108 protein-coding genes and 8 pseudogenes (2 of these 116 only partly in view) are annotated in these 112,360 nt (G+C 71.6%); 64 read left to right on the forward strand and 52 right to left on the reverse strand.

What is annotated here, in order from left to right; genetic code table 11:
- On the forward strand, positions 1-80 hold the 3' portion of the coding sequence (locus AC067U_RS31510) for a hypothetical protein (RefSeq protein WP_478833346.1). 172 nt of this gene lie to the left of the window's left edge; only the last 80 of its 252 coding nucleotides appear in the window; the start codon falls outside the window, past its left edge; its stop codon occupies positions 78-80.
- A gap of 248 nt (positions 81-328) precedes the next feature.
- Here the strand turns inward: AC067U_RS31510 and AC067U_RS31515 are convergent, their stop codons facing one another.
- From AC067U_RS31515 to AC067U_RS31550, 8 genes are all read right to left on the reverse strand, one after another.
- The gene (locus AC067U_RS31515; RefSeq protein WP_478833231.1) at positions 329-1,672 is read right to left on the reverse strand and encodes a DUF6789 family protein; all 1,344 of its coding nucleotides are present in this window, start codon (positions 1,670-1,672) and stop codon (positions 329-331) included.
- Positions 1,665-3,353 carry an NAD(P)/FAD-dependent oxidoreductase gene (locus tag AC067U_RS31520; protein ID WP_478833232.1) on the reverse strand — a complete coding sequence of 563 codons (1,689 nt, stop codon included), beginning with the start codon at positions 3,351-3,353 and terminating at the stop codon, positions 1,665-1,667. Before AC067U_RS31520 ends, AC067U_RS31515 begins: the two co-directional genes overlap by 8 nt.
- 31 nt (positions 3,354-3,384) lie before the next feature.
- The gene (locus AC067U_RS31525; protein WP_478833233.1) at positions 3,385-3,618 is read right to left on the reverse strand and encodes an anti-sigma factor family protein; all 234 of its coding nucleotides are present in this window, start codon (positions 3,616-3,618) and stop codon (positions 3,385-3,387) included.
- The gene (locus AC067U_RS31530) at positions 3,615-4,286 is read right to left on the reverse strand and encodes an RNA polymerase sigma factor (protein ID WP_478833234.1); all 672 of its coding nucleotides are present in this window, start codon (positions 4,284-4,286) and stop codon (positions 3,615-3,617) included. Before AC067U_RS31530 ends, AC067U_RS31525 begins: the two co-directional genes overlap by 4 nt.
- A gap of 123 nt (positions 4,287-4,409) precedes the next feature.
- Entirely contained in the window at positions 4,410-4,640 is a 231-nt protein-coding gene (locus AC067U_RS31535; protein ID WP_478833235.1) for an anti-sigma factor family protein, read from the reverse strand.
- A 251-nt stretch (positions 4,641-4,891) separates the two neighbouring features.
- Positions 4,892-5,818, reverse strand: coding sequence for a Rieske (2Fe-2S) protein (locus AC067U_RS31540; RefSeq protein WP_478833236.1), 927 nt, complete (start codon positions 5,816-5,818; stop codon positions 4,892-4,894).
- A gap of 759 nt (positions 5,819-6,577) precedes the next feature.
- Positions 6,578-9,943, reverse strand: coding sequence for a S8 family serine peptidase (locus AC067U_RS31545; protein ID WP_478833237.1), 3,366 nt, complete (start codon positions 9,941-9,943; stop codon positions 6,578-6,580).
- Between the two features lie 485 nt (positions 9,944-10,428).
- The gene (locus AC067U_RS31550; RefSeq protein WP_478833238.1) at positions 10,429-11,016 is read right to left on the reverse strand and encodes a hypothetical protein; all 588 of its coding nucleotides are present in this window, start codon (positions 11,014-11,016) and stop codon (positions 10,429-10,431) included.
- 184 nt (positions 11,017-11,200) lie between these two features.
- On the opposite strand from AC067U_RS31550, the gene AC067U_RS31555 reads away from it, so the two are divergent.
- Both AC067U_RS31555 and AC067U_RS31560 read left to right on the forward strand, forming a co-directional pair.
- Entirely contained in the window at positions 11,201-12,178 is a 978-nt protein-coding gene (locus AC067U_RS31555) for a phage baseplate protein (protein WP_478833239.1), read from the forward strand.
- Positions 12,179-13,067: 889 nt separating this feature from the next.
- The gene (locus AC067U_RS31560; RefSeq protein ID WP_478833240.1) at positions 13,068-13,742 is read left to right on the forward strand and encodes a hypothetical protein; all 675 of its coding nucleotides are present in this window, start codon (positions 13,068-13,070) and stop codon (positions 13,740-13,742) included.
- Here the strand turns inward: AC067U_RS31560 and AC067U_RS31565 are convergent.
- The gene (locus AC067U_RS31565; protein ID WP_478833241.1) at positions 13,735-14,661 is read right to left on the reverse strand and encodes a hypothetical protein; all 927 of its coding nucleotides are present in this window, start codon (positions 14,659-14,661) and stop codon (positions 13,735-13,737) included. The genes AC067U_RS31560 and AC067U_RS31565 overlap by 8 nt on opposite strands.
- Before the next feature lie 581 nt (positions 14,662-15,242).
- Between AC067U_RS31565 and AC067U_RS31570 the strand changes: the two genes are divergently transcribed.
- Positions 15,243-15,380 carry a hypothetical protein gene (locus AC067U_RS31570; protein WP_478833242.1) on the forward strand — a complete coding sequence of 46 codons (138 nt, stop codon included), beginning with the start codon at positions 15,243-15,245 and terminating at the stop codon, positions 15,378-15,380.
- A gap of 97 nt (positions 15,381-15,477) precedes the next feature.
- Here the strand turns inward: AC067U_RS31570 and AC067U_RS31575 are convergent, their stop codons facing one another.
- Entirely contained in the window at positions 15,478-15,927 is a 450-nt protein-coding gene (locus AC067U_RS31575) for a VOC family protein (RefSeq protein WP_478833243.1), read from the reverse strand.
- Positions 15,928-15,998: 71 nt separating this feature from the next.
- On the opposite strand from AC067U_RS31575, the gene AC067U_RS31580 reads away from it, so the two are divergent.
- Positions 15,999-16,610, forward strand: a complete 612-nt coding sequence (locus AC067U_RS31580) for a TetR/AcrR family transcriptional regulator (RefSeq protein WP_478833244.1) — start codon at positions 15,999-16,001, stop codon at positions 16,608-16,610.
- Between the two features lie 710 nt (positions 16,611-17,320).
- Positions 17,321-17,494, forward strand: coding sequence for a DUF3117 domain-containing protein (locus AC067U_RS31585; RefSeq protein ID WP_478833342.1), 174 nt, complete (start codon positions 17,321-17,323; stop codon positions 17,492-17,494).
- 19 nt (positions 17,495-17,513) lie between these two features.
- On the opposite strand, the gene AC067U_RS31590 is transcribed toward AC067U_RS31585, so the two are convergent.
- Entirely contained in the window at positions 17,514-17,867 is a 354-nt protein-coding gene (locus tag AC067U_RS31590; protein ID WP_478833245.1) for a hypothetical protein, read from the reverse strand.
- A 242-nt stretch (positions 17,868-18,109) separates the two neighbouring features.
- On the opposite strand from AC067U_RS31590, the gene AC067U_RS31595 reads away from it, so the two are divergent.
- On the forward strand, positions 18,110-18,577 hold the full coding sequence (locus tag AC067U_RS31595; RefSeq protein ID WP_478833246.1) for a DUF3592 domain-containing protein: 468 nt from the start codon (positions 18,110-18,112) through the stop codon (positions 18,575-18,577).
- Between the two features lie 206 nt (positions 18,578-18,783).
- Here AC067U_RS31595 and AC067U_RS31600 read toward each other — a convergent pair whose 3' ends face one another.
- The 6 genes from AC067U_RS31600 to AC067U_RS31625 form a co-directional block, all read right to left on the reverse strand.
- A complete protein-coding gene (locus AC067U_RS31600; RefSeq protein ID WP_478833247.1) occupies positions 18,784-18,951 on the reverse strand; it encodes a hypothetical protein in 168 nt (55 codons plus the stop codon).
- A 187-nt stretch (positions 18,952-19,138) separates the two neighbouring features.
- Positions 19,139-19,573 (reverse strand): helix-turn-helix domain-containing protein, encoded by a 435-nt coding sequence (locus AC067U_RS31605; protein WP_478833248.1) that lies wholly within the window; start codon positions 19,571-19,573, stop codon positions 19,139-19,141.
- 310 nt (positions 19,574-19,883) lie between these two features.
- On the reverse strand, positions 19,884-20,141 hold the full coding sequence (locus tag AC067U_RS31610; protein WP_478833249.1) for a DUF3817 domain-containing protein: 258 nt from the start codon (positions 20,139-20,141) through the stop codon (positions 19,884-19,886).
- Positions 20,138-20,605 (reverse strand): hypothetical protein, encoded by a 468-nt coding sequence (locus AC067U_RS31615; protein WP_478833250.1) that lies wholly within the window; start codon positions 20,603-20,605, stop codon positions 20,138-20,140. The genes AC067U_RS31610 and AC067U_RS31615 overlap by 4 nt, the downstream gene beginning before the upstream one ends.
- 2 nt (positions 20,606-20,607) lie before the next feature.
- On the reverse strand, positions 20,608-20,928 hold the full coding sequence (locus AC067U_RS31620; protein ID WP_478833251.1) for a hypothetical protein: 321 nt from the start codon (positions 20,926-20,928) through the stop codon (positions 20,608-20,610).
- 77 nt (positions 20,929-21,005) lie between these two features.
- Positions 21,006-21,698, reverse strand: a complete 693-nt coding sequence (locus tag AC067U_RS31625) for a DJ-1/PfpI family protein (RefSeq protein ID WP_478833252.1) — start codon at positions 21,696-21,698, stop codon at positions 21,006-21,008.
- Between the two features lie 204 nt (positions 21,699-21,902).
- Here AC067U_RS31625 and AC067U_RS31630 point away from each other — a divergent pair, with 204 nt between their 5' ends.
- Positions 21,903-22,841 carry a GlxA family transcriptional regulator gene (locus AC067U_RS31630; RefSeq protein ID WP_478833253.1) on the forward strand — a complete coding sequence of 313 codons (939 nt, stop codon included), beginning with the start codon at positions 21,903-21,905 and terminating at the stop codon, positions 22,839-22,841.
- A gap of 168 nt (positions 22,842-23,009) precedes the next feature.
- Here AC067U_RS31630 and AC067U_RS31635 read toward each other — a convergent pair whose 3' ends face one another.
- A complete protein-coding gene (locus AC067U_RS31635) occupies positions 23,010-24,191 on the reverse strand; it encodes an alpha-lytic protease prodomain-containing protein (RefSeq protein ID WP_478833254.1) in 1,182 nt (393 codons plus the stop codon).
- 525 nt (positions 24,192-24,716) lie between these two features.
- Here AC067U_RS31635 and AC067U_RS31640 point away from each other — a divergent pair.
- The 19 genes from AC067U_RS31640 (at position 24,717) to AC067U_RS31730 (ending at position 47,478) form a co-directional block, all read left to right on the forward strand.
- Positions 24,717-25,130 (forward strand): hypothetical protein, encoded by a 414-nt coding sequence (locus AC067U_RS31640; RefSeq protein ID WP_478833255.1) that lies wholly within the window; start codon positions 24,717-24,719, stop codon positions 25,128-25,130.
- 427 nt (positions 25,131-25,557) lie between these two features.
- Complete coding sequence (locus tag AC067U_RS31645; protein WP_478833256.1) at positions 25,558-26,361, forward strand: hypothetical protein; 804 nt, start codon at positions 25,558-25,560, stop codon at positions 26,359-26,361.
- A 124-nt stretch (positions 26,362-26,485) separates the two neighbouring features.
- On the forward strand, positions 26,486-27,622 hold the full coding sequence (locus tag AC067U_RS31650) for a hypothetical protein (RefSeq protein WP_478833257.1): 1,137 nt from the start codon (positions 26,486-26,488) through the stop codon (positions 27,620-27,622).
- A 28-nt stretch (positions 27,623-27,650) separates the two neighbouring features.
- Positions 27,651-28,043 (forward strand): hypothetical protein, encoded by a 393-nt coding sequence (locus AC067U_RS31655; RefSeq protein ID WP_351660624.1) that lies wholly within the window; start codon positions 27,651-27,653, stop codon positions 28,041-28,043.
- A gap of 2 nt (positions 28,044-28,045) precedes the next feature.
- The gene (locus AC067U_RS31660; RefSeq protein WP_478833258.1) at positions 28,046-28,321 is read left to right on the forward strand and encodes a hypothetical protein; all 276 of its coding nucleotides are present in this window, start codon (positions 28,046-28,048) and stop codon (positions 28,319-28,321) included.
- A 3-nt stretch (positions 28,322-28,324) separates the two neighbouring features.
- A complete protein-coding gene (locus tag AC067U_RS31665) occupies positions 28,325-28,825 on the forward strand; it encodes a hypothetical protein (protein WP_478833259.1) in 501 nt (166 codons plus the stop codon).
- A gap of 130 nt (positions 28,826-28,955) precedes the next feature.
- Positions 28,956-29,306: a hypothetical protein gene (locus tag AC067U_RS31670; RefSeq protein WP_478833260.1), complete on the forward strand. Its 351-nt coding sequence runs from the start codon at positions 28,956-28,958 to the stop codon at positions 29,304-29,306.
- The gene (locus AC067U_RS31675) at positions 29,303-31,000 is read left to right on the forward strand and encodes a hypothetical protein (protein ID WP_478833261.1); all 1,698 of its coding nucleotides are present in this window, start codon (positions 29,303-29,305) and stop codon (positions 30,998-31,000) included. The genes AC067U_RS31670 and AC067U_RS31675 overlap by 4 nt, the downstream gene beginning before the upstream one ends.
- Positions 31,000-31,344 (forward strand): hypothetical protein, encoded by a 345-nt coding sequence (locus AC067U_RS31680; protein ID WP_478833262.1) that lies wholly within the window; start codon positions 31,000-31,002, stop codon positions 31,342-31,344. The genes AC067U_RS31675 and AC067U_RS31680 overlap by 1 nt, the downstream gene beginning before the upstream one ends.
- A 14-nt stretch (positions 31,345-31,358) precedes the next feature.
- Positions 31,359-31,757, forward strand: a complete 399-nt coding sequence (locus tag AC067U_RS31685; RefSeq protein ID WP_478833263.1) for a hypothetical protein — start codon at positions 31,359-31,361, stop codon at positions 31,755-31,757.
- A gap of 3 nt (positions 31,758-31,760) precedes the next feature.
- A complete protein-coding gene (locus tag AC067U_RS31690) occupies positions 31,761-33,071 on the forward strand; it encodes a baseplate J/gp47 family protein (RefSeq protein WP_478833264.1) in 1,311 nt (436 codons plus the stop codon).
- The gene (locus tag AC067U_RS31695) at positions 33,068-35,272 is read left to right on the forward strand and encodes a hypothetical protein (protein WP_478833265.1); all 2,205 of its coding nucleotides are present in this window, start codon (positions 33,068-33,070) and stop codon (positions 35,270-35,272) included. The genes AC067U_RS31690 and AC067U_RS31695 overlap by 4 nt, the downstream gene beginning before the upstream one ends.
- Entirely contained in the window at positions 35,269-35,886 is a 618-nt protein-coding gene (locus tag AC067U_RS31700; protein WP_478833266.1) for a hypothetical protein, read from the forward strand. The genes AC067U_RS31695 and AC067U_RS31700 overlap by 4 nt, the downstream gene beginning before the upstream one ends.
- A gap of 11 nt (positions 35,887-35,897) precedes the next feature.
- Entirely contained in the window at positions 35,898-36,875 is a 978-nt protein-coding gene (locus AC067U_RS31705; protein WP_478833267.1) for a hypothetical protein, read from the forward strand.
- 16 nt (positions 36,876-36,891) lie between these two features.
- Entirely contained in the window at positions 36,892-40,500 is a 3,609-nt protein-coding gene (locus AC067U_RS31710) for a hypothetical protein (RefSeq protein WP_478833268.1), read from the forward strand.
- Positions 40,497-42,896, forward strand: a complete 2,400-nt coding sequence (locus AC067U_RS31715) for a hypothetical protein (RefSeq protein WP_478833269.1) — start codon at positions 40,497-40,499, stop codon at positions 42,894-42,896. The genes AC067U_RS31710 and AC067U_RS31715 overlap by 4 nt, the downstream gene beginning before the upstream one ends.
- 378 nt (positions 42,897-43,274) lie before the next feature.
- Positions 43,275-46,232 (forward strand): FG-GAP repeat domain-containing protein, encoded by a 2,958-nt coding sequence (locus AC067U_RS31720; protein WP_478833270.1) that lies wholly within the window; start codon positions 43,275-43,277, stop codon positions 46,230-46,232.
- Positions 46,233-46,390: 158 nt separating this feature from the next.
- The gene (locus AC067U_RS31725) at positions 46,391-46,603 is read left to right on the forward strand and encodes a hypothetical protein (protein ID WP_478833271.1); all 213 of its coding nucleotides are present in this window, start codon (positions 46,391-46,393) and stop codon (positions 46,601-46,603) included.
- A 344-nt stretch (positions 46,604-46,947) separates the two neighbouring features.
- Positions 46,948-47,478, forward strand: a complete 531-nt coding sequence (locus AC067U_RS31730; RefSeq protein WP_478833347.1) for a hypothetical protein — start codon at positions 46,948-46,950, stop codon at positions 47,476-47,478.
- Between the two features lie 123 nt (positions 47,479-47,601).
- On the opposite strand, the gene AC067U_RS31735 is transcribed toward AC067U_RS31730, so the two are convergent.
- The 4 genes from AC067U_RS31735 to AC067U_RS31750 all read right to left on the reverse strand — a co-directional run bounded on the left by AC067U_RS31735 (position 47,602) and on the right by AC067U_RS31750 (position 50,123).
- A complete protein-coding gene (locus tag AC067U_RS31735; RefSeq protein WP_478833272.1) occupies positions 47,602-47,940 on the reverse strand; it encodes a hypothetical protein in 339 nt (112 codons plus the stop codon).
- Positions 47,937-48,287, reverse strand: coding sequence for a hypothetical protein (locus tag AC067U_RS31740; protein ID WP_478833273.1), 351 nt, complete (start codon positions 48,285-48,287; stop codon positions 47,937-47,939). The genes AC067U_RS31735 and AC067U_RS31740 overlap by 4 nt, the downstream gene beginning before the upstream one ends.
- 527 nt (positions 48,288-48,814) lie before the next feature.
- Positions 48,815-49,273, reverse strand: a complete 459-nt coding sequence (locus tag AC067U_RS31745; protein WP_478833274.1) for a hypothetical protein — start codon at positions 49,271-49,273, stop codon at positions 48,815-48,817.
- A gap of 154 nt (positions 49,274-49,427) precedes the next feature.
- A complete protein-coding gene (locus tag AC067U_RS31750; RefSeq protein ID WP_478833275.1) occupies positions 49,428-50,123 on the reverse strand; it encodes a hypothetical protein in 696 nt (231 codons plus the stop codon).
- 434 nt (positions 50,124-50,557) lie between these two features.
- On the opposite strand from AC067U_RS31750, the gene AC067U_RS31755 reads away from it, so the two are divergent.
- Genes AC067U_RS31755 through AC067U_RS31765 form a run of 3 tightly spaced genes read left to right on the forward strand, consistent with a single transcriptional unit; the run spans position 50,558 to position 54,816 of the window.
- Positions 50,558-51,514: a class I SAM-dependent methyltransferase gene (locus tag AC067U_RS31755; protein ID WP_478833276.1), complete on the forward strand. Its 957-nt coding sequence runs from the start codon at positions 50,558-50,560 to the stop codon at positions 51,512-51,514.
- Positions 51,511-54,393 carry an NACHT domain-containing protein gene (locus tag AC067U_RS31760; RefSeq protein WP_478833277.1) on the forward strand — a complete coding sequence of 961 codons (2,883 nt, stop codon included), beginning with the start codon at positions 51,511-51,513 and terminating at the stop codon, positions 54,391-54,393. Before AC067U_RS31755 ends, AC067U_RS31760 begins: the two co-directional genes overlap by 4 nt.
- Before the next feature lie 60 nt (positions 54,394-54,453).
- The gene (locus AC067U_RS31765) at positions 54,454-54,816 is read left to right on the forward strand and encodes a hypothetical protein (protein ID WP_478833278.1); all 363 of its coding nucleotides are present in this window, start codon (positions 54,454-54,456) and stop codon (positions 54,814-54,816) included.
- Positions 54,817-55,043: 227 nt separating this feature from the next.
- Here the strand turns inward: AC067U_RS31765 and AC067U_RS31770 are convergent, their stop codons facing one another.
- Complete coding sequence (locus AC067U_RS31770) at positions 55,044-55,277, reverse strand: hypothetical protein (protein ID WP_478833279.1); 234 nt, start codon at positions 55,275-55,277, stop codon at positions 55,044-55,046.
- 226 nt (positions 55,278-55,503) lie between these two features.
- On the opposite strand from AC067U_RS31770, the gene AC067U_RS31775 reads away from it, so the two are divergent.
- Together AC067U_RS31775 and AC067U_RS31780 are read left to right on the forward strand one after the other, a co-directional pair.
- Positions 55,504-55,695: a hypothetical protein gene (locus AC067U_RS31775; protein WP_478833280.1), complete on the forward strand. Its 192-nt coding sequence runs from the start codon at positions 55,504-55,506 to the stop codon at positions 55,693-55,695.
- 27 nt (positions 55,696-55,722) lie between these two features.
- On the forward strand, positions 55,723-56,091 hold the full coding sequence (locus AC067U_RS31780) for a hypothetical protein (RefSeq protein WP_478833281.1): 369 nt from the start codon (positions 55,723-55,725) through the stop codon (positions 56,089-56,091).
- A 179-nt stretch (positions 56,092-56,270) separates the two neighbouring features.
- On the opposite strand, the gene AC067U_RS31785 is transcribed toward AC067U_RS31780, so the two are convergent.
- From AC067U_RS31785 to AC067U_RS31795, 3 genes are all read right to left on the reverse strand, one after another.
- A complete protein-coding gene (locus AC067U_RS31785; RefSeq protein ID WP_478833282.1) occupies positions 56,271-56,726 on the reverse strand; it encodes an iron chaperone in 456 nt (151 codons plus the stop codon).
- Between the two features lie 157 nt (positions 56,727-56,883).
- Entirely contained in the window at positions 56,884-57,336 is a 453-nt protein-coding gene (locus AC067U_RS31790) for a pyridoxamine 5'-phosphate oxidase family protein (RefSeq protein WP_478833283.1), read from the reverse strand.
- Entirely contained in the window at positions 57,333-57,689 is a 357-nt protein-coding gene (locus AC067U_RS31795; RefSeq protein WP_478833284.1) for a VOC family protein, read from the reverse strand. The genes AC067U_RS31790 and AC067U_RS31795 overlap by 4 nt, the downstream gene beginning before the upstream one ends.
- Positions 57,690-57,844: 155 nt before the next feature.
- Between AC067U_RS31795 and AC067U_RS31800 the strand changes: the two genes are divergently transcribed.
- Positions 57,845-60,733, forward strand: a complete 2,889-nt coding sequence (locus tag AC067U_RS31800; protein ID WP_478833285.1) for an ATP-binding protein — start codon at positions 57,845-57,847, stop codon at positions 60,731-60,733.
- 148 nt (positions 60,734-60,881) lie between these two features.
- Here AC067U_RS31800 and AC067U_RS31805 read toward each other — a convergent pair whose 3' ends face one another.
- The 3 genes from AC067U_RS31805 to AC067U_RS31815 form a co-directional block, all read right to left on the reverse strand.
- Positions 60,882-61,283, reverse strand: coding sequence for an alpha-isopropylmalate synthase regulatory domain-containing protein (locus tag AC067U_RS31805; protein WP_478833286.1), 402 nt, complete (start codon positions 61,281-61,283; stop codon positions 60,882-60,884).
- 274 nt (positions 61,284-61,557) lie between these two features.
- Positions 61,558-62,232 carry a hypothetical protein gene (locus AC067U_RS31810; RefSeq protein WP_478833287.1) on the reverse strand — a complete coding sequence of 225 codons (675 nt, stop codon included), beginning with the start codon at positions 62,230-62,232 and terminating at the stop codon, positions 61,558-61,560.
- Between the two features lie 351 nt (positions 62,233-62,583).
- A complete protein-coding gene (locus AC067U_RS31815; protein WP_478833288.1) occupies positions 62,584-64,092 on the reverse strand; it encodes a DUF4246 domain-containing protein in 1,509 nt (502 codons plus the stop codon).
- 559 nt (positions 64,093-64,651) lie between these two features.
- Between AC067U_RS31815 and AC067U_RS31820 the strand changes: the two genes are divergently transcribed.
- Positions 64,652-65,212, forward strand: a complete 561-nt coding sequence (locus tag AC067U_RS31820; RefSeq protein WP_478833289.1) for a DUF6817 domain-containing protein — start codon at positions 64,652-64,654, stop codon at positions 65,210-65,212.
- Positions 65,213-65,455: 243 nt separating this feature from the next.
- The gene (locus AC067U_RS31825) at positions 65,456-68,140 is read left to right on the forward strand and encodes a SpoIIE family protein phosphatase (RefSeq protein WP_478833290.1); all 2,685 of its coding nucleotides are present in this window, start codon (positions 65,456-65,458) and stop codon (positions 68,138-68,140) included.
- 167 nt (positions 68,141-68,307) lie between these two features.
- Here AC067U_RS31825 and AC067U_RS31830 read toward each other — a convergent pair whose 3' ends face one another.
- Entirely contained in the window at positions 68,308-69,480 is a 1,173-nt protein-coding gene (locus tag AC067U_RS31830; RefSeq protein WP_478833291.1) for an alpha/beta hydrolase family protein, read from the reverse strand.
- A gap of 260 nt (positions 69,481-69,740) precedes the next feature.
- Complete coding sequence (locus AC067U_RS31835) at positions 69,741-70,481, reverse strand: Type 1 glutamine amidotransferase-like domain-containing protein (protein ID WP_478833292.1); 741 nt, start codon at positions 70,479-70,481, stop codon at positions 69,741-69,743.
- A 295-nt stretch (positions 70,482-70,776) separates the two neighbouring features.
- Between AC067U_RS31835 and AC067U_RS31840 the strand changes: the two genes are divergently transcribed.
- Positions 70,777-72,498: a tetratricopeptide repeat protein gene (locus AC067U_RS31840; protein ID WP_478833293.1), complete on the forward strand. Its 1,722-nt coding sequence runs from the start codon at positions 70,777-70,779 to the stop codon at positions 72,496-72,498.
- A gap of 85 nt (positions 72,499-72,583) precedes the next feature.
- Here the strand turns inward: AC067U_RS31840 and AC067U_RS31845 are convergent, their stop codons facing one another.
- On the reverse strand, positions 72,584-73,231 hold the full coding sequence (locus AC067U_RS31845; protein WP_478833294.1) for a hypothetical protein: 648 nt from the start codon (positions 73,229-73,231) through the stop codon (positions 72,584-72,586).
- 5 nt (positions 73,232-73,236) lie between these two features.
- Entirely contained in the window at positions 73,237-74,319 is a 1,083-nt protein-coding gene (locus AC067U_RS31850) for a DUF5937 family protein (RefSeq protein ID WP_478833295.1), read from the reverse strand.
- 99 nt (positions 74,320-74,418) lie between these two features.
- On the opposite strand from AC067U_RS31850, the gene AC067U_RS31855 reads away from it, so the two are divergent.
- Positions 74,419-75,696, forward strand: a complete 1,278-nt coding sequence (locus AC067U_RS31855; RefSeq protein WP_478833296.1) for an MFS transporter — start codon at positions 74,419-74,421, stop codon at positions 75,694-75,696.
- A gap of 101 nt (positions 75,697-75,797) precedes the next feature.
- Here AC067U_RS31855 and AC067U_RS31860 read toward each other — a convergent pair.
- Positions 75,798-76,160, reverse strand: a pseudogene (locus AC067U_RS31860) (transposase); the annotation flags it as partial.
- A 27-nt stretch (positions 76,161-76,187) separates the two neighbouring features.
- Here AC067U_RS31860 and AC067U_RS31865 point away from each other — a divergent pair.
- Positions 76,188-76,457, forward strand: a complete 270-nt coding sequence (locus tag AC067U_RS31865) for a hypothetical protein (protein WP_478833297.1) — start codon at positions 76,188-76,190, stop codon at positions 76,455-76,457.
- A 114-nt stretch (positions 76,458-76,571) separates the two neighbouring features.
- Here AC067U_RS31865 and AC067U_RS31870 read toward each other — a convergent pair whose 3' ends face one another.
- The 4 genes and pseudogenes from AC067U_RS31870 to AC067U_RS31885 all read right to left on the reverse strand — a co-directional run bounded on the left by AC067U_RS31870 (position 76,572) and on the right by AC067U_RS31885 (position 80,552).
- A complete protein-coding gene (locus AC067U_RS31870) occupies positions 76,572-76,862 on the reverse strand; it encodes an anti-sigma factor family protein (protein WP_478833298.1) in 291 nt (96 codons plus the stop codon).
- Positions 76,862-78,403 (reverse strand): MFS transporter, encoded by a 1,542-nt coding sequence (locus tag AC067U_RS31875; protein ID WP_478833299.1) that lies wholly within the window; start codon positions 78,401-78,403, stop codon positions 76,862-76,864. Before AC067U_RS31875 ends, AC067U_RS31870 begins: the two co-directional genes overlap by 1 nt.
- A 376-nt stretch (positions 78,404-78,779) precedes the next feature.
- Positions 78,780-79,007: a hypothetical protein gene (locus AC067U_RS31880; protein WP_478833300.1), complete on the reverse strand. Its 228-nt coding sequence runs from the start codon at positions 79,005-79,007 to the stop codon at positions 78,780-78,782.
- A 685-nt stretch (positions 79,008-79,692) separates the two neighbouring features.
- A pseudogene (locus AC067U_RS31885) lies at positions 79,693-80,552 on the reverse strand (oxygenase MpaB family protein).
- 655 nt (positions 80,553-81,207) lie between these two features.
- Between AC067U_RS31885 and AC067U_RS31890 the strand changes: the two are divergent.
- The 6 genes from AC067U_RS31890 to AC067U_RS31915 all read left to right on the forward strand — a co-directional run bounded on the left by AC067U_RS31890 (position 81,208) and on the right by AC067U_RS31915 (position 85,479).
- Positions 81,208-81,363 (forward strand): pyrroloquinoline quinone precursor peptide PqqA, encoded by a 156-nt coding sequence (locus AC067U_RS31890; RefSeq protein WP_478833301.1) that lies wholly within the window; start codon positions 81,208-81,210, stop codon positions 81,361-81,363.
- 13 nt (positions 81,364-81,376) lie between these two features.
- Entirely contained in the window at positions 81,377-82,285 is a 909-nt protein-coding gene (gene pqqB / locus AC067U_RS31895; protein ID WP_478833302.1) for a pyrroloquinoline quinone biosynthesis protein PqqB, read from the forward strand.
- Positions 82,282-82,998 carry a pyrroloquinoline-quinone synthase PqqC gene (gene pqqC, locus AC067U_RS31900; RefSeq protein WP_478833303.1) on the forward strand — a complete coding sequence of 239 codons (717 nt, stop codon included), beginning with the start codon at positions 82,282-82,284 and terminating at the stop codon, positions 82,996-82,998. The genes pqqB and pqqC overlap by 4 nt, the downstream gene beginning before the upstream one ends.
- Positions 82,995-83,273, forward strand: a complete 279-nt coding sequence (gene pqqD / locus AC067U_RS31905; protein ID WP_478833304.1) for a pyrroloquinoline quinone biosynthesis peptide chaperone PqqD — start codon at positions 82,995-82,997, stop codon at positions 83,271-83,273. Before pqqC ends, pqqD begins: the two co-directional genes overlap by 4 nt.
- Entirely contained in the window at positions 83,270-84,379 is a 1,110-nt protein-coding gene (gene pqqE / locus AC067U_RS31910; protein ID WP_478833305.1) for a pyrroloquinoline quinone biosynthesis protein PqqE, read from the forward strand. The genes pqqD and pqqE overlap by 4 nt, the downstream gene beginning before the upstream one ends.
- Before the next feature lie 857 nt (positions 84,380-85,236).
- Complete coding sequence (locus AC067U_RS31915) at positions 85,237-85,479, forward strand: hypothetical protein (RefSeq protein WP_478833306.1); 243 nt, start codon at positions 85,237-85,239, stop codon at positions 85,477-85,479.
- Positions 85,480-85,963: 484 nt separating this feature from the next.
- Here AC067U_RS31915 and AC067U_RS31920 read toward each other — a convergent pair whose 3' ends face one another.
- Positions 85,964-86,623: a type III effector protein gene (locus AC067U_RS31920; RefSeq protein WP_478833307.1), complete on the reverse strand. Its 660-nt coding sequence runs from the start codon at positions 86,621-86,623 to the stop codon at positions 85,964-85,966.
- Between the two features lie 182 nt (positions 86,624-86,805).
- Here AC067U_RS31920 and AC067U_RS31925 point away from each other — a divergent pair, with 182 nt between their 5' ends.
- The 3 genes from AC067U_RS31925 (at position 86,806) to AC067U_RS31935 (ending at position 88,319) form a co-directional block, all read left to right on the forward strand.
- Complete coding sequence (locus AC067U_RS31925) at positions 86,806-87,234, forward strand: Hsp20/alpha crystallin family protein (RefSeq protein ID WP_478833308.1); 429 nt, start codon at positions 86,806-86,808, stop codon at positions 87,232-87,234.
- A gap of 192 nt (positions 87,235-87,426) precedes the next feature.
- Positions 87,427-87,822 carry a DUF2267 domain-containing protein gene (locus tag AC067U_RS31930; RefSeq protein ID WP_478833309.1) on the forward strand — a complete coding sequence of 132 codons (396 nt, stop codon included), beginning with the start codon at positions 87,427-87,429 and terminating at the stop codon, positions 87,820-87,822.
- Between the two features lie 95 nt (positions 87,823-87,917).
- On the forward strand, positions 87,918-88,319 hold the full coding sequence (locus tag AC067U_RS31935) for a DUF2267 domain-containing protein (RefSeq protein ID WP_478833310.1): 402 nt from the start codon (positions 87,918-87,920) through the stop codon (positions 88,317-88,319).
- A gap of 580 nt (positions 88,320-88,899) precedes the next feature.
- Here the strand turns inward: AC067U_RS31935 and AC067U_RS31940 are convergent.
- The 4 genes from AC067U_RS31940 to AC067U_RS31955 form a co-directional block, all read right to left on the reverse strand.
- Complete coding sequence (locus AC067U_RS31940; RefSeq protein ID WP_478833311.1) at positions 88,900-89,163, reverse strand: DUF4235 domain-containing protein; 264 nt, start codon at positions 89,161-89,163, stop codon at positions 88,900-88,902.
- The gene (locus AC067U_RS31945) at positions 89,160-89,573 is read right to left on the reverse strand and encodes a DUF3618 domain-containing protein (protein WP_478833312.1); all 414 of its coding nucleotides are present in this window, start codon (positions 89,571-89,573) and stop codon (positions 89,160-89,162) included. Before AC067U_RS31945 ends, AC067U_RS31940 begins: the two co-directional genes overlap by 4 nt.
- Positions 89,570-89,869: a phage holin family protein gene (locus AC067U_RS31950; protein WP_478833313.1), complete on the reverse strand. Its 300-nt coding sequence runs from the start codon at positions 89,867-89,869 to the stop codon at positions 89,570-89,572. The genes AC067U_RS31945 and AC067U_RS31950 overlap by 4 nt, the downstream gene beginning before the upstream one ends.
- 963 nt (positions 89,870-90,832) lie before the next feature.
- The gene (locus tag AC067U_RS31955; RefSeq protein ID WP_478833314.1) at positions 90,833-91,447 is read right to left on the reverse strand and encodes a GOLPH3/VPS74 family protein; all 615 of its coding nucleotides are present in this window, start codon (positions 91,445-91,447) and stop codon (positions 90,833-90,835) included.
- 296 nt (positions 91,448-91,743) lie between these two features.
- Here AC067U_RS31955 and AC067U_RS31960 point away from each other — a divergent pair, with 296 nt between their 5' ends.
- A complete protein-coding gene (locus tag AC067U_RS31960) occupies positions 91,744-91,935 on the forward strand; it encodes a hypothetical protein (RefSeq protein WP_478833315.1) in 192 nt (63 codons plus the stop codon).
- Positions 91,936-92,301: 366 nt separating this feature from the next.
- Positions 92,302-92,595 (forward strand): annotated as a pseudogene (locus tag AC067U_RS31965) (RNA polymerase sigma factor SigF); the annotation flags it as partial.
- Between the two features lie 309 nt (positions 92,596-92,904).
- On the opposite strand, the gene AC067U_RS31970 reads toward AC067U_RS31965, so the two are convergent.
- On the reverse strand, positions 92,905-93,060 hold the full coding sequence (locus tag AC067U_RS31970) for a hypothetical protein (RefSeq protein ID WP_478833316.1): 156 nt from the start codon (positions 93,058-93,060) through the stop codon (positions 92,905-92,907).
- A gap of 81 nt (positions 93,061-93,141) precedes the next feature.
- On the opposite strand from AC067U_RS31970, the pseudogene AC067U_RS31975 reads away from it, so the two are divergent.
- Positions 93,142-93,303 (forward strand): annotated as a pseudogene (locus AC067U_RS31975) (isorenieratene synthase); the annotation flags it as partial.
- 96 nt (positions 93,304-93,399) lie between these two features.
- Here the strand turns inward: AC067U_RS31975 and AC067U_RS31980 are convergent.
- A complete protein-coding gene (locus AC067U_RS31980) occupies positions 93,400-93,624 on the reverse strand; it encodes an EF-hand domain-containing protein (RefSeq protein ID WP_478833317.1) in 225 nt (74 codons plus the stop codon).
- A 479-nt stretch (positions 93,625-94,103) separates the two neighbouring features.
- Here AC067U_RS31980 and AC067U_RS31985 point away from each other — a divergent pair.
- From AC067U_RS31985 to AC067U_RS31995, 3 genes and pseudogenes are all read left to right on the forward strand, one after another.
- A pseudogene (locus AC067U_RS31985) lies at positions 94,104-94,313 on the forward strand (transposase); the annotation flags it as partial.
- A gap of 133 nt (positions 94,314-94,446) precedes the next feature.
- Complete coding sequence (locus AC067U_RS31990; protein ID WP_478833318.1) at positions 94,447-94,980, forward strand: effector-associated constant component EACC1; 534 nt, start codon at positions 94,447-94,449, stop codon at positions 94,978-94,980.
- Positions 94,977-99,641 carry a caspase, EACC1-associated type gene (locus AC067U_RS31995; RefSeq protein WP_478833319.1) on the forward strand — a complete coding sequence of 1,555 codons (4,665 nt, stop codon included), beginning with the start codon at positions 94,977-94,979 and terminating at the stop codon, positions 99,639-99,641. Before AC067U_RS31990 ends, AC067U_RS31995 begins: the two co-directional genes overlap by 4 nt.
- A 183-nt stretch (positions 99,642-99,824) precedes the next feature.
- Here AC067U_RS31995 and AC067U_RS32000 read toward each other — a convergent pair.
- Positions 99,825-99,965 (reverse strand): annotated as a pseudogene (locus AC067U_RS32000) (IS481 family transposase); the annotation flags it as partial.
- A gap of 169 nt (positions 99,966-100,134) precedes the next feature.
- On the opposite strand from AC067U_RS32000, the gene AC067U_RS32005 reads away from it, so the two are divergent.
- The 5 genes and pseudogenes from AC067U_RS32005 (at position 100,135) to AC067U_RS32025 (ending at position 103,246) form a co-directional block, all read left to right on the forward strand.
- Positions 100,135-100,578 carry a hypothetical protein gene (locus tag AC067U_RS32005; protein WP_478833320.1) on the forward strand — a complete coding sequence of 148 codons (444 nt, stop codon included), beginning with the start codon at positions 100,135-100,137 and terminating at the stop codon, positions 100,576-100,578.
- A gap of 190 nt (positions 100,579-100,768) precedes the next feature.
- Positions 100,769-101,542 (forward strand): annotated as a pseudogene (gene istB, locus AC067U_RS32010) (IS21-like element helper ATPase IstB); the annotation flags it as partial.
- Positions 101,543-101,611: 69 nt separating this feature from the next.
- The gene (locus tag AC067U_RS32015) at positions 101,612-101,971 is read left to right on the forward strand and encodes an Imm51 family immunity protein (protein WP_478833343.1); all 360 of its coding nucleotides are present in this window, start codon (positions 101,612-101,614) and stop codon (positions 101,969-101,971) included.
- Between the two features lie 76 nt (positions 101,972-102,047).
- Entirely contained in the window at positions 102,048-102,542 is a 495-nt protein-coding gene (locus AC067U_RS32020; RefSeq protein WP_478833321.1) for a restriction endonuclease, read from the forward strand.
- Between the two features lie 122 nt (positions 102,543-102,664).
- Positions 102,665-103,246, forward strand: a complete 582-nt coding sequence (locus AC067U_RS32025) for a restriction endonuclease (protein WP_478833322.1) — start codon at positions 102,665-102,667, stop codon at positions 103,244-103,246.
- Positions 103,247-103,911: 665 nt separating this feature from the next.
- Here the strand turns inward: AC067U_RS32025 and AC067U_RS32030 are convergent.
- On the reverse strand, positions 103,912-104,583 hold the full coding sequence (locus tag AC067U_RS32030; protein ID WP_478833323.1) for an HSP18 transcriptional regulator: 672 nt from the start codon (positions 104,581-104,583) through the stop codon (positions 103,912-103,914).
- A gap of 124 nt (positions 104,584-104,707) precedes the next feature.
- Between AC067U_RS32030 and AC067U_RS32035 the strand changes: the two genes are divergently transcribed.
- The 3 genes from AC067U_RS32035 to AC067U_RS32045 all read left to right on the forward strand — a co-directional run bounded on the left by AC067U_RS32035 (position 104,708) and on the right by AC067U_RS32045 (position 106,158).
- A complete protein-coding gene (locus tag AC067U_RS32035) occupies positions 104,708-105,142 on the forward strand; it encodes an Hsp20/alpha crystallin family protein (protein ID WP_478833324.1) in 435 nt (144 codons plus the stop codon).
- A 106-nt stretch (positions 105,143-105,248) separates the two neighbouring features.
- Positions 105,249-105,644, forward strand: coding sequence for a DUF2267 domain-containing protein (locus AC067U_RS32040; RefSeq protein ID WP_478833325.1), 396 nt, complete (start codon positions 105,249-105,251; stop codon positions 105,642-105,644).
- 106 nt (positions 105,645-105,750) lie between these two features.
- The gene (locus AC067U_RS32045) at positions 105,751-106,158 is read left to right on the forward strand and encodes a DUF2267 domain-containing protein (protein WP_478833326.1); all 408 of its coding nucleotides are present in this window, start codon (positions 105,751-105,753) and stop codon (positions 106,156-106,158) included.
- 81 nt (positions 106,159-106,239) lie between these two features.
- On the opposite strand, the gene AC067U_RS32050 is transcribed toward AC067U_RS32045, so the two are convergent.
- Together AC067U_RS32050 and AC067U_RS32055 are read right to left on the reverse strand one after the other, a co-directional pair.
- Positions 106,240-106,413: a CsbD family protein gene (locus AC067U_RS32050; RefSeq protein ID WP_478833327.1), complete on the reverse strand. Its 174-nt coding sequence runs from the start codon at positions 106,411-106,413 to the stop codon at positions 106,240-106,242.
- Between the two features lie 387 nt (positions 106,414-106,800).
- Positions 106,801-107,331 (reverse strand): ATP-binding protein, encoded by a 531-nt coding sequence (locus tag AC067U_RS32055; RefSeq protein WP_478833328.1) that lies wholly within the window; start codon positions 107,329-107,331, stop codon positions 106,801-106,803.
- Between the two features lie 912 nt (positions 107,332-108,243).
- Here AC067U_RS32055 and AC067U_RS32060 point away from each other — a divergent pair.
- Together AC067U_RS32060 and AC067U_RS32065 are read left to right on the forward strand one after the other, a co-directional pair.
- Positions 108,244-108,594, forward strand: coding sequence for a MerR family transcriptional regulator (locus AC067U_RS32060; protein ID WP_478833329.1), 351 nt, complete (start codon positions 108,244-108,246; stop codon positions 108,592-108,594).
- Between the two features lie 234 nt (positions 108,595-108,828).
- Complete coding sequence (locus tag AC067U_RS32065) at positions 108,829-109,032, forward strand: cold-shock protein (protein ID WP_019072426.1); 204 nt, start codon at positions 108,829-108,831, stop codon at positions 109,030-109,032.
- A gap of 99 nt (positions 109,033-109,131) precedes the next feature.
- Here AC067U_RS32065 and AC067U_RS32070 read toward each other — a convergent pair whose 3' ends face one another.
- Both AC067U_RS32070 and AC067U_RS32075 read right to left on the reverse strand, forming a co-directional pair.
- A complete protein-coding gene (locus AC067U_RS32070) occupies positions 109,132-109,815 on the reverse strand; it encodes a zinc-ribbon domain-containing protein (RefSeq protein WP_478833344.1) in 684 nt (227 codons plus the stop codon).
- Positions 109,737-110,547 (reverse strand): annotated as a pseudogene (locus AC067U_RS32075) (zinc-ribbon domain-containing protein); the annotation flags it as partial. The pseudogene AC067U_RS32075 and the gene AC067U_RS32070, both read right to left, overlap by 79 nt.
- 470 nt (positions 110,548-111,017) lie before the next feature.
- Here AC067U_RS32075 and AC067U_RS32080 point away from each other — a divergent pair.
- The gene (locus AC067U_RS32080) at positions 111,018-111,833 is read left to right on the forward strand and encodes a hypothetical protein (protein WP_478833330.1); all 816 of its coding nucleotides are present in this window, start codon (positions 111,018-111,020) and stop codon (positions 111,831-111,833) included.
- 37 nt (positions 111,834-111,870) lie between these two features.
- Here AC067U_RS32080 and AC067U_RS32085 read toward each other — a convergent pair whose 3' ends face one another.
- On the reverse strand, positions 111,871-112,360 hold the 3' end of the coding sequence (locus AC067U_RS32085) for an NF041680 family putative transposase (RefSeq protein ID WP_478833331.1). The gene runs 962 nt beyond the window's last position; the window shows 490 of its 1,452 coding nt (coding positions 963-1,452); its start codon lies off the right edge, out of view — the gene reads right to left on this strand; it ends in the stop codon at positions 111,871-111,873.

Genomic DNA, 112,360 nt, shown 5'->3' on the forward strand with positions numbered 1-112,360 from the left:
GTGCGACTGGTAGCGGCACCGTGTCGACGAAGACCTTGGGAGACCCGATCCAGAAGTTCGAGGCCCCCGGGTTCACCTAGACGGTGATCACCAAGCCGTAGCCGCCGGCTGGGCGATCCCAGGCCTACGGCCGGGAGCCGGCACGTACACCCTCCGCCCCCGCTGCAGAGCCCGAACCAGCCCCGAACCAGCCCCGAACCAGCCCCGAACCGACCCCGTGGGCCGGTCACATGACCGGCCGGACACGTCCTGGAGCGACAGTGCTGGTCACAGCCATCAATGAATGGCTGTGACCAGCACTGTCACAACGGGCCCTGGCCCACAGCCGCTACGACACCAGGATCGGGACGAGCAGTGCCACGCACGTGGTCAGGCTCCACAGCGCGGGCGCCGTGCTCAGCGTCTGCTCGTGACGCGCCGCCGCCCGCGCCGCGGCCGCCTCGCTTCGGGACTGGTGCCACGGGCCGACCCGCTCCTCCAACCGCTGGTAGACCAGGCCGAGTACGGCGCCGTAGGCGAGGTGGCCGACGAGCGAGGGGAAGGAGTCGGCCAGCGCGGCGGCGTCCCACCGGGGTGCCTCGCCGAGCAGTACCGGAAGCAGCGTCAGATTGCCCAGGACCCACCAGAGGAAGCCGAACGACACCCCCCAGCCGATTCCCGAGGCCGGGTCGAAGCTGCGTCGGCGGAAGAAGACCGCGTACGTGACCCCTACGACCTGCGAGATCAGCAGGTGGATGACGAGGCCCACGGCCTCGGACTCCGAGCCGACCAGGGTGGCGACGGTCGGCAGGAAACCCACGGCGACCATGACCCCGGTGAAGATGGCGCCTCCGGCCAGGCCGGCGATGACGCCGTGCCAGACCGAGATCACCCGCCCCCCGGCCAGGCGCCCTTCCAGCGCGTGCCGTACGTCGTCCGCGAACAGCGCCCGGGACAGGCCGCCCAGCCAGCCGGTGAGCAGGGCCGTGCCGGCGCCCAGCAGCAGGAAGCCGGGCAGGGACACCACCGCGGTACGCACTGCGTCCGGCGTCCACTCCAGGCCCCGGCCGGCCAGCAGCGGCGCGACCGTCACCGAGGCGAGCACCCACCACGCGAAGCCGAAGGCGGCGCCGCGCACCAGGGCCGGGCCACCGCCCTCGCCGGGGTCACCGAAGATCACGGCGTACGAGGCGCCGAGCACCACCCCGACGATCAGCCCGCTCCAGCCGAGCCCGAGCACCGGGGCTACGACCAGCCCGGCGACCGACGCGCGCACGAGGATTCCGGGCCCGATCCGGCGCTCCCGGCGTGCCATCAGGGCGAGGACGGCGGCCGAGACGGCTCCGTACGCCAGGTGGCCGAGCAGGCTGGGGATCAGCGCCTGCGCCGTCGCCACGTCCCAGGCCACCGGCCTGCCGAGCAGGAGCGGTAGCAGCGTCAGCGGCCCGAGGAACCACCACAGCACGCCGTACGCGAGCCCCCAGAACAGAAGTTCCCGCTGGTGCGCCACGAGGAGCCCGAAGACGCCCCCGACGATCGCGGCGATGAGCAGGTGGACGGCGAAGCCCACGACGGACGAGTCGGTTCTGACGATGGCCGCGACGGTGGGCAGGAATCCGATCTGCACCATCACTCCGCCGAAGACCAGTCCTCCAGCGAGGCCGGCCACGGCCCCGAGTCCAGCGTTACGCATGACGGTCCTCCTTCTTCGAAACGGTCGTGGCGGTCGTGGCGGTCGAGGTGGTCGAGAGGGCGATGTCCCTGGGGAAGACGAGGTCGAGCGTCCAGTCGGCGAGGACCCGCAGCCGCTTCTCCACGCCGGGCAGCTTGCTCAGATAGACCCCGCGCCACAGGACCCAGGCGAGGAACCCGGAGACCCGCCGCCCGCCGATCTCGCCGGCGGCCGTACGGTGTCCCAGCGAGACCAGCACGCCGAGCCCGCCGAAGCGGAAGGGGACGGGACGGCGACCGCCGAGGACCGCGGCGATGTTCCGCGCCACCGCCCTGCCCTCGCGGATCGCGTGCTGCGCGGTCGGCGGGTAGAAGCCGCCCGCCGGGTCGGGGATCCGCGCGCAGTCGCCCAGCGCCCACAGCCCGGGCGCGCCGGGGACCTGCAGGGTGGGTTCCACCGCGACCGGACCCCCGGTCCCCTGCGCGACCTGCCGCACCAGCGGGTTCGGTCGGTTGCCCGCCGTCCAGGCCAGGGTGCGGGTGGGGATGGTCTCGCCGGAGTTCAGCGTGATGTCCTCGGCGGTGGCCCTGCTCACTCGCGCGCCGAGACGGAACTCGATGCCCCGCCCGCCGAGTTTGCGCTGTGCGTAGAGGCCGAGCTCGGGCGACAGCTCCGGCAGCAGCCGTTCCCCTGCGTGCACGATCACGAACCTGGGCCGCAGCCCGTGCAGGCGCGGATAGAGGTGGAGCACGTCATGGACGAGGTCGAAGAGTTCGGCCACCAGCTCCGTACCGGCGAATCCGCCGCCCGCCACCACGAACGTCAACAACCGGGCCTGCTCGGCCGGGTCCGGCTCCAGATCGGCCCGCTCCAGTGCGCCCAGGACCTGGTTGCGCAGCGCCGTCGCGTCCTCCACGGACTTCATCGGGAAGGCGTGCTCGGCCACTCCCGGCAGGTCGAAGAAGTGCGGCACCCCGCCGACCGCGAGGACCAGATGGTCGTACGGGACGCGGAGCATCCCCTCCTTGCCGGCGGAGACGTACGCGCTGCGCGCCTGTGTGTCGATGGAGGCCACCCGCCCGTGCAGGAAGGAGGCGTGGTCGAGCCCGACACGCACCGGGGCGCTGACGTGCCTGGCCTCCACCGTGCTGGAGGCGACGCCGACGAGGAGCGGGGTGAAGAGCAGGAAGTTCGAGTCGCTGATCAGCGTCACATGGGCGTCGAGCCCACGGCCGATCCGCCGGTCCAGTTCGCGCGCGGCCCCGACCCCGCCGAAGCCACCACCGACGATGACCACATGGGGCTTGGCCCGCCGGGGCGCCGGGCGCGCCGGGCGCGGCGGGAGCCAGGTTGACAGGGCATGGAACACGAGCCCGGTGATCGCGCCGAACAGGGCGGCCCCGACGAGCTCGGGGAAGCGCGCCACGGCCACCGCGATCGTCCACGACGGAGTGTCCCCCTCGAGGACGGGGGCGAGGGTGAGGGTCCATGTGACCCAGTCGAGCAGGCCGATGAGCAGACCGACGGAGAAGGCTGAGCCGTTGCTCTGCCGGTGCTCGCCGAAGAGGAGGACGAGCACGGCTCCCAGCACCGCCGTGTGCCCGGCCCACTGGATCCACGGCGGGTCCGTCGCGAGCGCGAGGACCGCGCCACCGGGCAGTGCGGCGACGACGCCGAACAAGAGTCTTCTGAGCAGAGTCATGCATGTTCAGAGCGGGCGCGGCGCACGAGCGTTACACGTCGCGCTGCCAGTCCTGGAAGGCGGCGAGCAGGTGCTGCCGGGCGTCCGACGAGATGCCGTCCGGGGTCAGTTCGCCCGTGGTGGCGATCGTCTGACGGAACTGGTCGAGGTAGTTCTCGCACCCGGAGCACTCTGCCAGGTGATCGATGAAGCGCAGCTCGTCGCCTTCGGACAACGCGCCGTCGAGGAACTCGGTCACGAGCTCCACGAAGTCGTTGCAGTTCACGCGCGTCCCCTCCCGCTTGCGACGTCATTGGCACCGGACATGTACGACTCCAGCTTACGGCGCAGCAGTGCCCTGGCCCGATGGAGGAGCACACGCTGGTTCCCGGGCGAGATCTCGAGGAGTGAGCACACCTCGTCGGAGCCGTACCCGTCGACGTCGCGCAGGGTGATCACGGTACGGAGGCGGGGCGGGAGCTCGTCGATGGCCTTCGCGATCACCTCGCGGACCTCGCCGCGCAGCACGTGGTCCTCGGGGATGTGCCAGGGGCTCGGTTCCTGCCCGGCGACCCAGTGTCCGGCGTACTGCTCGCCGGGGGCACGGAAGCGCTCGGCCTCGACGGTGGGCCCTTCCTCCTCCGGCAGCAGGCTGGCGAAGGGAACGGTCCTGCTCTCCTTCGTGCCGCGCGCCTTGGCGGTGTTGACGAGGATCCGGTACACCCAGGTCTTCAGGGACGCCCGGCCCTCGAAGCCGTTGATGCCCTTGATGACCGCCAGCCAGGTCTCCTGGACGGCTTCCTCGGCGGAGTCCTTGGTCGACACGAACGACATGGCGAGCCGGAGCATGCCGCCCGACCAGGAGTCCAGGACCAGGGCGAACGTCTCCTCGTCACCGTCGCGGAGGCGCTGCACCAGGACCTCCTCCGGTGGCAGCTCGCGTGGGCCCGCCATTCTTCTCTCCTTGCAGGACGTCGACTGGAAGCTCCACCCTAGGGCAGCGGGGCAGGTGCGGACGTCCGGGGGTGGGTTCGTTCACTTCTCGGTAAGAACCTTCACGGCCGACGGCCGCTGAGGTCAGTCGCGCGGCAAGCTCCTGAACGCCTTGAGGAGTTGAACGCGTGCCGCGGCGGGCAGGCTCGGGCCGGGCAGCGAGCCCGCGATCGCGACCGTCTTACGGAACTGGTCGAGGTACGTCTCGCAGCCGTCGCACCGCGCCAGGTGCACGAGACAACTCAGCTCGGTCGGCTCGCCCATGGAGCCGTCGAGGAACTCGGTCACGAGCTCCACGAACTCGACACAGTTCATGACACCTGCCTGTTCTCATGCGGACGGACGGACGGACGGACGATGGATCGGTCAGACGGACGATGGCTGGGTCGGACGGCTCCTCGCCGGCTCATTCCGGTGAGGAGTCGACACCTATCATGCTCCTGTCGCGGCGCCGAACCGCGGGGCGGGGCGTCGAGCAGCTCCGCGCGGACTGCGCGGCGTCGCCGGCGAGGAACACGCTGCCCGCCGCGCACCGGTCCGCCACCCTTTTGGCGGCGTGCCTCGGCTCAGCCCACGTCCGGCAGGCGCACCTGAAGGTTGCCGTCGCCGTCGGTGCGGGTGGCGAAGGTCGGCTGCGGGGCGGTGGCCGGTCCGCCCACGTTCCAGCCGTCGGAGAGGCGGAAGACGCTGCCGTGCCAGGGGCAGGTCACGCAGCCGTCGGCGACCTCGCCCTGCGAGAGGGGGCCGGAGAAGTGGCTGCACCGGTCGGCCAGGACGTGGAAGACGTCCTCGGATTCGCGTACCACCAGCACCGGCACCTCGCCGACCATCCGGCGTACCCCCTCGCCCGTGACGAACTCCTCGACGGGCCCGAGCGTGTGCCAGCCGGGCGCCACCAGGTGGGGGACGGACACGGTCTTGTTCGCACCGGCGGCCTGCCGGAAGGCGAGGTGGCCGCCGAGAGCGGCCCCGGTGCCGACCGCCGCCAGTCCCGCCAAGCCGAGCGCGCGCCCCATCCCGTTTCGGCCGCGTGAGCGCACGGCCCACGACGCGCCGTACAGCCCCACCGCGGTGGCGATAGATGCCGCGTGCAGCAGGCCGGTGCGCAACTGCTCCTCCTGCTGCTCGGCCCAGTCGACCCAGCCGGTCCACGCCGCCGGGGCGGCGGTGACGACGCCGACCGCGACAAGCAGGCGCGCGGCACGCTCCGAGCCCGGCACGAGGTCGAGGACGCCTGCGGAGATCCACGCGCCGACCGGAATCTGGACCAGGGCCGGATGCAGCGGGTGGCCCAGGGGGCGACCGTGCAGCACTCCGCGCAGCCGGCCCAGCGGCAGGGCCTTGATGGCGCGCTTCAGCGGCTCGGTGACCGTGTCGAGTTCCTCGGCGCCGGCCACGGCGTCGAGCACCTTCAGAGTCCGTACGCCGATGCCGTCGCTGTCGGCGCCGTCCGGTCGGGCGGCGGCCGTGATTCGGGCGATGAGGGTTGCCATGGGGTTCACGCTGCCCGCATTCCCGTACCGGTGCGGTGCGGGCTGAGCCGGACGGCGTAGCCGGCGCCGAACGGAACCGAAGAGGCGAGCCCGGGAGGGCTCATGCCTGCCACGGACGACGTAGACCGGACGGGAACCGCGGAGAGGGGAGGGGGAGGGGAGGGGAGGGGAGGGGAGGGGAGGAGGAGACGGCTCCCATCCGTCGGTCATCCCCACGGCCTCCACCGGCGGCGACTGCAGAACGCCACGGTGATGCAGTCCTCCGGTAGCGACCCGGTCACTGGTGAGGTCTTCGTCCTCCAGGTGATCGAGGGCGGCCTCAGGCTCCCGGGCGAGTCCGTGACTGGACGACGCCGCTGGCCCGGATCGCCCAGCCGGACGCGAACGGCGTCTCCCAGGGGTACGCCTCCCTCGGCGGCGTCCTGTACATGCTGGTCGGCCAGGGCTACTCGGCCACGCTCAAGCCACCCGGCAACACGTACCTGACCGCCGTGGACCGGGCCACCGGGCGAGCGGCTCGGTGACCTGCAACCTCGCCGTCGACACGAAGATCGCCACGCTGCCGGCCGGTCTCCGCCGGGCGGCAACAGCGGAAACCCGATCACCTGGGTGCAGTTCGATTCCGTCCAGACGATCTGGCGCTGAGAGCGGCGAGCACCGGTCCGCGCGCGGGCGTCGCTCCACGTGTCCTCCGCCGCCACCACCACCACGGACTGCGGCGGTGGCGGCGGAGGAGACGTTCCCCGGTGCGCGGTGCCGCTAAGGGGCCAGCAGGTAGGCGTTGCTGATGGTTTCGGTCATCGTGCTGCCCGCCTTGTCCTTCAGGTCGACACGGAACGACACGGCCTTGGCGGTCTTCGGGTGGGCCGGACTGACCGAGCGGTTGCCCCCGGCGTCCGTGGTGACCGGCAGCGCCGTCCAGGTCTTGCCGTTGTCGTACGACACCTTCACCGTCAGCGACGCCAGCGCGCCCGGCGCGGCGGCGGCACCGGCCACGTGCAGCGGCACCTTCAGGGTGGTGCCCGCCTTGCCGGTGACCGACGAGGACAGGACCGGGGACAGCCGCACGGTGGACAGCGGGAGCCGGACCGGATCAGAGCCCTTCGGCCGGGCCGACGCGAACGTCCAGGCCACCGAAATCCCGGTGCTGGTGGCCGTGTCCTTCGTGGACCGGCTCGCGTGCATGCTCAGCCGGTACGTCGCCGCTTCCGCCGGTACTGCGGCGTCCAGCCAGCCCACCGCACCGGAAGCGGCGATCACGGTCCCGTTGCGTTCCAGGAGCGTCTCGCCGCCGGTGGTCATGGAGTGGCCCGCATGCCCCCAGCCGTCGTTGAAAAGCTGCACCGAGGCGACGATGTCGTTGCCGACACGCTGCGCGCCCTGGTCCTGCTCGGCGTTCAGATCGGGGCCGACCACCCCGGTGTTGAACCACTGGGAGTGCGTCTTTCCCGCGGCGTGCGCCTTCGGGGCGGTGGTGAAGCCGATCCGGGGCTCGCCCGTGGCGTCCAGCTGCTGCGCCGTCCAGATCCAGCGCAGGTCGGCCGCCGCGTTGACGTACTGGGTGGTGGTCCGGGGGAGGGTCACCGGGGTCGGCACCGGGCTGCCGATGGAGAAGCCCGACAGGTCTACGGGGATCCCGGTGAGCGTGCCCTTGGTCTTGGCCACCGAGGCCGCGATACCGGTCTTGACCTCGGCGACCTCGGCCCTGCCGAGGCGGCGGTCCAGCCCGGTGAACCAGCTGCCCGCGGAGTTGAACGCGAGCCGGTATTCGGTTCCCCCCGGCGCCTGCCACACACCGCTGTACTGGGCCTTCAGGTCAGGGGTCGGCGGCCCGAGATGGGCGGTGCGCAGGTGCGTTCCGATACCGTCGTTCCAGGAGCCGCCGAAATCGGAGCGCGAGGCCTGGTACCCGATGGTGTACCCGGTGAGCCTGGCGGCCGGGTCGGGAGGCGTGACGGTGACCGGCTTGGCTCGGCGGGCGTCCAGGGCGACCGTGGTGGCCCGGTCCAGCTTCAGCACCGGCTGGACGAAGGCGGAGACCTCCTCACCGTCACCGAACACCGAACCCTCCACTGCGTACGTGCCCTTGGGCAGACGCAGCCGGAAGGTGCCGTCGGCGTTCAGGGTGGCTTCGCGCCGCTCGGAGGTGACCGGGTCGTACACGGAGGACGCGTAGAAGCCCGCGGCCTCGCCCTTCAGGTCGGTGTGCCGGAGGGTGAGGTCGTACGACTCGACCTCGCGGACCACGACCAGTCCGGTGCGGACGGCCTGCCCACCGCCGGAAGCGAGGACGGTGCCGCCGTAGGCCCCGTCGACCGTGCCGAGCTTCGTGTTCACGGTGACGGAGGTCTTCGCGGTGCCACCCGCCGGAACGGTCAGGTGGGCGTCCTTCACGGTGAACATGCCGGCCGGGGCCGGCCGGCCCTTCTCGTCGACGGCCGCGGCGGACAGGGAGAGGGTGACCGGCTTGGCGCCGAGGTTGCGGTAGGTGAGTGTCTTGGTGACCGGCTTGTCGTCGGAGTGCGGCCAGGACTGGGTGCCGAAGGACAGCGAGCCCGGCTCGCTGACCAGGCTCGCCGTGAGGGCGCGGGCGATGTCGACCCGCCCGGAACCCTGCTGGTGGGCGTGCAGCTTCGGATGGGGCTTCGCGGAGGCGGTCAGCGCCTGCTTGACCTGCTGCCCGCTCCACGACGGATGCTGCTGCATCAGGATCGCCGCGGCGCCCGCCGCGTGCGGGGCCGCCATCGAGGTACCGGACATGGCCGTGTAGCCGTTGCCGGGGCCGTCCGACAGATGACTGCTGCGGGCGGCCGTGATGTCCGTGCCGGGGGCCGTCAGGTCGGGTTTGACCGGACCGGCCAGCGACGGACCCTGACTGGAGTCGTCGGCGAGCGCCTCCTGCTTGGTGACGTTGCCGACGGTCAGGGCCTGCGGGGCGCCGCCCGGCGAGGTGAGCGTTCCGGGCCCCGGACCGAGGTTGCCGGCGCTCGCGACGAACAGGGCCTTGCCGGACAGGCGGGCCACGGCCTCGTCCATCGGCCGGTAGCCCTCCTCCCGCGCGCCCAGGCTCATGTTGACCACCCTGGCGCCCTGGTCGACGGCCCACTGCATGCCCGCGAGGATCCAGGACTCCTGGCCCGGCCCGTCGTTGCCGAGCACCTTCGCGTCGATGATCTGCACGCCCGGAGCCACGCCCCGGTACTTGCCGCCGGACTTGGCGCCCGAGCCGGCCAGGATGGAGGCGACGTGCGTGCCGTGGCCGTAGAAGTCCCTGGCGTCGTCCCAGGTGGTGAAGTTCTTCTCGGCCGTCTCGACACCCTTGAGGTCCGGGTGGGTCTGGTCCACACCGGTGTCGAGGACGGCGACCTTGACGCCCTTGCCGGTGAAGCCGGCCTTCACGGCGGCCGGAGTGCCGATCTGCGTGGTGCTCCTGTCCAGGGCCGGGTACACCTTGGCGTCGAGCCAGATCCGGCTCACGGCCGGGGCGGCGGCTGCGAACGGCCGCTTGCCGCCGGTGTCCGGACCGGCCGCGGTGAGCGCCGACCACAGGGCCGTCGTACCGGACTTGGCCGCGTCGAAGGCCTCACCGCCGATGGCGGGCAGGGCGCGCCGGTCCCGGGCGACGCCGGGAAGCCCGCCGAGCGGATCCGCGCCCCCGGCGGAAGGAACGGGGGAGCCGCCCGGGCCGGGCACCTGCCGGTAGCCGACGATCAGCGGGATCGAGCCGCGGTGCGCGTCGTCGTACTTGTCCGCGACCAGCTGGGTGACGTCGAACAGCCGCCGGTCCAGGGTGTCTTCGGAGATCATCCGCAGGGCGTCCCGCGGCACCACATGGGTGTGGCCGGCGCTGCGGCGCACCGAGACCGGTACGGATTCCCGCCCGGCCCCGCGTATCACCCGGACCACGCCGCCGTCGGAGCCGAGGACCACCCGGTCGCCGGTGATCAGAGTGACGGTCCTGCCCGTCCCGTCCGGGGCCGTGCGTATCCCGGCACCCGGCATGTCGGGCGCTCGCGCCGCTGCTGCCGCTCCCGCTGCTCCGGCCGCGCCAACGGCGAACGGCCCGGCGGCGGTCACGACCGCCGCGAGGACCGCGACGACCGCGGCCCGTGATGTCGTTCTCAACTCAACTCGTCTCTGTACATGTCCGGATGAGGCCGTACGAGCCAAGCCCCGCCTGTCACGCATGCGAGACCTACCTGTGGGACTTGACCGATACACGACAGTGTGTCAACGGTCGCCCCACGAACCCGGTCGAGGACCCGGCAGCGGCGTGTCGGCCACCACACCGGCCACAAGGTCGGATCCGCACCGGTCGTGACACCGCGGTGCCGGCCGCGGCCGCCGGGTTCGTGGGGCGGCCATTGACGGCGGCAGCCATGACGGGCCATGGCCGGACGACCGGACAACCAGGGTGAGGACGTGCGCGGCCCGCTCCGGGGCACCATGTACGCCTACGCCGAAGCGAGGTGCGACGGGTGGCGCGTTCCGCGCCGTGCACCGGAGGGTAGTTGTGCGAAACGCTACCGGGGCAGCTGGTCGAGAACACCGGCCCTGTGCGGTTCTCCAGGCGCTGACGGCCCGCTGCCCGTACCGTCTACTCCCGGCTCTCAGCCGAAGATGTCCAGGACATCCGTCCAGGAGCCGTCGCCCCCGGCGGAGCGGGCCCGCATCGGGCGCGGCTCCGGATAGGTCTCTGCCGCGGCCCTCGCCCGTACGATGTCCGGCCCGCCGCACGCCGCGACCGCGAAGGCGCCGAAAACCTTGGCGAAGGCGGCCGGGTCGCGAAACTCCACGCCGAACGCCCGGCCGGTCCGCAACGGTACCCACACCACCCGGTCGAACCGTGCCCATTCCAGCACCGCCTGGTCGTCCGCGGTCGACCGCCCCTCCAGCCACAGCCGCGCCACGTGCAACAGGTTCACCTCCTCCATCGGCAGCCGCTTCCGCCGTATGCGCAGTTCGCACGTCGTCAGCGTGACTCGCTGGTCCTTCTTCGGATACCAGACGACGCCGATCCCGAACGGCACCCACAGCAGGATCCCGATCATCGGCCAGACCAGACCGTCGCCCCACGATCGGAGCAGCCCGCCGTCCAGCAGGTACAGGGCCCCGAAGACCAGAACCCACTTCGCCGTCATCCGCCAGAACCCGGTGCCCTGCCGGTACAGGACCCGCCGTTTCCCCGTCATCGTCATGCCCTCACGCTAGCCGCCGTTCCGCAGCTCCCTACGAAGCCGGATGCCGGTGCACAGGCGCCAAGGACGCGTCACGGGGGCATCGGGCGCCCAATTGCCCACCGGGACCCGGTACATCACACCACCTCTGCGACGGATAGCATCACGTGCTCCAGCCCTCCCCCCAAGTCCCTGGAGTCCCCCCATGAACCACACCTCTGGCTTTCCCCTCTCCCGTCGCGGCCTCATACGCACCGGTGTCGGCGCTTCGCTCGCCGCGCTCGGGCTCGGCGCCGGCGCACAGACCGCTCTGGCCGATGTGACCGCGACGAAGCGGTTCGACCTCACGCAGCCGTCGTACGACCTGTTCCGGTCCAAGAACACGCACGGTCCGCGGGTCCAGCAGAGCTTCGCCTTCGACTGGGTGAACAAGTACCTCTTCATCGCGACCAAGAGGGACGACAGCCCCGAGTCCGCCGGCGACCTGTGCATCAACAAGATGGACTTCGACGGGAACTACATTTCGTACATGCACCTCAACGGCTTCGGCCACGGCGTCGCCTTCGCCGCGCTGCCGAGCGGTTCCGGCACCGAGCTGTGGATCGAGTGCGCCGCGAACACCAAGGGGTACGGCACCGCGCTCGCCCCCGTCCTTTACACCGCCAACACCACCCTGGGCTCGCCGGCCGCCGCGGCCGCGTATCAGCCGATCGCCGGGGCCACCGAGTACACCTGTTCCGTCGACCCGGTCTACCGGCGCATGATCGTGCGTTACCACACCAGTGCCGGCAAGCGCATCGCCGTATACCCCCTCTCCGCTTTCGAGACGCGCAGCTTCGGCGCGCCGCTGGTCGACTTCGAGCAGCCGACGATCCCCGGCACTCCGCAGGGCTACACCCTCTACGGCTCGTACATGTACTACCTGACGGGTGACGCGTACCCCGGCGACGGCACCCCCACCGGCGACGGCAACTCCTACGTCACCAGCATCGACATCAACACGGGCACCGTGAAGCAGGGCCCCGTCCTCACCAAGGCCGGTTCCACCCTCCACCACCGCGAGCCCGAAGGCCTGGCGATCTACCGCACAGACGCCGGCGAGGCCCGCCTCTTCATCGGCTTCGCCACCGGCGTCGAGGGCGACCGGCGCTCCAGCATCTTCTACAAGAACGCGCTGGTCTGAGACATGTCCGCCCGGCGGCCGTCGTCGGCCGCCGGGCTCGACCCGGTCAGACGCCCCAGGCAACCGCCGGCCGCCCGATCGAGGGTGGTCGCCGGGCGATGACGCCCGAGTGCGGGTGAGGCCGGCTGTGGGGGAGATCGGCGGTGGTCGCCCGTGAGGAGAGGCCGGCGGGGAGCGACCACTCCGCGGACGGTCGGACGCTGATGCGACGGCAGCGGAAGGGGCAGGCCACACCGCCCCGGCTGCTGCCCCAGGACTCGCTCAGCAGGTCCAGGAGCTCGAGGCCGCGGCCGCCCTCGGCACGGAGGTCCGTGGTGCGGCGTACAGGGCTGGCGTCGCAGGTGTCCTCCACCTCGCACACCAGCCGGTCATCCGCCGCCCGCAGGTTGAGCCGGACGGGCCCCGCGCGTGCCGCAGCGCGTTGGTGACCACTTCACTGACGAGGAGTTCGGCGGCGTCGGTGAGCTCGTCCGGATCGCCGAGCTCACTCAGGCCCGATTCGCCCAGGCAGGGCCCGGCCCACCGAGGCGAGGTCCCGTTTCAGGGGCCAGGAGGCCTTCCGGTCGGTCGCCCGGGCGGCGGGCGCGCACAGCGGGCGCAGGGGCTCCAGGCCGCGCGCCCAGAGGCCCACGTTTCAGGTGAGCCACGAGGCCGAGGCGTTTGCGCAGGCCGGCAGGCCGCTTCGGGCCCCGTAGGCGACGAGGTACTCGCGGCCCCGCGCCACGCATGCCGCAACAGACCGGCCAGTCCCCGGACGTCCGCACCGCCAGGGCCCCGCAGCACCCCCGCCCGGGTGACAACGCAGTGTCACCGCGCCGCTTCCGCGCTCACAGCAAGCCGCTGTGCGAGGTTGGGCGCCGACCCGAGCCGGAGCGGAAGGACCGACACCGTGGTTCCGGACATCAGACGTGGCTTCGCCGCGGCGGCACTGCTGACAGCCCTGACCATGACGGCGACGGCGTGCGGGGGAGCCGACCCCGAGCCCGTCCCGACCCGTGGCACCACGACCACCGAGCGGGACTCCGGGGCGTCCCGGACCGCGCCGGCGGACGAGGACCTGGGCAAGGTCTTCCCCGGCACAGACGGAGGCTCCGGTGGTGGCGCGACGGTCGCCGTGCCGAGGGCAGAGCTGGACGAGCCGGCCGGAGGCACCATGGAGCTCGCCAACGACCAGCAGGTGCCCCTGACCGTCCGGCCGCTGCAGGCCACCACCGGCAGCGGGGAGCTCTCGATCGTCGAGGACGGCTGTACCGGCGTCACCCTTCAGCCCCAGGAGACGTGCAGCGTCCGGGTCAGCCACATCGCCCGCGAACCCGGCCCGTGGACGGGGACGGTCATCGCTCCGACCGCCGAGGGGCCCGTGTTCTCGGTGACCCTGACCGGTGAGGCCGTCGAGGCCGCACCGGAGACGACCTCCGGCCCCCCGACGCCTGAGACCCACGACACCCCTGAGACCCCCGAAGACACCCCGGCAACCCCCGACGACACCGTGGAACCCCCCGACGAGACCCCCGACACACCCGTCGAGACCGGAACCCCCACACCCCAGCCCGGGCTCACCTGACAGAGGCCTTCAACTGCACCCGGACCGTGCCGTCGTCGTCCGGGAGCACGACCGTCACGGTGTTCTCGTACCCGCCGTAGTAGGGGACGAGGTAGAAGCGGGTCGGGGTCTTCACCAGGAGGCGAAAGCCTCTGTACTGATAGCGGTAGGGCCCGGCGCCGGTGCCCAGGTCCTTGAACTCGATGTCCTTGGCGTGGTGGACGAGCGGCAGGCGCGAATGGACTTCCACGGCCGGGTTCCGCCTCATGCCGCCGTTCGCGTCCGCGGTGGCCTGGTCCTTGCCCGCCATCGCCGCGTACCTGGACACGCCGTAGAACAGGCTCAACGTCAGCATCCCCAGGAGCAATGCCCCTGCGACGAGCCACAGCCGGTCGGCGTGGCGGACCTGAGGGTTCCGTCGCCCGGGGCCGTGGTGCCCGAGGCGCACCTGGATGGCGAAGAAGGCCAGGCTGGCTCCCAGGGCCACCACGAGCGCGGGCAGCAGCCCGCGCGGCCAGCCCGAGGGGAGGAAGACGAGCAGGTCATCCCGGAAGAACACGGGGTAGCCCCCGACCACCCCCAGGAGCAGCCCCACCGCCAGCAGCGCGCGGTACGCCGTGCGGCGCCGCGCCTCGTTCTCCGGGCGGGCCAGGGCGTGCCCGAGCCGGCCGAGCCCGAGCAGGACGACGAGCCCGCAGACGAGCAGCATCCAGACCGGGAAGAAGAGGGCCTGAGGGCTGCCCGCGAGGACGGCTTGAACGGAGATGGACAGGTCGCTGACCGGGACGCCGAACGCGCGGTAGTAGGCCTCGTTGTACTGGTTGCCGAAGTAGTAGAGCAGCCCGAGGACGACGGTTCCGGGTGCCGCGACGTACGCCACCTTGTCCAGGAACGACCACGTGTCAGGGGCCGACGGTTGCCGCTGCGGCTTCACGGGCATGCGCTCATTCTGTCTGCCTGTCCCGGGGCCTGCACGTCATGCTCGTCCGCCTGCCCGATGCGGCCTGGGTGCTCCACTTCATGTATGAACACGAGGTTGGGCCGACCGGTATGTCGTTCGGCGAATACCAGCGGGCCGTGGCGGCCGACGGCGCCGACGTCATCCCGGGCCTCGACCCCGCGGAGGTGTTCGACTCCCTCGTCGGCGAGCAGCCGGGACCTCGGTGGCGTCGGCTGCGATGTCTGAGCTCGCGCATCGGATCGGCGACCCGACCGTGCCCGAGGGGAGGTTTCCGTGCCACACCTCCTTCCCCTCGATCCCGACGGCCCGCTGGCCGGTCGGGATCCGGGCACCGGCCGAAGGCCACGTGGATCGAGCTGACTGGGACCGCCTGATCGACGTCCTCGCCGAGCACAGCCCACAGGGCGCCGACACCACCTGCCTCGCCTACTACAACCCGCTCCTCCACGGAGCAGAGGACTTCGACAGCCTGCGCATCCGGACCGGATCACTCGCGGACGCGAAGGTGCTCTACGACCATCCCGACGAGGACCGCTGGACCCCGTCCAACCTCTGGCCCCGTGACCGGTCCTGGGTCCTGGGTCCTGTGCTCCGACTACGACCTCTGGGCCACCAAGGTGGCCGGCCCCCGAGCACTCGTCGAGGCCCTCCTCGACGACGCGGAGATCGAAGCCGTACGGCTTCCCTGGGCTACCTGAACCGCCCCTCAACGACCATTCGGGCCGGGGCTTCGGCCCTCCGCTGCGGCGCCGCACGGGCTCACGGGGTTTTCTGTTTTCCGGGCCCGTCCGGCCATCAGGCATCGGCGTACTGGGCGGCGTACTCCTCGCCGGGAGGGACGACGGTGATGACGTCGATCAGTACACCGTCGGGTGCGGCGACGATGAAGTGGCGCTGGCCGAACTCCTCCGTCCTCAGCGGCAACAGTTCGGGCAGGCCGGCCTCTGCCACGAGCCGCCGGTGCTCGGAGTCCACGTCGTCCACCTCGAAGTTCAGCAGCAGGCCGCCCTGGAGCGCAGTTCGGTGCCCTTCGGGGACGGTCGGATGGGCGTGGTCCAGGAGAGCCAGCTCGTACTGAGGGGCGTCGGGGCGGCGCAGGCTGACGTACCAGTCCGCCTCGAAGGTCACTTCGAACCCGAAGTGGCGGGTGTAGAAGTCGCGGGCGGCCGCGACGTCGCGGGTGGCGAGCACCGGGTAGAAGCCGTCGAGCTTGGTCGTGGGCGCAGCCGTACGTTCGTTCGTCATGGTAGAGGCCCTTCGGATCCATTTCGCATACCCAAGGTATGTGAACCGTGGGGCGTTAGCATACCTGGGGTATGCGAAATGGGAAGGGCGGTGCGTGTGCGATGGCGGTCAAGCGGGCTGCGCAACGAGAGGCCACGCGGCAGGCGTTGCTGGCCGAGGGGCAGCGGCGGTTCGCCGCCGATGGGTACCACCACGTCGTGCTCGCCGAGGTGGCGCGGGCCGCCGGGGTCACCAAGGGGGCCGCGTACCACCATTTCGACAGCAAGGCAGGGCTCTTCCGGGCCGTGGTCGTCGAGGTCCAGCAGCAACTGGGGAAGCAGGTCGCGGCCGCAGCCGAGCGGTACGAGGACCTCTGGGAGCAACTCCGGGCCGGCTGCCGGGCCTTCCTGGCCGCGGGGACCGACCCGGCGGTGCGGCAGATCCTGCTCGTCGACGCGCCGGCCGTGCTCGGCTGGGACGAGTGGCGGGCCCTGGACGAGGAATCCTCCGCCCGGCATCTCACGGAGGCAATGACGGCGCTCGCCGCGGCCGGGGTCATCGCCGATCAGCCGGTGGAACCCCTGGCCCGGATGCTCTCGGGAGCGATGAACGAGACCGCACTCTGGATCGCGCGGGGCGGGGACCCGCAGGCCGCGGAACAGGCGCTCGACCGGTTCCTGGCGGGGCTGCACACTCCGGCCTAGCCTCACCCGCAGACGCTCGGAGAGTCCGCCCGACCGCGGCTGGGGCGGTGTCCCACACCCGCGCGTCTCGTGCTGCGTGATCGTCCTTCGGGCTGCAGGGTGACTCGGGCGGGCAGGAGAAGGGCCGTTCCGGCCGGTGTTCAGCCGGTTGAGGTCGGGGATCGGGGGCAACGGTGTTCGCTCCACTGGGCTGTTGGGCGGGCCAGCTCCTCCGGCAACTGCACGATCCGCGTCGTGCCCGTGCCCATGGGTCCCGTACGCCGGCGGTCCCGCGGTGGCGAGCTGCTGGGCCTCGCCAGGCAGCTCACGTGGCGGTCCGGTCGACACCCGGGTCGGGGAGGCGGAGGATGGGTGGAGCGGCGCCTTTCGGATCAGTCCGGCGCCGTTGCTGCGCCACAGCCGTACATCCCTTGTCGTTGTCGCGCTGTGGCTGGAGGGATCACCCCCGGAGCGCTGGCGCGGCGATTTGCCCCGTGTTTCCGCGGCGCCCTCTACTCATCGTGAGGAGGACACCCATCATGGCCCGGTGCATCCGACGCAATGCCGTCATCTCGCTTGTCGCCTCATCGTTCCTCTTGGGGGCCACGGTCGTCGTAGCGCCTGCAGCCACCGCGACACCCGCTCCGGGGACGGGCATGGTCAAGACAGAGGTCAACGGGACGCGGGCACAAACCGTCAACGACGGTGAACCCGCTCAGCCGCGGGCCAGCATGAGGCCGCGGACGGGCGACGGCCCGCTTGAGGTCACCGAGGAGGGGCAGGGCATCGTCATGCGCGTACCACTCGAAGGCGGTGGTCGGCTCGTGGTCGAACTGACCCCGGACGAGGCAGATGCCCTCGCCGACGCACTCAAGTCACCAGCGGAAGAAGCCGAGCAACCGTAACGGCGGCCACCCCCTGCACTCAAGGCATCACCCACACGCGTGGGCAGGGGTAGAACTCGTGGTGCAGGGCGATGCCCAGACGAATGGCATGGTCTGCCTTCCGTACCCACTCGTCCAGAGTGGACCTCATGGAGGCGCCGTAGTCGGTTCCCGACCAGGCCGCCACGTTCAGGAAGACGATCGCCTGCTCTACCGACGCCTGGCCGGCTTCCACTGCCGCGGCAACGATTTCGGCGACGTCGTCGGCACCGTAGGCATCAATCAGGTGGTGCACACGGTCGAACAGCGCGTCAGGGAAGTCGCCGTCATCTCGTTCTGACACTTGCACGACACACAGCCGGTCAAGCGCCTCACCCACTGCTGACGTCGCCATCAGGCCCCCCGTTGCTCGCCACTCGGACGGACAGGAGCCGGGCCGGTCGCAGGGAGCCGCCCCTTCATGACGGCTACCCCGCAGTGATCCGAAAGAGACGGCCTGGTCGCGGTGTCGTCCGCAGCCGCGGACACCTCGTCCGAGGCGGTGACCACCACCACTACGATCCCTCGTGACGCGTCGCGCTGCCGGCGTCCGCGTCGGACTCCACCAACCCCCTCCTGGCGATCGGAAACGGCCTCATGTCTCCCCTTGTCCCCTGGGTACTCACGCTGGTCCTGACGCCGCTGGGGGCGGTCCTGGGCGCCGCGGCGTACATCAGGGCCCGCCGGACCCGGAGGCTGCTCCGGACGGGGACCCCCACCCGGGGCGTGGTCACCCGCCTCAAAGCCAGTCAGATGGGCAACGGCGACTCGGACTTCACGATCACCTTCCGCAGTACCGGAACGATCGTCTACGCACCGGTCATCGCCTGGACCACGGCCGACGGCCGCAGCATGGAGACCGAGGTCGACATCGCCCGCACCAGGGACAAGACACCGGCCGTCGGCACCCAGGTCGAGCTCCTCTACGACCCCGCGAATCCCGACCACTGGACGCGGGCAGGCGAATCCACCGGCCTGTGGTTGCTCTTCGCCGCGCTCGGTGCCCTCGTCGCGCTGACGGGTGTCGGCTTCTTCATCGGAGCCCTCCTCAACCAAATGCCCTGACCAGCCGGACACCGGCCGGGGGCCGGACCCGACACGGAACTTCGCCCGTGCCGGGAGGCTCGACGGGCTTCGGTGGCATCAACCATCACCAGGAACCGCGTGTCTGGCACCAGCTCCGGTTCACGCCGATGCACCGGCGTGAGGTCAGCTGCCTTGATGGCTGTTGACCTGGCCAGCTGCTCAAGGCCGGCACCGAGCCGAGCCTGTTACCAGGTGGGGCCTGAGTGCGGTTCCTCCGCAGCCATCCGCGCTTGCTGCTCCGCTATGCGGGCCTGGTGCGCGGCCTCCTGGGCGGCCTGGAACTCCGCGTGCTCGCGCTCCGCGCGCTGACGCATCTCCTCGGCGATGCGGATGTCGTCGTCACTCAGCGGCATGGTGCTCTCCCTCATCTCTGTGGGTGGTCACGGTCGTCGCGGTGACGGACCGTGGTGTGCGTGGGCCGTGGCCGGGCGGTCATGGCCTCCGACGGGGCCGAACCGGGTGATCACGGCCGCCGCGGCAGCGGCCGGCGCCGCGATGCGCTTGCGCATGTGTCCTCCTGAGGGCACGACCCATGTGGCTTCACTGTGCGTTCCGGTGACCCGGCGCGTCTTTGGCAGGGAGCGCAGGGAATGCGGGGGCGGCCGGACGGAGGCGGGCGGTGGAGCGGAGTTCGCTCGGGGTGATGCCGTACGCCCTGCGGAAGGCCCTGCTGAGGTCGGCCGGGTGACGGAAGCCCCACCGCAGGGCGGTCTCGCCGATCGTGCGGTGGTGTAGTGCAGGGTCGGCGAGATCGGCACGGCAGCGTTCCAGACGGCGTCGACGGATCGTGCCCGCCACGGTTCCCGGTTCGGTCCGAAAGATCAGGTGTAGGGCGCGCACGGAGATGTGGTGGTGGGAGGCGATGGCGCCTGGGGACAGGTTCGGGTCGCCCAGGTGGAGGTCGATGTAGGCGTTGATCCGCTCCAGCAGAGTCGCCCGGGGCGGAGCCGCCGGGCGGACGAGAGTGGTCGTCATCGGTGTCGTCGTCGTCGGTGTCGGCGTCATGTGAGTGGTGCTCCGCGTGATGTCTGCCGGCGGTCGGGTCGGTTGCCGGGCAGCGGTGGGAGGGGCCCGCAGGGGCCTGGTCCGACACCGTCGCTCCGGTGGCCCTTCCGAGTCTTCGGCGGTGGGAGGTTGTTGCGCTGCCCTGGTCAGGCGGTGAAACAAACCGGCTCGGGGCGGAGCAGGGCAGTCCGCGGGTGACCGTCCCGGCGGTCGGTCACCTCTGCCGGATGTCGCCGATGCCGATGCCCTCGCCGCATGCGCCCGAAGACTTCGGCCTCACTCATCCAGGGCTGTTGAGCCGGCGGAGCGCGAGGAGACCGCCGATGCCGGGAAGCAGAGCAGTCGCCTTGATGGTGGTGGTGGCCGCTCCGAGTCGCCAGGCGGCGGCGACGACGAAGAGGTAGGCGCAGCCGTGAGCGGGTCCCATGAGGGAGGCGACGGGCTTGAGGTGGGCGGTGGCCAGGTTGGCCAGCAGGATGATCAGTGAGGCGAGTTCGAGATGCGCGGCGATGCGCAGGTGACGGAGGTCCACGGTCATGCTCCGGTGGTGGAGCCGGGACGGATGATCATGAGGACGGTGACCGTGGTCCAGAGCAGGTTGAAGACGCCCGTGAGCATGGCCAGCCTGCCGGCCGCCCGGGTGGTGAGGACGGTGGCTGAGTCCTGCAGCGCGACGATCGCACCGTTTTGGGCGGGCAGGAGCAGCATGGCCAGGACGGCGGCGGCCGCGGCGGTCAGCAGGATCGAGGTGATCAGCCAGCCGCTGCCCAGAACGCCGAGGCTGCCGGCCGTGGCGAGGCCGAGCACGGGTACGGCGATACCGATGCCCGCATAGACGCGGCAGATCCGGTGCAGGAGCAGCAGCGTCGTGAGCGCGTCCCGGTCGCCGGGGGCGCGGTGGGCGCGGCGCAGGGCCGGGGGGAACATGCTTGCGGCGACGGTGACCGGTCCGATGGCCAGGACGGCGGCCAGGACGTGCAGGCACAGGAGGAGCTTCGTCATGGTCACTGCTCGTCACCGGCCTGGGGGGTGCGGCGTTCGCCGGTGACCTCGGCGGCGGGAAGGCGTCCGGCCGTGGACGTTCCCGTGAGGATGTCGCCGTCGACCGTGACGGCGAAGGCCAGGTTCAGCCGCACGGGCTTGGTGATGGCCTGCTTCCAAGTGAGCTGGTTGCCGTCGAGGACGATATCGGTGAGGGGTACTTCCTCGCCGGCACCGTGGGCGGTTCCGGCCAGGGCGCCGTCCTCGCGCCGGAACTCGGCGACGGCGTCGATCTTTCCGATGGGTGTGGTGAGGGACAGGTACCAGGTGCCTTCGACGGACATGCTGCTCTTCTCTTCCTGTGGGGTCGTGCGTGTTGGTCGTGCAGATTGGTCGTGCGTGTGGCCGTGCGGAACAGGGGTCAGAAGCGGGTGGGCTCCGGGCCGGTGTTCCGCCAGACCGTGCCGCGGCGCTCGTGGGCGAACAGTTCCTCGACGGCGTGGGCGATCCGGGGGCCCACCTCGCGCTCGAGCAGGTACAGGCTCACGTCGAGTCCGGACGTGACGCCGGCGCCGGTGACGAGGTCGCAGTCGTCGACGATCCGGGCACCGACCGCCCGGACGCCGGTGGCGTCCAACAGGTCCAGGCCCATGTGGTGGGTGGTGGCGTGACGGCCCTCCAGCAGGCCGGCCATCGCGAGGACGAGGGTGCCGCCGCACACGGCGCTCATGGTCACCGCGGGGTTGTCCATCCCGGCCTTGAGCAGCGTGGGCAGCCCGGTGGTCAGGGTGCGGCCCAGCAGGACGGGAATGAACTCGTCCTGGCGCCACGGTCCCTGCTCCCCGGCGTCGTGGGCGGGAACCCCGCCCGGCTCTCCGATGCGGCCCGAGGCTCCGGGGACCAGGATCAGGCCGGGACGGGCGGGTTCGAGGAAGGCGGTGGCGCGCAGCGCAAGACCTCCGGTGCCGCTGACCACCTCACCCGGTCCTTCGGCGCAGACCAGCTCCACACTGACGGCGCCCGCTGAGGCCGTGCCGCCGGCGTACAGCACCTCGTAGGGGGCGATGACGTCGAGCGGGTCGAAGCCGTCGAACAAGACGATCTGGGCGTGCATGAGAAGGGTCCTTCGAACGGGGGGTGCCCGTGCCGGGCACGGCCCCGAACGTAATCGGCTCTCGGCCCCTCTCCCAGTGGCGTGAGTGACAGGTACCAACGGAATAGTGACAGCACTGGTCGGATGCCGCTGATCTGCTCCGACATGGATCGTTCGGCTCCCTGGCGCGGGATCTACCCTCCGTCGGCCCTGTACGATCCGGCCATGCACACCGTCGCCGTCCTCGCGCTGGACAAGGTGATCCCGTTCGACCTCTCCACCCCGATCGAGGTCTTCACCCGCACCCGCCTGCCCGACGGGCGCCCGGGCTACCGGGTCCGCGTGTGCGCCGAGCGGCCGGAGATCGACACCGGGGCCTTCACCCTGCGCGCACCCTGGGACCTCGACGGACTCACCGGTGCGGACACGATCATCGTGCCCGGTACCGCCACACCCACCGCCCCGCTCCCCCCTGCCGTCCGCAGCGCACTGCGCGCGGCCGCCGACGACGGCACGCGCATCGCCTCCATCTGCGTGGGCACCTTCCCGCTCGCCGCCACCGGCCTGCTCGACGGGCTGCGCGCCACCACCCACTGGACCGCCGCCGCCCTCCTGGCCGCCACTCACCCGGACATCGAGGTCGACCCGGACGTCCTGTACGTCGACAACGGGCAGATCCTCACCTCGGCCGGCGCGGCGGCGGGCCTTGACCTGTGCCTGCACCTGATCCGCCGCGACTACGGCTCGGCCGTCGCCGCCGACGCCGCGCGCCTGTCCGTCATGCCCCTCGAACGCGAAGGCGGACAAGCACAGTTCATCGTCCACGACTACACGCCCACCCCCCAGGGCGCGGCCCTCGAACCCCTGCTCACCTGGCTCCAGGACAACCTCGCCCGCGACCTCGCCCTCTCCGACATCGCCGCCCGGGCAGGAGTCAGCACCCGTACCCTGATCCGCCGCTTCAAGGACCAGACCGGCAGCACCCCGCTCCAATGGCTGCACCGCGCACGCATCCGCCAGGCCCAGCACCTTTTGGAGACCACGCAGCACCCGGTCGAGCGCATCGCCGTCCAAGTCGGCTTCGGCTCGCCCACCACCTTCCGCGACCGCTTCAAGCGAGCCACCAGCGTCAGCCCTCACACCTACCGGCGCACCTTCAGCTGACGAAGGAAGACGCCGCCGCCGGCGGCCATGGGACGGTGGTGGCACGGGTTGGCGCCGTCGCGCTTCCCCGGGGCCGGACGACTTCTGCACGATCTTCATCCCGTGGCAACCGGATGCTCGCCCACGAACCCCGCAGGCGAGCATCCGGCGTGCCGAACGGCAGCCCGGTCAGTCGGTGTGCAGAGTCAGGCCGTAGCGCCAGAGGATCTCGTTGACCGGCTGGAACCACGTCTCGCCCCCCGACCAGCAGTCGCCCCAGCCCCCCGAGGTCACGCCCTGGGCCTGGTCGCCGGTGATGAACGAGCCGCCGGAGTCGCCGCCTTCCGCGCACACGTTCGTTCTGACCATCTCGTGCACGGCGCCCTGGGCGTAGTGCACGGTCTCGTCGCGACCCAGGATCGTGCCGCAGTGCCAGTGGGTCGTGGACCCCGACCTGCAGACCGACGTGCCGACCGGCGCCTCCCAGGATCCGCGCACCAGCCGGTCCGGAATCTGGCCCCAGCCCAGCACCACGGGGACGGTCCACCAGCCGTAGCCGGTGCTCACCCAGGCGTAGTCGTCACCGGGGAACGAAGAGCCCTGGAACCAGCCCATGTCGGAACCGTCCCAGCCCCGCACGAAGCTTCCCGGCCCACCGCAGTGACCGGCCGTGACGAACCCGCCGTAGACCGCGAAGCCGATGGAGCAGCGTACGTTGCCGGTGTAATACGGGTCACCGCCGACGACTCCGGCGGCGTAGGTGGCCGGGGTCCCGTCCACGGCCTCGACCTGCACGGGGCCGGCCCGCCGGGCCCGGCCGACGAACGCCCTGACCGCCTTGTCGCCGCTCCGGGCGGTGACCACGCGGACGACGACCCGGTTGACCCGGGGATCGACGCCCCAGCCGGCCACACCGGCCGGTGCCTGCTGGCTGCCGATGTCCCGCGCGGCGGCTTCGAGCCGCGCGGCGGTGTGGCTGACGACACGGGCTGCCGCGCCGGTCGCCCTCACGGCATCGGCCTTCTGACGGCTGGTCACGGCGACGGTGAGCTTCCCGCTGTCCGCGTCGAACCAGGTTCCGGCGTACGTGTCGCCGGCCGCGCGTTCGGCCTCGCCCTGTACGGCGGCGGCCTCCTTCTCCTGGGCGAGGCGCCGCCGGGCCTGCTCTTCGGTCAGGCCCAGGTCTCTCTGCATGGCACTGATCAGGCCGGGAGAGACGGGTTCGGGGTTCGGTCCGGCGGCCGCGGCCGGTACTGCGGATAAGGCCGTGGCGGAGGGGGTGAGGGCGGTACCGCCCCAGAGGCCGAGTACGAGCACTGCGGCGAGGGCGGTGGAGAGAGCTGCTCTTGCGCTGGTCCTGTCGCGTCTCACGTCGGTGGACCCTTCGTTCGTTCCAGCAGTGGGGGAGTGCGGGGTGGAACAGGGTGCTGAGAGCGCTCTCATGAGAGTAGGGGCGGCCCGGGCAGCCGCCCAGTACGCGGACAGAATTTTCAAGGGCTCGTTCTCACGCCCCCAGCCGGCGCCCTCCGCCGCCTACGCCTCTGGGCAGGGCGAAGAGGCGGATCAGGGAGCCGGCGACGCGGACGTCGAGCGACAGGGCCTCGTCTGTGAGAGACATCGGTGGAGTTGAGCGCGCAGTTCCCGGTCGCCGAGGAACGGCAACCGGGCCCTGCCCGGCGCTGTGCGGGCCAGGCGTGGCAACCGCGGAGGCGGGCGGAGGCGTCAGGGACTGTGAGACCCAACGTGAAGGAGTGAATTTTGCTCGGCAATCCCCCGCCGAATCCACGCGTCACCGCCGCCTTCGAAATCCCCGTACCTGCCTACAATCCTGGCTCTCGACGGTGGGCGGTCCTTCGGCACTCACTGTCCATTTCCATTACGACTGCAGTCATCGTCATGGCCTTCATGGTCCTCACCCTTCCGATTGCGGCAGTCTTTTTCGTTGACGGAGATTTCATCGCCCGCGATTTCGCCGAGGCAGTTCTGGTTGTCGCCGGCGTGGGGTTTGCCGCAAGTGTTCTTGTTTTTCCTGTGGCCTTCGGATTTGAGCGGTTGGTCATGCGTGGCGGCCGCGCATGGAAGGTGCTGGCGGTGTCTGCACCTGTAGCCTCTCCGGTCGCGGCTGCGCTGTTTTTTGTCTCACTGCTCAAAATTCAGCCATCGGCCGTCGTCGCTGATGCTTTCGGTGTTGCGATCCTGTTCTTCATGAGCTTCTCCGTCTATTGGTCGTCGCTGTGGTCGTTGAGTGCTGTTCGCTACGGAGCTTGGCGCCTTACCCAACGCATGAGCCGAGGTCGGCGGTTCGGCTGAGACTCCGCGACGGCGCCATCGCCAAGCCCGTGCTGCTCCGTCCGGGGTCCGGCCCGCGCGGCTGCCCGCTTTGAGCGCCGCCGGACACCGTCGCGGACCCGCCCGCGCAGACGTGTTGACGCCGAAATGGCGAGCCTGAGCTGACTCTACGTCACATCAGAGAATTGCAGGGGAGTTGGCCGAGTGATATGCGGGCGCGCGCCCCCGGCGCGCAACCTCTCGCGCCGCCCGCACGCTCGCCAGAAGGAGCGGTGGAGGCCCCCGAAAACACGGATCGGACCGCAATCGCCCGATCGGTGTCACCTTTCCTCCGCACGGAGTAGAAGCCCTTGTCGCGCGGGGTGCGAGCATGCGTCCCTATGTCCTGCCGCAGGCCCCGGACCGCGCTTTCGCTCTGCGGCCCGCCGCGGCGCGAAAGGACGCGTGCATGGGTGTCATCCAGGACCGGGCCATGGCCCGGCTCGCCGACCCGCTCTTACTCGGCGCGCTGCTCGAACCCCGGGCGCGGTTCCTGGTCGAGCGGACCCACGAGCTGGAGTACGAGCGGATCGACTCGGTGGCGGCGCTGAGGGTCCGCGGGGTCGCGGCCCAGTGGCCGCTCTTCCCGCTGGACTCCCGCCGGGGCAACTGGATGCAGGTGCTGCCGGGCCCGACCCGGTCCGACTTCTGCTGGGAGGGCGAGACGGCCGAGCCCGTGTGGATCGACGTCCTCGCCGAGCTGGAGGTCGACGTCGTCGTCGAGACCGACCCCGGCGGCCTCGACTCCCTCGTGGTCAAGGCCGTCGACGAGTACGCCACCCTGGACGAGTTCCGCGACCAGTTCCGCTTCCTGGACCTGGACGCGTTCATGCGCAGCCACGGCCTCGTCACCGTGGAGGACCTGCGCGAGTCCGGCGAGTACCTCCGTACCGAGGTGAGGCTGCGCCGGCCACCCGTCTTCGACCCGGAGAGTCCCGTCAACCGGCGGACCGTCGCCGTGGACGCCGCCGTGGTCGTCGGGGCCTCCGACGACGTCGCGGGGGCGGTACGGGCGGCCCGCCTGGTGGCCGCCGCGGCACGCGACCGTCAGCTGGCGCCCGGGCCCTTCGGGGTGCGCGTCGCGCCGTACGCACTCGTGGCAGCGTTCCCCGCCCCCGTACCGCAGCCGCCGCCCGCCGAACCGGGGCTCACCCAGGCGCAGATCGTGGCTCTGCTGGAGGGCGCGGGCATCGCGGCGGTGTTCCTGACCTGACACGACCGCCGTCACCCGCAGCGCCGCCCGGCCCCCGCCCGGACCCCTGGCCCCCGCCCGGACCCCCCGGGGCCGATCGGCGGGCCCCCGAAGACCGTCCCCGTTCCGGAAGGAAGCAGGTCCCATGCCCGACACTCCCGTCCGCTACGTCCGCGTCAAGACCGAGGGAGTCCCCTTCGCCCCCGCCGTCCGCGCCTACGGGAACATCGCCATCATCGGCGTGGCGACACCGCCGGCGCCCAACCCGCCCCCGGACTTCCTCCCGCCGAACACCCCCCGGCTGTTCACCGACGTCAACGAGGCCCGCAGGATCGCCACCGGCCCCCTCGGCGACGCCATCGCCACGGCCCTCGTGCAGGAGCCGGGTCCCAGCGAGGTCTGGGGCGTTCGGCTCGCCCAGTCCAACGCCCACGACGATGCGTTCACCAAGGTGGGCCCGCTCAACGTGCAGCTGGTCGTCGTCGCCGACACCGACCTGGCCCTCACCACCCCGACGGGCGGCCAGCCGACGCCCACCGCGGCGATCGTGAAGCTGGCCGAGCACGTCTCCGCCCCCGCGGCCGACGGCATGGAGCGCATCGGCGTCGCGATGCTCGCCAAGGGCGCCGCCGACCCCGCCGTGGTGACCGGCAGCCTCGTCACGGAGCGGATGGTCTACGTGGCGCACAAGAGCGACGAGGACGTCGCCGCGGCCGTCGCCGGCACCATCGCGGGGTACGAACCGCACGTCTCCCTTCTCCTGAAGAAGGTCAAGGTGCGTTCCGACCCGTTCTCCGCCCAGGACCTCATCAAGCTGAACGGCTCCGAGGGCGCGAACACCGGCGGACCCCTCGGCAAGGGCGTCAACTGGCTGGTCGACCCGCCGCTCATCCCCGGTGCGGGCATCTACCTCGGCGAGGGCTACACCGGCGACCCCGGCGGCAAGAAGTACATCGACATCGTCCGCACCATCGACGACGTCACCTTCCGCCTCAAGGCCCGGCTCATCGGCACCATCGGCAACCTGCGGATCAGCCGCTCGGGCCTGCGCGGACTCGTCGCCGAGATGGAGACCGTCCTCGAACCCCTGCGCAGGGCCGAGGTCATCGAGGAGTACGAGATCGTCGTGCCCATCCTCGCCCTGCTCGACAAGCCGCAGCGCACCCCGGTCGAGGAGGCCCTCGTCCAGGCCGCGCAGACCGACCGCGCCGCCGAGGCCATGGTGCGGGTCGACTACGCGGGAGCGATCCACCGCATCAACATCACGCTCAAGTTCGACTGACTCGACTCTCGACCAAGGAGCCGTCCCCATGTCCGACTGGAACACCCGGCTGGAAGTGAAACTCGCCGGCCGGACGATCTCGCCGATCACCACCTTCTCCCCGTCGTTCAACGTGCCGCACACGGTGATCCACAGCCTGGAGGCGGACGGCGTCGGCTATGTGCGCCAGCCCTTCACCTTCACCTTCACCCTCACCATCCCCGCCATCGCGTCCGCGGTCGCCGACCTCACCGAACTCGCGGTCAACGGAGGTGAGTTCGCCATCGCGGTCGCCGAGAAGAAGGGCACCGACTGGGCGTTCTCCTCGCTCAAGTTCAGCCGTTGCGTGGTCAGCGCAGCCCAGCCCAGCAACATCACCGTGGATGGCGTCCCCCAGGCCACGTTCACCTGCATGGCCCTCAACGTCGGCGTGGAGGACTGACCATGACGCCCGAAGACGAGCCGGCGCTGCAGGCGCCGGACCGACCCGGCGACCGGGTGGAGCGCACCGGCATCGCCCTCGTCCATGAGGGCGAGTACATCGTGCCCGCCCCCGGGAGCGAGGCCGTGGTGTCCCGCCGGACCGACGCCGGCCAGGTCGTCCACTACCACTTCCCCGTGGAGGTGGAGGTGGTCGGCGCCCTCCAGGACCACCATGTCCGGCGGATCGCCGCCCACGTCTTCGAGGAACTCGACCGTGAACTGGGCAGCCGGGGGTAGCCCGTGGCGGACAAGGTGCTCGTCGGCACGATTCCCCTGCTGTACGTGCAGAGCGTCACCATGACCGAGGGGTACCGGGTGGAGCGGATCCTCGGCAGCAGGTTCTCCCAGGCCACCCAGCCGTCGACCAAGACCCTGACCATCGAGGCGGTACTGCTCGGCCCGGACCGGTTCGCGACGAAGAAGGCCCTGGAGGTGCTCGCGCTCACCTCGCGGGCGCTGCTCGCCGCCGCGGGCCCGACCCTGGCCGCCACCGGCATCCCCGTCGTGTGCGGGCTCACGCTCAGCCTCGACATGCAGATCACCGACCTGCGCTTCGCGCAGAGCGTGCAGAAACGGGATGCCTTCGACCTGTCCATGACGCTCCAGTACGTGCCCCGCTCCAGCCTGAGCGCGCTGGTCGGTGAGGCCGCCGACCTGGCGCTCGCCGCCGGCAGCGCCGGCGTCCCCTCCGTACCCGCACCCGGAGCCGTACCCCGCTCACCCGGCCCGCCGCTCCTCTGAGCCGGGCCACCCCCGAACCCCGGGCCACCCCCGAACCCCGGCCCCCGAACCCCGGGCCCCGGGACCGCCCCCCGAACCCCGAGCGCGCCGCCCCCGCAAGAGAAGCCGCCCTGCCCCGAGAGGAGGCCCGATGCAGGCGAGTCTGCCTGTCGACGCCGACGAAGGCTTTCCGCAGTCTTTCCGGCTGCGCTTCGGCGAGCGCGTCTACCGGATCGAGCTGTACGTCAACGCCGCCGAGGAGACGGTGGCCACGGGCGGAGTGCTCGACCTGCTCGGCGGCGGCCCGTTCCTCGTGATCACCGTGGCCCGCGAGGAGCCCGGCGGACTCGTCCCCCTGCTGCGCCGCAAGGCCGTCCGCGACCTGCCCTGCACGGCCGGCGAGCTCCGGCTCGTCTTCCGGGAGGCCCTCGTGGACGTCCGCAACCTCAACGGCACCGGCAGCTACGGCTCGAAGGTCCTCGCGGGGGTGTCCGCCCGATGAGCTTCGCCATCCGCTACAGCCTCACCCTCGCGGAGGAGGGGACCCCCGGCGGGCCCGCGGGCCTCCTCGCCCAGGTCGCCGCGGCGACGGGCCCCCTCGCGGGCCTCACCGGTCTCACCAGCCTGCCGCTGAACGTCTCCAACGACGTCTTCGGCGGCTCCCTCGTCCTCGACGCCGACATCACCGTCACCATGGTCGAAGGCGCCGTCGCGAGCACCTTCGAGGTGGTCCTGGTCAACCTGCCGGGCGAGACCGTCAAGGCGCTGCGCGACGCCCTCACCCGCCGGCCGCTCGCCGCGACCGTCCGGCTCGGCTACTTCGACGACCCCGGCGCCGGCCGCCGGCCCGTCATGGCGGGCCGCGTCGTCAAACTGGCCTCCTGGGTCGCCGAGGACGGCCTCAGCAGGGTCCGGCTCACCGGCCAGGACGCCGGCGGCTACGCCCTGCGCATGACCTCCGCCGGTGTCCACCGCGCCGAGACCGCCGACGCCCTGGAGTTCGCCGAGAAGGTCGTCAACGCCGCCGGGCTCTTCCTCGCCGAGGGCTCCGCGCTGGAGACGCCGCTCACGGACCACACCGTGCGCAACCCCACCGCGCTCGGCGCGCTGCGCGAGCTCGCCGACACCGCCCGCGCCCCCGTCGTCATCCGCGACCGGAGCGTCCTCATCGGCCCCGCCGTCGGCACCGACGACCCCGCCCCCGTCGCCTTCGACCCGGACACCAACCTCGTCTCGTACGGCGACGCGCAGGGCGAGGAGACCCTCGTGGTGGCCCCCGGCGAGGAGCGCCCGCCGACCCGGAACTCGTTGAACGTGGTCGTCCTCGGCCACCCCGACCTGCGGGTCGGCCAGGTCGTCACCCTCCGCGGCCTCGACGACGCCCCCGCCGGACCGCTGCGCGTCAACCGGCTCACGCACCGCTTCGGCGTGCGCACCGGCTACGTGTGCGAGGTGCAGCTCGTCGCCGCGGCCGCCGGGGAGTTCGTCGAGGCCGTCGACGGGGTCCGGGCCTTCGCCGACCGCGTGGACGCCGGCGCCGAGCGCGCCCTGCTCGCCCGCCCCTCCGTCGACGTCGGCGAGGTCAGCGGCTACCGGCCCGCCGGCCACCAGGTCTCCCTCAGCTACGGCCAGTCCCCGCCGCCCTCCATGAGCATGCCCAGCGTCACCGGACCGATCGGCGACGACGTCCTGCTCGACAAACCCGTCGCCGCGCCCTTCGCATTCGGCCCCTGCGGGCTCATGACCCCCGTCTACCCCGGCATGCGCGCCCTGCTCGCCCACAACCGCAATCTCGTCAACGACGCCGCCGTCGTCGGCTACCTCTGGCCCCGCACCCCCGGCGCCCGGGCCCCCGCGCCCGAACCCGGCGACTACTGGCTCGCCCTGCCCACCGGCACCGGCTCCGACGGACAGCCCACCGGACCCGGCGTCAACGACCTCACCGACGCCAGGGGCGGCCGGATCGTCCAGGCCCGCGGCCTGCACATCCTCGTCGGCACGCCGAAGCTCCCGCAGGTCGGCACCCGCCCCACGCCGCCCGACGACGACTCGATCACCATCGAGCACCACACCGGCACCACCATCGAGATCGACCCCGCCGGTGCCGTCACCGTCCGCACGAAGGGAAGCGGGATCAAGCTGACCAACGGGACCGTGAGCCTGTCCCTCGACGGCGCCTCGGTACAGGTGACGTGATGCCCGCAGTCCTCACCACCGCCTCCGTCCTCACCTGCGCCCACGGCGCCACCGTCCTCACCACCGCCTCGCAGAGCGCGCTGACCGTGGCCGGCGCCCCCGCCCTGCTCGTCACCGACCTGCTCACCGCGACCGTCCCCGGCTGCCCCAACGTCGACGCCGCCCACGGGCAGGCGCCCTGCGTGCGGATCACCGCGGTCAGCGAGGGCGCCAGCCGCCTGCTCACGGTCAGCGGCACACCCGTCGCCCTCGCCACCGCGAAGGGCACCACCCAGGCCACCCCCGTCCTCCCCGTCGCCTGGCAGGTCACGGACGCGGGCCAGAACCTGCTCCGTACGGACTGAGGAGCCGCCAGCCCATGCCACCCCCCGCACCGCTCGAACCCCTCGGCCACAGCCTGCTCCTGGACGACGGCGACCTCGTCGTCCGCGGCACCGGCCTCGCCGACGTACGCGGCCTCGCCAACCTCGTCCAGGCACTGACCCTGCGCCTGCTCACCCCGTACGGCAGCGACCCCTGCGACCACCGCTACGGGCTCAGCGCCGGACAGGCCTTCACCCACCCCGGCGGCACCCGCGTCCTCAAGGACCTGCTGCGCCTGGAGATCGTCCGCACCCTGGCCGCCGACCCCCGGGTGCGGGAGGTCGCCGACGTCGCCTTCACCGAGGACCCCGCCGTCCGGGTCCTGACCGTCCGGGTCCTCGTCGAGGCCCTCGACGGCCGGACCACCGGCCTGACCGCCGAAGTGGAGGTGTGAACCATGACGTACGGCGTGACCCCCGACGGCTTCGTCCTCAAGACCCTCGACGTGATCCTCGCCGAGAGCAAGGCCCGCACCAGGGCCGCCCTCGGCGCCGATGTCGACCTGTCGCCCACCAGCCCCCTCGGCAAGATCCTTGAAGTGGTCGCCCAGGAGGACGCCGAACTGTGGAAGCGGATGGAAGCCCTCTACTACGGGCAGTTCACCGCCACCGCCGACGGCGCCGCCCTCGAACTGCTCGGCGACGACGCGGGACTCGCCCGCAACGCCCCCCGCCGCGCCGGAGCCGTCGCGCTCACCCTCACCGGCGGCGTCCCCGGCCGGACCTACGTTCTGCCCGAGGCGACCGTCCTGCTCGGCGACGGCGACCCCGCCCGGGCCTTCGCCACCACCGCCCCCGTCGAACTTACCGCCGCCGCCCCCGCCCGCACCGCACGCGTCCTCGCCGTCGACCCCGGGGACGCGCCGGTCGCCGCCGGAACCGTCGACGACGTCCACCCGGCCCACCGCGCCCAGTACCTCGCCGACTGGCCGCCCGCCGCCCTCGTCGTCACCAACCCCGCGCCCTTCGACGAGCTGATCCCCGAGGACGACGACGCCTACCGCGCCCGGATCATCGCCCTCCCGCGCGCCCTGTGGACCGTGGAGAGCGTCCGGCAGGCCGCCCTGGGCGTGTCCGACGTCCTCGACGCCCGCGTCACCGACCCGCTCGGCGGCATCGACGTCTCCCAGGCCTACTTCGGCGGCTTCGACTTCGGCGGGCGCACCTTCAGCGACGAACGCCGGGTCGGCGAGCCCTACTTCGCCGAGGTCGCCGTAGCCCACCGTGGCCTTCGGCCCTGGCGCACCCTCCCCGCGCCCGGCTCCGTGACCGGGGTGTACGAGCTGGTCGAGAAGGCCGTGGACCGGGTCCGCCCCATCGGCGTGCACCTGAACATCGTCGAGGCCGACCACATCGACGTCGCCGTCCGCGCCGAGATCGTCCTCGCCCCCGGCTTCGACGGCCCCACCGTCGTCGGCCGCATCCGGGCCCGCCTCGCCGCCGACCTCGGCCGGCTCCGGCTCGGCGACGACGTGCTCTACGCCCGGGTGATGTGCGCCGTCGCCGAACAGCCCGGCGTCGACGACGTCCGCAGGCTCCATCTGCGGCGCTGCCCGCCCGCCTTCGGCCGCTTCGGCTTCGGCAGCGTGCCCTACCAGCTCGGCACCGTCGAGGCCGCGATCGGCGAGTCCCTGGCGATGGGCCCCACCGAGATGGCCATCTTCGCCACCGACGCGGCCCTCAGCAGCATCGAGGTGGTCGGCCGATGAGCACCCGGACCGCGCGGGCCACCGTGCCGGAGCCGACCCGACTCGCCGCCGCCGACATGGCCGCACGGCTCACCGCGCCCTTCGCCCGGGGCGCCGACCGGCTGCCGCTCGTCGTGCGGGGCACGGCCATCGCCCCGTACGACTTCCAGCTGCACACCGACCGGTTCGGCGTCACGCCCCAGCCGCTCTACGTCCTCCAGGCCCGCCGGGACGCCCCCGCCACCACCGTCACCTTCGGCGTACGCGGCGGCACCACGCTCACCGTGCCGCTGCCCGACGGGCTGGCCGCCGGTACCTCCGTCCCGCTGCCCGCCGGCACCGGCATCCTCACGGGCATCCAGTCCGGCCTCGCCGGCGGCCAGGAGGACTGGTGGCAGCTCACCGCCCTGCTCGGCACCATGGGCCGGCTGCTGTGGGCCGTCGGCTGGGAACGCGACCACCTGCGCCGCCAGCTCGCCCGGACCGTCGCCCAGCGCTCCCTGCCCCAGGCCCACGGCGCCCACCTCGACCGGCACGGCGCCGGCCTCGACGTCCTCCGCGCCCCCGGCGAGAGCGACGACGCCTACCGCCGCCGCCTCACCGTCGCCCGCCGCTGGACCCTGCCCACCCCGGCCGGGCTCACCGCCGCGCTCAACGACGCCGTCGGCCCGATCGACGGCGTCGCCGACCCGCTCGTCCTCGACGACACCAACGCCGAACTGCGCCGCGGCCTGCTGCCGTTGCGGGTCGTGCCCTCCGCCCTGCTGCCCGGACAGAGCATCGACGTGCTCGGAACCATGGGCACCCTGGGCACCGACCTGCGCCGGCCTCCCGTCGAGGAGGTCTTCCACCCCGACTTCCTCGTCCTCCTGTCCCCCTTCGCCGTCGAACCCGCACCCCTCCCGGGCGCGCCCGACCCCATCCGTGTCCAGCCCGTCGTCGCCGCCGCGATCGGACAGCTGAACCTCTTCACCTCGAAGTCCCGTGTGCACTGGGGGTACGACCCGAGCGCCCCCGACGCCCGCGCCACCGGCCGCGCGGTGCTCCTCAGCCACGCCACCGTCCCCTCGCAACGCCTCGCCGCCCTCGCCCACTGGGCCGGCTTCGACCTCGTCACCCATCGCGCCGACGGGCTCGTCTACGCCGAGTGCGCCCCCGGCGAACTCCTCGGCATGGACACCGCGGGCGGCACCGTCCCCGTGGACGGCACGATCACCCTCGCCGCCCGGCCCGTCCTGCTGCCCCCAGGCTCCCTCGTCCGCTGGTACGTGGTGCCGTGCGGCGCGGGCCGCGGCGAGCTCGTCGGACCGGCCGAAGGCGCCTCCGTCGTCTTCCGGGGCAAGGCCGCGGGACGGGTCGTCGTCACCGCCGAACTCCGCCTCGGCTCCCTCACGCTGTCCGCCACCCGCGAACTGACCGTCCACCCCGTGACCGTCGCCGACGGCACCGCGATCGGCGCCGACGGCACCCTGAACCCGGCCCCGCCGCCCGCCACCCTCCCGGGCGAGGCCCTCCACCCCGCCTTCCTCGTACGGCACGACGACCCCGCCCACGCCGAGTACGGAACGGACGCGGAGAACCACCGGATGCGGCGGGAGGTCGCCGAACACCTCGACCGGCTCATCGCCCTCGTGCCTCCGGCGACCACGGGCAAGCTCGCCGTACGCCGCGACCTCGGCGCGGCGGCGGGCAGTCTCGCCAAGGACGGCCGGGAACTGCGCCTCACCCACCCCGGCCTCGCCGCGGGCCCGCTCGGCGCGCTCGCCCACCGGGCCGGCTTCACCTACGTCCGCGTCGCCGGGGCAGTCGTGACGGTCGCCCAGGAGGACCAGGACCCGGTCAGGGTCACCGCGCCCGGGCTCTACATCGGCTGCCTGGAGACCGGCACCACCGTGCCCCTGACCGTGACCCCCGCGCCCACCGGGATCGGCACCGCCGGAGTGCTCGCCTGGTCCACCGGCGACGGCGCCGCGCAGCTCGTGACCACGGCGCCGGGCGAGATGTCCGTACGGGGCTTGCGCCCGGGCCCCGCCTGGGTCCAGGCCGCCTACCGCATCGGCGACAAGCCCGGCGCCTACCAGTTCACGGTGCGGCTGCGCCCCGAACTCACCGGCCACACCCTGCCGCCCGCCACCCGGGACCTGATCCTCAACCTCCTCGCCGACCTGCGCCCGCTGGGCGTCGAGGTCGTCACCCGCCCCCTGACCGGAGGGAATCCGTGACCGACATCAGCTTCAGCCCCACCTTCAAACACGTGGCATGGGTGGACAACCGCGACCGCGTGGCGGCGAGCGGGCAGAACGGGTTCAACGTGCGCTTCGACGCGATCCAGAAGGACCTGGAGGGTCTGTCGAGGGTGGTGGGTCAGATCGATGCGGGGCTCAAGGCGGTGGGGCAGCGGCCGACGGTGAAGCGACTGCTGTCGCTGCCACCGGCGTTCGTCCCCGTGCAGAACAAGACACCGTGGCTGCTCGACTCGAACGGCGTGGCGCTCCGGGCGAGCGCGACCGACACGGACCTCGGCGGCCTCCTGGCCGTTGCCCCACCCGACGGCGTCCAGCTGCTCACCCTTCGGGCCACCGGCACGAACGCCGGCAACGGCACCCTGAAGGTCACCCTCTACCGCAGCTCGCTCACCGTCACCGGCCCGCCTGAGCAGATCGCCCAGGTGCAGTGCTCCGGTGGCCCCTTCGGTGAGCCGCAGCCGGTTCAGCCCGACAAGGCCCGGGTCGACATGTCCCGCTTCCACTACTTCGTCGAAGCCGGTCTGGTCGACGCCACTCCTGGGGGCAGCGTCTTCATCACCAGCGTCCAGCTCTCCTACAACGTCGACTGAACGGAGTCCCCATGCCCGGAAACCTCTACATCCCCGTGGAAGACGCGGACGACGGGACACAGCGCCCTTATCCCACCAACACGCCCACACCGCCATGGGCCGGGAAGAACGTGCGGGTCCTTTGCAATGGGCAGGAGGGCACCAAGGCATACGCCAAACACGACAACACCATCGTGGTCCGTGTGAAGAACAAAGGCCTCCAGGCCATGCAGAACGTCACGGCCCAGGCATGGGTGTTCGACCCCGGAATCGGGATCGGGCGTCCAGGGCAAGCGGTCCACAGGTGCGATACCGACCAGACCGTTCAGGACATCGCGGCGGGCGGCGTGGCCACCTTCTTCATGAAGAAGCCCTGGAACCCCAAGACCGAGGAACTCGGTGGGGCGTCCGAGAAACACTTCTGCCTCATGGCCAACGTCTACCAGAAGGGAGGTGAGGGTCAGGAGTTGGCGTACACGGACCCGAACGCCGTGCTCGACGTCGACAACAACCAGCATCACGGCCAGTGCAACATCATGCTGTTGCCCGCCGAGCAGGCGCCGCCCGGCAGTGGGGGCACCAACTCCAAGGTGCCCACGACGACGTATCCGCCGCGGGGCGGGAACCCCGAGTACATGATCCGCGCCGAACACGTCGCGACGAAGCCCGAGGAGAGCCAGCTCTCCCTCCTCAGGAGCCATCCCGGCGTCGTACCGGGCGGGGGATCGGTTCCCGGGGGCCTCAGCCTGATGACCTCCAAGGGACCCGTCCCCATCACCCTCGGCACCGAGACTCCTGGCTTCGACCTGCGGTCCGAGCTCATTCCCGGACTCGACACGCCCTTCCGCTTCGCCGAGGACCGGCCCGACAAGATCCCCACCGACATCGAGGTCCGCCTCCCCGAAGGCGCCCCGATCGGCAGCCTGCACATCTTCGACCTCGGTCTCTGGACCGACCGGGGCGACCTGGTCGGCGCAGGGCTGCGCGTCATGATCCTGGTCACCGAGTAGCCGCGGCCGCATCCCCTTGGAGATCCACGTCCACGTCCCGGTGAGGATCACCCTCACCGGCGAGCCCGGCCCCGACGAGCTCGCCGCGCTCGCCGGGCGGCTCGCCGCGCTCGTCGCCGGGCGGCTCGCGCAGGCCGAACGGGAGGTCGGGCGGGGACGTCGGGCGTGGGCCGTGGCGGATGGTGCAGGGGTGCGGGAGGTCCACGACCCGGGCCGGGACGTGAACGGCGGCTACGCGCTGCCCTCGTACGCCGACGCCGGCCGCCGCACCACGATCCAGGTCCGCGGCAAAGAGCCCTGGACCGTCGTTGCCACCGCGCGGGCGCGGATCGAGGTCGGGCGCTTCCTCGGGTACGTGGCGGAGGTGCTGCACCAGCCGCTCCCCGAGGCCGTGCTGTACGCCTCGCTGACCGGCACCGTCCGCGCGGTCGACGTCTGGCTCGTACGGCAGAACAGGTCGCTCTTGACAAGGGAGTTGGGAGAGGAGCTGGTCCTCAGGAGTACGCGCCCGGCCGAGCGGAGGACCGAGGCGGCTTGGGCGGTCGCCGGGTGGGACGACGCGCTGCACCGGCTCGTCGAGGCCGACGAGAGCGGGACGGTCGCCGCCCGGATCCCGCAGATCCCGCCGCACCACCTCCTCTTCGCCTCCATGCGCCTGCCCCGCCTCGACATCACCGACTTCGCCGCGCTCGGCCCCGGCGTATGGGTCGCCATGACCGTGCGGGAGGCCCGGTTCTGCGTCGACGAGGACGTCTTCGAGCGGGCCACCGGCGTTCCATGGAGCCGGTACGCCGAGGAGTACGCGCGCGAGACCACCATGGTCTGGATCCAGCCGGCCGTGCTGCACCCCGCCTCGAACCCGCTGCGCACCCCGGCCGGCATCGCGCACGACGCCCTCTTCCTGCTCCTCGACCGGCACGCAGGCGTCCACTCCGCACACCACGAACCCGCCGCCCGAGTCCTCGTCGCCGAGGGCGACGCCTTCCCCGGGGTGCCGGAAGCCGTAAGACGGCACGCCGAATGGCCTGACGCGGCGGGCGACCGGGTGCTCTACTGCCGGGCCTCCCTCGACCTCGCCCCCGAGACCCTCGGCCTGGCGTACTTCGGCCCACGCGCCCGGAAGCTGGCCGCCGAACTCGTACCGCTGATCGGGGAGTACGGCTTCGGCGCCGCCCTCGAGACGCTGCTCGACGAGACCACCTCGCAGGCGAGCGGGAAGTTCGGCGGACTCTTCGGTTACGTGCTGGGCAGCATCGAACGGCACGGAAAGCTGGGGGAGTTCTTCGACGCCGCCGACGCCACCCGCCGGTTCGCCCTGCGGCTGCGCCTGCTCCAGCAGTGCGAGGCCACCCCGTACGCCCGCCATGAGAGGGTGCGCGCCCTGCGAGCCGCCCTCGGCCGGGAGCGGGCGGCGACCACCGCCCACGCCTACACGGTCGGCGGCCCGGGGCGGGGGGCCGTGCAGCTCCACCGGGAGCCGGGCGGGTCCCTGATCCCGACGGGCGGGCCCGTGCTCGCCGGACAGGTCCTCGGGGACGTCGCACCCATCTACCGCAAGAGCGCCACCGTCATGCGCCCGAAACCCGGCAGGGCCGAGGCGCTGCGTGTCGCACTTCTCGACCAGCGGGCGCGCATGGTCGAGGACATCCTCGCCGGGCGCGACCAACGCGTCTACAGCGACGGCGAGTTCGCCGCCGTGGCCGTGGAGAGGGCCGCGCGGGCGGCCGGGATCACCGCCGCCGACTTCGAGAGCGTCGAGGTCGAGTACAGCATCCGGCTCCTGGCGGTGGACGACGCCGAGGAGCAGGGACTGCCCTCCCACGCGGTGCGGTTCGAGATCGTCTCGCGCGTCGAGGGCAGTGGAGAGCAGTGGGGGACCGCCCTGGGCCCCCTGCGGGAAACCGTCGGCGAGTTCGAGGCCCGGCTCGTGCAGTGGCGGCTCGGCCGCGCCGGCGAGGGCTACCGCATCGCGGGCTTCGCCGTGCTCGCCATCGGCGGACTCGCCCTCGCCTGGGAGGCCGGCGTCGTCGCCTCGCTCGTCCGGCTGGGCGGCGGAATCCGCGCGGTGAGCGTCGGCATCGGCGTCTCGGAGGCCGCCTACCTGGTCAAGGTCCTGCTCCACCGGGAGGAGCTCACCGTCGGCGGCTTCCTCACGGCCGCCGTCGACGGCTATCTCGGCGCCCTCGGCTACCGGATCGGCGGCGGGCTCGGCAGCTGGGCCGGGGAACGGATCGGTACCGCCACCCTGCGCGCCCGGATCGCCTCCTGGCTCGCGACCAAGCTCGCCACCGGTCTGGTGGGGGGCACCTCCGCCGCCGTCCTGGAGACCTTCGCCCATGACATCGTCGCCGGACGGTGGTCGGGCATCGAAGCGTACGTGGACAGGGTGGAGTACTCCGCGCTCGTCGGCATGGCCGCCGCCTTCACCGTCGACCCGTTCCTGCGCGCACTCCTCACCCGGGCCGGGCCGACCCTGGTCAAGGCCGCCCTGCTGACCCGCCTCCTGGCCGGCGAGGGGGTGACGGCCGAACGCTGGGCCGAATCCGTGGCCCTGACGCGGCAGCGGATGGAGCAGGCCATGGGCCAGGGCCTTTCGGCCGCGGAGGCGCGGGCCTGGAGCCGGGCCCTCGGCTCACGCCTCGACGAGGCGGGCGAAGGGCTCGCCCACGCCCAGGTCCGCCCGACGGGTACCGCGTCCCGCGTCCCCGCGCGCATCGAGTCGGCCCGCGAGGCCCCCGCGTCCGCGCCCGCGCCTGCCCCCGCGCCCGATCCCGTACCCGCCGCCACGGCCGCGCGGCCCGGACCCGCCATCCCGTGGCACAGCTGGGCGCAGCTGAAGCAGGCGTCGCTCACCGACCGCGAAGCGGCCCTTGACCGGAAGTGGTACGAGACGGCGCGCCCCGAGGAGCTGCGCGCCCGCGAGGCCCACGACCCGGTGGCCAAGGAGGTCCTGGACGAGCGGCCGGCCGCTCGGGCCGGCAGCGGCGCCAAGCCGGACCCCTACCGGCCCGAGCGCCCCACCGACCCCGCCGTACAGCAGCAGCTGCGCGAGGACCTGCGTGCGACGCGTGCCGCCGTGGAGGCCGAGCGGAAGCGGCTGGAGGCGGCGGGGCTGCGCACACCGTCGCAGCGTGAGCGCGCCGGATACGTGAAGCGCAAGACCCGGGCCGGGGTGCAGTGGGTGGAGCCGACCGACAAGGCCGCCGCCGGGTACGAGGGCACGGTCGCCGTCGCCCGCTCGGACATCCCCGCCCTCGCGGGGGAGCTGTTCACCGGCGGGTCGCCGCGTGCCCTCGGCTCGTACGACCCCGAACACGCCATCAGGCCGCCGGAGAACGTCGTCGTGCCGCAGGCCCACGGCCACGCCGAGCAGGACATCGGCCAGAAGCTCGACGCCCGCCTCGCCCGCCTGACCGAGGAGGAACGGGCCGCCGCGCGCGGGCGGACCGTGTACATCCGGATCGACCAGGAGGTCTGCTCCATCTGCGCCGCCGCGCTCGGCAGCGGGCCGCGCGGCGGAGTGCTCGCCCGGCTGAGCGCCCGGCACCCGGACATCGTCTTCGAGGTGACCGCCGACGACGTCAGCACGGTCTACCGGATCGTCGCCGGAAAGAGGGTGCAGTGAACACCGACCGTCCCGAACGCCGTTTCCACCTGCCCGAGGCCCTCGCCCGACCCGAGGGGATCGCCCCGGAGACCTTCCGGCTCCTGGAGGCCGCCGTCCTGCAGGCCCTCGCGGACGCGGTACGGGCCGCCGGAGGCGGGACCGTGGAGCCGGAGCCGGAGCCGTACCCGCCGGCGACGCGCGACGGGGCCCGCGACGCCGGGAGGGAGGAGGGAACCGGCGACGGGTACCAGGTCCCCAGCTACGACGACGCGGGCCGCCCGGTCACCCTGCCGCTCCTCCGGGGTCCCGGGGCCGGCCTGGCGACCGGGTCCGCCGGCGGCCTCGGCCTCCGCTCGGGCGCCGGAACCGGCGGCCGGAACCTGGGCGCCGGCGCCCGCACCACCCCCGCGCCCCGAAGCGCCCCCACGGCGCCGCCCGCGCACGAGCGGCCCTGGACGCCCGAACGGCTCGCGGCCCTGCGCACCCGCATGGGCCACGCGTACCGGCACGCGCTGCTCGGCCGGATCTCCGCCGACAGCCTCGTGGTCGGCTCCACCAGCGTCCGGCTCGTCCCCGCGCTCGGCGGAACCGACCGGGAGCGGACGGTCGCCGTGCGGCTCGGCGCCGGGGCCTTCTACCTCGAACCGATCGCGCGCGAACGGGTCGGTCTGGTCGCCGCGGCGGTGCCCGGCGCGGGCTTCGCCGTGCACCGCGTCGACGCCGGCGGGCGCCGTCACGACACCGGGCTCCGTGTCATCGCCCGGGATGCCGACACCGTGCCGGCCGGCCTCCTCGCGTACACCGCCGACTTCACCACCCTCCGCGAGATCACGATCGTGGGCCACGGGCCCGGCGACTTCAGGGCGGCCGCCGCCGCGATCGCCGCCGATCTCGCACGCGGCCTGGCGTGGGCCCCCGGCTCCGTCGTCACGGCCACGATGAAGTCCCACCTCAGGGGGCTCGACGACGACGAACTCATGTCGTGTTTCGAGGAGTTGCGCAGGCTCGGCAAGCTGGGCGACACCCTCGCCCTCGTCCGCGTGCGGGCGTTCCGGGCGTATCTGCGCGAGCGGCGGGTCCCGTGGTCGTTCATCTTCGGCAACTGGGAGCCCAACGCCGCCGACGGGGTGCAGGTGTTCGCGGGCATCCTGTGGGGCGCGGGCGAGTTCGAGTACCAGGTCCTGGAGCTCCTCGGCACGCTCGCCGGCTCGTTCTTCGACGCACGCCTCGCCCGGGAACGCAACCAGCTGTGGGCCGCGCTCGTCACCTGCGTGGAGCATCCGGTGGTCACCGCGCGGCAGGGCCTGAGCCAGCTGGTGGACGCCTTCAAGGAGAAGCTGGAACAGCTGGAGTTCTTTGACGCCGGGCGCATCATCGGGCAGCTGGTGATGTCCCTGCTGGCCCTGCCCGAGGCGGTCAAGTCCCTGCCCAGGATCGGCAGGGGCGCCGTCCGCGCGGTGATCGCGGTCAACCGGATCGGCGTGGCCGTCCTCGACCGGATCGGCCTGCGCCTGCTGGACGTCGTCCGCCTCCTGCTCTCCGAGCGGCCCTCGATGGTCACCACGACGGGGGTCCTGCTCAGCGTCGGCGAGGGCGACGAGATCCTCGCCGCCGGGGCCAAGGCCAAGGGCACCTCGGTGATCTCCAAGGCCGAGGTGGTGAAGGCGCTGGAGGAGGGAGAGCGCTTCTTCACCCCGGCGGAGGTCGAGGAGCTGGTGAAGATCCTCGACGAGGCAGAGCACGCGGCACCCGCGACACCACCCGTGGGCACGGCCGGCACGGCCGCCGCGGGCGCCGCCGCCGTGCTGAGCGTCGACGTGCTGGAGCAGCTGGTCGCCCAGGCGATCGCCGAGGTCGGCTCCGCCATCCCCTCGTACGCCGAACGCGGCACCAAGCTGCACTCCGCCTTCTCCCGCCTGGTCCGAAAGCGCTTCCCGAACAGCGGCCTGACCGTCATCAGCGAGACCAAGCTACGCAAATTCGCCAAGCTCCCCACTTCGGTCCTCGACATGCCGATCGAGACCTACGTGAAATCCACGCCCGGCCTGGCCGAGCTGGAGCAGCAGCTCAGCCCCCTGTTCACCGGCGAGCGCGGCCCGCGCCGGATCGGCGACCTGCGCCCGGACCTCGTCGTGCAGGCCCCTGGACGGATCGTCGTCTTCGATCTGACGGGCACCCAGCGGATCGCGCACATGGCCAAGAACCTCCTGTACACGCACCTGCTCCGCGAGGCCGGCGAGGCGGCCTTCGTGGGGGAGACGTACTGGCGTCACTTCGCCATGTCCGCCGCCGAGTTCGCGGAGGTGTACGAGAAGCAGATCGAGGCGCACAGGCTCCAGTGGGAGGCGGCGCGCAAGCGGATCATGGCGCGGCACGGCACACCGCCACCCGGCGGGCCGGCCACACCCAAGTGACCTCCGCCTGCGCGAGGAACGGATCGGTGGACGGCGCACGACGGCGACGCGGACCGCCTCTGCTGCTCGCCGCCGACGCCCCCGCGCGCCGCCGCTTTGGCTCTTCGTGGTGTTTTCGTGGCGCGTTCGGTGCGTGACGTGTCAGCCGGGCACCCCCGTGCTGACCGGTGGCCGGCCGTCCGATTTCAAGATCCCCGGCAGTACAACCGTTCCCCCGCTTTGTTGGTCGAACAGTCCGACAAGGTCCCGCCCGGCGCACGGCGCGGGACCCAACCGTTCCCCCGGCGTTGCCCGCGGAGCGGTCGAACACTTCAGGGGGACACATTGCTGCGTAGATCCGCAGTTGCCACTGCCGCGCTGGCGGTAGCTGCCACCGCATTGCCATGGACAGTTGCCTCCGGCGCGGCCGCCGCCCCGATGCCGGGCGAGCTGGTCGTTCCGGTCCGGCAGGTCGCCGATCCGCTGGCGCACTCGATCAAGGCCGCCGGCCACAGCGGATACCTCCGCGAGGTCCGGGGCGGACTCGCCTGGTTCAAGTACGGCGCGACCCAGGGGACGCTGATGCCCGGCGCCGAACTGGGCGACCTGCACGGCTTGGTCGGCGACAATCTGGCGTACGGACCCAGGAGCTCGGGCACGTTCACGTTCGTGTCCGTCATCGACGGCTCGCACAAGACCGTCACCGCCTCCGCAGGTGACTACTTCCTCGGCGTGCTCGGCGACTCGGTCGTCTTCAGCAACGGCACGCAGAAAGTGGTCTTGGTGAGTCCGGAGGGCGCAGGCCAGCGCCGGCGCGAAGTCACCGGTCTGGCCGCACAGTCCGTCGTCGGCATCCGGTCGTTCAACCAGGGGATGCTCGTTACGCAGCGGGACGCGCAATGGAAGGACACCCACTACTGGGTGGACGCGGCGACGGCAACCGCGCAGCTCGTCCCCGGCCTCTCCGACAAATACGACTACACGGGCGTCCAGAAGGGCAGCGACTGGCTGATCCGATGGGACGCGGGCACCCAGCGGACCCAGGCCTGGGACACCCGGGCCCCGCTCACCGGGCCGACCCACACCTACGCGCCGTACAGGAACCCGACCGGCATCCACCGGGATCGGGTGGGGCAGGGCGTCGTCGGCAAGGACCTCGTCGGCTGGGACGACGACCTGCTCTACGTGATTTCCCCGGAGGACACCGGTCATCGCGAGCTCATGTCCGGTGTCAAGGGCGTCGGCTTCACCCAGGACGGCCGGGTCATCGTCATGACCGAGGAATCGGGCCGGACCACCATCCACGTCGTCGCGCCGGACGTGGCCGGCAAGGCCGTGGTGAGCGAGCTCGCCTCGTATCCCACCCAGCACTTCCCGCAGACCACGCTCCGCATGGCCATGCAGGGCGGCCGCCTGCAGACCATCGACACGGCACCGCAGCTGACCACCGGGGTCAGCAAGTACACCACCTCGCCCCATGGTGCGCCGACTCCGGGAACATGGGAGGTCGAGTACGCGGACCCCGCGTGGGACCCGTACGCCGGCCCGGACGAGCAGCCCGATCCCTTCTACGGCAGCTGCACTCCGCAGGCGTGCGCGGATGTGTGGCCGACGGGGACCGGGAAGTTCGTGCACGTCTCCGGTGGGATGGCCAGCACGTACTTCCGCTGGGACACCTTCCCCGTTCCGGGCTACGTACAGGGTTCCCTCCGGGCGTCCGGGCGCCACATGGCGTACGCGCGGTCCGCACAGCAGGCCAAGGTGGTGGCCGTGGTGGACCTGGAGCAGGAGAAGGAGATCGGCACGCACCCGGTCCCGGACGGCACGTTCGCCCTGTCCGGTTCGGCGCTGTGGCGGGAGACGAAGACCGCGGGCACGGTCGAGGCGGTGAACGCCCGCACCGGCGCTCCGCTCCAGACCGTGAAGGCCGCAGGGTGCGACATCCGGGAGCTGGAGGCGTACGGCAGCGCGCTGTACTGGAAGTGCGAGAAGGAGTCCGGGGTCTACGACACCGGGACGAAGGCGAACGTCAAGCTGCCCGCGCACGACCAGGCCCGCCTCGGCAACGGCGTGATCGTGCTGGAGGCCGGCGGGGCCCTGAAGTCCGTGGCGCTGAAGGGCACCAACAGCATCGTGGAGCTCGGCCGCCCGAGCAACCCGGTGGCCGAGCACGGCTGGACCCTGGACCGTGAAGCGGGCCGGGTCGCGTACGCCGATGACGCGCGGGCCGTCCACATCGTCCCGCTGCCGGTCGCTCCGGCCGCGGCGTTCCTGTACGACTCGGAGGTTCCGGCCACCGCGGAACTCACCGTGGGGAAGACCTGGAGCCCCGCCTTCTGGACATCGCAGCCGGTGGCCTCCTGGACCCTGGAGCTGAAGCGGAAGGCCACCGGCAGCGTGGTCCGGACCTTCACCGGAAAGGTTTGGAACGGAAAGGTCCAGCCGTCCTGGGACGGCACGGACGGCGCGGGCTGGAACGTGCCGCGGGGTGACTACACCTGGACCCTGACGGCGAAGCCCGACGACGGCCGGAACACCTCGCTGACCCGCACGGGCACGCTCGCCGTCGCCGGCCGGCCGGTCTGGCGCGACTTCGCGGGCACCAACGGCCAGGCGGACCTCGTCGTCCTCGACAAGGACTCCAAGGCCCGCATCGTCACGGGCGCAGGCAAGGACGCGTACCCGGCGTCCGTCTCGTACGCGCTCACCGGCTGGGACCCGAAGGCGACGCTCGTGCCGTTCGGGGACCTGGACAACGACGGCGTCGGCGACCGACTGGTCCGGGACCGCAACGGCACCCTCCACGCGCAGTTCGCCCAGCCGGGCAAGGTGGTCCCGGCCCGTTCCAAGGCGATCGGCCCGGGCTGGGGCCAGTACGACGTCCTGACCTCCCCGGGCGATCTCACCGGTGACGGCCTCGCCGACCTGATCGCCCGGCAGACCACGACCGGTGACATCTACCTGTACGCGCAGGACGGCAAGGGAGCCTTCAAGCCGCGCGCGCGGATCCAGCTGAACTGGAAGGTGTACAAGACGATCGTCGGGGCCGGCGACCTCAACGGCGACGGCATCGGCGAGATCATGGCCGTGGACGGCAACGGCACCGTCTTCCGCTACGACGGGGTGAAGACCGGCACGGTCAAGGCCCGCGTACGCGCCTCGGCCGACGGCTGGGCGAAGGGCCGTACGGCCTTCACAGTGATGGACATCGACGGCGCCGGCGGCAAGCCGGCGGGCATCGTCACCCGCAACGCCGCGGGCGACCTCCTGTTCAGCCCGGCCGTGACCGGCACCGCCCTCCTCACCCCGGGCACCCGCTTCGCCACGGGCTACGCGGGCTTCAAGGCCATCCTCTGACACGAGCGGAAGGACAGGGGCCCCGGAACGTTCTCCGGGGCCCCTTCGCCACCGCCATGCGCACACTCCACCGGCACGACCGGACCGAATGGTCGTGTCGTCGGACAGGCCGTGTGTTCACGTGGCTCCAGCACGGGGGTTCCCTCCATGAGCGGGGCATGGGGACCGTGAGGTTGATGCGCGGCCGGCTCGAAGAGATCCTGCCTGAGCTCACCGAGGACGACAGCCCGCAGATCTGGCATCGGCTGCACCGGATGGCCCAGCTCATCGTGGATCACAACACCCCGCCGACCGAGACGGCCTCCGGATCCGTATCGCTTCGATGCGTTGGTCAGTTGATGGGCCATACCTGTCCGATTAGCGATCACTGATGCGATGTGGGACCGGATCGAGCTCGTTACGCCGACCGATCCGGCCCGTGGACGCGGGTGGGCAGACCCGGTTCGGCGGGCCGGATCGGCCGGCCTCCAGCTCGAAGAACTCCGCTCGATCGACAACGTCGGCAGCCACTCCGCAGCCGCCAGGCCGGCGTCGGAGGCATCGGTGACGAAGAGCTCGGCGACGGAGGCGGTGCGGCCCCGTTGCGGCCCACCGGCAGCGGCGCAGCTCACGCTGTTCGGTGTACTGGTCGGCGTTCTGAAACAGAGGGGGATCAATGAGCACGGGTCGGTTCGAGCTGGCGTACACGGGTGGAGTCCATGGGTACGCAGGGAGGATGGCGACGCACATGTGGTCCGGGATGGTGGACGGGTTCGATCCGGTGGAACTGCGCTACCCGGTGGAGTCCCTGTACGACGGCACGTACTACGCCGCCGAAGTGGTGGGACAGGGCATACCCTCCGTGATCTTCCGAGGCAACGCGTTCCGCGGTCGGCCGCGCCTGGCCGACATGGACCTGCACACCGATGGCTGGCAGGCCAAGGTGAAGCGGCGGAGTCTGGCCGTGACCCCGCAGGGCCGCGCGTTGCGGATCGAGGTCGCCGGACGGTCGTACCGGTACCTGTCCGTGGGCGGCCGGCTGAGGCACGAGCTGTGGCGTGACGGCGCCGCCGTCACGGTGACCCGCTCGGAGTGGCACCTCCCACGCAATATCACGGGCACGTGGCAAGGACGGGCGGACGGTATGGACGTCGGCCTGGCGATCCTGCTGGAGGCCGCCTACAGCAGGAACCTGACGTTTTGCGGTGCGCTCTACTCCTGGCCCGGCCGGTTCCTGAGCCGGCTCTTCCAGCTCCCGCTCGGCTGACGCTGGGGTAGCCCACCGGCCGGGTCGCTGCCCTCATCGGCATTCACCCTCTGGGCACGTGGCTCGAACGCCGTCGGCTGAGCTCGCCCCGAAGCCGTCCCCGGGACCGTTCCAGTCACATCGCTAGGACCGGCCGAGCAAGGCCGCGAGCCCGCCGAAGACGACGAGGAAGATGGTGAAGAGCACCGCGCAGGTGAAGAGCACCAGCCAGCCGCAGAAGATGCCCACCAGAGCCATGCCTCGCCCGTCCCGTCGCCGCCGCAGGCGTCCGACGTGGCCGGCGACGACGGCGACCAGCCCGCACACGACCGCCCCCGTGAAGGTGAGCTGCGGAAACACCCATCCGGAGAGGGTGAGGAAACTCAGCAGGAGTGCGACCCCGCCCAGGGCGGAATATGAGCTGAGCCGGGCCGCTCGGTTGACCCGCGGTCCGCTCTCGTCGTGCCCGGCCTTGTCGTTCACGCCGGCACCTGCCGGCGCCCGCCGCGGCGGGCCGCGAACAATCCCGCGGATACCAGCAGTGCCAGGGCGAACAGCGTCCCTCCCGTGACGAACGTCCAGCCGGGCCACGCGGGGGCCTTGTAGCCCGCCTCGTACGGGGACGCGGCACAGCTCGTGGTCGAGTCGCACACGATGTGCTTGCCGGCCCTCGCAGCCAGACCCCACAGGACGCCGTAGAGAGAGACCAGTAGCGCGCCGAGCGTCAGGCCGGCCGGTACGGCGTACCAACCGCCGTGCGGGCGCCGCCGGGGCGCCGGCGGACCGTTCGGATGCGCGGGCACCACCCGAGCCGGGTGCATCGGACGCATCAAGGGCCTCCTGCGAATTGAGGTCAGGGACCTGCACATCCTTGCCCGTCAACCAGCCGACGTCATGAGTGCGGATACTCAGAGGCCCCGGCCGAAGAGGGCACGATGGAACCGTCGCGCAGGGCGGCATGTGCGCCGACCATGCGGCTGGTGGGAGCGCAGTGGGAAGGCGGCCCGCAGATGGTGTTGTGGCCCCCGGCTGTGCCGATGTTGGCGCAGGCCGCGGAGTCGGTGCCGGGCCCCGCCGTGCCGCGGGCGGGCGTCGCTTTTGAGCAGAACGCGTTCGGCGCCGCCCCCAGGGCACGGCGGGGTACGGCGGCACCATCCTCCATGCCCTGCACCACCCGGCCTGGCACGCCGTTCCGGACGGACCGCGGGTGTTCGCCGATGCTGCCCGGTCGCGCTCCGCGACTGACTCCGGGCCCGCGTCCCGGCCGGCTGGCCCCGTTGAACCCGTGCGGCGACACGGGGCAGCCCACACCGGTATGGCCTGCTGTGACCGTACTGCCTGCTCAGTGTGCGCCTGCTCAGTGTGCGCCCGCCCCGGGTGCGTCGATCCGGGTGCGCGCCAGCCAGGTATGTGCCCGGGGCAGGTACAACGGGATGACGGCGGCTGCCGCCAGCAGGTCGGGCAGTGCGTTGGTGGCGGTCCACCACAAGGGGCCGATGCCGTCCGTGCCCAGTCCTCCTGCCCGGAACGCCAGAAAAGCGACGCCCAGGACGGTCAGGACGATCCGGGCCCAGGGGCGGCCGGCCCGTAGCCGCCCGGCGATGCCCAGCCAGCCGGCCAGGAGCACGGCCGTCACCCCGCCGGACAAGGCGAGTTGTGCGTAGGCGGCGCTCCGGCCGGAGGACGCCGTCAGCTCCGCCAGCCCGGTGGGAGGCACCACGAACACTCCCAGCAGCCACACTGCCGCCTCCGACGCGACGGCTGCCAGGGTCAGTCCCCACGCCACCGAGATCTCCGTCGGCCTCTGCGTTGTCATCGCGGTCTTCCCTCCCTGTCCAACGGGAAGGAGGTGGATCCGGGCCCGGCGGTTCCACTCGATGCGTGAACGGGGTGTGATTTCGTGAGTGAGCACGGTCAGGCCGCAGGTGGGCGGCGAAGAAGCGGGACCTTCGCCGCGGTGAACGAGAGCTTCAGTGGCCGGCGGCGGCCGCCCGCGCGAGCCTTTCGTCGAAGTCCTCGGCGATCGCTTTCGGCACGGTGCCCCGGTATTTGGTGATCACACCACCGGTCCGGACGAACGTGGTGAGTCCGCCTGGTTCCTGGAGCGGACCGGGTTCCAGTGGAATGCCGGAGCCCTGCAGGTCCACGTGCCCCTCCGGCGGGCCCAGGACGCGGTAGCTGACCACATCGTCGCCCACATCGAACTGCGGCTGCGCCGGTCGCGTCCCGAACCGCAAGTAGAGATCCGCGAAGTAGGTGTTGTAGTGCCCGCAGGCGGGAATCGAGGCCCGCAGCTCGTCCATGATCAGTTGCGCGTCGGCCTGCGCATAACTGAACGAGGTCACATGGTGCTGGTCCTGGCCGCCTTTCGTCGGCGTCAGTACGACGCGCGTCGATGCGACGGGCATCCGGTCACGCGACCACAGGGCGGACGCCACCTTCCCGCAGTAATGGCTGGGGGAAGGCTCTTCGCCGGTCTCCGGACGTTCGAACAGCGCCCGGTACCCGGGAACCTCCTTCCCGCGCGGCAGGACGGCCATGAGCTGCGCCATGGTGACCGGCTGCCCGTTCCCGCCGGCGGGGGCCAGGCTCACGATGGCCAGACCGGCTCCCGCACTCACCAGGACGATCGAGGTGAGCAGGAACAGCAACGGGCGACGACGCATGGGCGACTTCCTTTCGTGGGGGCCGGGGGAGTGCGGGCAACGGGGGCGTGGCGGTCCAGGACGGGCTCGGCGCCGCACGGCTCCACATTCTCGCTCTCAACGGATGAGCTGATGTCGCTGAAGGTCACCCCTGGCGGCCACGCCCGCCCACACCTCCAACTGGGCCCCTCATATCCGTGACGGCGAGGTCCTCGACACGCTCAGCACACTGACGTGCCGGGCTGAAGGGGGCGAACGGGGGTGACGGCGCGCAATCCGCACGTCGGCCCCCGGCGGTCACGGGGCCGCGTGGCCGACGGGTCAGCGTACCCCGATGGCGAAGGCCTGGCCTCCGCGCCCCGCCTGGACCCAGCCGCTCTGCGGATTCCGGCCGGGGCCGGGATGGCGGCGGAGAAACCGACGGAAGTGTTGGGTTCGAGTACGCCGCGGCCCGGTTGTGCCTGGAGGCCGCCAGCCGCCATCTGGGCCGGCCCCCGACCAGTGTCCTGGACGCGGGCTGCGGAACGGGACGGGACCTTGAGCGGCTCGCGGAACGAATCGGGAGGGCTGTGGGTGTCGACCATCAGGAGACGATGACCGACTACGCCCACACCGTGTGCCCCGGCCTGGACATCTGCGTCGGGGACATGCGCCGGATTCGTCCGGGGGAGCGGTTCGAGACGGTCCTCTGCATGGGCATCGCGATCACCAACCTCCACGAGGCCGCTGACCTGGATGCCGAGTTCGCCACGTTCGCCGTCGACACCGAGCCGGGCGGGGTACTGACTGTGGAGAGCACCGACCCGGCGCGCCTGGATAGGCGCCCCCGGCGCTTCTCCTTCAAGGCCGGCCTCGGGTCGGCGCATGCCCGCGCCGAGTACGCGCACGATGCGGGTGCTCGGGCTGTCGGACGGCACCGGACGTGCGCTCCCGCACACCAGAGTCTGGGTGTCCCGACGGCCGACGGCACCCTGCGGGGCCGCGCCCGGGCGGGGCCCGCAAGCGTGGGCCCGGTGCCGGCTCAGAAGCAGGACGGGCTTTTGCGACGCTTGCGCGGCACGGTCGGCCGAGCACCGCTCCCGCTTCGAGGGCCCCGGCCATCCACGGCCGGGGCCCTCAGTCGGTTGCGGCGAGAGCGTGGCGGCGCTGCCCTCAGGCGCAGGCCGCTGATGGTTCACCGGGACCATGCTCCAGCAGGGCTCGCGCGGACTGATCTGCTGGACCTCGCTGCACGTAGGGCCTGGTATGACCTCAGGGGGCTCTGCGCCCAGGGCAGCACGCCCAGACGTACCTCGCCGCCCGGCGCGGCGTGTACCGATGCCCGGAGTGATTGCAGAGAGTATGCCTCTGTTAGGAAAGTGGTCGTCACGGGGGCATCGACGTGCGGTATATGCGGCTCGGTATCTGGGTGACGGCGTTGATCATCACGGCTGCCGTCGTCATCGTCGCGGCGCGGAACGGGAAAGGTCTTGCCGAGCCCCAGATCCTGATTCCGTTGCTGGGTTTCCTGGTGGCTGCTGGTCAATTGGTGCGGACCCTGCTCCATGACGTCGCCGACGCCGAAGACGAGGCTTCATCCCCCGAGCGGCTGGACCGCCTCGCCGGGCGACTGGCCGACGCAGTCCAAGTCGAATGGAAGGCGGAGTGGCGGCTGCGTCGGCTGCAGGACCCCAATCCGCTGCCCGTGCCCTGGACCTTGCCGGAACCGTGGCTGTCCGACGCATACGGTGACTGGGACGACACGGTTGACGCCGGGGACTGCTGGGAGAACTTCGCCGGGGTCTTCAGCCGGGTGCCCTCCAGGCGGATAGTGGTTCTTGGTGCTCCAGGAAGCGGCAAGACGGTCCTGGCAGTGCGCTTTACTCTGGATGTGCTGCTGCAGCGCCAAACCGGCGACCCAGTGCCGGTGATTCTTTCGCTTTCCAGCTGGCGGCCGGATCGCGAGAGCCTCAGCACCTGGGCGGCGGCCTCGATGGCCGCGATGGGGATTGCGCGAGTCCGGGAGCTCTTGGCCAATGGCCGGGTGCTGCTGGTACTGGACGGTCTGGATGAGGTTCCCCCACCCCTGCGCACCCGTGCAGTGAGCAGGCTGAACGCTGAGCTGGATATCGCCACCCCCGTCCTGCTGACCTGTCGGACTCAGGACTATGCCGAGCAGGTCCAGAGCGGAGATGCCTTCACCTCGGCCGCGGTATTGGAACTGAGGCCGCCCTCCTTCGACGACGTGAGCTCCTACCTCGTTCGCACCGCACGACCAGTGAGAGGAGATGCAGGACAACGGACCACACGCTGGGATCCGGTCGTCGCCCACCTGCGAGATCATCCGGAAGATCCCGTCTGCCAGACACTGCGCCACGTCTTCCAGACGCCGCTGATGGTGGCCATGGCGCGTGGCATCTACAGCGATGGCGGGGCCGACCCCACGGAGCTACTCGATCTGCGCTTCACCACCCCTGCCGACCTTGAACAGCATCTGCTCGACGGATTCGTGCCGGCGGCCTTCCGCGATTCTCCTGACGCTGGCCGGGTTGGTCAGTGGCTCGGATTCCTCGCCGCACACCTCGAACGTCGTCAAGCCCGTGATCTTGCCTGGTGGCGCCTGCGGTTGGCGCTGCCGTGGCCGCTGCGCCGCCTCGGGCCGATCTTGCTTCTGGGAGCGGTCGTCGTCACGATCAGCTCCGTCCTGGTTCCAACGGTGGGATTGTTGGCACCCATGGAGGCTACCGCCTTGCTGGTCGGCGTCTGCCTCGGATATGCCGTCCTGTCGAGTGGTCCAGGGTTGACGCCGATACGACAAGGCCGCGTCCTACGTGGGCTTCTCCTGGTTGCAGGAACGGCCGTCGTCCTTGGCGCCATCGTCGGGGCCACAGGAAGCCTCAGAGGCCACGTGTTCGGATACCTGGACCGATACGGCGGATTGGGTTTGACGCAAGACTGGGGGGATCGGGCCTGGCTGGCGATGGTCGCAGGCCTCGCCACCGCCGTGGTCCTGGCTGTGATCGGCATCGTCGGCGAGCCGCTACCCTCCACTGCATCCTTCAGTGGCCGTCGCCAGTCCAGGACGGCCTTCGTTCTCGCCGCGGCCACGGTGCTGACCACGGTCGGCTGCTACCTCATTTGGGGTAGCAGCAGCGCCCCCTTCGTTGCAGGCGTCGCCGTGTCGGTCATGACACTGCTTTATGCACTGACAATTGCCCGCGGAGCGAGGGCCAACCCTGATGTCAGGAGCGCGGAGGCGGTCCGCTCAAGGAGAGGCAGGAGGTGGCAAGAGCTGGGTCAGTCGGTCGGCAGGGGTCTGGCGACTGGGCTGATTGCCGCATTCTGTCTCAGCGTGCCCTTCGGGCTGGCGGCGGGGACCGCGCTAGCCATCCGGGCCGGTACGCAGCATGCGTTCCCTCCGGGCTCCAATGTGTTCACGTTGCGTGCGGGCACTCGCTGCGCGGCCACCCCAGGTGACTGGAGCCTCTGCCGGTCGTCGCACGGCGAGCGGTTCGTGCGCGCCTCACGTGAGGTTGAGGTTTGGGTTATCCGCGGCGATGGAGTGGACAGCAACTGGGCATATACGCCCGAGGAGGCCAAGGAGGTGTGCGCAAGAGGGACAGGGAACCGGTGTACCACCTTCCGTGAGCTCATCGAGCTTCACGTTCAACGAAACCGCTTCGGCTACGACTTGGTGGTCGTAAAGCTTCCCGACGACACCAACGCCGACGGCGTGGGCAAGATGTACCGCCTGCCCCCTCAGACAGCTCAATGGCTTTACGTCCCGGCCCCGGGGCTGTTGTTCAGCAACGCCGTAGCCTTCGGCCTTGTAGGTGGACTGGCCGTGGGCGTGGTCAGCGGGACCGTCGCGGCACTGCACAGATGGTTGTTCTCACCAGTGGACATCGTCTGCGCACTGAGCCCGCGAGCGAGTCTGCGCACGGACCGAATGACAGCGATCGCCCTGGGCCTCATCGTGTTCCTCTTCGGTATCGTCGCCACCGTTTTGCCACTCTCATTTGTGCCAGAACTGGTGAGGAGGTTTCAGGTCGGCTCCGTCTCGCCGTTCTGGCCGCTGGTCGGAGCCCTCGCCATCGCCTTGAGTGCCTGGGGTTGGTTCCTCACCACACGCTTGTGGCTGTGCGGCACCGGCAGGCTGCCCTGGCGTCTGATGACCTTCCTGGACGACTCGCATCGTCGCGGAGTTCTTCGACAAGAAGGCGCGGTGTACCAGTTCCGGCATGCCAGGGTGCAGACACAGCTGGCACAGGCCTACGAGCAGCAGGCCACCGACACGACGCGACGCGGCTGAGCCCTTCAGCCGGCGACACTCGCCGGCTGAAGGGCTCAGTCACAGTGATCGTGGAAGAAGGTGATCTCCCTGGATGTCCCTGAAGACCTGGTCTGGCTCAGGCAGGCCCAGATCAGCCTCCACAACCGCATGGTCGGCGATCCCGCTCTGCGCACCGCTCTGGCGGGCGAGCTGACCCGCGCGGGCCTGGCCGTTTCTGGCCACCCGCATTGGCGCGATAACCCGGCCACCGAGCAGGCCCGCCTGGCGCTGGAGGACGCCGCGGCCGCCGCCCCGGCCAGTGAAGCGGCGAACCGGTACATGCGCGAGGGCTACTCCTGGGCGGACATCAAGAAGACCGACCGGGCGATCGGCCGGGGTGAGCCGTCGGTGACGTTGGTGTCGGCGACCCGCACGGTGACGAGCACGTTCCGGCAGGACTGACAGCCGGCCCCGCCGGGCGCGGGCCGGGACTGTCAGTGCCGGGTGGTGTGCTGGCGGCATGGACGCGTACGATCCGATAGCCGGGAATCGCGGGGTGCGGGCCCGGGTATCGGTGAGGCTGAATGTGTGGTCCTTGGTCGGAGCACATGTTCCGGCGAAGGCCACTTCCGTGTCCGGTGGATACCGAACCGAGTGATCAAGTACGACACGTCGTTCGGAGAATGGCCCTACAGCTGGCGCAGAGATCCCGGTCCGCAACGAGTGGACCAGTCGCCGGCCAGTGACAGCCGCTCTCCACTGGCCCGCAGGACGAGAAGCCTGCCGTCTTCGAAGGCGATTCGATCATCGGCAGCCAGGAAGAGCGGACTCGCCAGCTCGAAGGCGTATCCGTCGTCAGTCTCGAGGTCCTTCACCAGTACCAACCGCGAGGTCGGTGTGGCTCCGTCAGCTACCAGGCGCATGTCGAAATGGTCCCACGCAGCCTGAGGTCAACGGCCCAGACGTTAAAGATCAAGCTAGAGCCGTTTGCCCCCCTTGATCCATCCCGGATGGCGGATACGCCAGTACACAGGATGCACGGCTGTTTCGGAGACGGTGTGTGGCGGCGCGGCGCATGCTTAGGCCAGCGGCGTCGCAGGGGCTGGGGGTCGGCGTGAACTCGGCAACGCATCGCCGTACTCCGCCACCGTGGCCGGCGACAGGGCCGACAGGATGCCGCCTCCGGCCCCGACCGACCTGAGCTCGTACGCACAGCAGGACCAGACGCAGGTGTACTGGAAGATGTCCGCCGCGAACGACTTCGACATGGCCAACGGCGGGCACTTCCGCGTCACCGATCGCCGGGGAAGACCTTCGATCCCGCCGCACTCACCCTCGTGACCTGCGCGGCCACCGAGTTCAATGGCGATGACCCCGATCGAGGGCAGGTGCGCGGAGCGGGACATGGTGCCGGGCGCCTACCACACCCATGTGGCCACGGCGGTGGACCTGGTGGGGAACGAGTCGGCGCGGTCCGCTCCGCTCACCCTCCGCAGCAGTGACGCCGTGGTCCCCGGCCCGGTCACCGGGCTGCGCGCCACCCCGCGCAGAGACGGTGTGCCGCTGAGTTGGAACGCTTCACCGGAGGAGGACATCGCCTCCTATGAGGGTGCGTCCGATCCGCTGTCCATGCTCTGCCAGGGTGTCTCGGACGGTGAGACGTACGTCTACGCGGTCGTTGCCAGGGACCGTTGGGACAACTGGCTGATACCGACCCGCCCGGGGCCGCCACGGTGAGGGCCACCGAGCTGGACCTGCGGCCGTCCGTGACCGTCGAACCGGGGCCGCCCGTCCTCTCCGGCGGTACAGCGGCCTCATCTCCGACGGGAGCCCGCCGACGGTCACGTGGACCACACGTTCCAGGCCGTGCGGGCGGATGGCACCGCGGTGACGACGTGGTCACCCGTGGGCGCGCCTCAGCTCACTGCTTGCTTCACCAGTGCGGCGATCCGCGCCTCCACCTCGGCCGTCACCTCGGTCAGGGCGAAGCCGGCCGCCCACATCGGGCCGTCGTCCAACTTCGCCTGGTCGCTGAACCCGAGCGTCGCGTAGCGCGCCTTGAACTTCTCCGCGCTCTGGAAGAAGCAGACGATCTTGCCGTCCAGTGCGTAGGCGGGCATCCCGTACCAGAGCTTCGGCGCGAGGACCGGGGCGGTGGCGGTGACGACGGCGTGGACGCGCTCGGCCATGGTCCGGTCTGTGTCCTGCATCTCGGCGATCTTCGCGAGGACGTCCTGTTCCGCCTGCGCCGCCTTCTCCGCCTTCGAGCCGCGGCGAGAGGCCTCCTTCTTGAGTTCCTGCGCGTGGTCCTTCATCGCGGCCCGCTCCTCGGCCGTGAATCCCTGGTGCGCGCTGGTGCCGGTGCTGTTCATGATGGATCTCCCTTGAGGATCTGGATGTGGATGTGGATGTGTGGATCGTGCGAAGAAGGGGCTGTCCGGCCCTCTGTTCGGGGCGTGTTCCCGGCCCGAGGCGTGTTCCCGGCCCGGGGCGTAGCGCCCCGGCCGTGCGGCGGGACCGGGCCGGCCGTCAGGCCAGCCAGCGACCCTCGCGCATCAGCTCGCGGCCGGCCAGCTCGTTCTCCTCCCGCCAGGCCTGGACGCGGTGAGGAGTGATGCGGAACCAGCGGTACGACCTGGTGAGGGAGCGCGGGTCGAAGCCGGTGCGTGCGGCGAATCGGTCGCCCAGGTGCGGTGGCAGTGCGTCGATGTCGAGGACCTCGACGTCCCCCTCGATCATGGTGACGTCGCGGGTGTGACCCAGGGCGAGCCGGGCGGTCCGGGTGGCGGCCAGGTTCAGGCCGGTGGGGCTTCGTTCCGGGGTGGCCGCCAACAGCGCCTCGCCGTCCCAGTCGAAGGACAGCGGCACCAGATGGGGTGCGCCGTCCGCCGAGGCGCTGGCCACCCAGACGTCGACGTCGTGGGTGAGCCGGTGCTCGGTGTCGCGACGGCGCTGTGCGCGGGAGCGGGGCGGGGTGCTCATCGGTCCTGCACCAGCCCGAGGAGGTTGCCGTCGGGGTCGATGAGGGTGGCCACCCGGCGGCCGCCGCCGACGTCGTGCGCCGGGTCCTTGACGGTGGCGCCCGCGGCGGTCACTTCGGCGATCTTCGCCTCGATGTCCGAGACGTGCCAGTAGGCCAACGACGTGGTCAGGCCCTGCGGTCCGCCGCCCGGGAGGAGGCCGACGTGCTGGCCGGCGGCCTCGAAGCCGACGTAGTGGGGCCCGTCGATCTGCGGCGCGACACCGAGCAGCGCGGCGTACACCGCCTTGGCCTGGGCGAGGTCGGACACGGGATGCAGCACGGTTTTGATCCCCTGGGTGGAAGAGCTGGTCACGGTCACTCCTGTCGTCGCGGGTCCGGATCCCGGCCCGGTGGTTCGCCGGGCTCGTTTCCTGTGCTCACAGCTTCCCCCGGCCGGGGTACGGAGCGCCTCCGTGCTGACCACGGAAAGCACTACGGATCACGGAAGGCACTACGGATAATGACCCGGTGTCCACTCCAGTGATCTCTGCTCGGGAAGCCGACGTGCTCGCTCTGCTCGGGGAGCACCTGAGCAACGCGGAGATAGCCGCACGGCTGTTCATCTCCGTACGGACGGTCGAGTCGCACGTCTCCTCGCTGCTGCGGAAGTTGGAGGCGCCGGACCGGCGGGCACTGTCCCGACGGGCGTCCGGACCGACGCGTGCCGACCCGTCACGCGCCGACCTGTCACGCGCCGACCCGTCACGCGCCGACCCGTCACGCGCCGACCCGACGCGTGCCCACCCGACGCGTGCCGAGAAGGCGCGCCCGGCCCCCGCGCTTCCGGCACCGCTGACGGCGTTCGTCGGTCGGACCAGGGAACGCGGGGAGCTCGCAACGGCAGTGATGGAGCGTCGGCTGGTGACGGCCGTCGGTCTGGGCGGGGTGGGCAAGACTCGGCTCGCACTGACGGTGGCGGCCCAGGTGGTCGGCGACTTCGCCGACGGGGTGTGCTTCGTCGACCTGGTCCCGGTCACCGACCCGGGGCGGGTGGGCGCGGCGGTCGCGGCGGCCATGGGCGTGGGCGAGCAGCCCGGGCGCGGCATCGACGACGCGCTGATGGCCGCATTGACGGACCGTCAGACGCTCCTGGTGCTCGACAACTGCGAGCAGGTGCGCGACGGGGTGGCGCCCTTCCTGGAACGGCTGCTCGTGGCCTGCCCGGGGATACGGGTGCTCGCGACCAGCCGGGCCCGGCTGATGGTGCCGTTCGAGTGGGTCTTCCCGGTTCCGCCGCTGTCGCGGGTCGGTGGCGGCGGGTCGGAGGCGGTCGCCCTGTTCCTGGAGCGGGCGGCGGCGGTCGGCAGGGCTCCGGCTCCGGCGGAGCACGACCGGATCGCGGTCCTGTGCGAACGGCTGGACGGCATGGCGCTGGCCATCGAACTGGCAGCGGCGCGGTGGTCCACGCTCGGTCTGGACGGCCTGACGGCCGGCCTCTCCGACCAGCTCCGGATCCTCGCCGGCGGCCCCCGTGCCGACGGCAGGCACCGGTCGGTACGGGCCGTCCTCGACTGGAGCCACGACCTGCTCGAACCGCAGGACCGGGCACTGCTGCGACGGGTGTCGGCGTTCGTCGCCCCGTTCACCGCCGAGGCGGCCGCCGAGGTGGCCGGGTTCGGCCCGCTGGAGGCGGCCGCGGTCGCCGACGGGCTCGGCCGGCTCGCCGAGCAGAGCCTGCTCGCCGTGACACCGTCCGCGACCGGCACCCGCTACCAGGCGCTGGAGACCCTTCGCCAGTACGGCACGGAGCGGCTCGCCGACGCCGGTGAGCTCACCGACGTCCGATCGCGCCACCTGGCATGGTGCCTGGTCGGTGCGGCCGGTCTCGAAGAAGGCGGCGGCCCGCAGTGGCGAGCCCGGTTCGACGCGGTCGCGGAGGACCTGCGGGCCGCCTTGACCTGGGCCGCGGGCCGGCCGGAGCAGCGCGCGGACGCGTGCCGTCTCGCCCTGTCCATGGCCGAGCTGGCCTTCACCCGCAACCTGCTGGGCGAGGCCCAACACCGGTACGAGCAGGCGGCCTTGCTCGCCGCCACCGACGCCGACGCCGCCGCGGCACTGCGGCAGGCCGCCGGGGTGGCCGGGTGCCACAGGCTCGGCGACGACATGTACCGCCTGCACCGGGCCGCCGCCGAAGCCGCCCGCCGGGCCCGGGACACCACCGGGGCCGGCCGCGACCTGGCGGCCGCCGCCACGGCCGCGTACCGCTTCTCCAGCACGTTCATCCGGGTCCCGCCCGTGGACGAGGTGACCGGCCTGCTCGCGGAGGCGCGCGAGCTGGCCGGTGAGGACGACCCGGCCGCCGTGGCGGCCCTCGCGCTGGCCGAGGCGGCGGTGGTCGCGGACGCGTTCGGCGCGGTCCAGGGGGCCCCGGACAACGCCGCGCCGGACACGGTCGCGTGCGCCGAACGGGCCGTCGAACTCGCCCGGCGCGCGGGCGACCCGGTGGCACGGTCCGCGGCCCTCGACGCGCTCTCCGGCGCCCAGAGCTGGGCCGGTCGGACCTTCGCCGCCGCGGCCGCCGCCCGGGACCGGCTCGACGTCCTGGCCTCGGCACCGAACGCCCCCGCCCGGACGCACGAGCTCATCGACGCCCTCGCCATGGCCGCCGCGACCGCCGTCGGTGCGGGCGACCTCCCGGCGGCCCGCCGGTGGGGCGCCCGGCTCGCCGACCAGCCCCAGCTGGCCGACGTGGGTGACCACGCCACGTCCTGGCTGCTGGTCGCGGACGCTTTCGCGGGCCGTGCCGACGAGGTGCTCACCGGCAGCGTGCGCTTCCTCGACGCGTGGGAGCAGACCGGCCGGCAACGCTCGTTCTCGCTCGGCCCGGCCGCCGCGGCCGTCGCGATGATCCACGGTCTGCGAGGTGATCACGAGGCCCGGGCGACGTGGCTCACGATCACCGACCGGGCGGGCAGCAAGGAGGACCACCGCCACGGCCACGGCGCCGTCTTCGACGCCATGGTCCTGCTCCATCACGGGGACGCACAAGCGGCCCTGGACCGCGTGGCGCCCGAGCCGGAGCAGGTGTGGAAGTGGGTCTGCTGGGTCTGGCTGCACTGGTACGAGGCCCTCCGGGCGGAGGCGGCGGTCCTCGCCGGGCACCCGGACGCCGCGGCCCGGGTCGCCGCGGCCCGGGCCACGGTCGACGGAAACCTGGTCGCCACCGCCCTGGTGGACCGGGCGGAAGCACTGCTCGGCGGCGACCTGCCGCGGCTGCTGGCCACCGCGGCGGCATTCGACGCGGCCGGCTGCCGCTACCAGTGGGCACGCACGCTGCTCCTCGCCGGAGGCGAGCACACCACGACCGGGGCGACCGCGCTCTCCGCCCTCGGACTCGCCCCCATGACCGTCCGGTAGCCCCGTCAAAGCCGCCCCTCACCGCCGTCCCCGGCGTGTGACGAGGTCTTGAGCAACCGGGCGAGTCAGTAGCGGCTTCCCGCCGAGCCCGCCGGCTGACCGGGCGCAGCCTGGGCCGCGCCCGGCCGGATCCCGGAGGCCCGGCATCTCACGGCCGCGCGGCGGCCCGCCTGGCGCCGCTGACGGCGGACAGAACGGCGTGCACCGACGCGGAGAGGATCGAGGTGTCCCAGCCGGCGCCCCAGGCGGTGGCCCCGTCCACCTGGCACTGGGCGTAGGCGACTGCGGGGCTGCCGGGGCCGGCGGCAGTGGAGTGCTCGGCGTGGGTGAGGATGTCGACGCTGATCCCCGCAGTGCCCAGGGCGTGCGCGAAGGCCGACAGCGGCCCGTTCCCGCTCCCCGTCAGCTCGCGCTCGCCCCGCGTCGGTGACCAGAGTGCAGAAGAACTCGTGCACGCCCGGCGCCCTCCACCCGCTGCGCACCGGCCAGAACGGCCATATCGGGCTGAGCCCCGACAGGCACGATCAGCGGTGGCCGTCGGCGCGAGCAACCCAGCGTACGAATTCGAAGCGGTCAGCGGGAGCCGATGGACAGCGGCTGGTCATGAAGCGGACCGTAGACGGGATGGCACTGGCCGGTCCAGGCGCCGCATGACCGTCTGTGCCCGTGCGGGAAGAGGCGGAGGGCGGGTAAACCCCGTCCCGGACCAGCCTGCGGACGGGACGGCCACCGCGCTCGCTGAGGCCGCGGCCATCGGGACAGCCGACGGCCCCTACTGCCGCTGACATGCCGCCGCCGTACGGCCCGTCACCGACGGCGCGTCGCTACCGGCTTCGGCGCGGGGCGCCGGCCAGAAAGGCGTCGTGGAGCGGGACGGAGTGGGTGAAGCCGTGCGTCTTGCTCGTCAGGTGCCATACCCGATCGTCCGCCTCGCACCGGTAGAAGCGGGTCTCCGGCGGCCGGGAGGCGCCTTCCAGAGCTCGTACGGCCTGGACCTGGGTGAGCGCGGCGGCGGCAGCGGTCTGGGTCGGATATTTGCACTTCCCGCACCGGCACTTGGACTTGATGAGCCTGGGGCGTCCGGCGGGTGGGAGCTCGAGGTGTGCCGCGTAGTGCTCCAGGTGCGCGGTGTCGATCCTGTGCCACCAGCCGGTTCCCGGGGCCGGCAGCGCGTATACGTACACCCGTCTTCCGCCGACGGCGCGGCGCCGGTCGGTGGTGATCATGATGGCAGTGCCGGTCGGATGGAATGCCTCGAGGCGTGCGCGGACGTCGTGGTAGACGCTCTCCACCCGCCAGCCGGCGTTCCGCAGCAGCATTTCGTAGGGGGAGACCTGTTCCGTGGGGGTGGGCGTCGGCGAAGCCCCAGCGGTGTCGGGCCGGGGCACGCCGTCCCGAGCCGTCCGTTCCTCCGCATTGAGCTGCTGGTCACGGAGGAGCGCCTGGGAGAGGCGGAACGCGGCACTGGGCGGGCGGGGGAGAGGCGGTCTGCCCGTCACCTTGCGCGCTCCCTTCCACCCCGGCCCGGCACCCGGCGCCGTACCGACACGTGTTGCATCGTGGCACTTTGAGCGGGTCGTCGCCCGCCTTTCACATGATCCGGCTGCCGGCCGAGCAGCCTTGTGGGGTCGGGTCGAACGCCTTGCGCAGGTGCCGGTAGGTGGCGGCCGCGTCCTCCGGGTCGCGAGCGAGGCTCGGGTCGGGATGGCCAGGGCCGGTACGCCAAACTCCCGGCGGGGGCGTGTGGCCCTGGGCCTGAGAGGGCCGGCCTGCACGCTCGGCTCGCCAGTGGTGTCTTCGGCGAGCATGCGGCGGCGCACCCCCTGACGGCCCGCCCGCCCCGACAGCGATCAGTGCTCGCAGAGGGAGAATTCCCGTTCGTAGAGCTGGTCGTTGTGTTCGGCCACGAAGAACTTCCGTTCCTGCATGAGCTGCTCGCGGTACTCCTTGGCCTGCTCAAGCGTCATCGTGGAGGTAGCGGACCACGGTTGCTGCGGCGGGACGTCGGAGGTCGAGACGATCGACGTCGAGGGGTCGACCAGGAAGAACGCAAGGATCTTGCGGTGCCCCGGGCGGGTGGGGTCCGCGAGGCGGAACGAGCCGACGCGGTGTTGCAGGACGTTCGGGAACGCCAGGCAGCGACCCGTCGGCGTCGCTGCCGATCCCAGCACCTGGTTGAGCGCGTCTTCGTTCTCCAGGCCGTAGACCTCGCGCACCCCCTCGTCGTCGTTCTGCTCGTAGTCCGGGTCGTCGAGCGCCGCGCGGAAACTCAGCCGGCTCTCGGTGATGTTCTCGTTGTCCCAGTAGTAGATGCCGGTCGAGACGATCCGCTCGTTCAGCATCCCCTCGACGTGCCAGGAACCGCCCGTGTACTCGGGCTCTTCCGGGGTGAGATGAATGGTGGCGAGCTTGACGATGACCTGGAGGCGGCGGCCACGCAGGTCGACCCGTGCGGCTTCATCGGGCAGCTCGGGCGGTGTGAAGTCCGGCGCGTCCGGGACGACCGGGCGGCGGGTCTCCCACCACGCTTCGTGGGCCTCCGCCCATGCACTGCGGGCCTCTGCGTAGGCCGCGTCATCACTGAAGGAGGACTTGACGGGATACTCCGGCTCGGAGTCATACCACCCGTAGGGATCGGCCTCGATCCGCAGCGGCCGCGGATGACGCAGATCGGTGAGCACGTTCTCCCACAGCGGCCGCATGCGCGCGAAGACGTCCGGCAGGACGGCGGCGAGTTCGTGATGGGTCTCGGGATGGACGTTGTTGACGTACGAACGGAAGGCGACGTCGCCCTCGTCACTGACGTCGACGTCCGTGGGCAGCCACTGGAACTTCTCCGAGAACTCGTGCTTCGAGTATCGGTCCGTCGGGTTCCGCCAAGCATCCTCGGGCCCCCCGCTCACCTCCCGCACCAGGCAGAACAGCGAGGGATGCACCAGATCGAGCACCTGCCCATCCGATCCCGGATGCCAGTCCCGTTCCGCTTCGGGGACCTCTTCCAGCGCCCGGACCGCCTCGCGCAGCCGGGATGCCAGCTTGTCGTCGACCAGCGTGTCCGACTGCCACACCCCGTCGACGGCGGACACCTCGATGCCAGTCCGCCCGTCCCGCAGCGCGGCGTAGTGCCCGAGTTCCGCGAGCACGTACCGGACCTGCGCCTCGGTGAGTCCCTGGGAGACCGCCTCCTGCGTCCACCGCGCGACGATGCCGGCATCGTTCATCTTGTCGAACCACCCCGGCTTCGCCCGGATGTGCGCGCTGCACTCCATCATCTCCAGCTCCCGCAGCGTGCGGGGACGCGCGAACGTTATGGAACGCGACGCTTGAAAGGGCAGCGGGAAAGCAGACAGGCCGGTCAACTCTGATGATCCCTACGTTCGGCGAGCGGTGCCGGAAGGATAGCCCGGCGCACTGACACCACAGCCGCGACCCGGGATCTGTCATGTGACGCGAGGTGTGCAGGCCATGTGCGGCGGGCGTATAGGTCCTGGTTGTCTCTACCGCCGCAGTCCTGTGACCAACGTCGGCAGCCGGCCGCACCACCTGCGCTCAGTCGATGCCGAGCTGGGCGAGGGTTTCGAGTCGGTCGGGCTCCGTGCACCGGCTCCTGACCGGGTGCGGCCTGGCCCGCCTGACCCACCTGGACCGGGCCATCGGCCGCGTCGCCCCCGTCCCTGCGGTAGAACTCGCCCAGCAGGATCGCCGTCCCCGTCGTCGCGTCGTCCACCAGGTACAGGGCCGGCCGGGCCCCGGTGATCGCAGCATCAACCTCCGCCGCGCTCGGTCCTTCGGACCGGCGCACGACGGTGACCCGCATCGAACGACAGGCCCCGGAGACCTGGTCCGCAAGGCGTGGTCCCGGTGTCCGTATGCCGGTCCCGGCGGATGGACGCGCGGCGACCGCGTCATGCTGGGCACATGATGCACAGCGACGACAAGCACACGGACTCTCCGGCGATGGCCCTGCTCAAGGAGTTGGGAGCCGAGACCACCAAGCACTCCGGCGGTACCCTCCTGACCCACCTGCTGCGCGTCGAGGCGCTGCTCGCCGCCTGGGGTGCACGACCCGCCCTGCAGACCGCCGCCTTGTGCCACGCCTTCTACGGCACGGACGGGCTGCCCCTGAGCCTTCTGGAACTCTCCGAACGCGCCCGCCTCGCCGAGGCGATCGGTGCCGAGGCGGAAGAGCTCGTGTACTTCTACGCCAGCTGCGACCGCAAGGCCTCCTACCCCAGCCTCGCCGCCCCGGACGAGGCGTCGGTGATCTTCCGGGACCGCTTCACCGGTGAGGAGTTCACCCCGTCGCTGCAGCAGCGCCGCGACTTCGCCGAGCTCACCGTGGCCAACGAACTGGACCTGGCCAAGGTGAACGCGTCCTTCCGCGAGCGCAACGGGGCGGACCTGCTCGAGCTCTTCACGCGCTGGACTCCGCTCCTGTCGGAGGCGACCCGCCGAGAAGTGACGGCGGTCCTCGGCTGAGCAGGCCGGGCAGGGCTGAGCAGGCCGGGCAGGGCCGAGCAGGCCGGGCAGGGCCGAGCAGGCCGGGCAGGGCCGAGACGGGGAGAACCGGGCACGGCCCCCCGGAGGCGGCTACCGTGCGTAGTGGAACGTCTGCGTTGAGTTGATGATGATAAAAATAGTGATATGTCCGGAGGTTTTGGTCGGTCTGTGACCCCGTCGTCTCCCGCGCCCCCGGGGCGTCGGGGGCGCTCCTACCTCGGGGTGCGCAGCGTCGCCGGTCAGGTGCTGCTGCTGCAGCTGGTGGTGGTGATCCTGCTGGTCGCCGCAGCCGTCACGTCGCTCGTGCTGGAGGCGCGCAGCGAGAACACCCGTGCGGCCCGGGACCGGTCGATGGCCGTCGCCGAGACGTTCGCGCACGCCCCCGGGACGGCGGCGGCCATGACCGGCCCCGACCCCAGCAAGCTCCTGCAGCCGCGTGCCGAGCAGATCCGCAAGGAGACGGGGGTGGACCTGATCGTCGCCTACTCCCCGACGGGCATCCGTTACACGCACCCCGACCCGGACCAAATCGGGAAACCGGTCCTCGGTGCCGGCAAGGTGCCGGAGCAGGCCCAGACGAAGGTGGACGACACCACCCAGGGCCTCTCCGTGCTCTCGCTGGTACCCGTCATCGCACCCGACGGCTCGGCCGTCGGCACGGTGGGCGTCGGCATCACCGTCGAGAGCGTGAGCGGCGTCGTCAACCGCCGGCTGCCCGCCCTGCTGGGAGGCGCGGCGGTCGTGCTCGCACTGGGCGCCGTCGGCTCGGCCCTGGTGGGCAGGCGGCTGCGGAGGCAGACCCACAACCTGGACCCCGCGGAAATGGCCCGCATGTACGAGCACCACGACGCGGTCCTGCACGCGGCCCGCGAAGGGGTGCTCATCGTGGGGGACGACGGCCGGCTGCTCCTGGCCAACGACGAGACGCGGCGGCTGCTCGACCTGCCGGCGGACGCGGAGGGCCGGGGCATCACCGAGCTGGGCCTGGACGACGGCCTCGTTGCGCTGCTGACGTCCGGCCGTTCCCCCACCGACGAGCTGCACCCGGCGGGGGAGCGGCTGCTGGCGGTCAGCGTGCGGCCGACCGGCCCGTACGGCGGGCTGGCCGGCAGAGTGGCCACCGTGCGCGACACCACCGAGCTGGAGGCGCTCGCCGTCCGGGCCGAGGCGGCACGCTCACGGCTGAGGCTGCTGTACGACTCCAGCCTGCGCATCGGAACCACCCTCGACGTGGTGCGCACCGCCGCGGAGCTGGCAGAGGCTGCCGTCCCCCGGTTCTCCGACTTCGCCAGTGTCGATCTGCTGCAGCCCGTACTGCGCGGCGAGGAACCGGTGGGGCTGGAGATGCGCCGCATCGCCCTCAGCGGCATCCGCGACGACCACCCCCTCTACCCCCTCGGCCGGCTGATCAGCTTCGCACCGAACACCCCTCAGGCATTCGGCTTCACGAGCGGCCGGACGGTGCTCGAGGCGGAGCTGCCCGCGTTCTCCGGATGGCAGGAAGAGGACCGCGCAGCGGCCGAGGCGATCGTCGGTTACGGCATCCATTCCATGATCACCGTGCCGGTCCGGGCCCGGGGCATCATCCTCGGAATGGCCTCCTTCTGGCGCTCGGAGAAGCCCGAGCCCTTCGACGAGGAGGACGTCTCCCTCGTCGAGGAGCTGGTCGCCCTCGCGGCCGTGAGCATCGACAACGCCCGTCGCTTCACCCGCGAGCACACCACGGCCGTCACGCTGCAGCACCACCTGCTGCCCAGCACCCTGCCCGACCAGAACGCCCTGGAGGTCGCACACCGCTACCTGCCCGCCAAGGCCGTCGGCGGCGACTGGTTCGACGTCATCCCCCTGCCCGGCGCCCGTGTGGGCATGGTGGTCGGCGATGTGGCAGGCCGCGGCCTGCCTGCCGTGGCCACGATGGGCCGTCTGCGCACAGGTGTCCACAACTTCGCCGCCCTGGACATGGCTCCCGACGAGCTGCTGGCCGGCCTGGACGACCTGGTCATCCGTACCGACGAGAACCAGGCGGCCGTCGGTGACAGCGTCCAGATCACCGGGGCCACCTGCCTGTACGCCGTCTACGACGCGGTCACCGGCAGTTGCACCATGGCCAGGGCCGGGCACCCCGGGCCCGCGGTGATCCGCCCGGACGGCACGGTCGACTTCCCCGCGATCCCGGCCAGCCCCCCACTCGGCCTGGGCGGCCTGCCGTTCGAGACGACGGAGCTGCACCTGACCGAGGGCAGCACACTGGTCCTGTTCACCGACGGTCTCCTCGCCGGGCCGGACCAGGACATCGACGCCGGCCTGGGCCGGCTGCGCGACGTGCTCTCCGGCATGGGGGAGGAGCGGGACCCCGAGGCGATCTGCCGGGCGATCCTCGCCACCGCGTCGCCCGCCGCGCCCCGGGACGACGTCGCGCTGCTGGTGGCCCGTACCCGGCTGCTCGCCCCGGAGCGGGTCGCCCGCTGGGAGGTGCCGAACGACCCCGCGCAGGTCGGCCGGGTCCGGGCCGAGTGCGCCCGGCAGCTGGAACAGTGGGGCCTCGGCGAGGTCGGGTTCACCAGCGAGCTCATCCTCAGCGAACTGATCACCAACGCCGTGCGCTACGGCTCCGACCCCATCCGGGTGCGCCTCCTGTACGACCGGAACCTGATCTGTGAGGTGTTCGACGGCAGCAGTACCGCACCGCACCTGCGACGGGCGGCCATGACGGACGAGGGCGGGCGCGGCCTGTTCCTGGTCGCACAGATGGCGAAGCGGTGGGGTACGCGGTACACGGGCGACGGAAAGGTCATCTGGGCCGAGCAGGCCCTGCACGCCGGTTCGGCGGACGACACGGACGCCCCCGGCAGGCCGGGCGCGGAGGCGCCGCTGCCGACCGCGTGGGACGACGTACCGGCCCTGTGAGAGCCCGGCTCGCGCACCCCCCGGACAGGGCCGGGTGCCACAGCCGCTTTCCCGGCGGGACCACTACGCCGGCCGGTGGCCCCACGGCGAGCAGGGCCGCCGCACGGACGACCCGGACCCGCGGATGCCGGACGATCGGAATCGGCTGCCGGGCGCCCCTGTGGCCCTCAGCTGCGGTGGAACACCACCTCGGGGTCGGCCGCCGTCGGACCGTCCAGGCGGGGCGCCGGCATCCCCCGCAGGTGGAGGTCGAAGAAGGAGCCGACGTACGCGCGCGTGATCTGCTGCGACCGGGTGCCCGACAGAGGGGTCTCGGGGTGGGGGTATCCCGCCTCGTCACCCAGTACGGGCCAGTCGGTGAAGGCCGGGTGGCCCGCTCCGGTGACGGTCAGCCAGCGCTTCCAGCCGTCCAGCCGGGGCCAGTTGTCCTTCCAGGAGGTGTCGGGGAAGTCGGGCGGAAGCAGCGCCGGGTCGCCGGCGAGCATCAGGAAGGGACGGCCGCCGAGGCCGCCCTCGGGTATCGGCGTGAAGATGGTGCCGTCCATGTTGGCGCCGGCGTCCACGCGCGGGTCGACGGCCATGGCGGCCGAGGCGGCCGCACCGCCGATGGAGTGGCCGGCCATACCGATCCGCCGCTCGTCGATCAGCCAGGAGTAACGCCAGGCCGAGCGCGGTCCGGTGAGGCGGTCGAGGAGGAACCGGACGTCCTGGGCCCGGCCGTCGGAGACCCGGTGCAGCGACCGGTCGGGGAAGACCTGCTCGCATGCCTTGCAGGTGAGGACCCGTCCGCCGGGGAAGGTCGTGCCGTCCGACTCGTACGCGTGGTCCACCGCGGCGACGACGTACCCGCGGCTGGCGAGGTCCTCAGCCAGGCTGGTCAGGGAGGCGCGCGGCATCGTGAAGCCCGGGGAGAGCACGACCAGCGGGTACCGGCCGGCCGCCGGCCGGGGCAGCGCACCGGCCTTGGAGTGCGTGCGGGTGGCCGCGACGCGTTCGGGGGTGACGTGGTCGCCGAGCTGTCCCCGGCCGGTGAGCAACGCCTTGGCCTCGGCGACCGCCATGTAGGGGGCGGGGCTGCCGGTGTGGGCGAGGGCCGGGTAGTACAGCGACAGCAGCAGTTCCCGGTCCGCGGTCGGCACCCACGGGTCCTTGCGTAAGCGGTCCACCAGGTGGAGGGTGTCGCGTCCCACCGCGAAGGCGCCGGTGGGACGCGGGAGTTCGAGCCGGAGGGCGTCTCCGGCGGGCGCGGCCTCAGCGGCTGCGGGCGTGGTGAGGCCGCCGGGCCCTGCAAGGACCAAACCGACGGCGACTGCCGCCAGCACACGGATGATCTTCTTCATGCCCCGCATCCTAGGTCATTTTTAGGCAAGCCTTACCTAACTTCAAGGCGGTGGGTGCGGGTTGTGGGCCGCGACGTACCCTTCGCCGGCGTGACCCCGTCGGAACGACCGTGCCGGCCCTGCCCCCGAGCCGTTCTCGGAGCCTGCCCTCCCCGGAACCGTGGGGTTCACGCCTTCCAGAGGGCACCCCGCGGGACACCGTGAGCCCAAGGCGCAGCGCGGCGGTGGGGCCTTTCGATTCCTGACCGGTCGCGGGGACGTCAGCCTGGTTCCGGGGCGTCCGAGGTCGCGAGGAGCTGACACGGCAGGGCTTCTTCCTTGACTCCGTTGCTCCGGTCCGGCTCCACCCGGTACAGACGGGCCCGGGGCGTGCGCGTCACCGCGTGCGTCAACTCACCATCCGCGAAGAGGGCACCCACGCCGTCCTCCACTGCCCAACCGGCCGGAAGCGCGCGGGTCGCCACGGCGGCCCGATAGGAGGAGCGGCGGCCCGGCTCACTGTCGTAGTGGGGGCAGACGGAGCCGGACAGCAGGCCCAATCCGTCGGAGAGATGGGTCAGCGGACCGAAGGAGTCGGTGTGCGAGCCCTCGGCCCAGCAGTTGGCGCCGGCGCTGATGCCGCACAGCAGAGTACCGAGGTCGAACGCCTCGCGCAGGAGTCGGTCCACGCCGTGCGCGCGCCAGACCGCGAGCAGGTTCGCGGTGTTGCCCCCGCCCACGTAGATGACGTCTTGGGAGAGCAGGAACGTTCGCAGGGCGTCGTCATCGAGTTCCCGCCGGAACAGGTGCAGGACGCCGGCCTCGCAGGCACGTGGCCGGAATGCGGCCAGGAAGCGCTCGACGTAGGCCGGGGCATCGCCGCTGGCCGTCGGAACGAAGCACACCTTGGGCCGCGGAGCGCGCACTTGATCGAGCACCCAGTCGTCCAGCAGACCATCGTCGTCGGTGGAGAAGCCGCCTCCGAGGAGAGCCAGGCGACGATGTTCCGGAACGACAGCCACGGGAGTGTCCTCCTCGGTTGACGACTCAGACGCGGACGATGCTCCGAATCGTGCCGAACCATGAGCCGCGTTCGCAATCCATGAGGCGGCCACTGTCGCGGCACCGGTGCAACAGCGAGGAGGGGGTCCGGGCGCGGCGGTTCCTCCGTGACGGGGATCGGGGCGTGAGCGCGTGGTGCGTTGGGGACGAGCGGCCCGGGTGTACCGGCGGACCGGAGCAGCGGTGCACCGCCCCGTCCCGGACGCAACAGCGGGCGCTCCGCCGACCGTCGGCCCACCATGGCACGATGCGATCATGAAGCAAGAGATCCGTGACCACGGGGAGGCGCTCGTCGCCGCCGCCCGCGCCGGCGACGACAAGACCACCCGCCGGCACACCGACTTCTTCGTGCTGAACAAGCACGTGGATGAGGGCATTCCGTACTGGGAACAGGCCGTCGCGGCCGGTGACGCCTTCTCCCACTACACACTCGCCCGGTACCGGAAGATCCGGGGCGATCGGCGGGCCGCCGAGGCGCTGTACCGCGCCGTCGCCGAACGGCATGCCGGATGCGCCTACGGTCTGGGCGTACTGCTCCGTGAGGAAGGGGATCAGGAGGCCGCCGACTGGTTCCGCCGAGGCTGGGAGCAAGGACGCAACCTCGACTGCAAGATCGAGCTCGGCAAGCTGATGGCGGCCGAGGGGCGACTCGACGAGGCGGCCGAGTTCCTGATGAGCGACATCGATCTGGGCGACATCGCGGTCTTCCGCTGGGTGCAGCTCTTCGAGTCGATCCGAGAGGACTTCAACCGCGTCGCCGCGGACCTCGACACCGCAGAAGCCGCCGCAGCAGCCACCAGAGAGGATGCGGGGCACGGCGACGGACCCGAAGGCGACGCCCCCGCAGACCTCGCCGCCGAAGCGCTGCGCCCGCTCTTCGCCCTGAAACAGCACGTCCGCGACTACCCGGGCCTGACGGCCGAGGCCGTCGGCTACTTCCGCCGGGCGTCCGCCCTCAGCTCCCTGGCCCGAGTGCAACACGCCGTCTTCCTGTCGGAGACCTGCGACGAAACCTCCTGGTCCGAGTCGCGCGACCTGCTGCTCCAGGCCCACGAGGAGGGCTGCGAAGGCGCCGCGTGCATGCTCGGCGTTCTGTACGAAGAGCGCGGCGACCTCGGCGACGCCGAACACTGGTACCGGATCGATGCCGCCCGGGACCACGTCCCGGCCCAGTGGAACCTGGCACTCCTCTGCAGGCGGCAGCGGCGGTACGACGAGGCAGAACGCTGGTTCCGGGCGGTCGGCGAGGACGACGAAGACGTCGTCGACCAGCTCGCCCGGATAGCCGCGATCCGGAAGGACGGCGCGGTCGGCCCCGGCAAGGACCTGCGCCGGCTGCCCGGGCTCCGCGAAAGGGCCGAGGCGGGCGACGTACACGCCTCGTACGCCTACGGAAAGATCCTCGGCGACTGGGCCGGCGCGCACGAACGCAACCTGGTCCGCTGGATCGAACCCGCCGCCCTGGCCGGGGATCCACAAGCGGCCTGTGAACTCGCCAGGTTGTACGCCGAGCTGCGCAGGCCGACCCTCCGCGACCAGTGGTACCGGACGGCCGCCGAAACGGGCCACCACGACGCGTGCAGCCACATGGGCTGGCTCTCCGAGCACCACCGGGACTACCAGGAGGCAGAGCGCTGGTACGTGCGTGCGGCGGACGGCGGCTCCCCGCTGAACGCGATGCTCGCGGGCAAGCTGAAGGCCCAGCGCGGCGCGTACGCCGACGCAGAACCGTTCCTCCGCACGGCCTGGCAACAGGGCGGCGACTCCGCGTACCGGACGGAGGCCGCCGGTTACTACGGCCTCGTCCTGCACCGGCTGGGCCGCCCGGCGGAAGCCGTCGAGCCGCTGCGGACGGCAGCCGCCCGCTGGGAGGAGGACGTGAGCAGCCGCTACAGCCGCGACGACCTCGACGTCCTGTCGCGGACCGTCGACCCGCACCGGGAGCTGGCCGAGGCACAGGCGTCCCTCACGGCATGACCGGGCCGGCCGGTGGCGCACGCAGGGCGTACCGGATCCGGAACGGGCTGGGCGCCGGGTCGCGTGGGCCCGGCGCCGGGGACGGTCAGGCGTGCTGCCAGACCGGAGCGGTCTGACGGGCGACACCGTGGACGAAGTTCGACAGGGTGCCGTTCGCGTTCAGGACGACGATGGTGTTGTCGTCCTGGAGGATCACGGACTTGCCCTTGGCGAAGTAGGTCCAGTTGCTCCAGCTGCCGCGCGAGGTCATCTGGACGCCGTAGAGACCGTCCTTCATCACCAGGCGGACCTTCGTGCCGCCCGCGACCTTGTAGACACCGAGCTTCGGGGAGGCGGTGGTGGCGCCGGTCCAGCTGTGCACCTCGCCGTCGATGGTGAGGCGGACGTAGCGCTGACCGACCTTGCGGACGTCCTGGTACGCGGTGGGCCCCGGGCGCAGGAAGCCGACGCGCTTGCCGTTCTCCACGAGGTGCGAGCTGAAGGCCTGCGGTCCCTCCTTGTACGTCTTGACGGTCAGCCCGCCGTACGTGGTCGTGGAGTGGAGGCGGCCCGCGGTGCTGCACTCCTTCGGCAGCTTCGGGAACGCGGTGGCGGTCCACGGCGTGTCGCCCCGCAGGCGCTGCTTGAACACGGGAGCAGCCGACAGGACGCCGTCGATCCGCAGACCGGCGGCGGAGTCCAGCGGCTTGCCCTGGTTGACGGTGTTCCTTGGCCGGCGATGTCGTCCGGACAACACACCTAGCGCAGTACCGCCGCCAGCAGATCGGTGCCCAGCGCTGTCAGATCCGACAGGTTGAGGCTGTAGCGGACGTACCGCCCTTCCCGCCGTGCCGTGAGGAGCCCCGCCTGCCGCAGGAGGGCCACGTGGCGGGACACCTCCGGGGGCGTCAGGTCCCAGGCGTGGGCCAGTTCGCCGTTGGTGTGCGGGCCGCGGGCCAGGGTGCGGAGCAGACGCAGCCGGGCCGGGTGGGCGAGGGCCTCCAGCCGCAGGGTGACCGTTTCCAGGGATACGGGCTCCGACGGGCCGGGCCCGTCCACCGGGTACTGGACCACCGGCTGCCAGCCGGGTGCGTGGACCATCGCCAGGTGCGGCCGGCCGAAGACGCTCGGGATGAAGGTGACACCGCTGCCCTGGGCGGTCGTCGCCTTGTCCAGCAGCTTGTCCACGAGGATGGCGTCGCCTTCCGGCGCCAGGGTGACCGAGCCGGAGACCGAGGCCAGGGCCGCCCCGAGGCCCTGGCGCTTCAGCAGGTCGTTCTTCAGCCGCAGGTCCGTGGCGATCCGGACGGCGACGTCGGCCCAGGCCGCGTCGAAGAAGGCGTCGGCGCAGGCCTCCAGGGTGTCGCGGACGCGTGCTCGCACTGCCGCCGGGTCCGCGAGGAGCCGCTCCGCGAAGGCTTCCTGGCGCGGGCCCCGGGCCTGGGCCAGGTCGAGGGCCAGATCGCGCGCGGCGGCATCGGTGAGGGGCGAGGGGGAGGCGAAGTGGATCCGGTTGCCGCACGTGGTGACCAGTGCGGCGGACACGTACCGCTCGTCGTCGATCCGGTCCACGTCGTCCAGTTCCTCCCCGAGGGACCGACGGGGCCGGGCCGGCAGCATGAAGTCGGCCTGGGACGTGCGCCAGAGGAACTCCGCCTCCCGCAGCCGCTCGGCCAGCGCCGGCCGCAGGCCCGCCCACACATCGGCGGCCCACGCGGCGAAGTCCGGATGGTGGTCCGGTTCGGCGAGCACGTGCAGCATCGCGGTCAGCTCGGCCAGCGGGGACGCGGCGAACCGCAGCCCCTCGGACGGCACACCGCCGATGTCGATCTTCAACGTCATCCGCACATCATCCCCGCCCCGCCCGACGGCGCCGACGATGGTTGACGATCTCCGTCAACCGACGTGCCCGGCCCGGCAGCCGGACCCACCGTTCACCCCATGCCAGTCACGAGCGCCGCCCCCGCCCGCACTCCCGCCCCGGCTCCGAAGGTCCGGCCGCGCGCCCTGCTGCGCGCCTCCGGCGGCCCGCGCTACGCCGTCGCCCTGGCCGTCGACGCCCTCGGCACCGGTCTGCTGAGGCCCTTCCTCCTCCTCTACGGAGTCACGGTTCTGGGCCTGTCCGCCTCTGCCACCGGCCTCGCCATGACCGCCGGCATCGTCATCGGCCTGCTCTGCATGCCCGCCGTCGGGAGATGGCTGGACCGCGGCGCCCGCAGCACCGTCGTCGCCGCGTCGATGCTGATCCGCGTGCTGGGCGTGGCCGTACTGGTGGCGACCCCGCCGGGACACGTCTGGCCGTTCACCGCCGCGGCCCTCCTCCTCGGCATCGGCAACCAGGCATGGCCGGCCGCCCACGCGGCCCTCGTCGCCACCATCGCCCACGGGCGGGAACGCGACACCGCCCTCGCCGCGGGACGCTCCCTGCGCAACGCCGGCCTGGGAGCCGGGGCGCTCCTCGCCATGGCCTGCCTGGCGGGCGGTACCTCCGCCCTGCAGGCGCTGGCCGGCGTCACCGCAGCGGCGTACCTGGTCGCCGCCGCGCTGGCGTGGTCGGTTCGCGTGCGCGCGGGCCGGCCCGGGGACACGGAGGCCCGGTCCCTCACCTCGGCGGAGCAGGAGGGACCCCCACCCCGCATGCGCGCCCTCCTGGCTGCCAACGTGGTCTACGTCTTCTGCCTCAATGTCCCCGAGATCGCGCTCCCGTTGGTCCTGCTCACGCAACTGCACGCCTCACCGGTGTGGTCGGCGGCGATCTTCGTGGCCAACACCGTGCTGGTGGTCACGCTCCAGGTCCCGGTCACCGTCCTGATGGCCCGCTACTCCCGGCGCACCGCGCTGACCATCGCCGGCGTCGTCCTCGCCGCCTCGTACCTCGGCTTCCTCGCGGTGACGTCCCCCGGCGACGGGGACGGGCACGGCTGGGCCGCCGCCGGCGTCGCGGCCGTCTCTGTCGTCTGCACCCTCGGCGAGATCATCTACACCGGCAGCGCCACCGCCCTGGTGACGGCCCTCGCCCCGCCCGGGGCCCTGGGCCGCACCCTCGCCCGCTTCGAGCTCTCCTCCGGCTTCGGCCTCGCCGTCTCACCGGCCGCCATCACCGCCCTCGCCCCCCACGGCCCGACCGCCCTCTGGGGCACCCTGGCCGCGGCGACCCTCCTGTCCGCCTCAGCCGTCGCCACCGAAGCAGACCCCGCAGCACCGGGTCAATACACCTAGGGATTCGCCTGATCGACCATCTCCACCAGGCGGTCGATCAGGGATCGCAGTGCCGGATCGGGACGAACCGCCCCTCTCGCGTCCGCTTCAGCGGCGGCAGGAGGAGGAGGAGGAGGAGTGTGTCGGGCGCCGGCCGCGTGCTGGTGGGCACGGACAGAGGTGGAATCGACCGCCACGTTCCAGTCCACTCGGCCTGCAGCGTCTTCCCCGGCCTGCAGCCGAGTGAGCAGCTGCCGCCAGGTGCCGTCCGCTGACCAGCGCCGATGCCCTTTACGAACAGTCAGCCAAGGCCGGTAACCCTCCGGCACATCCCTCCACCGGACCCCGGTCCGCTCCCGGTACAACACCAACACCCCGTTGACCACCCGCCGATGATCAGCCCACCGACCACCACGCACACCCGCCGTGGGCAGCATCGACTCAAGACGCCGCCACTCCGCATTCGTCAGATCACCCCGCCCCATCCCCCAGGGTGAAGGCCGGCAGCGACATTGCAGGAGATCCGAAAAACAGCCCTCACGGGTGGTGGTGCGGGGGCGGTCCCGCTCCGGGGCCGGCCGTGCCCGAGCAGGCCGCCCGGCTCGCCGCCCGGCACGGCGGGAGGCCGGATCGGAGCCGACCGGCGCGGCTGCGCCCGCCGCAGCCGTCACCGCCCGCTCGCCGGCGCAGCCGGCATCGACGACCGCTTCGACCGCGAGGCCTACGAGCAGCGGATCACCGTCGAGCGGTGCATCAGCTGCCTCAAGCAGGGCGCGGCCTGACCACACGAACCGATGAACTCGCCACCGCCTACCAGGCCGCCCTCCACCTCGCCGGCATCCTCATCCGGGCCCGACACTGACCAAAAAGACAGAGTCTGGCCGGGGGACCGGCGCTCAGCGCCGGCGGACCTCCAGGAACGTCGACATGAGCCGGTCCCGCACATACGGGTCGAGGTCCGCGACGTCCCCGGTGGTCAGCCGTCCGGCGAGCGCGGCCACCGTGCGCCACTGTGCCAGCGCCGTCCGGCAGCCCTGGCACAGGGCCAGGTGCGCGTCGACGCGTTCCCGGTCCCGGGCCGCCAGGGTGCCGTCGAGATAGGCGGTGATCATCTCGACGAAGTCATCGCACCGCTGATCGGCCGCGTCCGACTCCCGCTCGTCCGGCGGGTTGGGACCATCTGCCATCAGGTCCGCCTCCCTTCGGCGTACCGCTCCAGCCGGGCGCGTACCAGCCCGCGCGCACGGTTCAGCCGGCGCCGCTCGTCCGCGGGGCTGATCCCGAGGGACCGGGCCACCTCGGCGGGTGGCCGGCCCCGTACATCACGCAACACGATGACCTGCCGCAATTCCGCCGGCATCTCCAGGATCGCTCCCCGCACCTCCTCGCGGACGGCACCGCTGCCCAGGTCCACGCCGAGCGTCTCCCAGGGGACCGGAGGGACCGCCCAGTGGCCCGGCCATTCCGGGTGGTCCTCGGGCAGGAACCGGTCCGCCGGAAACGCGGGCTCCGGCGCCTCCCGCCCCGGCACGGCCACCGGCTCGACGGGCGCGGACGGCAGCACCACGACCATCAGCACCCCGGCCAGGACCGCGACCGCCAGGAACACCCAGCCCGCTTCGCGGACCCCGCCCCAGTTGCTGACGAACCCGATGAGCAGGGCGAACGGCACGAAGGTGAGCCAGGTGAGGGTGCCGACGCCGGAGGCCACCCCGGCGCGCACCGTGGACGGCACCGCGTCGTGCAGGCGGTGCATCACCGGAACGCTCACCGCGACGACCGCCGTCGTGAGCAGCACCTGGGCGATGATCACCAGCGCCGCGGTGGTGCTGGTCGCCAGTACGGCGCAACAGCCGACCAGCAGCGCGGCCATCGCCGCCACCGGCCGGCGCCGTGTCATCCAGCCGTGCGACCCGAGCAGCCCGCCGATGCCGAGCGCGGCCGTGAGGCCCGCCCAGTGCGGGCCGTACCAGAGCGCCGGGACGGCCAGTGCCACCAGCCACAGCGGGCCGAACTCCAGCATTCCCTGCATCAGCAGCGCACCGACGACGGTGAGCGTGATCACCGTACGGAGCTGGCCGCGCCGCAGGACCACCCTGTACGTGGTCGCGATCTGGCGGCGCAGCGGTTCGGCCTCCCCGGCCTTGTGCAGGCGCGGTTCCCGGAAGAGGAGCAGTGCCAGACCCGCGGCGACCAGCGGTGCCACGGTCAGGAAGTACGTGGCCCGCAGCGAGAGCAGGTCCGCCAGGGCGCCGCCGGCCAGCGCGCTCGTCACGAGGGCGATGCTCTCCGTCAGCCGTACCCGGCCGATGACCCGCTCGAAGGCGTCGCTGGACCCGGTCTCCTCCAGCACGGTGTCGTAGACGATCGACTCGAACGTCCCGGACTGCATGGCGAAGAAGACCCCGAGGAACATCGCCGACACCATGTACATCGCGACGTTCCGGCTCAACCCGCCGATGACGACGCTGAGTACGGCCGCGGCACACGCGAGGGCCAGCACGCCACGACGGCTCCACCGGTCGGCGAGCACCCCGGACGGCAACTCGAACACCGGCACCACGACCGAGTACACGGCCGCCATCACGCCGACCCCGGCCGCGTCGAAGCCGATCTCGGTCATGAACAGCTTCTCGATGGGGACCCACAGGGCCAGGTTCTGGAAGAAGGCCACCGCGTACAGCGGAGCGAGCCGCCGACGCAGCCCGCGGCCCGCCGTGTCCGTCATGCCAGGGTCGTACCAGCCGGGGCCGCTCCGGCGGGGTCCGCCCTGCCGATCGGTCCGGTCCGGTCAGCCGGGCGGGTCAACCATGAACCGGCCGGCGGCTGTCGGGTGGGCGGCCGCCGTTGCGGCCTCGCCGCAGACGGTGGCCGATCTGGTCGGAAGGCTGCGGATGGCGCGGAGAAGTAGGCCCGGTCGGCCGGCACGGCGGCGGGCCGGGGTTCGTGGCCTTCCGGGGCCGTTGCGGGGCACGCGGACGCGGGACATCACGCGCTCGAAAGCGGGTGCGACGCGAGACGCGCAGGCTGCGGGGCGAGGACTGCCGGTCTCGGATGAACTCCTTGCCCCTTGCCCTCGATTGTGAGCCTTGGGAAGTGCTCGGTCAGTTCGTGAGGATTTCCGTGCGGCTGGACACATAACTGATCGGATCACCCTGCGGCTTCCCGATGAGCAGCTCCAGCACGATGCAGTAGCGGGAGCCCGGCCCGAACGGGTCGCGTATGGCGTTGGCGGCGTCGGTGAGCGTCGCCCGGATCAGGTTGCCGAGCGGTACATGCTCCGGGTCGAGACCGCGCCAGGCGTCCTCGTTGGACACAAGGGCGAGCGCCATCTGCTCGCGGCACTCCGCGTCGCACAGTTCCTCGTACGTTGCGGTGACCGAGTACTCTTGGCAACGGATTTGAGAGAGACCATCACATGTGTGTGCAAGTCAATTCTCGCCACGACGGCCCCCGTACGATCGCTCCCATGGATGTTCACCCGACGCGCCGGGATCCACTAGATCATGATGCCGGAGTGACCTTTGATCAGTCCATTCTCGGTATCACCTGCCGCAGCCCGGATCGTCGCCGGTGTTCCGGTGTTCCGGTGTTCCGGTGTTCCGGTGTTCCGGTAGGACTTCGGTACTCGGCGTTACACGGTTCCCCGCCAAGCCCGCAGCTGGCCCCCGCCCCCGCCGGGGCCGCGGCCGCCGCGGTTCCCGGCGCACGGACCGCCGTGGCGTCTTCGCGCCCGCTCTGCCTGACGGCGGACTCGGTAGGAGTCCGCCGGCCACCGCGGAAAATCCACGGTGGCCGGCGGACGCGGGCGGCCTGCTCGCAACCCGTTACGCGTCAGCTTTCTCGGGGTTGCGCACGGTGTGGAGACCGGTGACATCTGTGCGACCTCGTCGGCCCCCAGCATGGACCGCGGAGCCGAGTGTCCCGGTGGGCCGGTCCCGCGGGCGGCGAGGTTCCCGTGGGTGCCTACCACGCCTTGGGACGCCCGGCAGGGGAGCGGCCACGACCGCGGCGCCGTCACCCGGCGGTGTCGGGGGGTGGCCGCAGCATCGCCCAGCGGATGGCGGCCGTGATTGTCGCCCCTGCGGGCTGTACGCACCACCGCTCGGTCCGCGGCAGGAGCGGTAGGCCCAGCGGTCGCCGGGCCCAGGGCGGGAGCAGCGCGCACGCGGCCGCCGCGAGCATCGCGTACGGCAGGCGTGCCGGCCAGGGCAGCGGCGGCCGCAGCAGGACGAACCGGGCCGCGGCGCGGGCCTCCTCGGTCCCGCGGAGTTCCGGCCGGTAGGCCTCGATCCGTTCCGCCAGCTCGTCCGCCGTGAGGGGCGGCCGGATGACGCCCAAGGCCCGGCCGACGCGGGCCGCGGCCGCGACGTACGCGTCGCGTCCGGCCGCGTCCAGGGGCCGGGGGCCGTACCGCTGGTAGGCCCGCAGGAAGCTGTCCACCTCGGCGATGTGCACCCACTCCAACAGGTGCGGTCGTCGGCCCGGTACGGCTCCCCTTCGCGGGTGCGCCCGCGCACGCGCTCATGGACGGCCCGTACGCCGTCCACCGCGCGTTGCGCGTCCTCGGCGGTCCCGTACGTGGTGAACGCAAGGAACGTGCTGGTGCGCTGGAGGCGGCCCCAGGGATCGCCCCGGTAACCGGAGTGGGCCGCCACCGCAGCCATGGCACGCGGGTGCAGGGACTGCAGCAGGAGGGCGCTGAGCCCGCCGACGAACATCGAGGCGTCGCCGTGTACCAGGCGGATCGGCTCCGCGGGGGAGAACCACCGGGCTCCCGGGGTGCCGTGGATCCTGGCCCGGTTGGCCGCGCCGTCAGGACCGGCGACACGGCGGAACAGGGCGTCGCCCAGGCGGTCGCGCGCCCGCGACGGCACCAGCAGGTCCAGCAACCGCGGCCGGTTCACAGTTCAAGTATCGCGCCAGCCGGGCGGGCAGCGCGACCAGGACCACGACCAGGCTCATCGCCTTGTTCAGATTGACGGCCGACAGCGCAGCGAATCCGAACGGGCCGATCAGCAGCGGAAGGCGAAACTCAGCGCCACCCAGCCCGATCATCCCGCCCGGAACGCCGATCGCCGCTCCCGCACCGAATACCGGAGGTACCGAGTACGCCGGCCGGAGGGGATGGGGGTCTGGTCCGTGCTCATGACCGGATCCTCGCCGGTTTCCGGACCGAGCCGGGTTCGGTGGGCGCATGCTTCCCGGGCAGCTCGCTCCCCGGCAGCGCGGACGCGCTGGTGCCCGCGCCGGCGACCCCTACCGGCATCCTCGCGATCGGGACCCCGAGACGGCGCTCACCGCGCGGAACGTTCGGTGTCCGGGAGCCTTTCGGCGGGTCGTGAGAGTGGACACGGCATCCTCCAGTAAGGCTCAGGACCGTTTGCCCGGGATCGTAGGCTGGCGATGACTGGCGGATGATCGGACATGTCCGATGGATCTCCTGATGGACGCCCCGGGTTGCCGGGAATCCACCACCCGCGCATGCTGCGGTAGGGGACGTCATCGACATCCGAAGGATGGGACAGGCTTATGACGGCCAACACCATAGAGCCGGCGATCGCCCCAGGGCAGACTTCCAGCAGCGGAGTGACCACGCACGACGAGGAGGAGGCCTGGCAACAGCCCGAGTTCGCGGTCGTGGAGACCGCGCTCGAGGTGACTGCCTACTCCCTGGCCGACCGCTAGCGGGCCCAGGTACATGCTGCTCAAGGTGCTCGGCACCGCAGCCGGCGGCGGCGTACCGCAATGGAACTGCGCCTGCAGGGAATGTTCCGCGGCGCGCGCCCATCCGCGGCGGCGCCGCCGCCACGCCTCACTCGCCGTCATGGCGGCGGAGGGCCACTGGTACGTGATCAACGCGACACCCGACATCGCGGCCCAGATCGAGAACTGTCCCGAGCTGCATCCGGGCCCCGAGCCGCGCCGCACACCGCTCGCGGGAGTCGTGCTGACCGACGCCGAACTCGACCATACCCTGGGCATTGCCCTGCTGCGGGAGGCCGAGCGGCTGGAGTTGCTCGTCACGGCCACCGTACGGGATGCGTTGCTGGAACGGCAGCGACTGGGGTCGCTGCTCAGCCCGTACACCGAACTGATCTGGCGTCTGCTTCCCGTGGGCGGCCGGGCCGAACCGCTCGCCATGGACTCGACGATTCACATCAGTGCCATCCCCGTGTCCGGCAAGCAACCGCGCTACGCTGCTGCCGGGGCGCCGGCCGGGGCAGGCGGCCACTGGGTGACGGCCTTGCGGCTCACCGACCACACCACCGGCCGCACTGCCGTCTACGCGCCCGCGCTCGATGCATGGCCCGACGCCCTGGAGGAGGCCGTCTCCCAGGCCGACTGCGTCATCCTCGACGGCACCTTTTGGGACGACGACGAGCCACGGCGCCACACGTTCTCGGCCCGCACCGCGACGGCCATGGGGCACCTGCCGATCGACGGGCCGAACGGCACGGCACGACGGCTCGCCACCTTGTCCTCACACCGGCTCTACACGCACCTCAACAACACCAACCCCCTTGTCGGCCCCGACGCACCCCAGCACAAGGTGCTGGCCAGGCTGGGCATCGAGGTGGCCGCTGACGGAACGGAGATCGTGCTGTGACCGATGCGGAATCGGAACGGCCCTGGACACGAGCGGAGTTCGAGGAGCGGCTACGGACGGTGATCAAGCTGCATTACCATGATCGCCATCCGTTCACTGTACGGATGCACGAAGGCACGCTGAGCCCCTCCGAAGTGCGGCGCTGGATCAGCAACCGGTTCCACTACCAGCAGCAGATTCCGGTCAAGGACGCCCTGATCACCGCAAAGCTCGGTTCACCGGAGCTGCGGCGTAAGTGGATGCGCCGGATCCTGGACCACGATGGACATGAGGGCGACGAGGGCGGGATCGAGCGGTGGCTGCGCCTGGGTGAGGCGGCCGGTCTGGACCGCGCAGGTCTCCTCGCCGGCCGGGACGTGCTGCCGGGGGTGCGTCTCGCCGTCGACGGGTACGTCAACTTCTGCCGGCTACGGCCCCCGCTGGACGCCGTCGCGGCCTCGCTCACCGAGCTGTCCGCCCCGGATCTCATGCGGCTGCGTATCGACGCCTTCGAACGGCACTACCCGTGGATCGGCGGCGACGGGCTGGCCTACTTCCGGGCACGTGTGTCCCAGGGCCGGCGGGACAGCGGCGAGGCATTGGCCCTCGTTCTCCGGTGGGCACACGGCAGGGCGGAGCAGGAGCGGGCGGTCGCGGCACTCACGTTCAAGTGCGAGGTGCTCTGGTCGCTGCTGGACGCGGTGGACCACACACGGCGGGAGGATCCCCGATGACCACCGCCCTGCAGTCGGAGCCACGATGGCGCCCGGGGCTCGCCCCGGCCGTCGTCCTGCGACACGACAAGGTACGCGGTACCGACCTGTTGGTGATGCCGGAACGCGTGGTGGTCCTGCGGGGGCGTGCAGGCGACGTCCTGCGGCTGTGCGACGGCGAGCGGGATGTCCGCCGGATCGTCGGTGAGCTGGCGGCGCGCTTCCCGGGTGCCCCGGTGGCCACCGACGTTCCCGAGTTCCTGAACCGTATGCGCGCCGAGGGCTGGCTGCGGTGACGGGCGTGCCGCCCCCCTGGGCACTGCTCGCCGAGCTGACCCACATGTGCCCGCTGCGCTGCCCGTACTGCTCCAACCCACTGGAGTTGTCCCGCCGTAGCCAGGAACTGTCCACGGTCCAATGGCAGGACGTCATGCGGCAGGCGGGTGACCTGGGAGTGGTACAGACTCATCTGTCCGGCGGGGAGCCGCTCTTGCGCCCGGACTTGGACGCGATCGTCCTCGCTGCCGATTCGGCGGGGCTGCACACACAGCTCGTCACCAGCGGAGTGGGACTCGATGCCGTCCGGCTGGGGGGACTCGTGAACGCCGGGCTGCGCAGCGTGCAGTTGTCGGTGCAGCACTCCGACGCGTCGGCCTCCGACCGGATCGCGGGGCGCAGGTCGTTCAGGGCCAAGGAGCGGGCCGCAGCGGTGGTGCGGGAAGCGGGACTGCCGCTGGGGGTCAATGTCGTGCTGCACCGCGACAACCTCGACGCGATCGACGCCATCGTGGAACTGGGGCTGGCGTGGGGCGCGGACCGCATCGAGCTGGCCAACACGCAGTTCTACGGCTGGGCCCTGCAGAACCGTGCGGCGCTCATGCCGACCCGCGCCCAGCTGTCCCGGGCCTCGGACGCGGTGCAGCGGTGGCGGGAGCGGCTGGACGGACTCACCGAACTCATCTGGGTCGTGCCCGACTACTTCGAGGGAATCGCCAAGCCGTGCATGGGTGGCTGGGGAGCGGTCTCGCTCACCATCACCCCCGACGGCACGGTGCTTCCCTGCCAGGCGGCCGCGACACTGCCCGGGATCAACGCGCCGAAAGTCGGCGACCGGACGCTCGCCTGGATCTGGGAGCGCTCCGATTGCTTCAACCGATATCGCGGCACCGACTGGATGAAGGCACCGTGCCGCAGCTGTCCGCGCCGCGACGAGGACTTCGGCGGATGCCGGTGCCAGGCCTACGCGATCACCGGCGACGCCACCCGTACCGACCCCGCGTGCCGGCTGTCGCCCGAGCACGGACTCATCCGTGCCGCGGCCCTGGCCGACGCGGAGGCCCCCGGCTACGTGTACCGGGGACCGGGCCCGCCGCGCGCGTTGCCAGAACGGTCCGTCCCGTAATCGGTGGTTGCGCGGGAGGGTGAGGCCGGCGTCGACGGCCGCACGGGCGGCACCGCCAGATGCCGGACGCGATCCGCTATCTGGTCGCGGGCGGGATCTCCTGGCGGATGCCCACGGATTTCCCACACTGGGCCCGGTCCATGCCTTCACTTCGCCTGCCCGCGCCGCGAGGTCTACGAAGAGGTCTGGGGGCGGCCGGATTCGGCAGCGTGACCCGGGTCCCGCTGGTGCAACCGGCCGCGTCGCTGGGCTCCGTCCTGGGCCCGGTTCTGGGCGGTGTGTTGACCCAGCTCGACCTCTTCGGACCCTCGTGGCGGCCGATCTTCCTGATCAACGTGCCCGTCGGCCTGGCCGTGATCCTCCTCGGGAGGAGGTTCGTCATCGAGCCGATCGTCCGAAGGCCGAGCGTCTGGACGTCAGTGGCACAGCTCGGCCATGTCCGTGGCCCCGGCACCCGGCACGGGTTCCGGTCGTACGGGCCGGTGCGGTGTGGGCGTGCGGCTGCTGGAGTGAGCCTTCGCCTTGCACCCGCGTTACGGAGAACTCAACCGGCCTTGGGTGAGGGCGGTGCTCAAGCCCCTCATCAGCGGTCCGTCGATGCCTCCGGACCCGGTGACACCAACCCCCGGACCCGAAGGCCCGAGGCGCAATTGCGGAACCACGAGAAAGGTAACCGGGGGCCTGTTCGACTGCTGCTGCTGCCGACGCACGCACCGGGCGCCCCCTGTCCGGGAGAACTTCTGGACAGGGGGCGCCTCCGTTCACGGCTTGGCGAGTGTTAGGTGCGTGGGTTTTCGGTACGGGCCTTCCGGGGCCCGACGCCAGGGACCGGTGGTTTCCCCGACGTTCCGGTACGGGTGTCGGGGACCGGGGACGCGAACGCTGCCGAGGGCGCGTTCGCCAATACCGGCCACACCGGCCAGATGCACGTCGACAAGCTGAACATGGTGCAGCAGCGCACCCCCCGGGAGCCGGCCGCCTGGCCGCACCAGGTCGGCGTGATCCCCTCCCGGGCGAGGTCCTTCCAGCAGCGCGCCGAAGCCCATCGCCTGCACCTGACGGGGCCGGCAGGGGCACAGCCGTGCTGTGCCAGGTGCTGACTGGCATGGGCACGGGGTGGGCAAGACCCAACTGGCCGCCGACCACGCGCACGCCGCCTGGCTGGACGGCGTGTTGGACGCGCTGGTGTGGGTCAGCGCCGACGCCCGCTCGGCTGTGGTGGCCGGGTACGCGAAGGCTGGGGTCGAGCTGTGCAGAGCCGACCCCAATGACGCGGAAGGCGCCGATGTACCGCGTCGGCCGGAGCCTCGGCGAGAGCGGACAGGTCGCCGCCGCCCGCGACCACTTCCAACACCTCACCGCCCGGTACAACCTTGCATGGTGGCCCTGGGAAGCGGGGGACGGGCAGGCCCACAGCAGCGTCTCCCGCCGCCTCGAACACATCGGCCGAAGCCTCGGGATGGACCTCACCGCGCCCGCCGGACCGCTCCGGGCAAGGCCCGCCCTCAGGCACGGCGCCTCACCGCCGACGGCCCGCCGGCGTAGCCGGAGGACCGGACCTGCAGGTCCGCCGGGGGAGCGGGGTCAGGTGGTGCGGCGCCGCTGGTCGCTGTCGGCGCGGAGCCGGTCGGTCTGGTGGACGAGGGTGTCGATGCGGTCCGCGAGGTCGGGATGGCCCGGGCGGAGGTGGGGTGCGGCCGCGGCGAGGGGGCTGACCAGGGTCGCGGGGTCGTTTCCGCCGAGGGCCTGGCGTACCCGGCCGACGGAGGCGAGGCCGGGGGCGTCGAGGCCGGTGAGCGCCGTGACCTGTCCGGCGAGCTGGCGCAGGTCGGCAGCGTTTTCGCGCGCCCAGGCGTTCACAGTGCGCTGGGCGGCCCGGGAGTCGCGGGTCGCCTGGACCCGCTGCTCGCCGGTGGCCCCTTCCGCTCCGGGCCGCAGCCGTAGGTAGCGGCGCTCGGCGGCTTGCCGGCTGGCGACGCCGAGAGGGCCGGCCAGGTCGGCCCAGCTGGCACCCGCTGCCCTGGCCGTCTCGATGAGTCCGGACTCCCAGCCGGCCAGCTGCTCGCGGACCTCGCGGAGCAGCAGCAGTGCGGCCAGCGGTTCCTGCGGATCGTCAGGGGCGTCCGTACCCGGTCCGTGAGTGCTGCTCAGTGCCTGGTCGATGGCGGCCAGCGCCGCCGCGGCGGCGAGGAAGGACGCGGGTGATCCCGGGGGTGCCTCGTGGGGCGGAAGGTCTGGGGTCATGTCGCCTCCGGTGGGTTTCGCGCCGGCTGGATGGCCGACCGGACAGTCAGCCTTTCATTGACGGCCGACAATGTCACCCTTTCGATGTCATGTCTGCTTGTCATCGTTCGGATGACATGTTACAACGGAAACACCTGAAGCGCACTGGCACCCACTGCAGACACATCAGGAGGTGTTCTCCCATGCTGATGCGCACTGACCCCTTCCGAGAGATCGACCGCCTCACCCAGCAGCTCATGGGCCCGGGTACCTGGTCGAAGCCGTCCCTGATGCCGATGGACGCCTACCGCGACGGCGACGCGTACGTCATCGCCCTCGACGTCCCCGGCGTCACCAAAGACGCGATCGACATCGACGTCGAACGCAACATGCTCACGGTCAAGGCCGAGCGCCGTCCCGCAGCCAGGTCGGAGCAGGCCCAGATGGAGCTCTCCGAGCGGCCCCTGGGCGTCTTCTCCCGGCAGGTCATGCTGGCCGACACGCTCGACACCGAGCGCATCGACGCCGATTACGAGGCAGGCGTGCTGACCCTGCGGATCCCGATCGCCGAACGCGCCAAGCCGCGCAAGATCGCCATCGGCGACGGCAGCCGGAAGCAGCTCAACGCCTGACCGGCCGGCTCCGCACCGCCGCGACCACGCCCTACTGCGGAGCCCCAGCTCTCCGCCCCCACGGGCGGCGCCCCCGGGGGAGGACGGGAGCAACCCCTCCCCCTCCCGTCCTCCCCTCGACCGCCGTTTCCCCGTCCGCCGCGCGCACCACGCACCGGCGCGCGGGCCGCCGAGCGCCCCGGAGGCAACGCCATGACCCTGCGATGGGACGCGTTCATCCAGCACGTACGAGAACGCGGCGAGTACCCCTCACGCCAGGAAGCCGACCGCGCCGCACGCGTGGTCCTCGCCCTGCTCGGAGCGCACCTCGTCGGCGAGGACCGCGCCAAGGTCGCGGCCCGCCTGCCCGAGACCTACGCGCTGATCCTGCTCAATCCGCTCCAGGCCGCCGAACCCCTGGACGCGGAGCGGTTCGTGCGCGCGACCGCCGCCTGGATCGAAGGCGCGACCGAGCGCACCGCGGCCTGGGACGTCAGCGCCGTCCTCAGCGTCGTGGCCGACGCCGTGGACGAGGACCTCCTGCACCGGGTCCTGCTCCAACTCCCTCCCGGGTACGACCTGCTCTTCGGGCACCCTCAGGCCACCTGACCAGCGCCCACTCCCGGACTCCGATCGACCGACCTCTCATGTGAAAGGCAGCCACCGTGTTCCACCGCGCCCCCACCCACCGGCCGATTCCCGGCATGACGTACGAGCAGATGCTGGACGTCGTGAGGTACGAGGGTGCCTATCCCGACAACGAACGTGCGGCGGAGTCCGTCCACCGGGTCCTGGCCGCCCTCGGCCGTCGGCTGACCGGCGAGGAACGGGTGGATCTCGCCGCCCGCCTCCCCGTCGAGGCCGCCCGCACCCTCACCGCCCAGATCCCCGAGCCGGACCGGCTCACCGGCTGGGGCTTCGTCAAGGACCTCGCCACCCGCACCGGCATCAGCCCGGCCACCGCCCGCTGGGACACCGGCGCCGTGCTCGCCGTCGTTGCCCGCCTGGCCGGCCCCGACCTCCTGGCCCGCATCCTCCGCTCCCTGCCGAGCGGCTACGCGCTCCTCTTCGGCAAGGCCGACCTCACGGTAGCCCGCACGCACTGACACGCGACCGCGGGACGCGATCGGTGAGGGCGGAGTCCCCGTCACGGGCGCCGTGACCCGGGACGAGTACACCGTGGCGGCCAAGGCCGTCGGCCTGTTCCGGCGAGGGCGGGCGGTCGCTGCCCTCAGCACGGGGCTTCTCGCCGCCGCCAGCGTGTCGCCGTCCCCCGACAGTCTCACCGTGCACCCCCTCGCCCCCGGCATCGCAGCGGTGTGCGGCCTCGTCGTGCTGCTGACTCTGCCGCGGTGGGCGGTCGCCCGGAGCCACCGCACCGGCCGGGCCGCCGAGGAGCGGCGGGCCGTGGCGGACCCGGAGACGCCCGAACGTCAGACCCGCACGAGGCGGTGGAGACGGAACTCACCTCGGAGAAGACCGAGTTCGAGGGATTGGACGCGGTAGTCGCCATGGGGGATCTCCACGCGGAGCACGCACTCCTCTTCCGTGCCGCAGCCGGAACCGGCGCGTCGATCAGGGTGTAACGTCCCCCCCAAGGAGATCCCCACGGTGTCCTGCCACCCCGGTGCGTCCATGGCTCGCGCCACCCCCACCGGGAGGTCGACGCCCTCGTACCGGGCGAGTTCAGCCGGGCCATGTACCGGTCACCCGTCGGACGGTGACGGCTCCGGCCCGGTCCACGGCAGCCTTGACGGCGGCGAAGATCGCCCCGTGCAGCGCAGCGGCGAGCAGCACCTCCTGCCAGGAGCGGTCCTCATCGGTGGCGTCGGGTGCGGCGTCGTGGCCGATCACCTTCCACGCCCGCTTGAAGACCGCTCCGGCGATCCAGCCGCCGGCAGCGCCGAACGCCAGCCCCAAGGGCTTGTAGGCGACGGCGGAGGCTTTCACCGGTGCCTCCGGCCACGACGCACGAGCAGGACGACCAGCAGGGCCGCGGCCGCGGTGGCGGCGATCAGGGGAGTGTGGTTGGCCCGCGCCACGGTCGCGGCTGACGCGGCTTTGCCGCGGATCTGATCGGGCGTCCTGGCGGCAACGAGGTGACCCGCATGGGCCGCGCCGTCGCGCACCTGAGCGGCCGCCTGGGACGCCTTGTACCGCATCTGTTCGGTGGCCAGGACCGCCTTCTCGACGACTTGCTCCTTGATTTCGTTCGCCTTCTCCTTGGCCTGCGCTGTGACGTCCACCTTGGCAGCCAGCGCCTCCACGGTCTGGCCGAGCTCTTCGCGGGTCTGCTCGACCTGCTCGCGCAGCTGGTCAGGAGTCGGTGCGGACCGGTCGCCCGGGGACTTGTGACTCATCGCCGTGCCCTCTCTTTGATCTCGGCGGTCAGGGCCGCCGCCCATGCGGGCAGGACCAGCACGCCGGCCGCGATGACGGCGCCCATCAGGAACTGGGAGGCCGGAATGCCGACGAATCCAGCGCCGCCGAACAGACCGCCACCCGTGCCGTAGCGTCTGCCCTTCCGGGCCGTCTCCGCCCGCGCCGACTGCGTTTCTTCCCGGACCAGCTCCGAGATCTGCTGTGACGCTCGCGAGACCAGCTCGCCCACTGCCTCGTCCCTGCCGTGGCCGGGGCAGCGTTCCACGGTATGCACGGCCCTTCCCACCCTTCCTGTCTCGACGTGCTCGCCGACGACCGGTCCACGGCCGCGCGGCGCGCCCTCTGCTGCTACGCCTACCCGTCATCCCGCCGGCCACCCGTCGCAGGCCTCGGGCCGGTCCTCGCCCGCTGCCCGCCCGCCCACGTCCGGAGGCTTGCGCAGGAGGTGCCGTACTCGGACCGGCAGCCGGTTGCGAACACCCACCCGGCCCCTGACCTGGCGTTTCGGAATGCAGTCCGGCCGTCGCCCTCGCCCTCGGCGCGATGAGTCCACCGCTCACCGCGGCCCAATGGCGCGGCCGCGCCGCCACGGATCCGAGAACCCTCACGGCCGGATGTGATCCGGCGCAGCGTGGAGCGCCCCGAAGCCTCTCCAGGATCAGCAACCTGCACCGCCTTCGTCGGGTAGCTGCCGGGCAGGCTCGGACTGGACCCGTACGCGCCCGCGGCCGGTCCCTGGCCCGGAAGCTCGCACCCGAACCGGCTTTGACCGCCTCCCGAGCGGCCCTCCTCGTGCGGGCGATCGACCTGCGGGCAGCCCAGCCCGGAGTGCTCCGCTCGCTCCGCGAGCTCAGTGTCGCGGTCGAGGGCCGCCCCGTCCTCGCGGCCCGGGTGGCCGAGGACCTGGAGGATGCGCAGATCCGCGAGTCGGCGTACGCCAACGCCCTGTGCGGAATCCGAAACCGGGATCCAGCGGCCAGGCCCCACTCGCCCCCGCCGACGCCACTTCCGGCCTGGTGCGCCGGCTGGCTGCCGGCGGCGGGGGGTGCGCGGCCACGCCGTACCGGAGTGGCGGACGTGCCGGACACCGGCCGGCGTCAGGCCGGGCGCGGTGGTCGGCGCGGGACGGACCGGGCGCAGCGGACACAGGTGGTCGCGCGGACGCCGATGTGGGGTTTCCTGATTCCCTTGGCCAGCCGCGGTGCCGCTGAGTTGCCGCCCAGCCTGTGACCTGGCCTCAGCCGACCGGTCCTCGCCAGATGTTGTCGAAGGCGGCCTCCTGGATGGCCCGGCGTTGTCTTTCGGATGCCAGCTCCACCACCGCGTCGTTGACGGCGGCCAGCACGGCCGCTACGGAGTCGTCTGTGACGTCAGGTGCGTCTCCGGTCCGCTCGCCTTGGATCCCGGCGGCTTCCGCGAGGGCGGCGAGGACGGGTTCGGCCGCAGCCTGCCGCTCCAAGGCGCGGTGGCGGGCCGGAGAGTCGATCGGCACCGGCTCACCCGCGAGCCCGAAGAGCCCGCGGCGGCGGTCCTCCCTCACGAGGTGTCCCTCAGCCTCCAGCGCGGACCGGTAGGCGGTGGACAGGCCGCGGCCCCTGCGCCACAGCCAGTCGGTGAGCGTCTCGTGGGGCGCTTGCCGGACGAGCGTCGCGGTTGCCTGGGCCAGCAGCCCGTCCTCGGGGGCCGGTTGGACGGCCGGCAGGATCCTGTCGCCGTCCAGCCGGACGGTCCCCGCCTCCACGAGGTCGATCAGCTCGGCGCCCGCGAGTGCGAGCGACAGATCGCCCTGTTCGGCGGCCCGCTCGGCCCCGTCATCCAGTGCGATGATCAGCAGATCCCGTGCCGTGGTCATGAGGCCGCCGTCCCGTGCCTTGGAGTGTGTACGCATCGAGCACGCCGGGTGCCCCGCGCGCGAGAGCCTATCTGGCGGAGGCGGCCCGTGCCCGCGTTCCGGAACGGCGGAAACCTCCCCGTCGCCCTCTTCGTCCGGCTCTGCCGGTGGGATTCAGCCCCCTGCAACGCCGGTGCCCGAGCTCTCCGATTCGAGCCGGGCCCCCGACCCGACTGGTCACCCTCTGTGTTTATCAACCGCGAATTCGGTAACAACAGGTAGTGACAGACAGGCAGTACCGGACGAAAGGCGAGACCATGAACCTCGTGACCATGCTCATCCTCGTCGCGGTCCTCGCACCCATCGGCTTCCTGCTCGCGGCCCCCAGCGCCCCGGTGCGGCGCAACCCCTTCCCGGGCCGTCGACTGCGTGGTCGCCACCGCAGTTCGGCCGCGCCCCGGCTGACCGAGGTCCCCCAGCAGCGGGGAATCCAGCACCGCGCGCGTTGACTTGGGCCAGCCGAGCCCCGCGGTCCAGACGGCCCGTGGCACGGACGAGGCGCCCCATCCGCTCCAGAACGACGGGACGACGGGACGACCGGGTATGGGTCCCCCACACGTCGCTCGGGCCGCGAGTTCGCCCCGGCCGGGGGCTCCAAGTCGGCTGGCCGCACTGGCCGTTGGGACATGGCGGCAGCGGCGCGGCTCTGCAGACGGTGCATGCGCTGCACCGTCCGACCCGCCCACGCGCCCGAGGCCCCCCCTGCGCGAAGACGGCCGAATGCGCCTCCGCCAGAACAACCGAGGCGCGTAGGAACGCGGATGTGGCAAGAGGCGCTGAAAGTCTTCGCTGTCCCCGTCCGGAGAGAGGTCACCATGCCGCGCCCCGCAACAGTTGCCGAGTCCGTCCGCCCGGCCGATCTCGAGGCGGCCCCGGGAACGGGCCCCGTGTGCGGGGCGATTGCCGACACGGCCGGTCTTCCTCCGCTGACGACACAGGCGCGTGAGGTCGCGCCGACGGACGCCCGGGAGCTGACCAAGCTCTTCCTCGTCAGACTCCGCTCGCTGGAGGAGGGCACCCGCGAGTACCAGTACGTACGCGGCACGCTGATCGAGTTGAACATCTCCCTGGTCAACTACGCCGCGCGGCGCTTCCGCAACCGGAACGCCCAGGCAGCCCGGAGTGCTGTGGACCGTGATCCGTGCCCGCAAGGCCCTCACGGCCGCCACCGCCACCGGAGCCGCCGCGCTCGTCGCCGTTTCGTACGCGGCCGGCCGCCGCGCTGGCCTTCGCCGCCGGGGTGCCCTGTCCCGGCTGACCGGCGGCCCTCTCTGACCCCCGGCCCCCGACCTCCGGCTCCCTCCTCGAGCGGAGCCGTTCATCCGGGGCGGCGCTCCCGAGTGGGTTTCGACGAGGACGGCGGACCGCACGAGGAACGCGAGGCGCGCGCCCCGGGGGAGTTCGACCGACCGGCCACCTCACACCCTGCGGGTGATGGTGACCAGGACGATGACGGGCCCAGTCGCGCGCTGCGGGTCGTGACCGGCGGTGACCGCGGTTCGCACGGCTTCGCGGACGTTCCGGGCGACGTCGACCACGAGGTCGCCGGCGTGCAGGACGCAACGCGCCTCCACGTGCCGGCCCCTTCCGGTGCGTGGTCGCAACGGATCCCGCCCGTGTCGGGAGGCCGTTCCCGCGGCTTGCTGATGAGCCGGCTCCACGAGGCGTATCAGGAAACCCGCGCCGCCAAGGTGATCGACGCCTGGCACGAGTGGCGGGCCGACCGCCCCCTCTTCCCGGTCGGCGGTTACGAGGACCGGCCGACCGTACGCACCCCGACGCCAGGCCTGGTCGTGGCGGGCGACGCGGTACGCACCCCCTCCTGTCCGTGGACGAAACACGCGGCCCCTGCGCAGAGCCAGGAAAGTCCGGTATCCGCCTCCCGGCGCGGAGCGCTGAGCAAGGCGGATCGGCTACAGCCCCTTCACACAGTCTTCGAACTCGGGAAGGGTGACCAGTCCGTCGCCGTCGACGTCGGTCCTGTGGAACAGATGCCGCAACGATTCGCCGCTGAGGCTCTGCCCGGTCAGCCGGTTCATGGCGCGGCCGAATTCGTGTACGTCGAGCATCCAGTCGTCGTCGGCGTCGGCGGCCCCGAACACCGCTCGCACCTCCGGCCTCGCATCGGAGTCGCCCATGCGGTCCCTCCCTGGCAGGTCCGACCCGGCATTGCCGGACCTGACTCGGCTGCCCGCTCCGAGCTGGGTCAAACAGTGTCAGCGGCCGCCTCGAGGCCCGGCGATCGCCTCACGGGCAACTCACGCGTGCAGCGGCGTCGGTGCGAACCGCTGGCGCCTGGGCTGAGGGCGCGCTCTCCGGGATCGTCTTCGGCATCCACCAGCACCATCGCGCGCTCGGTGTCGCCGATGCCTGCCGGTGAACGCCACGTGAACTGGTCAGCCGTCTCTCGAGCTGACCGGCAGGGATCCGTACTTGCGGCACGTTCAGCGCCGCGATCATCGGCGTCCGGTGGCCAAGGAGCCGCCACGCCTTGGCCATCTTGCCGGTCGCGGACACGATCGTGTCCCGTGCCCCTTGCCGGTGCGGCACCGATGACCTTGCAGGCAGACAGCTGGCTCGCCTCAGCCCGGCTTTCGACTTCACCGGGGTGGACTTGATGAGCCGGCACCGCTACCCCGCGGACACCACCGACGCCGAGTGGGCCCTGATCGAACCCCTCCTGCCGGTCCCGGCCTGCGAGACCGAGGCCGGCGGAGCCCCGGATAAGCACCCTGGACGGGAGAGCGTCGACGCAATCCGCTACATCGTCGGCACCGGCTGCAAATGGAGAGCCCTGCCCGCCGACTCCCCGCCCTGGCGCACGGTTCAGTGACAGGCCGTGCACCCGATTTGCTGTGGGCGGGGACGGGCTGGTTCGGCCGAAAGCGGGCACGACCGAGAGACGATCTTCAGTACAGTGAGGGGAAGTTGGCCTTCGTACTGTTTCAGGTGGGAGAACCATGCAGATCGCCATCACGGCGCGGGACGACGGCGGTCGGGTCGGTACGGACGATCTCAGGGGCTGGCTCGGGAAGCAGCGGGAGCTGCGCGGGCGCGTGCGGCGCGGGGCCGGTGAGCCGCCGGCGCCCGGGACGATGGGGACGGCAACCGAGGTCGTCACTGTGCTGCTGGAGCCGGGAGGCATCGTCACCGTGCTGGTGGCTGCGGTGGTCACCTGGGTGCAGAACCGCAGCGGTAGTCAGACCGTGACCATCACGCGGCCCGACGGCACCGAGGTGACCGTGACGTCCGACCGGGTCAAGGGGCTCGACGCCCGGCAAGCCGGCGCGCTCGCCCAGGAGATCGCGGGGCAGCTGGGCGTCCCGGTGCAGTGCCGGGAGCGGGCCGAGCGGGCCGAGCGTGAGGTCCAGGCCGAGCCGTCCGCCGCCCCGGCAGAACCCGGGGCGGCGGACGGAACCGCCCAGGCATCCGGTGACGGACGGGAAGAACCCGGGCCCGACCCCGAGCCCGGCGGTGACGGCCGCCGTCCGTGACTGCTCCGCCGCGCCGTACCAGCGACCTCGCGGGCCCCGGCGTCCGCGCCGTGCTCGTCGGTACGAGCGTCCACGGCCCAGGGTCCCAACTCCCCGACCTGCCCAGCGTCGAAGCGTCCGCCCGCGACCTCGCCCGCGCCCTCCACGCGATCTGCGGCATGGAGCCCTCGCAGATCGAGCTGCTCCTCGACCCCGCCGACGGCGCCGCTGTCGTCGAGGCCGTCGAGCAGGCCGTCGCCGACGCCCGCGGCCTGGTTCTCTTCGCGTTCATCGGCCACGGGCTGTTGGGCCCGCAGGACCAGCTCTACCTCGCCACCGCCACCAGTACCGCGCAGGGCATCGCGCGCTCCATCCCGTACCAGGTCATCAGGGACACGCTCGGCAACAGCAGCGCCCGCGTCGTAGTCCTGCTCGACTGCTGCTTCTCCGGCATGGCGCAGGCCGCCTCCCGGGGATCCGTCCGCGACCCCTACGTCACCGCACGGCCCGACGGCAGCTTCCTGCTGACCTCCGCCTCGAACTACGCCGTCTCCTTCGCCCCCGAGGGCGAGCGTCACACGCTCTTCACCGGGAGGCTGCTCGACCTTCTGCACGAAGGCGATCCCTCCGCACCCGCCTGGCTCACCCTGGACGGCGTGTACACCCACCTCGACCGCCGGTTACAGGACGGGCCCGTACGTCCCCACCGGCAGAGCGAGGACCGGGCAGGCGAACTCGTCGTCGCCGCCAACAGGGCCTACCCCGCCGCCTCCGTACCGACGCCCGGGCCCGCGCACCCTGCCGACGGCACGGCCTGCCCCTACCCCGGCATGGAACCCTTCCGGGCCGAGGACCACGAGCGGTTCTTCGGCCGCGAAGCGCTCGCCGGCGATCTGATCGCCGAAGTCGTGCGGCCCGCACATCCGACGGGCGCGCCGGAGGCGGCGGCTCCCGCGCCGGTCGTCCTTGTCGGCGCCTCCGGCGTCGGCAAGTCCTCCATCCTGCGGGCGGGTCTGCTCGCAGGCCTCGAACGCCGGTACGAGTCCGACCCCGCCACGCCCTGGCCCGCGCTGCTGCTCGCGTCCCCCGGACCGCACCCGCTGCGCGCCCTCGCCGACCTGTGGTCCCGGGCCTCCGGCACACCGCGAGCGGAGGTCGAGCGGCAGCTCGGCGACGGCCGCCTGCCCGACGACGGGGCCTGCCGGGTGCTGGTCGTGGACCAGTTCGAGGAGGTCTTCACCGCCTGCAAGGACACCGACGAGCGCGCCCGGTTCATCCGCGCCCTGTGCCGCGGCGCGATCGCCGCCACGGACGGCAACAGCCCCCGCGTCGTCCTCGGCCTGCGGGCCGACCACTACGGCAGCTGCCTCGAACACCCCGAACTCCGTCCCGCCCTCGAAAGGCAGTGGAACGTCTGGCCCATGGACGAGGACTCCCTGCGCGCCGCCATCGAGCACCCGGCCCACGACGCCGGACTCCGGCTGGAGACCGGACTCGTCGACCTCCTCCTCCGCGATACCCGCGAGGGCGGCGGCCGCGACCACGGCTCGGCGCTGCCGTTCCTCGCCCACGCCCTGCGCGAGACCTGGATGCGCCGCAGCGGCGCGATCCTCACTCTCTCCGGATACGCGGCGACCGGCGGGATCTGGGAATCCGTGGCCCGTACGGCCGAGGACATCTACGAGGGCTTCGACGAGCCGGGCCGCGAAGCCGTCCGCGAACTGGTCCTCGCCATGGTCTCCCTCACCGGCAGCGGCGACGAGGCCGTCCGCCGCCGCATCGGCCTCGACGAACTGCTCGAGGACCGCTCCGGGGCCCGGCGGCGCACGGTCACCGGCGTCCGCGACCGGCTCGCCCGGGCCCGCCTCATCACCCTCGACCAGAGCACGGCCCAGATCTCCCACGAAGCGCTCCTGCGCGCCTGGCCCCGGCTCCGGCGCTGGATCGAAGAGGACCGGGCCGGGCTGGTGACCCGCCAGCAGCTGACCGACGCCGCGGACGCCTGGAACCGCGCCGCGCGTTCCCCCGAGTACTGCTACCGCGGTACGCGCCTGGTGGCGGCCGTCGACTGGCTGGGCGAGCAGCGGCACGCACGGCTGGTACGCCCCCTTGACCGGCAGTTCGTCGCCGCGAGCCAGGCCCTCGACCGCTCCGAACGACAGCGCGAGCGGCGCCAGCTGGAGCAGGAGAAGCGCCGTACGCGCGAGCTCCGGGAAGCGCTGGCACGGGAGCAGGAGCAGGCGGAGAACATCCGCCAGGCGGGGTTACGGCTGCAGCGCCAGGCGCGCCGGCTGAGGCAGTTCGCCGGGGTGATCGGCGGGATACTGTGCCTGGCCCTGGTCGCCGCGGGAGTCGCGCTCCAACAGCGGTCGAACGCCCGGGCCAACGGCGAACAGGCACAGAACCGCCAGCTCCAGGCAGCCGCCCGCGCCGGCATCGGCTCCGATCCGCGCGCGGCCCTGCTGCTCGCGGTCGCCGCCCACCGCGAGGCCCCGTCGTCGCAGACCCGCGACACACTGATGGACGTACTGAACGGAACACAGTACGCGGGCTCCCTCGACGCCGGGGGCTGGGTCGAAACGATGGCGTACAGCGACGACGGCCGGACCCTGGCCGTGGGTCAGTACGACGGGGTCGTCGGCCTGTGGGACGCGGCACGGGCCGGCGGGGAGCCGCGCAAGCTCGCCGAGGTCGTCGCCAAGAAGTCGGGCTTCCAGGGGAAGACCGCGCTCTGGATCGGCGACGGCACGTCCCTGCTGCTCACCGGCGCGGACGACGAGAAGTCCGTGGGCGCGTTCTCGCTCGCCGCCGACCGCAGCCGCCCGCAACCCCGGGGCAGGAACGCGCTGCCGATGGAGGGATTCGTGGAGCAGGCGGAGTTCAGCCCCGACGGCCGGCTGCTGATGACGTCCTCCTCCTACCAGACGAGGCTCTGGTCGGTGGACCCGGGACGCGGTGCCGTCCACGCCCGCGCAACCTTCCCCCAGCGCGAGAGCAACGTCCAGGCCGCCGCCTTCGGACCGGGCGGGGCCTCCCTCGCGCTGGCCTGGCAGGACGGCACGGTGGAGCTGTGGGACGTCGGAAACCCCGGCCGGCCGCGCAGCCTGGGCACGCTGGAGGGCACCGGCGGCCCGGCCCGCGCCATGGCTGTCAGTTCGGACGGTAACACCCTCGCCGTCGGCTCCGGCGACGCCCAGGTCCGACTGTGGGACATCTCCGCGGCCGCCGGCCGAGGCCTTGCCGCCGCGGACCGCCGCCCCACCGCTGTGGTCAGCGGCCACGGCGGCCCCGTGGAAGCCGTCGCACTCAGCCGGGACGGCCGCCACCTCGCCCTCGGCAGTACCGACCACTCGGCGACGGTATGGGACCTCTCCGGGGCCCGTCCGACCCGTTCGGCCGTCCTGTCCGGTCACGCCACCACCATTTCGGCCCTGGCATTTGCGCCCGACGGCCGTACGCTCGCCACCGGCGACCGCGACGGGGAAGTGAGGCTCTGGTCGCTGACGGACCGGCTGCTCCCCACCGTCGCCGCGCGGCCGTTCACCCTACCCGCACCGGACTACTACCGGTGGCTGCAATCGGTGGTCCCCCACGTCCTGTCCCCCGACGGGAGCCTGCTGGCCGTGGCCACCGCCGACGATCAGCTCGGTCTGATTCCGCTGACGGGGCTGTCCGCGGGCCACCGGGCAGGAGCGGTCCGCCTGGAGGCGGGCGGGGAATTCCGGAACACGGCGATGTGGTTCTCGACCGACGGCGGTCGGCTGGCGGCCGAAGGCCCGGCGGGCGTCCTGACGGTGTGGAACGTACGGGATCCCGCTCGCCCGAAGCAGGAGTTCCGGTTCCAGGCGGGCGCGGCGGGCGACACGTACGATCTGAAGGTTTCCATCCGGGACGGCCTCATGGCGACCGGCTCCGAGGCCGGAGCCACCCTGTGGGACCTCTCCCGGCCAGGCCGGCCGGAACGGCTCGGGTCCGTCAAACGGGATTGGAAGCACGTCCCGGAAGTCCTGCTCGCCCCCGAGGACCCCCTCCTGGCCGTCGACGGCGCACTGTACGACGTCGGTGACCCGCGCAAGCCCGACCGGCTGTCCGCCTTGCCCTCCGCCGACGGCAGCCGTACCTATCCGACGCCGCGCGCGTTCTCCCCCGACGGCACTCGACTGCTGGTGACGGAGTTCGGTGGCAGGGGAGGCTTCCTCTACGACGTCTCCGACCCGGCCCGGCCCCGGTTCCGGAGCCACCTCTCCCAGGGCAGCGAGACGGGGCCGTACGCGTTCAGCACAGACGGCCGACTCCTCATGGGCGCCGCCTCCGGCACCCGGCTCCTGGCCTGGGACGTGTGGGACCCCACCGCTCCGCACCCCGTAGCGACCCTCACTCTGGACGACGAGGCGCGCGCCCTCGGCATCTCCTCCGACAGCGCCACACTGACCACCTACAACTACCCCGGTCAGGCCGTCCGCTGGAACATCGCCCAGCTCGGCGCCACCCTGCGTGACCCGGTCGCCCGCGCCTGCCGCCTCGCCGCCGCCAACCCCACCCTCGCCGAATGGGAGCGGATGGCCCCGGGCGTCCCCTTCCGCCGCGTCTGCCCCACCCTCACCCCCGCCCCCTCCCCACCCCCCACAGGCATCCTCCCGACCTTCCCCGTCCGCTCGACTCCGCTCCCTGCGGGGGAGTGAGGACGGCGGGCCCCCGAACCGCTGGACCTGCCTGCCGACCCCGACCTGCGAGCAGCAGGCGGAAAGACGGGAGTAGGGGGGACGCTGCGCTGTGCACGGGTCCCTCCCACCATTCCTGGTGATCAGGGGCGCGGCTGCGGGCTGACCGGCACGTCATCGCCGGAGCCGGGGCGTGGACATGGCTCCGGCGGAGTCGCGTTCGTAGCGGCGTATGACAGTGCCGGTGGCCCGGTCCAGGCGGGCCAGGCCGAATCGGGTCAGGACCCGGTGGACGGTCGAGGGCACCAGGTCCAGCAGGTGCGTGATGCGGTCGGCCCACCGCCGGGCGGTGGTGTGGCGTTAACGCTCTGATTCGGCTCCACTTTCCGGCTTGAGTTGGCCCCGCCCCTGGGGCGTACGGAAGCGTTCGGGGGTTGTTCCGGTCTGATCTGGCCCCACCGGGTGGCGGGTGGTGGGACGGTCGTGGTGGGCCACCGTGTGGGGGCGATGCCGGATGGAGTTGTCGAGGGAAGAGCTGTTCCTGCGGATCCGCCGTGACTCGTGGCAGGAGGAGCTGTCGATGCGGGCGCTGGCCCGCAAGTACGGCGTGCATCGCCGGCTCGTGCGCGAGGCTTTGTCGTCGCCGGTGCCCAGGCCGCGGAAGACGCCGGTGCGGCCCGCGCCCGGGTTGGATCCGTTCAAGAAGACGATCGACGAGTGGCTGCTGGGGGATCTGGAGGCGTCGCCGAAGCAGCGGCACACGGTCCAGCGGATCTTGAACCGGCTGCGTCAGGAGTGCGGGGCGGAGATCGCCTACACCACGGTCTGGGACTACGTCTCCCGTCGCGTGCTCCTGCTGCACCGCCACCTCGAACACCGCGACGTGATCGCCGGAATCCGATCCGCCCTCGCGGCCGGCGCCCACACCGCCGACATCGTCGCCCTCGAAGCCCGCTAGGCCGCTCGGAGCGATGGCCGTTCCCCCACGGTGACGGTCACCGGGCCGGCGCCAGCTCTGCCTGGGCCGGAGCCCAGCGAGGTGGTCAGCCTGAACGCCCGCCGGGCCGTCCGCCTCCCCACGACCAGCGTCCCCTGCCCTCTCTCGACCGCTGGGACCAGCTTCTGAACCGCTCCAGGAAGGACGCGCCATGACCGGCCCGCACCACAACCTGACCGAGACCGCCTCCGACGCGGCGATCGACACCGCCTGCCGGGTCCTGCGGCTGCCCACCATGCGAGCCCAGTTCCCCGACCTCGTCGCCCGCGCCGAACGCGAACAGCTCTCCTACCGAGGGTTCCTGGCCGAGCTTCTGATGTCCGAGTGCGAGGACCGCGACCGGCGACGCTCGGAGCGACGGATCCGGGCGGCCGGCTTCCCCCGCCAGAAATGGCTCTCCGACTTCGACTACAGCGCCAACCCCAACGTCGAGCCCGCCGTGGTCAACAACCTCGCCACCTGCGACTGGGTCAAGAAGGGCGAGCCGCTCTGCCTGATCGGTGACTCCGGCACCGGCAAGTCGCACCTGCTGATCGGCCTCGGGACGGCCGCCGCCATGGCCGGCTGCCGCGTCCGCTGTGCCCTGGCCGCCAAGCTCGTCAACGAGCTCGTCGAGGCCGCCGACGAAAAGCAGCTGTCCAAGACGACCGCCCGCTACGGGCGCGTCGATCTTCTCTGCATCGATGAGCTGGGTTATCTCGAGCTCGACCGGCGGGGCGCCGAGATGCTGTTCCAGGTTCTGACCGAGAGGGAGGAGAAGAACAGTGTGGCCATCGCTTCGAACGAGTCGTTCGGAGGCTGGACCAAGACCTTCACCGACCCGCGGCTTTGCGCGGCCATCGTCGACCGGCTCACCTTCAACGGCACCATCATCGAGACCGGCACCGAGTCCTACCGGCTCGCCCAGACGAAAGCCGACCGCGAAGGCGACCGCCCGCTCAGCCTGACGAACCGCCCCGTCCCGATCAAGACCCGGGCACCTACCATCACCCCCATGAGCGACCGATCAGCCCTGGCCCCGTTCCACCTGGACGAAACCGGTGAACCCGACCCCTCCTACTGCCTCTATCTCTTCGACGGCGACATGGAGCAGGTCGCCGACGTCTTCGAGGAGCACAACGCCGAGAGCCATGGTCATGGCTGGGAGGGGCTGGCCGAGTCCTTGGTCAATTCCCGCATGCCCGCCAGCGCGGACAAGCTCCACTTCGGATCAGAAGCCGGCACATTCGTTGTCTCGAGCAGCGACCTCAAGGCCCTCACAGAGCTGGCCATCCTCTTGCACTCCGCCTTTCACAACCGCGAACTCCTCAGCCAGTACATCCTGACGGCCGGCCCTCGCTTCCTGCACCGATAGGGCCCGTGAGTGGGGCCATAACTGACCGGAACCCGGGGCCACATCAGACCGTTCCGACAGCACCCAACTCCCCTGAATGGAGCCACCCCAGGCCGGAAAAGTGGGGCCAGAACAAGGCGTTAAAGCCAGCATCTCCCTCGAGGACATACACGACATGGCACCAACCGCGTTCGAGCAAGCAGTGGCCGCCCTGGCCAGACGCGACGGTTGCCACATCCTCCGAGAAGGCGGCGGAGCACGCGACCTCGGCGCAGATGTAATCGCGGTGACGCCCGACTCCCGGCGCATCGTGTTCCAGTGCAAGCATCGCCAGGTGGGAGTGAAAAAGGTCGGGTCACCCGAGATCCAGACCCTCAATGGCACCGCCCGCCCGCAGCATCGTGCCGACATCGTCGTGGCCGTGACCAACGGAACGTTCACCAAGCCAGCCGCCGACTTCGCACGTGATCACGAGATCCACCTCGTAGACCAAACTCGGCTCAACCGCTGGGCTCACTGGGGCGAACCCCTGCTCGCCGTACTCGGCCTCGAGGAGACACCACCAGGCATCGCCCTGGCACACACCGCTTGACCAGACCGCCGCTCCCCACCCAGGCACACCCGGCGAGCGCCACGAGAGCGAGCGTGGGATTGAGCGCTGTGGGGATGGGGAGCTGTACCTGGCCGACAGCCACGTAGGGGGAGGGCCAGATCATGGGAACAGGCACGGTGGTGCTGGTGTTGTTAGCCGTCCTTGGCGCGGGCGGCCTGGTGGGGGTCCTGGTTCGGTCTGGGCGTCGTGAAGCCGAAGCGGAGAAGGCGCGGCTGGCAGAGCAGGCGAGGATCCAGGCCGTACGGTCGATGGAGGCGCTCTGGGCGATGGACCCGCTGCAGTTCGAGGAGTACGTCGCGGAACTGTGCCGCCGGGACGGATGCGCCGAGGTGCGGCGCGTGGGTGCGGCGAACGATCTGGGCGCCGACGTGATCGGCAGGCTGCCGGACGGCCGGAAGCTCGTGGTGCAGTGCAAGCGCTACGCGAAGCACCGGACCGTCGGCAGCCCTGACCTCCAGAAGTTCAACGGCACCGCGCGCAGCGAACATGGAGCGGACGTCCCGCTCTTCGTCGCCTCCTGCAAGTTCACCAAGCAGGCCCGCGCCTTCGCCGCCCGCCACGGCTTGGTCCTCGTCGACGTCGACCTCCTCGGCTTCTGGAACAGCGGCACCGCCCTCACCGCGCTGCTCGACCTGGACATCAACCGGTCCGGCACGAACCGGAAGCTGTCCCCCGACAACTGAGCTCCTGCCGCTCAGTAGCCAGCGTCGATGCCTTCCAGCCGTTCCCGAGCCCGCGGCGCCGGGGCCGCGATGCCGGGGCGGCGGGCGCCGGGCGGGTGTTCAGCGCAGCGGTCACCTGCACGGCCGCTGTCGGCGTGAGGCCGGCGGTGACCTGTCCGGAGGCGAGGACCCGTGCGTATGTCCCGGGCCCGGAGGCGGCCAGAGCCACCGCGAGGGCGGCTGCCGCCGTCTCGGCCGGCCCTGCGCCCCACCGGGGTTCGTCCGTGACGGTCAGCAGGGCGGGTCCAACTGGTCGACCCGGTGCCCGGTGAGGCTGTGCGTGGTGAGCGCCCGTCGCAGGCCGGTGCTCAGCACCGCCGGGTCCTCCGCGCGGTCTGTCCGGCCGGACGGCGGGAAGCGGCCGGGGCGTGCTCGACGCGTTCGCGGAGTGCGGGGACTGCGGCTCCAGGATCGCGGCCGCCTCCCGGCTGAGCTCGGACAGGGCTCCAGCGAGGACCTCCAGCGCTGTGGTCGCGTCCTCGATGGTTCCAGCGCTCCACCGCTCGGGCCAGCAGCGCCGGCGAGGGCACACACCACGATCACCGTGCTCTCGGCCAGCGGGTGGAGTGCTTCATGTCCCGCCCAACGAGTCAGGTGCGGCTGTCCCGGGGGCGAGGCTGCTGTGGTTACGTGCTCCGCTGGTCGCGGGTGTTCTGGCGGAGCTGGTCGGTGTGGCGGGTGAGGGTGTCGATGCGTTCGGCGAGGTGGGCGTCCTGGGGTCGCAGGTGTGCTCGGGTAGCGGCCAGGGGCTGCACCAGGCGGGCGGCGTCGTTGTCGGCGAGGGCCTGGTTCAGCTCGCCGACTGCGGGGTCGGCGCTGGCGGGGAGGCCGGTGAGGGCGGTGATCTGTCCGGCGAGACGTCGCAGGTCGGCTGCGTTGTCTCTGGCCCAGGCGGTGACGGTGCGGTCGGCGGCGCGGGTGTCGCGGGTGGCCTGGACGCGCTGTTCGCCGGTGCTTCCGTCCGGACCGGGGCGCAGGCGCAGGTAGCGGCGTTCGGCGGCCTGCCGGCTGGCCACGCCGAGGGGGCCGGCGAGGTCGGCCCAGCTGACGCCCTGCCCGCGGGCGGTTTCGATCAGTCCGCTCTCCCAGCCGGCCAGCTGTTCGCGGACCTCGCGCAGCATCAGCAGCGCGGCCAGCGCCGGGTGCGGGCCGGAGGCCGCGCCGTGAGGCGCTGCGGTCGGGGCTGCTGTTGAGGGTTGCTGTGCCTGCTGCACGGACCGGTTGATGGCTTCCAGGGCTGCTGCGGCGGCCTGGAAGGACACGGGTGCGGGGGGGGGTATCTGCTGGGGTCGCGGCATGCTCCGTCGTCTTGTCATCCTCCAGATGACGTCCTGCTTGTCATCGTTCCGATGACATGTTACAACGGGAGCACGTTGAAGCGCATTGGCAGTTTCTGCCTGAACCAACTGGAGGTGTTTCGCGATGTTGATGCGCACCGACCCGTTCCGCGAGATGGACCGGATCGTCCAGCAGCTCTCGGGTACGTCGGGGACCTGGTCGAAGCCGTCGGTCATGCCGATGGACGCCTACCGCGACGGCGACGCGTACGTGATCGCGTTCGACCTCCCCGGTGTGAGCACCGACGCGATCGACATCGATGTCGAGCGGAACATGCTGACCGTGAAGGCGGAGCGCCGCCCGGCCCTGAAGGCCGACTCCGTGAAGGTGGAACTCTCCGAGCGGCCGCTGGGTGTCTTCTCCCGCCAGATCATGCTGGCCGACACCCTCGACACCGAGCACATCGAGGCGGACTACGACGCGGGTGTCCTGACCCTGCGGATCCCGATTGCCGAGCGTGCCAAGCCGCGCAAGATCAGCATCCGCGCCGACGCCGGCCCCAAGCAGATCTCCGCCTGAAGCGCACCCGCAGCCAGCGGAGGGCGGGGAAGAGCCGATCCCCCTCCGGCACCCGCCCTCCGCCCCCTTCTTTGACCTGCTTCACCCCTCCCCGGAGGTGATGTCGATGTCGATGCGCAGGGAGTCGTTCCTGGCCCACGTGCAGGAACGCGGCGAGTACGAAACCGCTGGGGAAGCCGACCGTGTCGCCCGCGTCGTCCTGGCCCTGCTCGGCGCACACCTGGTCGGCACGGTCCGCGCCGAGCTCGCCGCCCGGCTCCCCGAGACATACGCGCTGATCCTCCTCAACCCGCTGCAGGCCGCCGAACCACTCTCCCCCGAACGGTTCGTCCGGGCGACCGCGGCCTGGATCGAAGGGGCCACCGAGGAGACCGCCCTGTGGGACATCGGCGCGGTCCTGTCCACCGCGGCCGCTGCCGCGGGCGATGTCCTCATCCGCGAGGTCCTGCTCCAGCTCCCGCCCGGCTACGACCTCCTCTTCGGCCGCCCCCAGCCCGCCTGACCGGCAAGTCCACCTGACCGCCACCGGCCCATGGCCGGACCTTCCGCACAGAAAGGCAACCACAGCCGTGTACGACCAGCCTCGAGCGAACGCCTCCCAGCCGGCCATGACGTTCGACCAGATGCTGGAACGCGTGCGCTACGAGGGTGCCTACCCCACCCGCGAACGCGCCGCCGAAGCCGTCCACCAGGTCCTGTCCGCTCTCGGCCGCCAGCTCACCGGCGACGAACGCGTCGACCTCGCCCAGGTGCTGCCCGGCGAAGCCGCCCTCACGCTGACCGCCCAGATCCCCGAGACCGAACACCTCACCGGCTGGGGCTTCGTCAAGGACCTGGCAGCCCGCACCGGGGTGAGCCCGGCTGTCGCCCGCTGGGACACCGGCGCCGTACTCGCCGTCGTCACCCGACTTACGGGCCCCGACCTCCTCGCCCGCATCCTCGGCCAGCTCCCCGACGACTACGCCCTCCTCTTCGGCCAGGCACAGCTGCGCCGGCCCGAGCCCGCCGCCGCCTGACGGGGGCCCGGCCCACGGGCACATACGAAACGGGTCCGGGACCGCAGCTGCGGTCCCGGACCCGTCGTCTGAGGCGGAGTCTCAGTGCTTGAAGGTGTCCTTGATCTTCTCCTTGGCCTGGCGGGCGTCGCCCTTGGCCTGCTCCGCTCGGCCCTCGGCGGTCAGTCGCTCGTTGCCCGTCAGGCGGCCGGCGGTCTCCTTGAGCTTGCCCTTGGCCTGCTCGATCTTCGCCTCGGCCTTCTGCTCACCAGACACAGCTGATCACTCCCTGCTCCGTGGAAAGGTCCTACAGCGCCGCGTATGACCGCTTGGCCCCTTCCTAAACGAAGGGGCGCGCGCCATCGCGTGACCCCCGTGGCCGGCGGGCCCGACGGTGTTAGGCCTGCTGCGTCAGCACGTGGCCGGCGTGGGGCAGTTCCTGGATGTGGGCGGCTGTCCCTTCCAGCGGCAGAAGAGGGCGCACAGGGCAGGCAGCCTGGGTGTGGTCGTGGTCGACCTTCCAGGTGGGCAGGGATGCGGCACCGCCTTGGGTGGAGACGCGTAGAGGGTGCCGGAGCAGCCTTGACACACCAGCGAAGCGTGGATCACAAGAGGGCCCTTCCGTCGGTGCAGACTCGGCGCGCTCCCATGATCGGCCTCACGTCAGCAAAACGATTCTCCTGCTCCGTGGGCACCACGGTGCGGGGCATCCAGACGATCTTTGCTCTGCCTGCTCCCTGGACAAGGCCGGAGACAACAGAGAGCGGCGCCTCGCTGCAGCTCGCCGCCTCGACCGCCCAAGGGGGCGGCATCTCGAGCTTCATGACCCTCCTCTCGCCCCGGGCCCGCACCTCGGCTCGCCGATCGCGGGACGGCTGGGGGCGGGTATGCGGAGACGGTGATGGTTCTGGCCTTGGGATGGGCCGGGGTACGCATGCGCGGCGCCCGTGGGCTCGGGTCGTGCACGGCCACCTCGATGCTGTCCGGGTGGGCGGTCAAGTCCAGGGTGCAGGTGCCGCCGGCATGGCGCAGGGCGTCGGTGACGAGTTCCGAGACGACCAGGACCACGGTGCCGGCGGCCTCGACTCCGAGCCGGGGTGCCAGGACCTCGAGGAAGTCCCGGGCTCGCTCGCGAGCGTCGGCGATGGCGGGGGCGGAGGGGGCCGCCGCCACGCGGAGGATCATCGTGTCCATCAACTTCACCTCGGTCTCCTGGGGCGCTCCGCGCGGGGCATTTCCGCCCAGTGCTTGTGCCCCGGCCAGGGGCGGGCTACCCGGTAGCGGCCGCCACTGCGTCCTTCGGTGTCGCTGCTCGAGGCCGATTACCTCATCTTCGAATCCACAAAAATCTATGTTGGTCAATGTAGACATTGAGGTGTGGCACTGGTATGGTTTCGTACGTAGCCCGAAGAGATCGAAGGGCCCGGCAGAGACGAACTGCCGGGCAGCAAGACCGCAACAACCGCAGTTGCAGTGCGCAGGACGGTGCGGTGGCGGAGTTTCGAAGCCAGGTTGGTTGCAGGACGGCGACGGGACTGGTGACCGCACCGGGTGGCCCGCAGTGATCAGGGGCCGCCGCAAGCAGTACCGCAGTTAACGCAGTGGCAGTACCCGCAGTGAATGCAGTTCGCAGTACCCAGCAGTGAAGTCAGTGAGCGGTACCTCGGTGAAGGCGTCGGCTGCGGGCGCGCGCACCGGGAGGTTCGGCAGTGGGGTTCCAAGCCCGAGGAGACGCAGGATGGGCGACAGGCCGGCTGCCGGAACGTGGCGCTGGATAAGGCCACGAGCAGTACGCAGTATCGGCAACACAAGTAGTTCGTAGTACCCATAGTTGAAGCAGTTGATCACCGAGGGAAGAACGGAGGAACGGGACGCCATCAGGATCGCCCGGGCGGAAGTTGGAGCCCGGGTACCGCAGGACATCGATAGTGAGGTGGTCTCCGGTCAAGCAACCGCGATCCCCGCAGCCCCGACAGCATTCCGGTCGGGCCGGCGGACACAGAAGGCCGACGCAGGATCAGGGTCGGCAGATGGTGTAGCAGTTCCTTCGGGGCCCTGGTGCCATAGGCGCCAGGGCCCCTCAACGCGTTCCACGAGAGAGGTTCCATGACAGCACCGGATCCGACGGGCCCGCTCGACGGCCACCTGGACGACGACGACTACCCCGCCTACACCATGGGCCGGGCCGCCGAGATGCTCGGCACCACCCAGGGCTTCCTCCGCGCCATCGGCGAAGCCCGCCTCATCACCCCGCTCCGCTCCGCCGGCGGACACCGACGCTACTCCCGCTACCAGCTGCGGATCGCCGCCCGTGCCCGGGAGCTCGTCGACCAGGGCACCCCGATCGAGGCCGCCTGCCGGATCGTCATCCTCGAGGACCAGCTCGAAGAGGCTCAGCGGCTCAACGCCGAATACCGCCGGGCAGCCGAAGAAGCGAGGCCACCGGCCGCCTCCTGAAGCGGCCTGCTGCCGTCCGAGCCCGGCGCGGGGGCGCTGCCGTGACGCGACCACTCTGCTCTGGTGACAGGGCGTGTGTGCGTGTACCGTCTGGGTTAGCTGTCGTGGTTCGGATGTTGCCGTTGTGCCCACGCCGAAGGCGTGGACATTTTGCTGTGCCGTGTCGCAGGAACCAGGGCGATCACCTCCGCCTCCGCACGTCGCGGAGGCGTACATCGACTGGAAGGCTTGGCTATGGCTACGGGCACTGTGAAGTGGTTCAACGCGGAGAAGGGCTTCGGCTTCATCGCGCAGGACGGTGGCGGTCCGGACGTCTTCGCTCACTACTCGGCGATCAACTCCTCCGGCTTCCGTGAGCTCCAGGAGGGCCAGGCCGTGACGTTCGACGTCACCCAGGGCCAGAAGGGCCCGCAGGCGGAGAACATCAACCCGGCCTGACCGTCTCCACCGCCGCCCGCAGATTCGCGGCGACCGCGCTCGAAGCGTCAGTCGCGGGCGGCGGTCGGAAGGTAGGAAGACGAGATCGGGGCGCCGGCATCAGGGATGTGCTTGCCGCGCCCCAGCGACGAGGACGCAGCGTTGTCGGGTCCCCAAGCGCAGCCAGGCCAAGCGGCAACGGGGCCCAGGTGGCCACCCCGCGGCCCATAGGTCGAGGCCGGCACTGATCTGGGGAACCTGTCGGCTCCCAGGGACGGTAGTCCGATGTCCAGACGGGTTCCACTGCGAGCAGGCGCAGGAATCGGGGAACTCACGCGTTTCGCGGAGGCCGGCGCGGAAGCGCCGGTGCGCAGGTCCTCGACGAAGGCGGTCACGGTCTGGTGGAAGCGGCGGCGCTGCTCGGGGGTGAGGCGGTCCAGGTCGGCGGTGAAGCGGGGCAGGGCCTTGTACGTGGGCACGTTCCGTCTCCTGCCGGGAGACGCTTGTCCGCTTCCGGCAGCGCGGGCAGCCCTGCCTGCCCATGAACACGTGCGCCACCTGGGCGAACCAAGGCTCGTGCCCGGCGGGGCACAGCCACCAGACCGGCACGTTGGCCCCGGCGGTCTCTTCCGCCGGGTGAGGGCATCGTTCAAGGACGGGTGACACAGCGTCGCGAGCTCGGGGCTCTCGCTCGACAGCGCCTGGTAGCGCACCCGGCCGGAGCAGGAGGGGCACGCGCCGATGCCGCGGACGCGGTGGAACACCTTGGCCCGGAACTCGCCGGCGCACACGGTGCACTTCCACCAGACCAGGCGGTGCGAACCGGCGGTCACAGCTTCGGCCTCCAGTCCGTCGTTGCGCTCGGGGTGCCACTGCACCGCCAGGTCCGGCCGCGCCTCGGGGAGAGCGGGAGCGCGCTTCCTCCGGGCGCAGGCTGGGCAGCCCGATCCGGCGACGGTCCTGTGGCTCACCTTCGCCTCCCAGCGGTGTCCCCGGGAACAGCGCCATCCCAGTCGTACGCGGGAGTTGACCAGCAGTTCTGCCACGTCGGCCGGTGCGCTGTCGGGGTCCACCTGGGCGAGCAGCTCGGGCATGTCGGCCAAACGCCTGTCCGGTGCATCGAGGCCGGCCCTCGCGCAGGCCGGGCAGCCGGTGCCGCGGCTGCGGTTGGATATTCGCGCCGGGTACTCGTGCCCGACCGGGCAGTGCCACCAGACCTTGCGCTGTGAGCCGGGCCCGAACTGGTCAGGTGCAGCGTCGTTGCGCGGGTGCCACTCCGCTACCAAACCGGGCGAGTGCTCGCTGAGCGTGGCCCGGCCACGGGGAACGTACCCGGCACACTGCGGGCAGCCGGTCCCAGCGACACGGGAATGGACCTGGGCCTGCCAGACGTGCCCCGTCGTCGCACCGCCAGAACACAGCCTTGTGAGAGCCGGGACCGATCTGCGCCAGGTCCAGGTCGGCGTTCAGCTCCGGGTGCCACTGGGCGGCGACGGTGGGGTGCTCGTTGACGAGGAAACGAGTACGACGTGTCATAGCACGCACCGTAGGACGCGTCACTGACACGCCTTTGCCGAGGTCATCAGGCTGGAGCGATTCACCGTCGGATGGCCCGGCCGGACGCCCTGACGATGATCGCCGTCACTCTCCGGCCCTTGTCAGTGGGCGAGTAGAGAATCACCGGATGGCCGATGAACCGACGGAGGCCAGCGAGTACGAGAGCCTCGCCATCTCCTTACGCACCTACCTGTCCGAGACCGGCTTCTCCTTCACCGGCCTGACCGGCAAAGAGGCGACCCAGTCCATCACCCGGGCGGTGGTGCAGTGGGTGGGAGCGTCCGGGTGGAGGTGCAGGACAGAGGCGCAGATGCGCTACATCGACCCGCCCCGCCTGAGCTTGTTCTTTAAGGTCGGATCGGGCCAGCCGCGACGTGCGGCACCGGGTCGCCAACCGCCCCGAGCAAATCCGTTGGCACCGCGAGCCTTCAGACGACAAGACTGCGCTGGTGAACACCCTGCCGCCGCTGCCCGGCCCGCCCCCTCTGCCAGTAGCGGACCCGCGTGTGCGCGACGTCGTTCTCGACTATGCGGGCATGGACGCCTTGGTGGCCGACCTGGTTCTGCCCGGCGGCGCGTCGATGTACGTCATGAGCGCGATGGAAACGTCCCGCGAGCTCATCCGGCACTCCTACTACCGGTACGAGTTCGCCACCGTTGCCGTCACGCATTCCCTGTTCGCTCTGGAGCACGTCCTTGCCGAGCGTCTGGCCATCGACGAACCGGTCCAGGACCTCGTCGAGCGGGCCGCCGATGCAGGGCTCATCCCGGTCGAACTCGCTGCCGAGCTCGACCGCAGTCGACTACTGCGCGACAGTCTCACGCGGGGCACTGTGACAAGTGCCGCCCTCGGCCCGGTCAGGGCCATCACCATGTTGCGTGCTGTCTTCGATGCTGTTTCCCTGCTCCTTCCCCCACCATCTGCGGCAGAGGTGGGAGCTGTCGACATGAACGGAGCGCAGCCTGAAGATCGACTCGCCCGGCTGTGGGAGGAACACCGGCGCGCCCTGTACCCGGACAGCTTCCGCGGTATTGACGTTGAGGGCGTAGAGCTGATCCTCCTGGACGCCGACGTCGCCGGCCTCGTTCAGAGAGAGCTGAACGGTGGGCTCGACGACAGTGGCATTGCCATCCTGTGGGCTTGCATCGCCGACCTCGACAAGGTCCTGACCCTGATCAACTCGGAGTACTGCGCCTCCTACTTTGCGAGACTTCGGACGATGGCCAAGCTCGCAGCAACCCGCTACATCCCCACCGCGATCTGACACGTGGAGCCCAAATTGGGATCCCCCACGACACTCGTCAGGGTCTGGCCCGGTCGCGTTCGATGATGGTCTCGGGGCGTCGGACGGTTTTGCCCACGTCGTAGCGGGTGGCAGGCTGCCGGTTCTTGGAGCCGAGCGGCCTGCCGGGGCCGGGCCGGTTGGGTTTGGGCGCACGGGCCGGACACGGCAAAGTCGGGCGGAGGTTTCTGAACCCGCGTCGGACTCGGGCGGGGGTAAGCCTGTTCGGTTCGGCCGGCCGCTCCCAGGGCCGGCGGATGTCCTCGGCGAGTGGCCTGGCGAGCCGCAGCTGGGTGTGCGCGACGATGATCAGCCATGTCCACCGGTCTGCTGCTGCCGGGGTGCGAAGCTTCGGCCGTGTCCATCCGAGGGTCTGCTTGATCATCCGGAAGGTGCGCTCCAGATCGAAGCGCCGCAGGAATACCTGCCAGCGCAGATCGACGTCGGCGCCGTTCATTCCGGTGGCAGAGGACCACAGCCACAGCGGCAGCGGATCTCCCCCGCCGGGC

The sequence above is a fragment of the Streptomyces sp. NPDC043853 genome, from assembly GCF_056436025.1.

Coding starts and splice junctions, on each gene's coding strand:
- AC067U_RS31850 (WP_478833295.1), bottom strand. CDS start 74,319: ATGACGTTGAAGATCGACATCGGCGGTGTGCCGTCCGAGGGGCTGCGG.
- AC067U_RS32055 (WP_478833328.1), bottom strand. CDS start 107,331: ATGGACACGATGATCCTCCGCGTGGCGGCGGCCCCCTCCGCCCCCGCC.
- AC067U_RS31640 (WP_478833255.1), top strand. CDS start 24,717: ATGGCCTTCATGGTCCTCACCCTTCCGATTGCGGCAGTCTTTTTCGTT.
- AC067U_RS31945 (WP_478833312.1), bottom strand. CDS start 89,573: ATGAGTCACAAGTCCCCGGGCGACCGGTCCGCACCGACTCCTGACCAG.
- AC067U_RS31870 (WP_478833298.1), bottom strand. CDS start 76,862: ATGGCAGATGGTCCCAACCCGCCGGACGAGCGGGAGTCGGACGCGGCC.
- AC067U_RS31575 (WP_478833243.1), bottom strand. CDS start 15,927: ATGACGAACGAACGTACGGCTGCGCCCACGACCAAGCTCGACGGCTTC.
- AC067U_RS31960 (WP_478833315.1), top strand. CDS start 91,744: ATGAACCTCGTGACCATGCTCATCCTCGTCGCGGTCCTCGCACCCATC.
- AC067U_RS31695 (WP_478833265.1), top strand. CDS start 33,068: ATGAGCACCCGGACCGCGCGGGCCACCGTGCCGGAGCCGACCCGACTC.
- AC067U_RS31780 (WP_478833281.1), top strand. CDS start 55,723: ATGACCCCGATCGAGGGCAGGTGCGCGGAGCGGGACATGGTGCCGGGC.
- AC067U_RS32035 (WP_478833324.1), top strand. CDS start 104,708: ATGTTGATGCGCACCGACCCGTTCCGCGAGATGGACCGGATCGTCCAG.
- AC067U_RS31920 (WP_478833307.1), bottom strand. CDS start 86,623: ATGACCCCAGACCTTCCGCCCCACGAGGCACCCCCGGGATCACCCGCG.
- AC067U_RS31925 (WP_478833308.1), top strand. CDS start 86,806: ATGCTGATGCGCACTGACCCCTTCCGAGAGATCGACCGCCTCACCCAG.
- AC067U_RS31595 (WP_478833246.1), top strand. CDS start 18,110: ATGTCTCCCCTTGTCCCCTGGGTACTCACGCTGGTCCTGACGCCGCTG.
- AC067U_RS31580 (WP_478833244.1), top strand. CDS start 15,999: ATGCGAAATGGGAAGGGCGGTGCGTGTGCGATGGCGGTCAAGCGGGCT.
- pqqD (WP_478833304.1), top strand. CDS start 82,995: ATGACCACCGCCCTGCAGTCGGAGCCACGATGGCGCCCGGGGCTCGCC.
- AC067U_RS31535 (WP_478833235.1), bottom strand. CDS start 4,640: ATGAACTGTGTCGAGTTCGTGGAGCTCGTGACCGAGTTCCTCGACGGC.
- AC067U_RS31820 (WP_478833289.1), top strand. CDS start 64,652: ATGATGCACAGCGACGACAAGCACACGGACTCTCCGGCGATGGCCCTG.
- AC067U_RS31855 (WP_478833296.1), top strand. CDS start 74,419: ATGCCAGTCACGAGCGCCGCCCCCGCCCGCACTCCCGCCCCGGCTCCG.
- AC067U_RS32005 (WP_478833320.1), top strand. CDS start 100,135: ATGGAGTTGTCGAGGGAAGAGCTGTTCCTGCGGATCCGCCGTGACTCG.
- AC067U_RS31615 (WP_478833250.1), bottom strand. CDS start 20,605: ATGACGAAGCTCCTCCTGTGCCTGCACGTCCTGGCCGCCGTCCTGGCC.
- AC067U_RS32025 (WP_478833322.1), top strand. CDS start 102,665: ATGGGAACAGGCACGGTGGTGCTGGTGTTGTTAGCCGTCCTTGGCGCG.
- AC067U_RS31935 (WP_478833310.1), top strand. CDS start 87,918: ATGACGTACGAGCAGATGCTGGACGTCGTGAGGTACGAGGGTGCCTAT.
- AC067U_RS31620 (WP_478833251.1), bottom strand. CDS start 20,928: ATGTCCGTCGAAGGCACCTGGTACCTGTCCCTCACCACACCCATCGGA.
- AC067U_RS31740 (WP_478833273.1), bottom strand. CDS start 48,287: ATGCGTCCGATGCACCCGGCTCGGGTGGTGCCCGCGCATCCGAACGGT.
- AC067U_RS31685 (WP_478833263.1), top strand. CDS start 31,359: ATGCCACCCCCCGCACCGCTCGAACCCCTCGGCCACAGCCTGCTCCTG.
- AC067U_RS31585 (WP_478833342.1), top strand. CDS start 17,321: ATGAGGCCGCGGACGGGCGACGGCCCGCTTGAGGTCACCGAGGAGGGG.
- AC067U_RS31680 (WP_478833262.1), top strand. CDS start 31,000: ATGCCCGCAGTCCTCACCACCGCCTCCGTCCTCACCTGCGCCCACGGC.
- AC067U_RS31600 (WP_478833247.1), bottom strand. CDS start 18,951: ATGCCGCTGAGTGACGACGACATCCGCATCGCCGAGGAGATGCGTCAG.
- AC067U_RS31770 (WP_478833279.1), bottom strand. CDS start 55,277: ATGCGCCTGGTAGCTGACGGAGCCACACCGACCTCGCGGTTGGTACTG.
- pqqB (WP_478833302.1), top strand. CDS start 81,377: ATGCTGCTCAAGGTGCTCGGCACCGCAGCCGGCGGCGGCGTACCGCAA.
- AC067U_RS31890 (WP_478833301.1), top strand. CDS start 81,208: ATGACGGCCAACACCATAGAGCCGGCGATCGCCCCAGGGCAGACTTCC.
- AC067U_RS31660 (WP_478833258.1), top strand. CDS start 28,046: ATGACGCCCGAAGACGAGCCGGCGCTGCAGGCGCCGGACCGACCCGGC.
- AC067U_RS32040 (WP_478833325.1), top strand. CDS start 105,249: ATGTCGATGCGCAGGGAGTCGTTCCTGGCCCACGTGCAGGAACGCGGC.
- AC067U_RS31840 (WP_478833293.1), top strand. CDS start 70,777: ATGAAGCAAGAGATCCGTGACCACGGGGAGGCGCTCGTCGCCGCCGCC.
- AC067U_RS31930 (WP_478833309.1), top strand. CDS start 87,427: ATGACCCTGCGATGGGACGCGTTCATCCAGCACGTACGAGAACGCGGC.
- AC067U_RS31880 (WP_478833300.1), bottom strand. CDS start 79,007: ATGGCGCTCGCCCTTGTGTCCAACGAGGACGCCTGGCGCGGTCTCGAC.
- AC067U_RS31565 (WP_478833241.1), bottom strand. CDS start 14,661: ATGCCCGTGAAGCCGCAGCGGCAACCGTCGGCCCCTGACACGTGGTCG.
- AC067U_RS31675 (WP_478833261.1), top strand. CDS start 29,303: ATGAGCTTCGCCATCCGCTACAGCCTCACCCTCGCGGAGGAGGGGACC.
- AC067U_RS32045 (WP_478833326.1), top strand. CDS start 105,751: ATGACGTTCGACCAGATGCTGGAACGCGTGCGCTACGAGGGTGCCTAC.
- AC067U_RS32065 (WP_019072426.1), top strand. CDS start 108,829: ATGGCTACGGGCACTGTGAAGTGGTTCAACGCGGAGAAGGGCTTCGGC.
- AC067U_RS31515 (WP_478833231.1), bottom strand. CDS start 1,672: ATGCGTAACGCTGGACTCGGGGCCGTGGCCGGCCTCGCTGGAGGACTG.
- AC067U_RS31555 (WP_478833239.1), top strand. CDS start 11,201: ATGAACCACACCTCTGGCTTTCCCCTCTCCCGTCGCGGCCTCATACGC.
- AC067U_RS31630 (WP_478833253.1), top strand. CDS start 21,903: ATGCACACCGTCGCCGTCCTCGCGCTGGACAAGGTGATCCCGTTCGAC.
- AC067U_RS31875 (WP_478833299.1), bottom strand. CDS start 78,403: ATGACGGACACGGCGGGCCGCGGGCTGCGTCGGCGGCTCGCTCCGCTG.
- AC067U_RS31955 (WP_478833314.1), bottom strand. CDS start 91,447: ATGACCACGGCACGGGATCTGCTGATCATCGCACTGGATGACGGGGCC.
- AC067U_RS31670 (WP_478833260.1), top strand. CDS start 28,956: ATGCAGGCGAGTCTGCCTGTCGACGCCGACGAAGGCTTTCCGCAGTCT.
- AC067U_RS31990 (WP_478833318.1), top strand. CDS start 94,447: ATGCAGATCGCCATCACGGCGCGGGACGACGGCGGTCGGGTCGGTACG.
- AC067U_RS31610 (WP_478833249.1), bottom strand. CDS start 20,141: ATGACCGTGGACCTCCGTCACCTGCGCATCGCCGCGCATCTCGAACTC.
- AC067U_RS31645 (WP_478833256.1), top strand. CDS start 25,558: ATGGGTGTCATCCAGGACCGGGCCATGGCCCGGCTCGCCGACCCGCTC.
- AC067U_RS31590 (WP_478833245.1), bottom strand. CDS start 17,867: ATGGCGACGTCAGCAGTGGGTGAGGCGCTTGACCGGCTGTGTGTCGTG.
- AC067U_RS32015 (WP_478833343.1), top strand. CDS start 101,612: ATGAGCGACCGATCAGCCCTGGCCCCGTTCCACCTGGACGAAACCGGT.
- AC067U_RS31520 (WP_478833232.1), bottom strand. CDS start 3,353: ATGACTCTGCTCAGAAGACTCTTGTTCGGCGTCGTCGCCGCACTGCCC.
- AC067U_RS31550 (WP_478833238.1), bottom strand. CDS start 11,016: ATGACGATGACGGGGAAACGGCGGGTCCTGTACCGGCAGGGCACCGGG.
- AC067U_RS31655 (WP_351660624.1), top strand. CDS start 27,651: ATGTCCGACTGGAACACCCGGCTGGAAGTGAAACTCGCCGGCCGGACG.
- AC067U_RS31980 (WP_478833317.1), bottom strand. CDS start 93,624: ATGGGCGACTCCGATGCGAGGCCGGAGGTGCGAGCGGTGTTCGGGGCC.
- AC067U_RS31705 (WP_478833267.1), top strand. CDS start 35,898: ATGCCCGGAAACCTCTACATCCCCGTGGAAGACGCGGACGACGGGACA.
- AC067U_RS31530 (WP_478833234.1), bottom strand. CDS start 4,286: ATGGCGGGCCCACGCGAGCTGCCACCGGAGGAGGTCCTGGTGCAGCGC.
- AC067U_RS31790 (WP_478833283.1), bottom strand. CDS start 57,336: ATGAGCACCCCGCCCCGCTCCCGCGCACAGCGCCGTCGCGACACCGAG.
- AC067U_RS31540 (WP_478833236.1), bottom strand. CDS start 5,818: ATGGCAACCCTCATCGCCCGAATCACGGCCGCCGCCCGACCGGACGGC.
- AC067U_RS32020 (WP_478833321.1), top strand. CDS start 102,048: ATGGAGCCACCCCAGGCCGGAAAAGTGGGGCCAGAACAAGGCGTTAAA.
- AC067U_RS31750 (WP_478833275.1), bottom strand. CDS start 50,123: ATGCGTCGTCGCCCGTTGCTGTTCCTGCTCACCTCGATCGTCCTGGTG.
- AC067U_RS31605 (WP_478833248.1), bottom strand. CDS start 19,573: ATGACGACCACTCTCGTCCGCCCGGCGGCTCCGCCCCGGGCGACTCTG.
- AC067U_RS31730 (WP_478833347.1), top strand. CDS start 46,948: ATGGCGACGCACATGTGGTCCGGGATGGTGGACGGGTTCGATCCGGTG.
- AC067U_RS31690 (WP_478833264.1), top strand. CDS start 31,761: ATGACGTACGGCGTGACCCCCGACGGCTTCGTCCTCAAGACCCTCGAC.
- AC067U_RS31625 (WP_478833252.1), bottom strand. CDS start 21,698: ATGCACGCCCAGATCGTCTTGTTCGACGGCTTCGACCCGCTCGACGTC.
- AC067U_RS31745 (WP_478833274.1), bottom strand. CDS start 49,273: ATGACAACGCAGAGGCCGACGGAGATCTCGGTGGCGTGGGGACTGACC.
- AC067U_RS31725 (WP_478833271.1), top strand. CDS start 46,391: ATGGGGACCGTGAGGTTGATGCGCGGCCGGCTCGAAGAGATCCTGCCT.
- AC067U_RS31650 (WP_478833257.1), top strand. CDS start 26,486: ATGCCCGACACTCCCGTCCGCTACGTCCGCGTCAAGACCGAGGGAGTC.
- AC067U_RS32060 (WP_478833329.1), top strand. CDS start 108,244: ATGACAGCACCGGATCCGACGGGCCCGCTCGACGGCCACCTGGACGAC.
- AC067U_RS31830 (WP_478833291.1), bottom strand. CDS start 69,480: ATGAAGAAGATCATCCGTGTGCTGGCGGCAGTCGCCGTCGGTTTGGTC.
- AC067U_RS32030 (WP_478833323.1), bottom strand. CDS start 104,583: ATGCCGCGACCCCAGCAGATACCCCCCCCCGCACCCGTGTCCTTCCAG.
- AC067U_RS31785 (WP_478833282.1), bottom strand. CDS start 56,726: ATGAACAGCACCGGCACCAGCGCGCACCAGGGATTCACGGCCGAGGAG.